This is a genomic window from Synechococcus sp. MU1625 (genome assembly GCF_020514205.1).
Lineage (GTDB): Bacteria > Cyanobacteriota > Cyanobacteriia > PCC-6307 > Cyanobiaceae > Parasynechococcus.
In genome coordinates this window covers 1-115,024 of sequence record NZ_VTLA01000003.1, presented here as the reverse complement: position 1 = coordinate 115,024, position 115,024 = coordinate 1, and the positions used below count along the sequence as shown (strand labels likewise).

Sequence of the window (115,024 nt, the reverse complement as noted above, 5' to 3'; positions counted from 1 at the left end):
AACAAGCGCCAGCTGGGCGGTTCCTTGGGGGCACCGCAGGCCGCCAGCAGTAAGGCAACTCCCCAAATCAGACGCAGGCGCGGCATCCATCACCACCGGAGGTGGCCATCCTGAAGCAGATTCGCCGCATCTGCCTGCGCGTCATGGCCCTGACACCATCCACGATGCTGGCGCTGAGCACGCCGCTGCCCGGTTTTGATCTGCCCCAGGTCACGGGCGGCCGGCTGAACAGCCAATCGCTGGACCATCGCCCCCTGCTGCTGATGGTGCTTTGTGCCCATTGCCCGTTTGTGAAACACGTGGAGCCAGAGCTCACCCGGCTGGAGCACGACTTTGGCGACCAGCTGCAACTGGTCGGCGTGAGCAGCAACAGCCTGATCACCCACCCCCAGGACGGGCCGGCACAACTGGCGGATCAAGCCCGGCGCCACGGCTGGAGCTTTCCATATCTGCTGGATGAGCAGCAGAACCTGGCCAAGGCGCTTCAGGCTGCATGCACGCCGGAGTTCTACCTGTTTGCACCCGAAAACAAAGGCCTACAGACCCTCCGTTATCGAGGCCAGTTGGACGGCAGCCGACCCGGTAATGATCAGCCCCTCGACGGCCGAGACCTGCGGGCCGCCCTCATTTCCGTGCTGACGGGAGCACCGGTGAACCCGGAGCAGACAGCCTCAGTGGGCTGCAATGTGAAGTGGAACCCCGGACACGAACCGGAGTGGTTCGGCGGAGCCACTTAAGCTTTCCTTCATGCAGGTACCTCCCTTCAGCCTCGGCCAGCAGATCAACGATCTGGGTGTGGACCTCGAAGAGGCGGTTCTTGCGGTGTTGCGCAGCGGTCAGTACATCGGCGGACCGCAGATCAAACAATTCGAGGAGGCCTTTGCCGTCAGCGTCGGCTGCGACCACACCGTGGGCTGCAACAGCGGCACCGATGCACTGATCCTGGCCTTGCGTGCCCTCGGCATTGGTGCAGGCGATGAGGTGATCACCTGCTCGTTCAGTTTTTTCGCCACCGCTGAAGCCATCAGCGCCGTCGGCGCCACACCGGTGTTCGTGGATGTCGACCCCAGCACCTACCTGATCGATTTCGACCAAATCGAAACCGCGATCACCCCGGCCACCAAGGCCCTGATGCCGGTGCATCTATTTGGCCGTGCGGTGGACATGAACCAGTTGATGGCGATTGCGGAGCGCCATCAACTGAAGGTGATCGAAGACTGCGCCCAGGCCACGGGAGCCCGCTGGAACGGCCAACCCGTAGGCAGCTTTGGTGATGCTGGCTGCTTCAGTTTTTTCCCCACCAAAAACCTCGGTGCGGCCGGTGACGCTGGTGCCGTCACCACCAGCGATGCCGATCTGGCCCAGGCCATGCGCGAGCTGGCCGTGCATGGCATGCCCGAGCGCTACCTGCACACGAGCCTTGGGTACAACAGCCGACTTGATGCCATTCAGGCAGCAGTGCTGAATGTGAAACTGCCGAAGCTGGAGAGCTGGATCAGCAACCGCACAGCCATTGCCTCCCGTTACCGAGATGCCCTCGGGGATCTCCAAGGACTCACCCTGCCGTCCTCCAACGAAGGCCACAGCTGGAACCAGTTCGTCGTGCGCATCGGCAGCTGCCCCACCGGCCAACCGCTCTGCAACGCCAGCTGTAATCCCTCCACCACCAGTGCACGCCACGGGATCCCGGAGAGCTGCTGCCGCGACTGGCTCAAACAGACCCTTCAGGAGCGCGGTGTGAGCACGATCATCTACTACCCGATTCCGATTCACCGGCAACCGGCCTACGCCCACCTCGGCTTGAAGCAGGGCTCCCTGCCGGTGACAGAACAACTCTGCAGCCAAGTTCTCAGCCTGCCGATCTTCCCTGAGTTAAAGGAAGACCAGCAACAAACGGTGATCGACACCCTGCGCCAACTGCTGGTGTCCAATGCTCCAGCCCAGTTCCGCCGCAGCGAAGGGCGCGATCAGGACCGGATGGTGGCGTAAAGCGCCTTGAACTTGGCCTGCTGCTTCTTGTGATCCACCAGGGGTTCGGGGTAATCCCTCCGCTCGAAAGCACCGATCTCTCCGCTGAGCAAATCTTTGGTGTTCACATGGCGCAGCTCCGGCACCCACTGGCGGATGTAATCACCGGCTGAATCGAACTTGGAGGCCTGAGTGGCAGGGTTGAAGATGCGCAGCGGCTTGGGATCCATGCCGCTGCTGGCACTCCATTGCCAACCACCGTTGTTGGCGGCCAAGTCGCCATCCACCTCCAGCTCCATAAAAGCGCGCTCGCCCCAACGCCAGTCGCAGATCAGATCTTTGACCAGATAAGAGGCCACGATCATGCGGCAGCGGTTGTGCATCCAGCCGGTCTGATTCAGCTGACGCATGGCGGCATCGATGATCGGCATGCCGGTCTGGCCCTCCTTCCAGAAGTCGAACCAGTCCTCGTTGTTCTCCCAAGGGAAACGGCGCCACTGCTCGCGGTAGGGGCCATCGGCCAGTTCGGGGAAATGGAACAGCGCCTGCTGGTAAAACTCGCGCCAGCACAACTCTTGCTCCCACACGGCAATGGCATGGAGCTGCTCCTCGGAGCGGGCCAGCGCGCGGGAGTCCTGGGCGGCACACCAAGCCTGCCGGGGGCTGAGGGTGCCCACACTGAGGGCAGCACTGAGGGTCGAGGTGCCGGCGGTACCGGGAAAATTGCGATCAGGCTCGTAGCCGAGCAGCGGTCCATCACAAAACCTCGTGAGTTGCTCCAAGGCCGCCGCCTCGCCGGGAAGGCAGGGGCAGATCTCGGTGCCCTTGAAACCATGGCTCTCCCGCAATGCCGCAAGGGAATCCCCCGCCGGCACGTGGACGGGATCCAGATCCACCAGCCCGGTGGGGGCGGCAACGGTGCTGGGCTGCTTGGCCAGCACTTGGCCGCGCCAGTTGCGCAGAAAGGGGCCGTAGACCCGGTAAGGATCACCACCACCGGTCTTGACCAGCTCAGGAGCGATCAGCAGCTGATCCCAGTCCACCACCACCTTCCGACCATCGGCCTGGAGCCGCCTCGCCACCTGGCGGTCCCGCTCACGGGCATAGGGCTCCACATCGCGGTTCCACACCACGGCCTCGGCGCCGATTTGCTCTGCCAGCTCTGGCAGCACGTCCGGAGGATCCCCCTCGAGAATGACCAGACGGCTACCGGCCTCCCGCCAGCGCTGCTGCAGTTCAACCAGGCTTTCAACCAAAAACCACAGCCGGGCCGGCGCCATCGCCGGCAGATGCTCCGGAGGATCGATGACCTTGGGGTCGAGCACATACACGCCGGTCAGCGCCGGGCTGATCTCAGCGGCAGCTGCCAGTCCCAGATTGTCCGCCAGGCGCAGATCGCGGCGGTGCCAGAACAAAACGCGAGACGTTGTCATCAGAAGCCGAGAACCTGCTTGGCGCGATACCAGGCGGTAACGCTCTTGCCATCGAGCCATTCATCGCCAGAGGCCAGGGCCGCATCCAGCGCAGCAGGTGTCATCAGCACCACCTCCAGATCTTCGTCCTCATCACCGGCCGGTGGGTTCTCCAGGAGGGTGAGATCCCGGGCCAGGAAGCAGTGGATCACCTCATCGGAATAGCCCGGGCAAGGGAGCATCGGCCCCAGGACATCCCAGCGTGCTGCGCTGTAGCCAGCTTCTTCGCCCAATTCCCGCTGCATCGATTCCAGAGGGTCTTCGCCCTCTTCCAGGGTGCCGGCAGGAAACTCGAGCAGCCTCGCCTGCACTGCAAAGCGGTACTGCCGCAGCAGCACCACCTGGCCGTCATCAGTAATCGGCACCGCCAGGGACGCACCGGGATGGCGAATCATTCCGAAGGTGGCCTCCACCCCCATCGGCAGCTTGATCCGGTTGCGCTCGAAACGGATCTTGCGGGCATCCACTGCTTCCACCGTTTCCAGCAGTTCAAAGGATTCCGGCGACGACAGGGGCGACATGGCTCACGGGCGTAGCTGGGGCCCAGCATGGCGGGTGAACCCAGCCCCCCGTGTCATCTGCTTTGAAGGCCACCAGCCCACAACCACAACCCCTGCCGCGACGGGGCCAGGTCCAGCTGCTAAAAGCCCTTGCCATGGAAGCGGGGTGGCGTCATCTGGCCCTGCTGAGCGGGTTGAGCACCCTCAACAGCCTGCTCGACATCGCCGGGCTGGGCTTGGCGGTCACGCTGCTGCTGGGGTCAGGCTCCGCCTCGAGCGCAGGCCCTTTGATCGGCGGCCTGCCCATCGCCGCCAGCCTCGGGCTGCTGGTGGGTCTGATCTTGCTGCGGGGTCTGATTCAGGCCCAGGTCGACATCCACCGCGAGCGGCTGCGCTCTGGCTTCACCGATCGGCTGCGACATCAGCTGCTGCACCGTGTGTTCGAAGCCTCATCAGCCCAGCTGAATCGACTAGGGCGCGGCGAGCTGCTCGCCCTGTTGATGGCCGACATCAACCGCAGCGCCCTCAGCCTGGACCAGGCGGTGCGGATGGGGCAGGCGGTGCTCGCCATGGGGATCTACCTAGCCAGCGTGGTGCTGGTCGGCAAAGCCACGGCATGGCCGCTGTTGCTCGCGCTGCTGGCCACAACGGCAGCGGCCCTGCTGCAGCGCTCCGGCAGCTGGGGCCTGGGCCGAATCCAGAGCCGTCTGAATGCAGCCCTGCAGAGAACGGTTGGAGACGGTCTGCATGGCCTCAAGGCCCTGCGCGCCGCAGCGGCTGAAAGCTGGCTGCTGCAGCGGTTTGCCCAGGAAACCGCGGAAGGTCGCTGGCTGCTGCGGGAAAGGGTGCGCCGCCGGGCCAGCTTCAACGCCTGGCGCGACACCTTGGTGGTGGCCGTCGCCGGCCTCTGGATGCTGCTGCAGGGCGAAGCCCTTACCTCTGAGGTGCTCACCACCACGCTGGTGCTGGCCTATCGCGCCAGCGCCTCCTTGAGCACGGTGGTGCAAGCCCGCCGCCTCTGCCTGGGAAACCTGCCGGGCTACGAGGCCCTGCGCCAACGGCGCGGTCAATTGATTCCCCGCCGAAGTGAAGCCAGCGATCTCTCCATCGCGGAAGACACCCTGGCGATGCTTTCAGCGGCGCAATGGAGCCAGTTGCGCTGGCACGCATCAACGGATGAAAACGCACTGCACTTGAACGCCAACGGCCTGGTCACCATCACCGGGCCGTCTGGCAGCGGCAAGACAACACTGCTCGACCGCATCTGTGGATTGCTGAATGAAGAAGACAGCCACTGGGACGTGAATTGCAATGCAGAGGCATGGAGGCTGAGCGGGCTGGCCGGAGCCCAGCAGATTCACGAGTTGATTGCCTACGCCCCCCAGAACGCGGTGCTGTTCGAAGCGAGCCTGCGCGACAACCTGCTGCTGGGGGCCGCCTGCCCCCAGGACGCCATCGAAACCTGGCTGCAGCGGCTGGGGCTCGCCCACCTGCTCCAACGTCCCGGAGGATTGGATGCACCGCTGGCTCTGGCGCAGGATTCATTCTCAGGAGGGGAAATTCACCGGCTCGGGCTGATGCGCGCCTGGCTGCGCAACAAACCCGTGGAAGTGCTGGATGAGCCCACAGCCTTCCTGGACGCAAGGGCAGCTGAACAGGTTCGTAGCGTGATTCGCGAACGGGCTCTACAGCGTCTAACGCTGATCAGCAGCCACGACCCTGAGCTGCTGGATCAGGCCGATCGGGTGATTGTGATGAAGGCGACCCATGCATCGCCTCCAGTAGCGGCGCCAGCACAAAGTCTCTGAGGTGCAGGCGAGGGTGCGGCAACACCAGTCGGGGGTGCTCCAGCCTCAGCTCACCCCAGAACAGCAGATCCAGATCAAGGCTTCGCGGCCCCCAGCGCTGCTCTCGAGAGCGATCCCGACCGAAGCGATGCTCCAACCCCTGGAGTGCATCCAGCAGATCCAACGCAGCGGTCGCCATCGGCTGGGCCTTCACCCCCTCCACCAACACAACGGCATTGCAGTAGTGGGGCTGGCCCGCAGGGCCGCCCACGGGCGCCGTGTCATGCAGTGTCGACCAGTGAAATCGAAGATCCTGAGCGGCCCAGTCCAGCAGCAAACCCTCCAGCAGAGGCTGAACCACCAACAGCGTGTCGCGGGGCAATCCGACCGCACTGGGTTGGTTAGCCCCCAGCGCCACTGCAACAGAGGCGTCAACGATGAAGGGCATCAGCGAGACTGGCGCGCACGAACGGGCTGAACGCGTCCATGGTGGCAACCGGTGTAGCGGTGAAGGACGACCAGGCCACCCGTGCCTTTCCGATGGCGGCGATTACCGGCCACGGCACGTTGAAACTGGCTCTGCTGCTGGCGGCAGTGGATCCTGGCCTGGGTGGGGTGGTGATCGCCGGTGGACGCGGCACCGGCAAATCTGTCTTGGCGCGCGGCCTGCACGCCCTGCTGCCGCCGATCGACATTCTGGAAACAGAAGGCGGCGTGGGCCGCAACCTTGACCCGCAGAACTCTGAGGAATGGGACGACGCCACCCGGGAACGGATCAGCGGCGATGCGCCCTCGAAGGTGATCCCTGCCCCCTTCGTCCAGATCCCGCTCGGCATCACCGAAGACCGTCTAGTGGGTGCCGTGGATGTGGCCGCCTCGCTCTCCAGTGGCAGTGCCGTTTTCCAGCCGGGCCTGCTGGCGGATGCCCATCGCGGCGTGCTCTACGTCGATGAACTCAACCTGCTGGACGACGGCATCGTCAACCTGATGCTGGCGGCCGTGGGCAGCGGCGAGAACCGTGTTGAGCGTGAAGGTCTCAGCCTCAGCCACCCCTGCCGCCCCCTGCTGATCGCCACCTACAACCCAGAGGAAGGCAACATTCGCGATCACCTGCTGGATCGCTTTGCCATTGTGCTGTCGGCCAACCAGTTGGTGAGCACCGAGCAGCGGGTGGAAATCACCAATTCGGTCATCAGTCATGGCCAATGCAGCCGCAGCTTTGCCAAAAAGTGGGGGGAAGAAACGGATGCTCTGGCCACCCAGCTGCTACTGGCACGCCAGTGGCTGCCGGATGTGCAGATCAGCCGCGAACAAATCGAATATCTGGTGACTGAAGCCATCCGCGGCGACGTGGAAGGCCACCGCTCCGAGCTCTACGCAGTACGGGTGGCCCGGGCCCATGCGGCCCTCAGCGGCCGGGATCGGGTTGAAGCCGAAGACCTCCAGGTGGCCGTCGCCCTTGTGATCGCACCACGGGCCTCCCAGATGCCGCCACCAGACCAGCAGATGGAACCGCCGCCGCCGCAAGACCAGGAGCCACCGCCACCGCCGCAGGACCAGGGGGATCAGCAACAGGACAACCCACCACCACCGGAGGGATCGGACGACGAGGAGGCCGACCCACCGGAGGACAACAGCGAGGACGACAGCAGCGACGACGACGAGGGTGACGGCGAGGAGGATCAGGCTCCACCGGCGGTTCCCGAAGAGTTCATGCTCGATCCGGAAGCGATTGAGGTCGACCCCGACCTGCTGCTGTTCAACGCCGCCAAAGCCAAAAGCGGCAACAGCGGAAGCCGTTCGGTGGTGCTCAGCGACAGTCGTGGTCGCTATGTGAAACCAATGCTGCCGCGCGGTCCGGTCCGCCGGATCGCCGTGGACGCCACCCTGCGGGCCGCCGCGCCCTACCAGAAGATCCGGCGGGAACGGGAACCCGGTCGCACCGTGATCGTGGAAGAGGGCGACCTCCGGGCAAAGCTTCTGCAGCGCAAAGCCGGTGCCCTAGTGGTGTTCCTGGTCGATGCCAGCGGTTCGATGGCCCTGAACCGGATGCAGAGCGCCAAGGGCGCCGTGATCCGACTGCTCACCGAGGCCTACGAAAACCGCGATGAAGTGGCCCTGATCCCCTTCCGAGGCGATCAGGCCGAAGTGCTTCTGCCCCCCACCCGCTCAATCACGGCAGCCCGCCGCCGGCTGGAATCGATGCCCTGCGGCGGCGGTTCACCACTAGCCCATGGCCTCACCCAGGCCGCCCGTGTCGGTGCGAACGCACTGGCCACTGGCGATCTCGGCCAGGTGGTGGTGGTGGCGATCACCGACGGACGCGGGAACGTGCCACTCAGCACCTCTCTGGGCCAACCCGAGCTGGAGGGCGAGGAGAAACCCGACCTAAAGCAGGAGGTGCTGGATGTAGCAGCCCGTTACCGGATGCTCGGGATCAAGCTGCTGGTGATCGACACCGAGCGCAAGTTCATCGGCAGCGGCATGGGGAAAGATCTCGCCGAAGCCGCCGGAGGCAAATACGTGCAGCTGCCCAAGGCAAGCGATCAGGCGATCGCAGCTGTGGCGATGGATGCGATCACAAACATCTAAACGGAACGATATCGTGAATAATTCGTGAAATCACAGGCACAAGATCGTGCCTATTGAGCGGTCTGGGCCGGGTAAATCTCACCAAACAACTCACCCAAGCCAATGGTGAGATTGCGCACGCCCTGCATGAACTCAGGATCCCCTGTGAGTTGAGCCACATCGCCGCCGACCGCATCGATCTTGGCGGTGAGCTGTGCGGCATTGGCGGCCGTCTGCTTGAGCTCACTCAACGTCTGGGGATTATCGAGAGAGGACGCAATGTTGTTCACATGCGCCGTCGCCGCCTCCAGATTGCGAATCACCGGAACAGCCTGGGCCAGCTCCTCCTGGAACTGCACGGTCAACAGCCTAAATTCCTTTGTGGTGGCCTCAATCTGCTCAAGTGATGCAGCCACATTTGGGATGACCCGTTCCTGCTGAGCCTGGGCCAGCAGCTCTTGCAGGGTTTCCGTCACTGTCGAAAGGCTGGCCGCCTCACTCCCTTCCACAGTGCTGCCATCACAGAGTTGCTGTTCAGCCCGGCAGTCAGCAGCACGCGGGAGAGGGGCACCTTTGGGCAACGGTGTGCCGCGACTGACAAGTGAGACCTGCGCATCTCCCCCCAGCAGGGAACCGGAGGCCACCGTGGCCGTGACGGGCAGCGACAGGAGCAGATCACCTTTGTCGATTTCGAGCTCAGCCACCACAGCTTCGGGCGTCACCGCAATCGAGCGCACCGAACCCACCAGGATCCCCCGATAGGTCACAGGGGAGCGCTCCGCCAGCCCAGCCGCATCGTTGAAACGTGCGGTCAGGGTCCAGTGGCTGGAGCCCAAACGAACACCTCGCAACCACAAGGCCGTGGAAGCAAAGCCGATGATGCCGCCGATCACAGTGAATCCGACGATGGCATCACGAACGCTGCGTCGCATGGTGATCAGTGCTCCGCCGGTTGCATCGGTCCGCGCAGGCTACCCGTCCTGAACTGCACGACATAGGGGTTGTCTGTGGTGCGGAACGCATCCACTGAGCCTTCCCACTGAAACTGGCCGTCGTAAAGCATCACCACCCGTTCCGCAGACCGTTCGATCGTGCTGCGTACATGACTCACCACCACCGAACACCCCTGCGCCACGGTGGTGGTTTTCACAATCAAATCCTCAATCCGCGTGCAGGCCACAGGATCGAGGCCTGCCGTGGGCTCGTCGTACAGCAGCAAGGGCATCGACTGATCCCCCCTCTGGGGATCATCAATCAGCGCACGGGCGAAGCTCACCCGCTTCTGCATACCACCACTCAATTCCCCGGCGTAGAGGTGGGCCACGTCATAGAGCCCAACAGCTTCGAGGCAGGCATTCACACGATCACGAATCTCCTTCTGCGACAGCTGCGCCCTTTCGCGCAGCAGGAAACCAACGTTCTCCTCCACCGTGAGGGAGGCCAACAAGGCGGGGTTTTGGAACACCAGCCGAACGTCGGGCGGATCGGTCTGATCCAGCCGTAGATACGTCTGTGGTTGGTCGAACACGCGCAGTTCACCGGTGGTGGGCAACTGCAGACCAGCCAGCAGGCGCAGCACCGTTGACTTTCCCGCACCCGATGGGCCCACCACGGCCAACCGCTCCCCCGGGCGCAGGGTCAGATTGACCCGATTCAGCACAGGCTTAGGTCCCCACTGCATCGTGAGGTCCCGCATCTCCACGACGGGTACAGACTGCGGCACGATCTGGGCCGAAAAACACAGACATCCTGCCGCCTTTCGACAAGCTCCGTACAGTTTGGTGAACTAGCGGACCAAGTCTTTCCTTGGCGCCAAAGACCCCGAAAAGTAGACGCCAGGCCCGGATGATGCGCGACATGCGGCGTCGGGATCTGATGACCCGATCCCAAAGGGCAGTGCGCTGGCTGCAACCCGGCCTGGTGGTCAAGCGCTGGCTGCTCACATCCGGGTTGGGGCTGTTGATGGCTCTGCTGGGTGCCGCCATCTGGGCCGATCTGAAGCCGATTTACTGGATTTTGGAAACCCTCAGCTGGCTGCTGGGCACCCTCACCACCGTGTTGCCCCGTGAATTTACGGGGCCACTGGTGGTCTTGATCGGCAGTGGCCTGCTCCTCTGGGGTCAAAGCCGCAGCTTCGGCTCGATTCAACAGGCTCTCGCCCCCGACAAAGACACCGTGCTGGTGGATGCCCTGCGGGCCAAGAGCCGCTTGAACCGGGGCCCCAACATCGTGGCCATCGGCGGCGGCACCGGCTTATCGACCCTGCTGAGTGGTTTGAAGCGCTACAGCAGTCACATCACCGCCATCGTCACCGTCGCGGATGACGGCGGCAGCAGCGGTGTGCTCCGGCGGGAATTGGGGGTGCTGCCCCCAGGTGACATCCGCAACTGCCTGGCAGCACTCTCGACAGAAGAGCCTCTGCTCACCCGCCTTTTCCAGTACCGCTTCTCGGCCGGTAGCGGCCTGGAAGGTCACAGCTTCGGCAATCTTTTTCTTTCAGCCCTTACGGCCATCACGGGCAATCTGGAAACAGCCATCACCGCCTCCAGTCGTGTTCTGGCAGTTCAAGGACAAGTGGTTCCTGCCACCAATGTGGATGTGCGGCTCTGGGCAGAGCTCGAAAACGGTCAACGGATCGAAGGAGAGAGCAACATCGGAAACGCCCCCAGCCCCATCGTTCGTCTGGGCTGCATTCCAGAACGCCCTCCTGCCCTACCCAGAGCGCTCGAAGCGATCGCCAACGCCGACCTGATCGTGCTCGGGCCGGGCAGCCTTTACACGTCTCTGCTCCCAAATTTGCTGGTGCCGGAGCTGGTGAGTGCCATCAAACGCAGCCGAGCACCACGGCTCTACATCTGCAACCTGATGACACAGCCCGGCGAGACCGACGGCCTTGATGTGCGCGGTCACATCCGGGCGATCGAAGCCCAGCTGGCCAGCCTCGGCATTGAACCCAAGCTGTTCAATGCCGTTCTTGCCCAAGACGACCTGCCACCTTCAGACCTGGTGCGCCACTACCAAAGCCGGGGTGCGGATCCGGTGCGCTGTGATGCCGAAGGGCTTCGATCGGATGGGTATGACGTCACCCAAGCACCTCTGCAGGGAGTCCGACCTACAGCGACCTTGCGTCACGATTCCCGCAGCCTGGCTCTAGCAGTCATCAGGTTTTACCGCAGCCACCGCTCCCAACACGCATCCTGAGACGCGATCAATAAGCGTCCTGCATTTCGTAGAAATCTGGCTGGACGTAGTCCTTGCGCAACGGCCAACCTTTCCAGTCCTCCGGCATCAAAAGACGCTTGGGATGGGGATGGCCCTCGAATTGAATGCCGTACATATCGAACGTTTCACGCTCCTGCCAATCAGCTCCACGAAATAGGCCGTAGATCGACGGAAGTGACGGGGTGCCCTCACGGCTAAGGAACACTTTGATCCGCACTTCCCTCAGCTTTGCGGAGGGATCGGCCGCCATGGCCTCCACCTGTTCAGCCATCGCCAACAGGTGATAAAAACAAACCAGCTGCTCACCAGGGCCTTCGTCATAACCGCCCTGGCACTGCAGATAGTCGAAACCGTTGCTCTTGAGCGCCGCAGCAATCATAGGGAGAACGGGAGCTTCCACACCGATCTGCTCGACGCCAAGATGATCGGGCTCAAGGCTGTTGTGATCAAAGCCTTGCTTGTTCAGCCACTGGCTCACCGGACCAGGCTCGGGCGCAACGACAGCACCAGCTTCATCGGAAGCGGCAGGTTTTTGGGAGGGGGTTTCGCTCATGACTCGACGGGTTCAGCAGCAGGGGTGAGCACGGCGGCATCTGTGGCCAAGGTCTGACCGGCTGGAGCAGCAGCAAGGGCAGCTTTTTGGGATTCGGCACGCAGATATGAGCCAGTGACCACAGGTTCAACTCGCTTCATCTGGTGGGACACCGTCATGTAGCGATGGGTCTGTTGATGCTTGCGACGCTCAGCCAGGGACTCATCACCAACTTTCTTGCGCAGCTTGATGACCGCGTCAAAAATCGCTTCAGGCCGGGGAGGGCAACCCGGCAGGTAAAGATCAACAGGAATCAGTTTGTCAACTCCGCGCACGGCGGTTGTGGAATCAGCGCTGAACATGCCACCTGTGATGGTGCATGCGCCCATGGCAATCACATACTTCGGCTCTGGCATCTGCTCGTAGAGCCGCACCAACGCCGGAGCCATCTTCATGGTGACCGTGCCGGCCACAATCAGAAGGTCTGCTTGACGCGGTGAGCTTCGGGGCACCAGACCGAACCGATCAAAGTCGAAGCGGGAACCAAGCAGCGCTGCAAATTCAATGAAGCAGCAAGCAGTTCCATACAAAAGGGGCCACAAGCTGCTCAGACGTGCCCAGTTATGCAGGTCATCCAGGCTGGTGAGGATGACGTTCTCGCTGAGGTCATTGGTCACGGTCGGAGCACCGATCGGACCACAGCTCGCTTCCCGCAGGTCGCGAACCGCCGCAATGGAGGGGGAGGTGTTCTCAGACATGGCTAGCTCCACTCAAGGGCGCCTTTACGCCAGGCATAGGCCAAGGCGACCAAAAGGATGGCGATAAAGATCAGGGCTTCGATGAAGGCCAACAAGCCGAGGCGGTTGAAAGCCACGGCCCAGGGGTAAAGAAACACGGTCTCGACGTCAAAGATGACAAAGACCAGCGCGAACATGTAATAGCGGATATTGAACTGAATCCAGGCCCCACCAATCGGCTCCATACCGGATTCGTAGGTGAGCTGACGCTCACCAGCGCGGCTCTTGGGTGCCACCAATTTGTTGGTCACGAGAGCCAACACAGGCACTGCTGCAGCGATCAGCAGAAACCCCAGGAAAGCGTCGTAGCCGGGCAGGGCAAACATGGAGGTCCCCGTAGTCCGATGCAGTCTGGCATTCACTGTCGGGAGTTGTCGTCGATAGAGTCATTCCGCCAAGCAAGACAGCGGTGAGCGACGAACAACAGTCCGTCCAGCCGGTCGAAACCACCGAAGCGGTGGGAACCCCGGTTGAAACCGCTCCAAAGAGCGACCCACGCACCCACCGTTTCGAATGTCGCAGCTGCGGCTACGTCTATGACCCGGATGAAGGGGTCAAAAAGATCGGAATTGAATCAGGCACGGCCTTCGTTGATCTCGACCCGATGTCGTTTCGTTGTCCGGTATGCCGCAGCAGGGTTGCCGCCTTCCGCGATATTGGCCCCCGCAGCAAAGCCAGTGGTTTCGACGAAAATCTCGACTTCGGTCTTGGCGTCAACCGTCTGACCCCGGGCCAGAAAAATGTTCTGATCTTCGGCAGCCTCGCCCTCGGCGTCGCCTTCTTCCTATCCCTCTATTCCCTGCGCTGAGGCCCCGTCATGAAACGTCTACTCAACTCCGTAACCCACTTGCTCTTGACGCTGGTGCTCGGCATCAGCCTCAGTGGGTGCGTCACCACTCATGTTCCGATGGCGACATCGAGTCCATGGCAAGCCTTGGACCTCGACACCCAAGCGAATCCATTAGATGTGGCCTTCACCGACAGCAGCCACGGCTATCTGGTGGGCAGCAATCGCATGATCCGAGAAACCAACGACGGCGGAGCTCACTGGAACGAACGCAGCCTTGATCTTCCCGACGAAGAGAACTTTCGTCTGATCAGTATCGATTTCAATGGTGATGAAGGCTGGATTGCTGGACAACCAGGATTGCTGATGCACAGCGAGGACGGCGGCCAGAACTGGACACGACTTTTCCTCGACACCAAATTGCCCGGTGAGCCCTACCTAATCACTGCCCTGGGCAGCCATTCGGCAGAACTTGCCACAAACGTGGGGGCGGTCTACGAAACCCACAACGATGGGTCGAGCTGGGAAGCGAAGGTGACCGATGCAGCGGGCGCCGTGCGAGATCTGCGACGCAGCAATGACGGAAGCTATGTGAGTGTGAGTGGTCTGGGCAACTTCTATGCCACGTGGCAACCGGGCGATTCTGTCTGGCAAGTCCACCAGCGCGTGAGCAGTCAGCGGCTGCAGAGCATCGGCTTCCAGCCCGATGGCAATCTCTGGATGGTGGCTCGCGGCGCGCAGATCCGCCTCAACGATGAGCCCGGGGATTTCGACAGCTGGAGCAAAGCCATCATTCCCATCACCAACGGCTACGGGTACATGGATCTGGCCTGGGATGACGACGGCGCCATCTGGGCCGGTGGTGGTAACGGCACTCTTCTCGTAAGCCAAGACGGCGGCGACAGCTGGGAAAACGACCCTGTCGGGGACCGTCAACCCAGCAACTTCACCCGCATGGTTTTCGACGGAGAGCATGCCTTTGTGCTGGGTGAGCGGGGCAACCTGCTCCGTTGGGTCGGCAACGCTGTGTAACTGAGGCACCCCCTCAGCCTCGGCTCACCAGACCCACCTCCTAAGATCATCGCTCTGACACGCCCAACGCCATGGCCGCCGGCTCAACAGGAGAACGCCCGTTCTTCGAAATCATCACGAGCATCCGTTACTGGGTGATTCACGCCGTGACACTTCCTTCCATCTTTTTGGCAGGCTTCCTGTTCGTGTCCACCGGCCTCGCCTACGACGCTTTCGGCACCCCTCGCCCCGACGCCTACTTCCAGGCATCCGAAAGCAAGGCTCCCGTGGTGAGCCAGCGCTATGAGGGCAAGTCTGATCTCGACATCCGCCTGAAATAAGTCATGACACAAGCACCCCCCGTTGCCACAACGCCACGCAACTATCCGATCTTCACGGTTCGCTGGCTGGCTTTGCACACCCTCGGCATCCCGACAGTGTTCTTTCTTGGCGCCCTCGGCGCGATGCAGTTCATTCGCCGCTGATCTGACCTATGGAACGCAATCCAAATCCCAACAACCTTCCGGTTGAGCTCAACCGCACCAGTCTCTACTTGGGTCTGCTGTTTGTCTTCGTGACCGGCGTGCTCATGTCCAGCTACTTCTTCAACTGAGGTTCATTCCATGAGCGGAAAAAAATCCCAATATCCCGACGGTCGAATTCCCGATCGCAATCCTGATGGCACACCCGCAGTGCCCTGGAGAAGTCGCTGGACCGAAGGCGTTCTCCCTCTCTGGCTGGTTGCCACTGCAGGTGGAATGGCTGTTCTTTTTGTTGTGGGACTATTTTTCTACGGCTCATATACCGGAGTCGGTTCTGCTTGATAAAAACAAGAAACAAGCTAACCGGCTCAAGAGCCGGTTTTTTTTTGGACCAAGATCAGTATCGACCTGAATTCTACTAATCAATGAATACATTCACCAAAAAAGCAGTTATCTTCTCTTGCAACCGCCCACTACTTTAACTATTTCAGATTGCATTCGAATAGCCATCAGTGACTAATCAAATTTAGCTTTTAACTGATGCAACTGAAGAAGAGTCAATTAAACCTCCGTGCGGGCGTCATATATATTTTTATCTCTCTGCTCTCTAAGCGAATCAAGCTCTAGTAAAAGATTTTTACACGGTTGGATGCCTTATGCCTAGTACGTTGCTCGAGCGCAAGCTCAGTGGCCTGGACAGAAAGATGCTTCGTCAAGTGTTTAACCAGCATCTCCGCATCGATCCTTTCCTCAGCCAAAACCTACTGACTTAACAAGCCTTTTCCTAGAATCAAGTCGTTCCCAGATTTTTTAGTTAATATCTTTTTTGAAGAAGCAATTATTTGTCAAAGATTCAGATTATTGCAAATTCTAATTTGAACGAAACAAAAGCCTCAATGGCGCTATTCCTAAAAAATAAATTTATTATTCATTAGCCCCATCATGCAAAGCTGGCGCAAACAACAAGAGCGCATCACGGTGATTACTTATAAAAGTCTACAAACCACTCGGCAAACTTTGCTATACCAAAATCGATAGACGTTGAAGGCTTGAAACCAATCCACATCTTCAAGGCAGATGTGTCAGCGGCAGTGGCTACAACATCTCCTGGCTGCATAGGCAGAAAATCCTTGATCGCCTCGCGACCGAGTGCACGCTCCATTAACTCGATGAAACGCAAGAGTTCTGTAGGTCGGCTATTGCCAATATTGAAAACCCGATGCGGTGCTGCTGCAGTAGCCGGGTCCGGTTGAAGCGGATCAAACTCAGGATTCGCTGTCGCTGGTTTGTCACAGCAGCGCATTACCCCTTCAACAATATCGTCGATGTAAGTGAAATCTCGCTGCATCTTGCCGTGATTGAACACTTTGATTGGCTCACCGGCCAAGATCGCCCGAGCAAACAACATCGGGGCCATATCGGGGCGTCCCCACGGACCATAGACAGTGAAAAAACGAAGGCCCGTAGCAGGCAAGCCATAGAGATGGCTGTAGGTGTGCGCCATCAACTCATTGGCCTTCTTGCTAGCGGCGTAGAGACTCACCGGATGGTTGACCGGGTGACGTTCGTGGAACGGCAGATTGCGGTTACCGCCGTAAACCGAACTGCTCGAGGCATACACCAAATTCTCGGCACCGTAGTGGCGGCACCCTTCCAGCAAATTGCCGAAACCCACCAGATTGCTCTGGATGTAAGCCGCTGGGTTCTCCAGTGAGTAACGGACACCGGCCTGCGCTGCCAGATTCACCACCACCTGGGGACGTTCTTCGGCAAACAGCGCCATCAAGGCCTGTGCATCTTCCAAACCCATACGTACAAAACGCCAAGCTCCTGGCGGAGCCACTGCTTCGATCTGACGCAGCCTTGCTTGCTTGAGGCTGGGGTCGTAATAGTTGTTCAGATTGTCGAGACCGACAACACGGTCACCACGCTGCAGAAGTCGTCTCGAGAGGGCTGCGCCGATAAAGCCTGCAGCGCCAGTGACCAGAACTGTTCGCGCCATTAACCCTCACCGTCCCCCACTCGCCAAAGGCTTAGGCCCGCAGCTCTCACCTGTTCGGGGTCGGCAACCGCCCTCGCGTCAAAGACCCATGCCGGCTTGCGCATCCGAGCAGCGAGACAGATCCAGTTCAGATTGCGGTAGGCCTGCCATTCGGTGAGCACCAGCACGGCATCGGCCCCCATCACGGCGTCCTCAACACTGGCTGCCTGCGCCCAACTCCCGGTTGCACTGAGGGCATCCGCCTGGGGGGCTGCCTCCTGTTGCAGATCCCGGGCCATCTGATCAGCAGCCACCTTGGGATCGTGAATGGCCAACTGAGCGCCCTCCTCGAGAAGGTCCAGGCAGATCCGGATCGCCGGGGCTTCGCGGGTGTCGTTGGTGTCGGCCTTGAAGGCAAAGCCAAGAATCGCCAGCCGCTTGCCGGTCACCGTGCCGAACAACTTCTCCACCACCAATCTGGCAATGCGGTGCTGTTGCCAGGTGTTGAGTGCAACAACACTCTCCCAGTACTCCGCCACCTCCGGCAGTCCGAAATGCCGGCAGAGATACACCAGATTGAGGATGTCCTTCTGGAAACAGCTTCCTCCGAAGCCCGGTCCGGCATTGAGGAACTTCGGACCGATCCGACTGTCGGTGCCAATCGCCCGGGCCACCTCGCGCACGTCCGCACCGCTGGCCTCACAGAACGCCGCAATCGAGTTGATCGAGCTGATCCGCTGCGCAAGAAAGGCATTGGCGGTGAGCTTGGACAGCTCGCTGCTCCAGAGGTTGGTGCGCAGAATCTGCTGCTGCGGAACCCAGTGGGCGTAGATCGCCGCGAGGGCATCAATCGATGCCGGATCATCGCCACCGATCAACACCCGGTCCGGAGCCTCCAGATCACGAATGGCCGTTCCTTCCGCCAGAAATTCAGGGTTGGAGAGCACCGAAAAGGTGCGCTCGTCGTCTCCATCGCTGGCCGCTTCCAGGATGGTTTTGATCGCGGCAGCCGTGCGCACCGGCAGGGTGCTCTTCTCCACAACAATGGTGTGGCCGGTGGCCGCCAGAGCCACCTCTCGAGCACAGGCTTCAACCCAGCGGAGATCACTGGCCTGTCCAGCGCCGAGCCCCTTCGTCTTGGTGGGAGTGTTCACTGAAATGAACACCATGTCTGCCGCGGCGATCGAGGCCGCCACATCGGTTGAGAACGAAAGGTTGCGCCCCCGCGCCCGCCCTACAACAGCATCCAGGCCGGGTTCGTAGACCGGCAACTTGCTGAGGTCGGCATCATTCCAAGCGTCGATCCGCGCCTGGTTAATGTCCACGACCTGCACATCCACCTCAGGGCAGCGATCAGCAATCACCGCCATGGTCGGGCCGCCCACATATCCCGCACCGATGCAGCAGATCCGTTGAATGGTCACGTTCCGCAGCTCTGGGCCAGTCCGAGGAGACTACGGAAAGAGTCGATGGTGGGAGCCAGACCCTGCTCCAGTGCCACAGTCGGCTGCCAGTTCAGCTGCTGACGGGCAAGCTCAATCGCCGGCTGCCGCTGTTGCGGGTCATCCTGCGGCAAGGGTTGTTCCACCAAGCCCAGGTCCGGATTGATCTGCCCCCGCACCCGCTCCGCCAGCTCGCGGATCGTGAATTCATCGGGATTGCCCAGGTTGATCGGGCCGCTGTGCTCTCCGTGCATCAAGCGGATCAACCCCTCGATCAGATCACTCACGTAACAGAACGAACGGGTCTGGCGACCATCGCCGTAGAGCGTCAGCGGTTCGCCCCGCAGCGCCTGCACGATGAAGTTGCTCACCACCCGGCCGTCATCGGGGAGCATGCGCGGGCCATAGGTGTTGAAGATGCGCGCCACCCGCACCTCCACACCATTCATGCGCTGGTAGTCAAAACAGAGGGTTTCAGCGATGCGCTTGCCTTCGTCATAGCAGCTGCGCACACCGATCGGATTCACAGAACCCCAGTAACCCTCAGGCTGGGGGTGCACCTCAGGATCGCCGTACACCTCGCTGGTGCTGGCGAGCAGCAAGCGCGCCCCCACACGACGGGCCAGCCCCAGCATGTTGTATGTGCCAAGAAAACTGGTTTTGGCCGTCTTGACCGGATTGAACTGGTAGTGGATCGGCGAGGCCGGACAAGCCAGATGCCAGATCCGATCCACCTCCAGCTTGATCGGTTCGGTGACGTCGTGACGGATCAGTTCGAAACGGGGATGGCCAATCCAGCGCGCGATATTGGCCTTGCAGCCGGTGAAGTAGTTGTCCAGACAGATCACCTCGTCGCCGGCCTCCATCAGCCGGTCGACCAGGTGCGAGCCAAGAAATCCGGCACCGCCTGTGACGAGGTGAATCTGCATCCTCAGGGGTTGAGCAGTCTCTCCACGATCGCGGCCACAGGCGCAAGCGCAACGGTTGATTCCTCCGACTGCTGCTGTAACGGCTTCAGGCGCACCTCTCCTCGCTCAGCCTCCTCGTCTCCGAGCACCATGGCCCAGCGCGCACCACTCCGATCCGCCCGTTTGAACTGCTTGCCAAAGGCCGAGCCCGAAGCATCCAGCTCCACCCAAAGCCCAGCGGCCCGCAGGTCCCGTGCCAGAGACAGCGCGACGCGCTCGGCGTCGCCGCCACGGTTCACCACATACACATCGGGAGCTGGCGCTGCAGTCAACCGGGCGGCGAAACCTTGAGGATCCGCCTGGGCGGCAGCCTCCAGCACCAGCAACAACCGTTCCATGCCAAGAGCCCAGCCGATGGCGGGGGTCTGGGGGCCTCCCAACTGGTCGATCAAACCGTCGTAACGCCCACCACCACAGACGGTGGCCTGGGCACCCAGCTGGTCGCTGGTGATCTCGAAGGCCGTGTGGCTGTAGTAATCCAAGCCACGCACCAACCTTGGATTGAGCCGAAAGGGAATCCCCAAGGCGGTAAGCCCACGGTGCACCTCCTCGAAACGCTCACGGCTGGCATCACAGAGGGCATCCGCCAAGGTGGGCGCCTCCTCCAGCAACGCCTGGGTGTCCTTGTTTTTGGAATCCAGGATCCTTAGCGGGTTAGTGCTCAGCCGCGCCTGGGAATCGGGATCAAGGGCCTCTGAACGCTGCTCAAGCCAGGCCACCAGGGCATCGCGATAGGCCTGGCGGTCTTCAGCGGTGCCAAGGCTGTTGAGTTCCAATTGCAAGCCACCCACGCCGAGTCTGGCCAGCAGATCCCAGGCCAGGGCAATCACCTCAACATCGCTGCGGGCCCGCTCCGCTCCAAGCCACTCCACGCCGATCTGGTGGAACTGACGCTGACGGCCGGCCTGGGGGCGCTCGTAGCGAAACATCGGCCCCGCATACCAGAGCTTCTGTGCACCCTGACTGAGCAAACCGTGCTGAAGGGCCGCACGCACCACGGAGGCCGTGCCTTCCGGCCGCAGGGTGCAGGATCGATCACCCCGGTCCTGAAAGCTGTACATCTCCTTGCCCACCACATCCGTGCCTTCACCGATGCCACGGCAGAACAGATCCGTCGTCTCCAGAAGCGGCGTGCGGATCTCACCAAACCCTGAGCGCTGGAAGTGTTCCCGCGCCATGGTCTCAATCGCCTGCCAGCGCTGAAGCGCCTCCGGCAGCAGATCCACCATGCCCCTGAGGCTTTGGAGCTGACTCACGTGCGGGATGCAGGTACAGCGGCACAGTCTGCCGGGTGGCGCGATATCAGATCAGAGGCGTTGCAATGACTCCGCTTTATTTTGAAACTCACCCAGCAAAAGCTGAAGATAGGAGACCTTGCGCAGCTTGATGTTCGCCGTCAAGCTCATGCCCACCTGCAAGGGCAGGGAGGATCCACTCTTGAGCTTCAGCTGTTGATCGTCTAGCTCAATCGTGACGGGGAAACTCAGTTCCTGCCGCTGCTCCTGCGGGTTGGGCTCCAGGGCATCCGAACCAATGCGAGTCACTTTCCCCTTCAGCACTCCGAAATCGGTAGACGGGAAGGAATCAATGCTGATGTCTGCATCCATGCAAACCTCGCGTTGATCAGGGCAGCCGGGTGGAACCCGAACAAAACCGATCTTGTTGCTCGGCACCTCCACTTTCGCTTCAAGCGAACCAATCGGCACAACCTTCATCACCGTCTGGGTGGATTGAGCTGTGAAGCCACGGGATGTGGGCTTGAGATCAAAAATCACACCATCCACAGGCGACCTCAGCTGCTGGTAGCGAAGAGTGACCTTGCTCTCAACCAAGCGGCCATTGAGATCCGCAAGCTCCGACTTCAACTGGGCCGTCTGTTGATCCAGCAAGGCGATCTGACGCAGCCGATCAGCCTTGGTCTGCATCAGTTTTCCACGCGTTTCAGCAACGATGTTTTTCTGATTGAGGTACTGCACTTCCGAAAAAGCACCAGCGGCCTGCAACTGCTCATAGCGCTCCAGAATTTCTGTCTGCAGCTGGAGATTGCTCTCCAGCATCAGAACCTCTTCCTGGTTGACCTGCATGGTGTTGCGTTTTTCCTCCTCCTTCAGTGTCAACTGTTCCTGCTTCAACTTGATCGTCTTTTCCAGGCTGATGCGGTTTTCCTCGCTGGCTTCGGTGTCGAGCTTCATCAGCACCTGGCCAGCCTTCACCCGATCACCTTCCTTGACGAGGATCTGATCGGCCACACCCCCAACAGGCATCTGAATGTCCTGCACGGAGCCGATCGGCTCCAGCTGTCCGGGAGCAACCACAATTTCTTCAGTACGTGCGAGAGCCAGCCAGCCCACCCCGAACACAGTGCTGCCGATCAGGGACCAGGTGACGGTGCGCATCCAGAAACGACCCTGTTGAAGGATCGACTCGTCGTAGGTCGTGAAATCAGTTGCGTCGTGCTTGACCCCAGGATCGAAACGGCGCAGAAAATCGCGTGACGTCGCAACAAGATTGCTGGAGCTCCGCTTGACCAAAGTCGTCAAGTTTTGCGGCTTGATCTTCATGATCAGGTGCTCTCCTGCTGGCGGTAAAGGGCGTAGTAGCGACCGCGATGCGTCATCAATTCATCGTGTGTGCCGACTTCAACTACGGCTCCCTGATGCAGCATCACGATCATGTCGGCCTGACGGATGGTCGACAGACGATGGGTAATGAAGAAGACGGTTTGATCATCAAGATTGTCCAGAAGGTTGTCGCAGACCTTCCGTTCAGTTTCGTAATCGAGGGCGCTGGTGGCCTCATCCATCACCAGCAGCTTGGGGTTGCTGAGGAGAGTGCGGGCGATCGCAACCCGCTGTCGCTGTCCCCCACTGAGGGCAGCACCCCGTTCACCCACAGGGGTGCTGTAGCCACTGGGAAGATCCATGATGAAGTCATGGGCATTAGCAAGACGTGCAGCCCGCACGATCTCCTCGCTGGAAGCTTCCGGGTTGGTGAGGGCAATGTTGTCGCTCACGGTTCCGCTGAACAACAGCGGGTCCTGAGGAACGATGCCGATCTGTCGGCGCAGGGAATAGAGCTCAACCTTTCCGATGTCGTAGCCATCGATCAGGATCCGACCTTCCTCGGGGTCATAGAGCCGGGGCAGCAGCTTCATCAGGGTGCTCTTGCCACTGCCGCTCTGACCGACGATGCCCACAAAGGTTCCTGAGGGAATCTCGAGATTCACGTCTTTGAGCACCTGAGGCTGACCGGGGCGGAAGCGGAACGACAGATTCTCAAACCGCACCTCTCCTTGCAGCGGAGGAAGCATCACCTTGGACTTGTCGACCTCATCGGATTCCTCAGGTGTATCGATCACATCCGCAAGCCGTTCAAAGCTGACGCGCAATTGCTGAATGTTTTGCCAGATCGTCGATAAACGCAGAAGAGGCTGCGTGACGTAGCCCGAAATAATTCGGAAAGCAATCAACTGGCCAAGGGTCAGCTCCCCCTTCAAAACCATGGAGGCACCGATCCAAAGCACCATCAGCTGAGAAATCTTCTGCAGCACCTGGCTGGTCTGATTCAGGGCCGTGCCGGTGATTGTTTTCTCAAAAGTACGGGCGATGTACTGGGAATAGAACTCCTGCCAGCGCCAGCGGCTGACCATCTCCACGTTCTGGGCCTTCACCGTCTGGATGCCGGTGAGCACCTCAACCAAATGGCTCTGGGTCTTGGCATTTTCCTCAGCAGCAGCACGGAACTGACGGCGGAACAGGGGTGCCCCAAGAATCGTCAACCCGATCTGGATGGGCAGAACAGAGAGGGCGATCAAGGTGAGCAGCCCGCTATAGATCACCATCACCACGATGTAAATCACCGAAAAAGCGGCATCCAGAACGGTGGTGAGCGCCTGGCCGGTGAGGAACTCGCGAATCTTTTCCAGTTCGGCCACCCGAGTTCCCAGTTCTCCCACCGGGCGCCGGTCGAAATAATCAAGGGGAAGACGCAGCAGATGGTCGATCACCTCAGCTCCGAGGCGCTGATCAATCCGGTTGGTGGTTTCCGCAAACAAGAATGTCTTGAGGCTGCCGAGCACCCCCTCCAGGATGGTGACCACCACGAGGGCAATTCCCAACACCTGAAGGGTGTCGAGGCTGCGCTGGCTGATCACCTTGTCGATGATCACTTGGATCAACAAGGGGTTGGCCAAGGTGAACAGCTGCACCACAAAACTGGCGGCCAGCACCTGAATGAGTACACCGCGGTAGCGCTTCAACGCGGGCCAAAACCAGCCGGGCCCGAATTTCTGATCGGGGGTGGCGTTGGAGCGTTCCATCAAGAGCAGTTCAATCCCCTCAGGGAAATGCTCCGCCAGATCGTCCGGCTCCAGGGTCACCATGCCCTGCTTGGGCGAAGCCAGCTTTAGGCCCTGCTCATTGCTGGCGATCACCAGAGCGAATCCCCCCTGCCAGGGCAGCATTGAAGGCACCTGAAGGCGGGTGCCCGCTCCCGGCGGAACCCGCGACGCCATGACGTGAAGTCCAAGGCTGGCCGCCAACTGCCCGCAAAGCTGGAGATTGGGGGTGAGACCGCGGCGGAGATTGTCCTGCAGGACCTTCTCGATCGAATCCCGGCGGAACGGCAACTTCATCAGCTGCGCCAACATCTGGAAACAGGCCAGGGTTTCCATAAGCGGCCCATCAGCCCGGATCAGTCGCAGGCTGTCGACAACATTTCGCTCAGGACTGAAGCTGCTCACGGGCGGCAAGACTTCCGCGTCCTGAATGGATGCATCGGTGACGATCGAGCCAGTGCTTTCGTCCTGCCTCTCGCCAGGTTTGGCGGACCCACTAGGGGCTGGCAGAGCCACCAACCGCAGCGCAAACGGTTCGCAGGGAGGCAGATCCGCAGAGGATCGGACCGGCTGACCGACGGTCAGGTCGCTCCACGCACTGATGACATAAAGCTGCTTTCCGGCGGTCAGGGCAGCATCCACCGCCGTTGAATCCGAGGAACAACGCTCGGCGGATTGCAGAGCGGCCTCAAGCTTTTCAAGGGCAGAACTATCGGTTTCCGGATTGTTCTGCTCAAGAGCTTCCAACAACTTGAGCAGCTCCTGGGGCCAGAGCTGCGCGTCACACCACTGACGAAAAGATGCCTCGCAGAGATAAAGCTCCCGCCATAGTTTGTCGGAGATTGCGCAGGCAATCACCTCCTCAGCGGCGATCACGTTTTCGCAGGGGACACCGCACAGCAAGCTGGCAGCTCCGATCACACTGCCGGGGCCAAACTTGCCCACGGTGGTGAGCCGTCCGTTGTGACGGCCGACAAGCCTGGCCTGGCCTCTGAGGATGACCAAAATTCGGGCGGAGATTTCATTGGCTTCACACAGCTGACCGCCGAGCTCAAAACGGAGCACCTTGCAACCGCGCTCCAACGCGGACGCCGAGGCATCGGACAATCCGCGAAACGCAGGATGCTCCAGTAAGGGGAAAGACGGTGTCTGAGTCATCGGGAGATGCTGAAGTCGCTGGTGGGTGACGTACCTGTTGTCTCAGACGCCAGCTGGCTCAAGATCATGGAGGTTTCCTGCTCGAGCCAGGCATCGAACATTTCCTGGCACATCTGATCGGACACCTCATCGGTGAACGTGGCCGGCGAGTAACTCTCCAGGCGAACGACCAGCCACCAGTCCGAGATGCGAAAGGGTTCCAGCAACACGCCAGGCTGAGCGACTCGTAATTTCTCTACCAAGCTCGGATGCGCCTGGGTCAGGGGGACAGGGCCAACGATTCCGTTCGTATTGCGTTCCGGTCCCTCGGCATAACGCTTGGCCAGATCGGCGAAGTTGGATTCACCGGATTCGATCTGCAGGTAGAGCTCTCGCGCCAGGAAGCTGTTCTCCAACCGCAGCAAGCTGTACACCACCTGATCCAGCTCGTTCTTGCGTTCCAGGAAACGCGCTTCGGCCTTGGGCGCGAAACGCTCTCGCATGAAGCTGCGGCGCCGGATCCCGTAGCGAAGTCGGTCGAGCACCTCATCCTCGCTTCGGCCCAACTCATCCAGCAGCTCCCCCCACTGCTCCATGCCGTCGTGACCACGCTGCTGAAGCAAGCCAAGCCGTGCTTCCTCGAGCTGTTCATCAGAAACCGCGACAGCCGCGATCGCCTCACCGGTCACCATCTGCTGAACCAAGGGAGCGAGCAGATTGAAGCGTTTGAGCAGATCACGACCCTCCGCACCGATCGCGCGTCGCAACGCAGGAACCACCGTTCCCCTCCCCACAAGCCCAACGCAACAGTCGAACCCTAAGTTCAATCGCTTGAGACGTCCGGCTTATGCAATCAAGCTGATTCAGAATCAGGGAAAACGGATTGGTAGAAGACATGAGCCGGCGCGTCCTCATCACCGGCGGAGCCGGCTTCATCGGGAGTCACACCTGTCTTGTGCTGCTGGAGCAGGGCCACGAGCTTGTGGTGCTGGACAACTTCGACAACAGCAGTCCTGAGGCTTTGCGACGGGTGCAGGAGCTGGCGGGTTCAACCCAACTGACCCTGGTGGAGGGGGACGTGCGCGACGCCAGCGCTGTGGATAAGGCCTTCGGCTCCGGGGGAGCCGTGGATGGGGTGATTCATTTCGCCGGGCTGAAAGCCGTAGGGGAATCGGTCGGCAACCCACTCCTCTACTGGGATGTGAATGTGAATGGCAGCCGCGTTCTGGCGGCGGCCATGGAGCGCCATGGTTGCCGCACCCTGGTATTCAGCAGCACCTCCACCGCCTACGGAGAGCCCGAAACGTTCCCGCTGAGGGAAGACATGCCAACGGCACCGGTGCACCCCTACGCCCAGACCAAGGTGGCGGTTGAACAGATGCTGGCGGCCCTCTGCCGGTCTGGGCCATGGCGGGTGGCTTCCTTGCGCTACTTCAATCCTGTAGGAGCTCATCCGAGCGGCCAGATCGGGGAGGACCCCATGGGCATTCCCAACAACCTGTTTCCCTTCATCACCCAGGTGGCCGCCGGCCGCCGTGAACAGTTGCGCATCTTTGGCCAGGACTACCCAACACCCGACGGGACGGGGATCCGCGACTATCTGCACGTGATGGACTTGGCCGAGGCCCATGGAAAGGCACTCGAGCACCTGCTTCAGCAGCCAACGCCTTACTCCCTCACCCTCAACATCGGCACGGGCCGTGGCCTCAGCGTTTTGGAGGTGGTGCAAGGGTTTGAGGCCGCCACTGGACTCACCATTCCCTATGAGGTTGTGGAGCGTCGCCCCGGCGATGTGCCCCGTCTGGAAGCCTGCCCCCAGACCGCACAGATAGTGCTCGGCTGGAGTGCCCGACGAACACTGGAGGAGATGTGCCGCGATGGCTGGGCCTGGCAACAGGCCAATCCATCCGGATACCGAGGACCCACATGAGCACAGGCGGCCTGCTGGTCTTGGCCGGCGGAGGGCACAGCCATGCCCTTGTGCTGAAACGCTGGGCCATGAAGCCGGAACAGCGGCCAAAGCAAAGCATCGTGCTGGTGAACCGCACCAGCACAGCGCTGTACTCGGGGATGGTGCCGGGCCTGATTGCTGGGATCTACAGCCCCGACGAACTCGCTATTGACCTGCGCCAGCTCTGCGACCGGGCCGGAGTGGCTTTCTTAGAAGCGGAAATCACCGGACTAACGCCTCAACAGAACTGCCTGAGGCTTCGTGACCGGCCCGAACTCCACTTCGCTTGGCTCAGCCTGGATGTGGGCGCCGTGAGCCGACCGAGCGCCACAGGGATTCCGATCAAGCCGTTGGAAGCCTCACTCGCCTTTCTGAAGAGCGAAGAGGCGAGCGACCCTCGGCCCCTGCGGGTGATTGGGGCGGGAGCCGCGGGCCTGGAAGTCGTTCTGGCGCTGCGACGCCGCTGGCCGCAGAGGGCACTTCAGCTGCAACAGCGCAGCGGACAACTGGATCCAGCCCTCCAACAGGTGCTGCAACGGGCACGCATCGCCGTGGTCAACGACGACAGCCACCACAGCGGACCCAGCCTGCTCTGCACTGGAAGTCAGGGACCTGCCTGGCTGGCGACGGCCGGTCTGCCCTTGGATCCCGATAGCCGTATCCGCACCGATCGCTGCCTGAGGGTGGAAGGACATCCATCCCTGTTCGCCAGCGGGGACTGTGCCGTCATCAGCGCAGCGCCCCGCCCGGCATCGGGGGTGTGGGCAGTGCGAGCAGGGCGCCCCTTGGCCACCAATCTGGAAGCAGCTTGTCAGGGCCAACCACTTCGTCCCTGGCAGCCACAACGTCAGGCGCTGCAGCTGATCGGCAGCCATGAGGATGCCGCTTGGGCGCGATGGGGGAGCTGGCGGCTGGGGCCATCCCCGCTGATTTGGCGCCTGAAGCAACGCATCGACCGCGCCTTCATGGCCGGCTTTCAGCGACCGACAACGATGCCCGATGCGGCTCCGATGGCCTGCCGGGGTTGCGCAGCCAAGTTGCCCGCCCAACCCCTGGGCGCAGCCCTGGAACGGGTAGGGGTGGGGGGGCAGCCGGAAGACGCCGCTCGTCTCCCTGGCAATCAAGAGCTGCTGCAAAGCATGGATGGCTTTCCGGCCCTTGTGAGTGACCCCTGGCTGAACGGCCGTCTGACGGCCCTGCATGCCTGCTCTGATCTGTGGGCCTGCGGTGCTGAGGTCTCCAGCGCTATGGCAACGATCACGCTGCCGATGATCCCGGCCAACGATCAGCAGGAGCTGCTGGTGCAGACCCTCGCCGGCCTCCGCTCGGTTCTGAATGAACAGGGTGCCGAGCTGATCGGTGGACATACGATGGAGTCGCGCAGCGCCGCACCCGTGCCGGCAAGCCTCGGGGTGCAGGTCACCCTCACGGTGAACGGCAGCAGCAGCAAACCGCCCTGGCTGAAATCAGGCCTGCGGCCCGGTGATGCCCTGCTGATCAGTCGCCCACTTGGCACCGGGGTGCTGTTTGCAGGGGCCATGAGCGGCGCCACGAAAGCTCCTGATCTGGATGCTGCGCTGCGGGGCATGGAGTGCAGCCAGCACACGCTGCTTCAGCAGGTGGAGCCGGTCCGGAAGGACATTCACGCCTGCACCGACATCACCGGTTTCGGCCTGCTCGGGCATCTGGGCGAGATGCTCCAGAACAAACCAGGACTCACGATCCATCTGGATGGCCTTGCAATACCTGCCTACGCCGGAGCCCTGGAGCTGTTCGAACGCGGCGTTTCCAGCACACTGGCTCCTTCCAACCGGACCGCCTGGCGCTGGCTGGCTGGGCCGGTTCAGCTGGAGCAGCACCCTTCAGCGGCCCTGCTGGAGCTGCTGGTGGACCCCCAAACCTGTGGCCCCCTGCTGCTGGCCTGCAGCAGCGAAGCCGCAGCACAGCTCACTCAGAACGGCCCATGGCTTCAGATCGGCAGCGCAGCAGCCGCGCATGGGTGAGGTCAATGGCTTGCGGTTCACAGTGAAACCCCGCCTGCTCAAGCTGCGACAGCAGTGGTTTGAGCTTGCGCGCCATGGCCGGTGGCGGCCCGCTGCTAGCCAACCAGAGCTGCTGCGGCTGATCCTGCTCCTGCAGCCGTTGCTTGAGATCCGCCTTTCCCCCCCATGGCACTGAAGGCGAAGGGATCCGACCCATCGCCGCCTCCATCCGATCGCTGAGGTTGAACAGACGCTCACGGGGGCTGTAGCGATCAGCCAGCCCACTCGTGCGCTGGCTGATCAGACGGAACTGGTCCTGTTCCCGCACACCGCCGACGCCGGCATCGAGCTCGCTGAACCCCGGCCCCCACCAGCTGGCCAACATCAGCGCCAGCACAACAAGACCACAGCCACGGCCAAAGCGATTGAGCTCCAAACCACCGATCTGCACCGCCAGGACGGGCACCACAGCCGGCAGCAGCACGACGAAGTAGCGGCTGAAGGCCATCGGTTTCACAAACGACACAGCAACAACTCCGAGCACCATCAGCAATGACGGCATCAGACCGCTTTGATCGAGCAGGGCCGACTCTGGCCACGGCACACGGCGCAGCCCTCCCCAGCTCCGCAGAGCAACCAACAACAGCAGAATCAAGGCCAACTTGGGCAGCGGCCAGTGGCCGAGGCCGCGAGCCAAGGTCTCTTCAAGCAACGCGTAATCCGGTGCACCGATCCAGCTGCCGGCCCGGGAGCTGAACAGATAGTCCGCGGCGTAGGCCATCCAAGCCAAGCCTGGGAGGGCGCCAATCAAGGCGGCAGCGGCAACGGTCCAGCGACGCTGCCAGCCATCCCAAGCCGCGGCCGCCAGCACCAGAAACAACCCATAAAAATGGGTCAGTCCGGCCAGCCCAGCTACAGCGCCGTAGGCAAACGGCCGAGCCGAACGGCGCCACCACCAGGCAAGCGCCACCAGAAGCACCAACACGGCATAACTCTTGCCCTCGATCGCGAACCGGATCGGATAGGGGCTGCAGAAGACCAGCAGCGCTGCCACCGCCGCCACCCTGGACCTGATGTCCTCCTGGCCAAGGGCCATCGCCTGACGGACCATGACCAGGCCACCCGCCAGATAAGCCAACCAGGACAGCAGGCGAAGGCTGACCGGGCTCTGACCAACCAGATGCCCCCACAGCCAAAGCAGGCCGTAGTAGGCCGGGGGATGGGTGTCCTCCCGCAGCATCGCCAGCAGGCTGCTGAAGCTGGGCTGAAAGCTCTTGCCAACGCTGTAGAGCTCATCGCTCCAGAGCGCCGTGGCATCGATCAACAACAAGGCCCGCAGGCCAAAGGCCAGGCAAACAGCCAACACCAGCAGAAGCCAGCTGCGTTTCATCGGCTGCTGTCCTGGGCTGCGCTGCGCTGCCGACGCAACTCTGCACCGATCGCCGGGCCCGGCTGCCAGCCAGCGGCGATCAGGTCGCGCGCCGTCTGCGGCGCCTGAATCCTGCGCCAGCGGCCCCACCAGCGCAGCAGCGGTTTCCATTGCCTTGGCCGGAGGGTCACAGCCAGCGCCACCGCCTCCGGCTGCCAACCCTGATCTTCAAGGGCCGTCGACCAGATCGACGGGCTGGCCTGCAAAGCCGGGGGGGTGTCGGCCAGCCAGTCGCCAATTGCCCCACACTGCTGCAGCCATTGCTGTTGCTTGCCAGGAATTTGCAGCCTTTGCGCCACCGCGACTGGGTCCGCTGCTCCCAAGAGCAACGCCGGCATCAAGGGGAGGCCCAGACGTCGAGCCCAGCGCAGCCGCTCGATGCGGTGTGGATCCTGCTGAAGTTGCGGATCCAACAGCGGCAGTGCCTGCCACTCCGCCAGCAGATCAAGAGCAGCCACCCAGGGTTCCCGCTCCAGCAGCCGCTCCAGCTCCATCCGCAGTCGACTGGCCAAGGCAGGCGGTGCCGACAACACCGCATCGCCCGAAGCCCAGGGCCAGGGCCACTGCGCAACGGTGCTGCGGATCTGCGCACGGCTCTCCTCAGCAAGCTGGAAACCCAGCCGCGCTGCATAGCGGGCGGCGCGGATCACTCGGGTGGGATCGTCGTGCACGCTGCTCCCATGCAGGAAACGCAGCTGACCTGAGGCCAGATCCTCCTGGCCATGGTGAAGATCGATCAGCTCACCGGCCACCAGATCGCGGGCCATCGCATTGATCGTGAAATCCCGACGCGCGAGGTCAGCTTGCAGGGTGCCTGCTCGCACCACGGGATTCTCCGCGGGGCCGGGGTAATGCTCTTGTCGCGCCATGGCCAGATCCAGCGGGATCCCATCCAGCTGAAACGCCACCGTGCCGAAAGCCCCATGCTCTTGAACATCGGTGATGCGACGAGGACCGCACTGGCGGACCAGTTCCTCCACGAGCGCAGCGGCATCTCCCTCCACCACCCAGTCCAGATCAGGAACACCTGACCAGGCGCGACCGCAGCGCTGATGCAGCAACTGATCCCGCACGACCCCACCAACCAGTGCCAGACGCCGAATGCCGAGGGATCGCGCAGCGCCCTGCAATGCCTCCAGAACCGAAGACGGCACACCTGGAAGATCCATTGCGTGGCGTGCAGGAGAATGGGTTGATCATCACGGATTACGTCCTTGTCCGCTCTCACCCGCTGCCTGCAGGAGGAAGCCTCAGCGATCGCCACCGCTGCCGAACGGTTGAGCAGCGACCAAGTGGAAGCGGCCCTCGCCCTGCTGGAGCGCTGTGCAGATCGCAAGGCCAAGCTGGTCATCACCGGTGTAGGCAAAAGCGGCATCGTGGCCCGCAAAATCGCGGCCACGTTCTCTTCAATTGGGCTCATGGCCCTGTTCCTCAATCCCACAGACGCGCTCCACGGCGATCTGGGCGTAGTGGCAGCCGAGGACGTCTGCCTGCTTCTCTCCAACAGCGGTGAAACCACTGAGTTATTGGAGGTGCTGCCGCACCTGACCCGACGAGGGACGGGACGGATCGCCATCGTCGGGCGAGCTGACTCATCCTTGGCCCGCGGCAGTGACGTGGTGCTGGAAGCCGGCGTGGACCGTGAGGTGTGCCCCCTGAATCTGGCCCCCACCGCCAGCACAGCCGTGGCCATGGCCATCGGCGATGCCCTGGCGGCGGTCTGGATGGAGCGGCGCGGCATTTCACCGGCAGATTTCGCCCTCAATCACCCCGCCGGATCCCTGGGCAAGCAGCTGACCCTCACGGCAGCCGACCTGATGGTGCCCGCCAATCAACTGCACCCCCTCCAGCCCCAGACCCCCTTGCCCGATGTGATCGGCGGCCTGACGCGCGATGGCATCGGCAGTGGTTGGGTCGAAAATCCCGACAGCCCCGGAGGCCTGCTCGGCATCCTCACGGATGGCGATCTGCGTCGTGCCCTGCAGGATCACAGCCCTGAAACCTGGACCCATCTGAGAGCCAAGGATCTGATGACCGCCGATCCGATCACGGTCAAGGCGGATGTGTTGGTGGTGAAAGCCTTAGAGCAAATGGAGCGCAACCGACGCAAACCCATCTCTGTGCTGCCGGTCGTCAATCAAGAGAAACAACTGATAGGCCTGCTGCGCCTGCATGATCTGGTGCAGGCCGGTCTCGCATGAACGGGCTGCGGTGGTGGTTGCTGCGGCGCCGCTTGAAAACAATTCAGCTGCTCGTGCTGGATGTGGATGGTGTACTCACCGATGGGGGCCTTTGGTTCGACGCCGCGGGGCAGCTGAGCAAACGCTTTGATGTGCGCGATGGCCTGGGAATCCGGCTGCTGCAACAGGCGGGGCTGCACATCGCCTTTCTCAGTGGTGGCCAGGGAGGAGCGACGGAGGTACGGGCCCGGCAGCTGGGCATCAGCCATTGCCTTGTCGGCATCAAGGACAAGCCTGCGGCCCTCACCGCCCTACAGAACCAACTGGGGGTGAGGGCCGAGCAAACGGCTTTCGTGGGAGATGACCTCAACGATCTGGCCGTTCGGCCGGTGGTGGGTCTGTTGTTCGCCCCTGCCGACGCCTGTCGGCCCGTCCGCCAGGGTGCCGATGCGGTGCTTGATCGCCGGGGCGGCCATGGGGCCGTGCGGGAGCTGGCGGAACGCATCCTTCAGGGGCGTGGCCGCTGGGGACGCCTGCGCCGCGACGGCTGGAAAGACCGCAACGATTGAGGAGCGCAATGACTCAGAGCAAATCGAAGCGATCGAGGTTCATCACCTTCACCCAGGCCTGAACGAAATCTGCAACAAAACGGCTGGCGCCATCGTCCTGGGCGTACACCTCCACGATGGCTCGCAGCTGACTGTTGGAGCCAAACACCAGATCGGCACGGCTGGCGGTCCAGCGCTCGGAGCCTTGGGCATCGCGACCGAGGTAAGCCTCCTTCGCCTCACTGGTGGGAGTCCAACGGATCGACATATCGAGCAGATTCACGCAGAAATCGTTGCTCAACACGCCGACGCGATCGGTCAAGACCCCCTGGCTGTTGCCGCCGCTGTTGGCTCCCAGAACCCGCAAGCCGGCCAGCAGCACTGTCATCTCCGGTGCACTCAGGCCGAGCTGTTGGGCATGGTCCACCAGGCACTCTTCCGCACGAAGCGGCAGACCACTGCGCTGCCAATTCCGGAAACCATCGGCGATTGGCTTGAGCAAGTTGAACGATGCGGTGTCGGTCTGATCCGAGGATGCATCCGTCCGGCCGGGCATAAACGGCACCGTCAACTGGTGACCACCGGCAGCGGCCGCCTGCTCCACAGCAGCAGATCCGGCCAACACGATCAGATCGGCCATGGACACCCGTTGACCACCGGTGGCCTCAGCATTGAACTGCCGCTGCACCGTCTTCAGCGCCTCAAGCACACTGCGCAACTGATCGGGATCATTCACCTCCCAGGTGTTTTGAGGTTGCAAGCGGATCCGGCCACCATTGGCACCACCGCGACGATCAGATCCACGGAACGTTGAGGCAGACCCCCATGCGGTGGCCACCAGTCCGCCGACACTGCAACCCGTGGCCAGAACCTGCTGCTTCAAGGCATGGATCTCGGCCTCACCGATCAAGGGATGATCCAAGCTTGGAACTGGGTCCTGCCAGATCTGAACCTCCTCGGGCACATCGGCACCCAGGTAGAGAGCCCGGGGCCCCAGATCCCGATGGGTGAGCTTGAACCAGGCCCGGGCAAACGCATCAGCGAAGGCGTCCTGATCTTGATGGAAACGACGGGCCACCGGCTCCATCACCGGGTCATGACGCAGTGACAGATCGGCTGTGGTCATGATCGGCGCCGACACGCGACCGGGGACATGGGCATCCGGGACCATGTGCTCCGGCTTCACATCTTTGGCCACCCACTGCCAGGCTCCCGCCGGGCTCTTGGTCAAGTCCCACTCGTAGGAGAACATCATCTCGAAGTAGCCCTGATCCCACTGGGTGGGATGGGGTTTCCAGGCCCCTTCAATGCCACTGGTGATGGTGTGTTCACCCTTGCCGCTCTCGAAGCGGTTGTGCCAGCCCAGGCCCTGCCGATGCAGTGCAGCCCCCTCCGGTTCCGCCTCCAGGTGGGATGCCGGAGCCGCACCGTGGCATTTGCCGAAGGTGTGGCCACCAGCGACAAGGGCAACGGTCTCCTCCACCGTCATCCCCATTCGCGCAAAGGTATCCCTCACTTCTGGACCGGAGGCCACAGGATCCGGGTGGCCGTGAGGGCCCTCGGGGTTGACATAGATCAGCCCCATCTCAACAGCGGCCAGTGGCTGATCCAGCCCCCCCTCACTGGTATGGCGCTGATCGGCGAGCCACTCGGTTTCCTTACCCCAGAACACATCCTCTTCGGGCTGCCAGATATCGGTGCGGCCGCCGGCGAAACCGAAGGTGCGGAACCCCATCGATTCCAAGGCCACATTGCCGCTGAGGATGATCAGATCCGCCCAGGAAATGGCATTGCCGTACTTGCGTTTCAACGGCCAGAGCAGCCGCCTGGCCTTGTCGAGATTGGTGTTGTCCGGCCAACTGTTGAGAGGGGCAAAACGCTGATTGCCATGACCAGCACCACCACGACCGTCGGCGCTGCGGTAGGTGCCAGCGCTGTGCCAGGCCAGACGAATGAACAGACCGCCGTAATGTCCCCAGTCCGCTGGCCACCAGTCCTGGGAGTCGGTCATCAGCACCACCAGATCCGCCTTCAAAGCCTCCAGGTCCAAGCCAGCAAAGGCTGCGGGGTAATCGAAGGCGTCCCCTAGGGGATTGGAGGCCGGATGGTGCTGGTGCAGGAGACCAAGGTCAATCTGATTGGGCCACCACTGCTGGTTTCCCGTATGGGCCGATGGGGTGACGGCTCCGGTATGACCACTGAAAGGGCATTTCAGATCAGACACAAGACTTCGACCCCACTGGAGGGGATGTGAGCAGAAGCCTCAAGGTATTGATGTTTTGCGGTTTCGACCGCCAGTCAGACCATGGCCCGAGCCTGTTCCAACTGCTCAGCGGTGTCCACCGAAAGCGATGTGCCCTCGACCGGGAAGGTGGCAATCGTGAGGCCGGCCTCGATCAGCCGCAGCTGCTCAAGCCGTTCCAGATCCTCCAACGGAGAGGCAGGCAACTGATCCCAGGCGGCGAGCACGTCTCCCCGGAAGCCATACATCCCTACATGCCCCCAGTAGGTGGTGTGCTGATGCCAATCCGCCTCGGCCACATCACGCACATGCGGGATGGCAGACCGAGAGAAATACAGGGCGCGGCCGTCGTGGGCCAGCAGGGTCTTCACGACATTGGGGTTGTGAACCGATTCAGGCTTCAGGCCGTAAACGGGGGTCACCACCGCGGGCACCGGATCCTGACGCCGAAATTCCTCGACCATCGCGTCGATCACGGCGGGATCAATAAATGGTTGATCGCCCTGAACGTTGATCACGGCCGTCTCTGCTGCAACGGGATCCGCATCCCCCCAGGCCAGGGCCATGAGGGGATGGGCCACCGATGCGATGCGCTCGCTGCCGGAACTACAGGATTCCGAAGTCATCAGCACCGGAAACCCCCACGCCTCAGCGCGGGCCTGCAACTCGGCGCTATCAGTGCACAGCACCACTGCCTCAACGCTGCGGGCCTGACGGCAGCGTTCCAAAACCCTCTGGATCATCGGTTGGCCGCCGATATCAGCCAACACCTTGTTGGGCAGTCGCGACGACTGAAGCCGTGCCGGAACGGCCACCACACACTTACGAATCGCCATCAATCCCAGAGTTTCATTGCATCGTCGCGGGCACTGAACCATTCAGCGGCCAGTGGCCCACCCATGGTGCGCTGTTCGCGAAACCAGGGACCGCCCAAGGTCCAGTGCAGCATCGGGGAGACCTGCTCGGACTCCGGCGGAGCCTGCACATCCACCAAATGATTCCAACCGCCTTGGATGGCACCGATCTCGTGGTCACCTTCCAGCCAGTGGAAGCGGTGCAACTCAAGCCCTGTAGCCGTGTTCACGTAGTCGGGCGTGAGTTTGGTGCAGCGACTGCAGTTGAGCAGCATCAGGGAACTCCAGTTCTTCTTCGGGTAGGCGCTCTGCACCTCACCGAGAAATTTCACGGTCTCCCCTGGCACATGCTCGTGCTGAACACACATGGCGCCGTAAGCATCATCGCGCTGATCCCAGAGCGCCTTGATATCAGCCCGGCAAAGCATGTCGCAATCCATAAAGAGAGCCCAGCCCTGATAGCCCATCAGATGGGGTACAAGAAATCGGGTGAAGGAAAACGCCGTGCTCTGCTTGGGATCCCGTTCGCGCCGGAACAACCCCTGAGCCTCCAGCTGTGGTGTCACCAGCGGGGTGATGGCAAGAGGGAGGCTGCTGTTCTGGTAAAGGCTATCGATCAGAACATTGGTCGCCGCCCGCTCTCTTGGGTCGTAGCCGATAAAAATAGGAATCGGCTGGCTGGAGGTCGACACAGTCCGTTGATGGCTGGGGAGGAGGTTAAGCGGTGGTCACGGGTTCAATCGGCGCTAGGCGCGGATCCAGGATCTTGGGGCCCATCCCCGCAAACTTGACCGCGATCGACACCTTCTCACCGCTGCCGAAGGTATGGGTGATTTCACCAACCCCGAAGCTGGCGTGGATGACCTGATCGCCGATCTGCCAACTACGGCCGGGGGCAGGCCCGGCCTGACGGCGACGCACGGCATTGGCGGGGGCCGATGAGGGCTTGTCACGGTCGACGCGGGTGAGCCGGTCGAGACGACGTTCACGCCGGAGCGCCGCACCACCGGTCTGCGGAAGGTCTCCCTGAATCAAAGCCTCCGGGAGCTCAGAGAGGAACACCGAGGGCACGGCCGCTTCCCGCATGCCACCCCAGAGACGTCGCTCACTCGCATGGGAGAGGAACAGGCGTTCCTTGGCGCGGGTGATGCCGACATAACAAAGCCGGCGCTCCTCCTCCAGCGAAGCCGGGTCATCCAGAGAGCGATAACTGGGGAACAGACCCTGTTCAAGACCCACCAGACACACCACAGGGAACTCGAGCCCTTTGCTGCTGTGCAGCGTCATCAAGGTGACGCGATCGGCAGCGGTGTCTTTGCTATCGGCATCACTGGACAAGGCCGCCGTGGCCAGGAATCCCTCCAGGTCGCCCTCATCGTTTTCCTCCTGGTATTGCAGAGCGGCATTCACGAGTTCCTGAAGATTGCGGCGACGCTCATCAGCCTCATCGGTGCCATCGGCAATCAACTCGCTGACGTAGCCGCTCTTCTCCATCACCTGCTGAATCAGTTCTGACGGCGCCACATCACGGCTGCGACCCTTCAGATCATTGACCAGATCACAGAACTGCAGAAGCCCCTTGGACGAACGGCCGCCAAGGGAGCGCACCGCTTCGGGATCACTCACCACATCCCAGAGCGGGATCCCCAGTTGATTGGCAGCATCGGTGAGGCGCTGAATCGTGGTCTTGCCGATGCCCCGTTTTGGCACATTGATCACCCGCAGCAGGCTGACGGTGTCGGCCGGATTCACCAGCAGCCGCAGATAGGCCAGTAGATCCTTGATTTCGCGCCGGTCGTAGAAGCGCAGTCCTCCCACCACGATGTAGGGAATGCCCCAACGCACCAGCGATTCCTCGATTGAACGGGACTGCGCATTGGTGCGGTACAGCACCGCCATGTCGCCCCAACTCAGCTCTGGGTTGGCGGCTTCCATGGTGCGCAGGCGATGCACCACGGCTTCCGCCTCAGCAATCTCATCGTCACACCGAGTCAGCGTGATCAGCTCACCTTCCCCACGGGTGGGACGAAGCACCTTGTCGATCCGTTCGCTGTTGTTGGCAATCAGGGCATTCGCTGCCTCGAGGATCGTGGCGGTGGAGCGATAGTTCTCCTCCAGCTTCACCATCGTTTGGGTGCTGTCATCCGGCGCCTGATCACCGAAATCGTCCTGAAACCCCATCAGGATCGTGAAGTCAGCCGCACGGAAGCTGTAAATGCTCTGGTCGGCGTCACCGACCACGAAGACAGAACGACCTGACCAGTCCTCAACATCCTGAGGCTCCTTGCCATCGGTGACCAAAAGCTTGATCAGGTCGTACTGGGTGCGGTTGGTGTCCTGGTATTCATCCACGAGCACGTGGCAAAAGCGACGATGCCAGTAACTGCGCACCTGCTCGTTCTGCTGGAGCAACTGAACCGGCAGCAACAACAGATCGTCGAAATCAAGAGCGTTGTTAGCCGCCAAGGCTTTGCGATAACGCCGATAAACATCGGCCGTGAGCTTGCCCCGCTGGCCTTCGGCATTCTCCTCGAGCTGGTCCGGCAGCCAACCCTGGTTCTTGGCATTGCTGATGGCCCAGCGGGTCTTTTTCGGCTCGAACCGCTTGGGATCCAACTGCAGTTCCTGGGTGACGATCTCCTTGACCAGGCTCTGGGCATCAGCTTCGTCGTAGATCGAAAACTGCTTGGTCCAGGTCAGTCCCTCCGCATCCTTGAACTTGTCGATGTCGTAGCGGAGCATCCGCGCAAACAGGGCATGAAAGGTGCCAATCCACAACTCCTTGGTCACCTCCCTGTAGATGCGTGAACGCAACTGGCGCTGCTCCACAGGTGGCAGGGTGCTCCAGGGCTGGCCGTACTGGGTCTGGGCCAGACGCTGCGCCAGGAGCAGCTCAAGCCGCTCCTTCATCTCGCGGGCGGCTTTGTTGGTAAAAGTCACCGCCAGGATTTGAGCTGGATCGGCACCGTGCTCACCGATCAAGTGAGCGATCCGATGGGTGAGGGCGCGCGTCTTGCCACTGCCAGCGCCTGCCACCACAAGCAGGGGCCCCTCGTGATGGTCCACCGCCCGTCGTTGGGCGTCGTTGAGGCCGGCCAAAAAGCTCATGGGTGGAGATTAGTGGTGCTTAGATGCCTCCAACGCAGCTGCGATGGCCTTCCCCTGATCTTCGACTTGCCCCAGGCTCTGCAGTTCAGAGATCCCGGCGGAGCCACTTCAGGCGGACGCCACAGCAAGGTCGTCGAGCTGGTCAAGGCCATACCCAACAAAGACATTCGCTAGGCAATGCGAAAGACGACAACTGTCTTTGAACAACGCTGGAGCTTCTGGCTGTCAACGCTGTCTGGCACGGCATTGATCGTCAGCGCAGTCCTGGCGCTCTGGCTTCAGTACGGCGCAAACGGATTCAGCACTCTTCCAGAAACGACAAAGGAGTCTCTGCTGAGCCAATACAACGCCATTGCCCATGGTGGATTTGTCGCTGTTTTGGCTGTTCTCGCTGGACTACTGATTCGTTCAATTGTCAACGCAAGCGCACAGGAAACGAAACCAAGACCACACAAATCCTGGCCATTAGCAGTCACAGATTTCGTCAAACAACATCCAGTCGTCACGATCGTTCTCTCGATCTATGTGGTGCTGATGGTGCAGGAAAGCAGCTGGTTCTACAAGGAGATTCTCACCTGGTACGACGACATCTTCAGCGATCAGCTTCTGAACAATTTCAGCCTCAGAGAAAAGTTGATCAATGAAACGATGGGGAGAAACGATTTTCGCTTCTATCCACTCTCCCATCAAGATCTTCATGCGCTCAGCTGGGTGACGCCCTACATCAAGATCTGGTCACTGGTGAGCGCTCTTGAACTCATCGCCACCATCATCCTTGGCTGCAAGCTGATTGAACGGGTCAACAAAAACCGAACCAGCACTTCACTCATCCTGATGGGAACATTGCTGTTCCTCTTCACCAGCGCATCCGCCTACAACTATTTTCAATTCATTTACAGCGAAAGATTTCTCACATTTTTACTCGCGCTATACGCCTATCACTACAGCGTTTACCTGAGCGCAGGCCGGCTGACCAACGGCCGACTCGCATTGCTGTTCGCACTGTTCATTCCTTTCTTCAAAGACACCGCAGTGCTGCTGGCCGTGATACCTGCAGCCACCACGATCGCTGCGGGCAGCCTTGGAGCCATGCCGAGCCGGCCGACATGGGAATCGACCAAACCCTCCCAATGGATAAAGGCTTATGCCCTGGAAATCGCAATTGTCAGCCTGGCGCTCTTCTTTCTGGCTTCGTTTGCGATTCTCAGTGCGCTTCCCAGCCTTGCCGCTGATGTGCCGCGCTACGACGCACATCTGGGCTTTTCAGTGCTGGCACTCGACATTCGCCTGATCGTCTTCCTGGGCTTCATCGCATCACGCCTGTGGCTGATCGGCCGCAAACAAACAAACGTCACCGCACTCGACGGACTCAACTTTGCGGCGCTGGCCTATGGATTTGCCTTGTACGCCTTGGTAGGCCTGGAAGGCAGCAACTACATGAGCCTGCCCATTCAGTTTGTCGCCGTTCTCGACATCTTGATGATCTGGGAAAGCTGTGTGGCACCGAAACTGAAACAGCGCATGAGCAGCCGCCAGGCTCAGGCCGTGGCCCTCGGCACCACGTTATTACTATTAAACATTGAAGATCGACAAGCAGCCACATTTCGACAACGCGCACAACTGATCAGCTGGAAACAACGTTCATGGCGTACAACCTTGAACGAAGCCAGAGCCATCACAAAACGCGCCAAAGAGAATGGAGAAACAGTCAACCTCATCTACTCAAAAGGATGGTTCAAACATTCCGACCAGATGAGAGCCCTCACCTACGACCGTCTTGTGTATTACGACATCGACACCAGGCGCTACATCATCAAAGCCGGAATCGGAAAAGGGGAGTTTTATACACCTCAGCCCGGAGATTATTTAGTCGACATCGACACGGGCAAGAAACTAACCAAATACGGCATTGATCTCTCCAACTACGACGTGCTGTATCAAGAGGATCCAAACCGTCAGTACGCACGGATCTTTCGCCATCGTTGATCAACGGAGAGCAGATTCAGAGCGAGTAAGCCAGCCCAGCTGGCTTGCGACCAGGAGCCCTGAAGCGAATTGATTGAAGGCGGGTAGGCTCCCCGATCAAAGGACGTGCTTGAAACTGTGGCGCATCAGATCAAGTTGGGCGACATCACGTTCGGGAACGATCGCCCCTTCGCCCTGCTGGGTGGTGTGAACGTTCTCGAGGATCTCGACTTTGCCCTGCGTTGCGCCGGCCACTACAAAGACGTCTGCGGGAGGCTGAACATTCCGCTGGTGTTCAAGGCCTCTTACGACAAAGCCAACCGCTCTTCCATTCATTCCTTCCGCGGCCCCGGCCTCGAGGAAGGGCTGCAAATCCTGCAGGCGGTGAAGGACACCCATGGCATTCCGGTGATCACCGATGTGCACAGTCCGGAGGAAGCCGTAGCCGCCGCCAAGGTCGCGGACATCATCCAGCTTCCGGCCTTCCTGGCCAGGCAGACCGATCTGGTCCGCGCCATGGCGGAAACCGGTGCGGTGATCAACATCAAGAAGCCACAGTTCCTCAGCCCAGAACAGATGCGCAACATCGTGGACAAATTCCACGAATGCGGGAACGAGAAGCTGCTGCTGTGCGAGCGAGGAAGCAACTTCGGTTACGACAACCTCGTGGTGGACATGCTGGGGTTCGGCGTGATGAAGCGAACCTGCGATGACCTGCCGCTGATCTTTGATGTCACCCATGCATTGCAGTGCAGGGATCCAGGTGGTGCTGCCTCAGGAGGACGCCGCACCCAGGTGGTGGACCTGGCCCGTTCAGGCATGGCGGTTGGTCTGGCTGGCTTGTTCCTGGAAGCTCACCCAGACCCGGCGCAGGCCCGTTGCGATGGTCCCAGCGCCTTACCTCTCGATCAGCTGGAACCGTTTCTCTCTCAGGTCAAAGCCATCGACGATCTGGTGAAGGGCATGCCAACCCTGAACATCAACTGATGCACGTTGTATCGGCAGAACGTCTTGGCCTCTGACGCAACCTTCTTGCTCGGCGTTGGTGCCCAGAAAGCAGGAACCTCCTGGCTGCACGATCAACTGCAACGTCGAGGCGACGCCGATTTCGGCTTTCTTAAGGAGTACCACGTTTTCGATGCTCTCGAGCTGGAACGCTTTGCCTGCTTCCGGCCCAAGCACCCCACACCGCTGAAGTGGCGCACCTGGCGTCGGGCACGGTTCATCGAACGTCCCGAGCGCTACTTCGACTACTTCGCATCACTGCTCAAGCCACCCCAGATCCGCCTGACAGGAGACATCACCCCCTCCTATGCCGGGTTGAAAGCGGAGAGCTATCAGCGCATCCAGCAGGCCTTCGCGCAACGCGGCGTGCAAATGCGGGCGGTGTTCATCATGCGCGACCCAGTGGAACGGTTTTTGTCGCAGCAACGCATGCAACTGCGCAAGCGTGGCTTGCTCACACCCGCGCATGAAATCGAGCACCTGGATAAGGCCAGCATCAAGCTGCTCAAGCGTGAATCTCCTCGGAACGATTACCCCGCCACCCTCGATGCACTGCGGGGCGGACTCGCTGAATCGGAGGTCTTCATCGGCTTGTACGAAACCCTGTTCACGCCAGCAGCACATCAGGATTTATGCCGGTATCTCGGCATCCCAGAGCAGATCCCCGATTTGAGCCAACGGGTGAACGCCAGCCAAGCCACCACCTCGGTTCCGCCGGAGCTATTGCAGCGCCTGGGCCAGCACTTCGCCCCTTTGGTGACGGCTGTGCAGGAACGCTGTCCGGATTTAGCAGTTGAGCAGCACTGGGCCACCGCCATGACCTGGCGGGGGGGCTGAGACCATCAGCGGCAAAGCAAATTGTTGGAATAGACCAGGCGGCGGTTCATCCGGGCAACGCCAGGCAGGAGCAAGCCGAGATGCGCAGCCGTTGGTTCTTGCGCCCCCAACCAGACACCGTCGTAAGCAATCGTTCGGCTGCGATCCGCGTCGAAACGCACCCGGTTCCCCGCGAGGATGTGGCTGCTGCTGTTGAGACCAGGAGCCAGCATCGTCTCCTGGAAATCGATCGACAACCAGGCGCAGAGCAACTGCAAACTGCGCTGGGGCTGAAGCGCAAATTCCTCATAACCCAGACGAAAAACCGGGTATGGAGACTGGCGAAAAGCCCTTTCAAACTTGGCATTGACACGCCACCAGCGCGCCAGCTGACGCGCTGCCGGCAAGCGTTGGCCTGCCTTACGACCGGCCTGGGCCCGGGAATGAACCCAGGAGCGCACATCACGCACGAGATGAATGATCCGGATGTCAAACATCGCCTCGGGCAGCCGCGTCATCTCCAGATCGTCCTGATACGAGTCCACATGCCACACCGCCTCACCGGCGTGGGGTGAACCCGTCAGCAGCCGCTGCACTTTCTCCTGCATCGACGTTTGGTCATGCAGGCGCAGCCACTCGAGCTGAGGTCCCCAGAGTGGGCACTCCGCCGCAATGGCACCACAGGTGCAACGCCGCTCAAACCGATGGGCACCGCGTAGTTGACTGGGCCCGCGATGTTCGTCACCAGGCTGTGGCGTCGCCAGAATTCGCGCCGCCTCACCCAGGCCAATGATCTGCGGATGCGCCCCCAGGGCCAAATCCAGCATCGTCGTGCCGCTGTGGCCGAGGCCACGGATCAGCAGCAACTTCAATCGCTTGCTGCTCATCGGCTGTGGCCCATCAAATCGTTGAGGAGCATTGTGATCTGATCCACGTGATGCGCCACGGTGAATTGAGCCTGAGCCCGACGGTGCCCCGCAGCACCCCAAGCAGCCGCGAGATCCGGGCGATCCACCAGCAAGGCCATGGCCTCCGCCATGGCCAGGCGATCGCCTTCCTCCACCAGCCGACCGGTCTGCTGATCCACAACCACGTCAGGAATCCCACCATGGCGGGTTGCCACAACGGGCAGGCCACAAAGTTGAGCTTCCATCACGGAGACCGGGCATCCCTCCTCATCACCATCCTCAGCTGTGCGGGAATGCTGCACAAACGCCCGCGCGCGCCGCATCTCCTCCACCACCGCATCGGGTGGAAGCACGCCAGGGAACTGAACCAGCTGCTCAAGGCCGAGCTGGCGCACCCGTTCCTGCACGACAGGAAGCAACGGTCCATCACCCACCATCACCAGGCGGCACGAATCGGCCTGGTCAGTCAGGCCGCGCAAGAGGGCAAAGGCTTCCAGGGTGTCCATCGGACCTTTTTTGGATACAAAGCGGCCGACCGCCAGAAACCGCGGTGGCATGGAGGCAGGAGTGGCCCCCTGAAACCGCTGCTCATCGGCACCGGATGGACTGATCACGAGCTGTGCCGGCTGAGCGCCAAGGGCGATCAAACGGCTCCTCATGATTTGGTTCTTGACGATCACAGCAGAGGTGAGCTGAAACAAACGGCGATAGCGCTTCTCGAGACGCTTCAGATAGCGCTCAGCTGAGGCATCGGCACCGCGGAAGTGAACCGCCAGGGGGACTCCCGTGCGAGCCAGCTCCATCACCCGTACGGCATGAAAGCCGAACTCCACCATCACCACATCCGGCCGGTGGCGTCGCACCAAAAGCACAGCCACGATGGAAGTGGGCAGCGTGGCCAGTCGCAGCCAGCCCAACCGGGTGCAGACCTTGCTGATCAGTACCGCCAGCCCATAGAGCGCTTTAAGGGGCTCGCGGCAAGGAATCTCATCCCCGAAACAAGCCTCCACTGCAAACGGCAAGCGGGCCAGATTCGCGCGCACGAAGGTTTCCGTCCTCGCGCGCCGAGTCGGCGCCAACACCAGAACACGAGCGGTCATGACAACGCCAGGATCGACCGCCAAAGCGGTTCCAACTGGGGCCAATCCAACGAAGCGATGCGTTCCCTGGCCGCCGCACCCATCCGCCGACAGCGCACTGGATCCGAGGCCAGCTTCACCATCGCGGCGGCGAGAGCAATCGGATCATCACTTGGCACGACCAAACCGCTCACACCCGGCTCAACCACCTCCAAGGGGCCAGGGGAAGCATCCGTCACGATCACCGCCAGACCGGCAGCCATAGCCTCCAGGAGTGCATTGGGCATGCCTTCAAAACGGGAGGGCAACACGAACACGGCAGCCTCCGCCAGGAACCGCTCCGGATCGGGGCGGAACCCCATGCATCGCAACCGACCCGAGACCCCGAGATCCTGCGCCTGCTGCTGCAACATCTCGCGCTCCGGCCCATCACCCACCAAGGTGACGGGCCATTCCGTTGCGGCTCCGCTCAGCCTTGGCAAGGCATTGATCAACACGTCCAGTCCCTTCTGCGGCACCAACCTGGCAACACTGATAAAGCCAACGGCGCTCGCCTGATCTCCACGTGCCCCAACCCTGGGGGCACCCGGCAAAGGATTGGGCAGCAGGGCCAGCCGCTCCCAGGGCCCCATGGATTCCAGAGCCGAAAGAACACCGGCTGTGTTGGCTGTCACCACATCGGCGCGGCGATAGGCAAAGGGGCGCAAGCGCTGCCACACCTCCGGGAGCAGCTGAAGCGAGGGATCGTTGCGCTCTGACACCACGAGGTGGATCGGAAGGTCCCAGGCAGCACAACAGCACGTGATGTTGGTGCGGGTGAGCAGGGCCAGGACCCGATGGGGCAGCTGACTGCGGAACTGCCGGCGCAGCTGCCGGAGACGAAAACCAGCCGTCGCCTCTGATCCCACACGAAAAAGCTGCATGGCAAGGCCCCGACCCCCTGGACAGACACGGGCTTGGAACCAGCGTTCGAACCAGCGCAGCTGCAGTTGAAACAACCAGCGGATCAGCTTGTCGAGCTGCGCCAGGGTGAAACGACCAGCGCGAGCCCACCAGGAACGATGGGTCGGTGCCCCCAGTTCAAGCAGAGGAATGCCGTCAGGAAGGGCATGGGCCACAGGATGCCCTGGGATGAGCGTGACCAGCTTCACCTTCAAACCCTGAGCAGCGAAATGGCGGGCGGCTATCAAGGCAACTTTTTGAGCGCCCCCCGCTCCGAGATGCGGCAGCACCAGCCACAGATCATCACGACCTGAATTCGCCAGCAGAGGCTGTTGCATCAAAGAGACCCCATCAAATCGAGAAACACAGGTCGCAAGCTCTCAGGTGCATTGCGCTGGCGGACCGCTTGAGCCTTGGACGCAAAGGCCACGCGCGCAGCTGTGTCCTCCAAGGCCTGGCGCAAGGGTTGTTCCATGTCGGTTGAGGCGACTTGCTCGGACACAAGCCAACCGTTCAATCCTGGATCAATCAGGTCCGAAGGGCCGGTGGGACAGTCCACCGCCAGACAAGGAAGACCGGAGGCCATCGCCTCGAGCAAGACATTGGGATACCCCTCAAAACGAGATGAGAGAACAAACAAGGCACTGGCCTTGTACCAATCCCCAACATTGCCGACGTTCCCCGGAAGGATCAAACGTGAGGACTCAGTGCCCATGAGCTGGCGCAACCGGGCCGCCTGATTGACGCCGCGATATGGAGCGTCGTCGATGCCAAGAATCACCAGCGACCAATCGGGGAAGTCAGCCTGCAAGCGAGCGAACGCGGCCACCAAGCGATCAAAGCCTTTCTGATGGAGCTTGGTTCCAACCGCCAGGATCACCTTCTGGCCCGGCGGAACGGAACGCTCCGGATTCAGCCAGGGAGCCAGACGCGGTATCGGCCAAACAATCGCGTTGGCCAAAACCGCTGTGCGGCGGGCCAAGCCGCGTTGATGGAGCCACTGAGCAATGCCCTGCGTTTGCACCAAATGCAAATGAGCTCTGGGATAGGCCAAACGACGCAACAGGCGCCAACGCCAAGCCAGCGGCCGAGCCGGAGGGTAATTGCGCTCTGAAAGCACCAGACGCGACGACAGACCGATCGATGCCAGCGCCAACTTGATCGATGGCAGCGTCGTCATCCCGATCAAAAGAGCTGGCTGTTCTCGCTGAAGCAACTTGCGCAAGCGCAAGAGCTTCAACGGCCAAAACAAGGCACGATTCATCAAACCTGGCAGGGCAGGCTCCTGCACGCGGCGAAGACCAGCGGGGACGGGATAGAAGTCGTGGCTGGCGGACTTTGAGGTCAACAACGTGACGCTCCAACCTCCCTTCGACAGCCATTCGGCCCATTGAAGGGTGACGCGCTCTGCACCACCGATTTTGAGCGAATCAATGAAAAGAAGTGCCGACCTGCGCGGATGTGCTGCAGCCGTCATGGCTCGGGCTCGGTGAGTTGCCTCTGCACCAGCGCCGCGATCGTGTCGTTCAGACTTCCTTCAGAGGAGTGATTCAGCAGACGCGCCCACTGACGGCACGCCTGCGGGGTAACGGAACCACCCGCCCGGTGAAGCTCCACACAACTCTGCTGCAAAGCCTCAAGGAACAGGAGATGGTTTTCCTGAGGCGTCCTTCCCCTGACCCGTCGCCTCGGGGCGAGCCCTGCAGCGTTGGCGGTCGTCCAAGCGTTCAACAAGGTCAACGCATCACTGCGTACCTTTCCGTATTCACGCGGGTCGAGCAGAAAGCCAAGGGCAAGACCGCGCCCGAGGTTGCTGGACATGCGGAACAACGCATCAGCATTCATCTGATCCCTGTCGATCGCACGACTGAATTCAGCCAAGCGTTGCCAACACCGCGCCAGCAAAGGCATGTCCCCCTGAAGAAGAGCGAGGTGATAGAGAGCACTGCTGATCGACACATACAGCTTCCCAAGATTCTGCCGATTGGACTGCGGACAACAGGTCGTTGCATCGTCGCTGCGCAGCTTCTCTGCCATGCCCTCCAAAGCGGCTACCAACTCCTGAGCGCGCGCCGAATTCTCTAGGCGAAGAATCAGATAAGCCTCAGCGACGAGCGCATAGGAGCGCCGGGTGAGGTCAAGGTCGGCACGATGCGAAAGCCAACGAAAAACCTCATCGCTTTGGTGGAGATCACGGGGGCGAGATCCGGTGCGAAAAAGAACCCGATCCACAGCTCGATAGTCCGACGCAATCAGGGATCGCTCCATCAGAGCAAAGGCCTCAGGCAATGCACCAGCCCTTAACGCCAGGGTGCACTGCATCGAGACAACATCAATCGCATTCGGCCACCGGCGCCACGCCGCATCAGCAATCCAAGAAGCCTGTTGATACTGATGAAGGCGAAGGCTGCCATCGAACATGAGATAGCTCGTTGAAGCTGACGTCAGCCTCCCTTGCGTGAGCCGAAACACAGCAACGCCTAACGCGTGACCCAGGCGGCTGTTTCGACAGACATACGCCAACGGACTGGTCCAAAGCTGTTCACGCCGCTGGTTGAAAGATTTCAGCAACGCAAAAATCGGCGGAGCAACGCGTTTAAGCCATCTCTTGACAGCAACCAGCTGGAGCGAGAGCTGCTCCTTCATCCAACGCATTCCCCTTGAGAACGCAGCAGCTTCAGCATGCGACGGGTTCGACTTTGATAGGTGTAACCCTCAATTCCGCTCAATCGCTCATCGAGACGTGGACCCTCTCCTGCCAAAACACGTTGGAGCTGCTCGCTGAACTCCAACGGATCCGGTGGGCAGAGGCAACAAATGGCCTCAAAGGCATGAAGGGCATGAATCCGCGTGGAGACCACAGGCAACCCAGCGAAGAGATACTCAAAAAATTTCATCGGAAACATCGCGCGGGTGTAGGGATTGCACTGCAATGGCAACCAGGCGCACTGAAAGGCAGCCAAAAACTGTGGGAGTTGGCTGTAGGGCTTCGGGCCAAGCCAATGCACATTGCTGAGACCACACAACTGCGAGAGATCCGTGCTGGGCTCACCCTCTGACCGTGGCCCGATGAAAACGAATTGCCACTCAGGGCGACGAAGGGCGACTGCACGAATCAGCGCAAAATCAAGTTTGTAGCTGCTGATCGCACCAACGAAACCAATTTTGGGCTCTGGAATTCCTACCAACTCGGGCGGAAAGACGAACGTGGGGTCATCACGAAGTTCAAGTGAGGCGGAAAAATGATCCCGGTCAGCAACATTGGGCTCGTAACAGATTCGTTCTGTATAGGTTGTCAGCCGTTCAGCGAGATACGGCGACGTTGTGAACACCTGGTCGACGGAGCGACATAAGCGGGCTTCTTCAGATTCAATCAAACTCTTGGGCATACAGGGCTGCTCCTGAACCGCATCAACCGCGTGATAGATCGACAGTTCGAACCCTTTCAACGGCAAATAGAGCAACGTCAGCGGGTTGTAGGTCCAAAGCCAAGGGGAACGGAAGCGCAACAACCAACAAGCCAGTGACACGCTGAAACGAACCATCAAGCGGTTGAGGCGTAGCGCAATCCCACGGGATCCACCGGGCACAACCAAGGGAGACAACACCCAGATCCCCGGTCGCACCGCCCGCAGGAAACGCAGCCCAAGAAACAGCCTCCGTAGGATCCTTCTGAAATCCTGGGTTTTGGTTTGAACCGAGCGAAGACCAAGTGATTCAACGTACAAAACTCGCTCACCTTCAGCGGCGAGTGCACAAGCAACGTGCTGCTTGTTCGTCCACAGGGGATGATCCCAGTCAGCGGTGGATAGCAGAACGATATCTGCCATCAAGTGTTTTCAATGCGATACATATCCCTGAACGTTTCCGAATTCTCGCAGAGAGAGACAAAATCGCCCTGAGCGTGGATCTTGCCATTTTCAATCTCGACAATTCGGTCGCACTTTTTGACTGTTGACAGCCGATGGGCGATCACGATGGTTGTGCAGCGACGCCCCACCAGATCCAAGGCCTGAAGAAGATCATGCTCTGTTCTGTTGTCAAGAGCACTTGTCGCTTCATCCAAGACAAGAACCTTGGCACCACGATAAAAGGCTCGTGCCAGCGCGAGACGCTGACGTTGCCCCCCAGACAACTTGACGCCATTTTCTCCAATCATGGTGTAAAGGCCATAGGGCATTTGAGCCACAACATCATCAAACTGAGCCGTCTTCAACGCAGCCCAAATATCCTCATCGTCGATCGAATCATTGTCCAATCCAAACGCCACGTTGTCGCGAATACTTCCATCAAAAAGACGAATATCTTGAGGCACCAAGGCGCAATTGGCCTGCCAAGCAGGCAAGTCTTGCGCACTCACAGGAATGCCGTCCAACATGAGCTGACCCGATGATGGCTGGAGCAAACCCAGCAACAGATGGGCAATTGTGGTTTTTCCGCTTCCCGTGCGCCCAACCAAGGCAAAACGGGAGCCAATCGGAATCGAGAGATTGACTGCATCAACAATTAATTTTTCGCTGCGCCGATACAAAAAACTGACATCCTTCAACTGAATCAGCCGGCGGGGCATTAACCCTTCTGGGGTTGGCACACCAGGAGAAGACAAAAGAAGTCTCTCAGGCTTCAGATCCAACAAGTCCAGCGCATCTTTTATTTCAGGGAGGCCACCACGCAAACGATTAAGACTACGGAATGTGTTCTGCAGTGGCCCAGAAATCTTCAACAACGTGAACATGATTGCGAACAAATCGGGAATCGCATTACGCACATCACTGGAATCCCCATTCAAAACAGCTGGGGCCAAACCGACCAAGAAAAGAATCGAAACACCAGCAGGCTCGATCAAAAAGCGCGGAACATCAGGCAGTAAGCGCGTCAGTCGGTCGTACCTTTTTGCAATGACTCCATCCGAAGAAAAGCGAGTCACAAAATATTTATCAGCCGAATACAGATGAACATCACGTATGGATCGCAACGACTCCATCAGCAAAAGATTGATACGTCTGCCGTAACGAACACGCTGCTTGGTCGCCAACCTTAAATAAGGAGTAATAAGCACCGAAGCCACTGCGTAGGCAATCAACATCAGCAAGAAGATGGCCAAGGCCTGATAGCCAAGGACAAAAACAACACCAACCAATAGAGACGTGACCGACAAAGCATTGCCGGCAATCGCAATCAAAGGAATCACAACCTTGGTTGAAACACTATTGAGAATTCGATTGAATTTTTCGGAGAGATTGGCCGTACGGTTTTCAATAAAAAATTCATATTGCTGCTGAAGAACATTTTGGTACACCTGATTGACGAGGTCATTCCATATCTCCGCACTCAGGAGACTTTGCATCAAAGACACAAGAAAACGCACGAAAGATGTAAGCCAGAATGAAGCAATCAATAAGGCCAAAAGCCAGCCAGTTTGATCTAAAATTCCGCCACCAAAAACCCAAATTCCTGGCAAGCGATCTGCAAGCTTTGCACCTGAGAACAGGCCAACAAATCGGGCCAAAAATGCAATCAGAAGAAGATCAAGGATGCCCTGAAAAAACGACGCAAGAAGGACAAAACCGACCAACCGTTTCCGCCTTGCCGGCAACTTGCCCAGCAACGCCGAAATATCTTTCCAAGTCTGACTCTGCAGGGAAAATCTTGGAAACTGACGGCTCATCTTTCCCAAGCCAGAACCGACGCATCAACCTCTTCAGTGACCGTACGCGCCAAGGATCATGCTGCCCTAACGGGAAGGCCAGACGGGCAACCGATTGACCACTCGCTGAAGCCGTGAGAGCAGCTGCTGCAGCTGCAACCGCCACGTGGGGGCACTACTCAGATCTGGCCCGGATGCAGCTTCCAGGGCATCCAGGAGAGTGAAGGCGTCTCGCCAGCGCTTCAGCAGCTCAGCTTCTGAACATTCCTGCAGCAAAGCCTCCAAACGGTCGACTGAAGGGCGCCAGCTCTGGGGAGCAGCAACAGCGCCCTTGATCCGCTCGAGATCGAAACTCAGACGTCCACAACCAACCTGATGCAGGGTGTGACTGGGATCGCCGTAGTCGGCCAGGGCATGATTCAGGCTGCTGAACACAACGCAGCCGCAAGCCAGCGCTTCCAGCGGCGGCAACCCGAAACCCTCGGTCACGCCGCGGCCGCGCCAGTACTCCGCTGAGTCGTAGAGGTACACCGTGGAGCTATTGAACAGTTCGACCAAGTCATCCACCCAGCCGGCCTGCACCTCCACCACAAGACCGGCCTGCCGCAACGCCGGCACCAACTGGTTCAGTACATAGGGGCTGCTCTTGCGGGCTTGCACCAGCACATCGATGGATCGACTTTGGCGTGCCGAACGGTCGCCACGGTCAAGCCAAGCCTGGTCCAGGGCATTCGGAACCAAGAACAAGGGATTGCGGGGAGCCTTGTCACCCCAATAGCCCAGGGTGTTGCGGCTGACGGCCAATACCGGGACTCCAGGCGGCAACCCAAAGCCGTATTGGCTGCTGTGGGCGTGATAAACAACCCGGCGGCCGTTCAACCGACGGATCAAACCAGGAACGTCAAAGCCCCAACTGACCACCCAGACAACTTGAGCATCAGGGGGCTCATGACGAAGACAATCATCCAGGTACGGATGATCGGGTGAACGCTCGCGGTAAGTGACCAATTCGGTCGGGCACAGATTCTCTACCAGTCGGGCGGTCTGCTGTTCGACGCTGAGCCCACCACAACGAAAGCGGCGACCGGTCCCGGGGACCAGAAAACGAATCAGTTCGGTGGGCACCAGCGAAAACTCAAGCGGCGGCGGCCTCGGTGCTGCCAGCCCGCTGACGTCGAGTCAGGAAACCGAACAGAACCTTGCCAATGGCGGCAACGAGATTGCCCTCAAGCTCCTTGAACATGTTCATGTTCAGGTGGAAGGCATGGTTGGCTTCCTCAACAATGCGATCAGCCGTGGCCTGATCGATCGGGAGACTATCCATGGCAGACCGGTACTGGGTCTTGAACGCCTTCTCGTCGGCAATGTCATCAAAGACATAGAAACGAAGACCATCGTCTCCATCCATATTCATTGCCTTCTGAGCGATGTTCTTGAGGATCTGACCACCGGAGAGATCACCGAGGTAACGGGTGTAGTGGTGACCCACCAAGAGCTCAGGGGACTCCTTCGCAACAGCATGAATCCGTTCGACATAAGCCACTGCCGACGGAGACGGCTGAATCTGCTCTTTCCAACCCTCACCGAAGTAGTAGGTGAGGTCTTGCTCGAGAGATTCACGACGATTGAGCTCTTTCTTGCCAATCGGTCCAACAACAGGATGATCACCCAGCTTGTCGATCTCCTCTTCCATCGCCTCATAGACGAAGTAGAGGTCTGCAACAAGCTTGCGATAGCTTGATTTGTCGACGACGCCTTTTAAGAAGCAACTCACAAAGCCGGTGTTTTCGGCCATGGTGTGAGACTTTTTCGTGCCTTCACGGATCTGGGCAGCCAGTGCAACGGACATGAATGCTTGTGATTGGACCGATAGAAGGACCCTATAAGCAGTCCACGTAAGGGTGGCCTTGAGCGTTGCGAAGGGTTACGCCGCTGTATCAGATACAGCATGTCCGTCGAACAGTTCAAACAACTGGCGACAGATCTGCTGAAGCTGCTTCACCTGCTGCTGCTGGGGCAAATGGCGGCCTTCCGGCAGCCACTCACCGACCGTGGCCAGGCGCCAGCGTTCGCCGTCGTAGGTCATGCCCCGCATCAACACCCCCAGCAGACGCAGCTGTTCATCACCTCTCTCTTCGCTGATGCGCAATTGCATCAGCAAACTGCGGCATTCCAGCCGTGGACTCCAACCAGGAAAGTGGAATGAAAGATCCAACGATTCCTCCTCACTCCACTGCCGGGTCTGCGGGTCATCCCGCCAGGGGCTGAGGTTGGCCTGTGCAGCAGGAAACTGTTGACGCACCAGCGTGATCGTGGAGGCCAGTGCTCGCATCCGGGCCACGCTGTGTACCGACTCACCCGCGTTCACTGGACCCTCCGACTTCCGCACAGTGTGCAGGGAGATGCAAGAGGTCGCCGTTACGGTTGCCCGAGGTTTAAGAAACCATGACGCAACCGCTGCACATTGCCCTGCTTGGCGCGATGCCGGAGGAGATCGGCTCCGATCTCAGCCACCTCAAGGACCTGAGCTGCAGCGAACACGGAGATCTCAAAATCCATCGGGGATCCTGGGGTGACAACGTGCGCCTCAGCCTGGCCTGGAGCGGCTGGGGCAAGGTAAGCGCTGCGCGAGCCGCCACACGTCTGCTCGCCAGCGATCCCAGCATCGATCTGCTGTTGTTCACCGGTGTCGCCGGCGCTGCGGATCCAGCCCTGCGTCAATGGGATGTGGTGTTGGCCGATGCCGTGGTGCAGCACGACATGGATGCCCGACCCCTGTTCCCACGGTTCACGCTGCCAGCGCTCAATCAGGACCAGCTCCGACCACAGCCGACCTGGTTTCACTGGGCCAAGACCGCTCTTCAGGAGGCTCACGGCGCCAGCGAACTGGACGGATTCGCACGTCCACGCAGCGGTCTGATCGCCACTGGGGATCGCTTCATCGGCGATCCCGTGGTGCTGCAAACACTGCGGGACGCCCTTCCCAATCTGCTGGCCGTTGAGATGGAAGGCGCCGCCGTCGCGCAGGTGGCCGAACAGGAGGGCGTCCCCTGGCTTGTGCTTCGGGTGATTTCCGATGGTGCCGATGAGGCGGCAGCCCAGAGCTTCGAAGACTTCGTCAAACGCTACGAGGAGAAGGCATGGCGGCTGATTGAGGCCCTGCTGCAACGCTGCAACGACACGCCCAAACGATGCGAATGATGCCTCTGCTGAACCGCTTGCTGCGGTACGGCGTCGTAGGGGGCACGGCCGCCGCGGTTCACATTGGCGTGCTTCTGCTGCTGGGCCAGTGGATGACCCTGAGCCTGGCCAACCCCATCGCCTTCCTGGCCGCCTCAGTAGCGGGGTATCTCGGCCACGCCTTACTGACCTTCCGGGAAGAGACTGGTGGTCGCCAGTTCGCCCGTCGCTGGCTGCTGCTGCAGTACGTCGTCAACATCAGCGTCTGCGCTCTGCTGCCGCTGCTCAAAGCCCCGATCTTGGTGCTGGTGTTCACACCCACGGTGCTGAATGCACTGATCTGGAGTCGAGCGGCCCGCTTCAGTGCCAAGTCCCGCCACCAACAAAACGGCCAACCACCCCTGCTCCATGCCGACGACCTCGGGTTGGCTGAGGGGGTTGATGCGGCGATCATCGATCTCGCCCGAAGGGGACAGATCCAGGGAGCCAGTCTTCTGGTGAATGGTCCAAGTGCAGCTGCCGCTGTCGAAGCCTGGCGCGACCTTGCTGATCCATCACCACTCACGCTTCACCTCTGCCTGACCGAAGGGCATCGCCTCCCCAACGCTCCGGATCTGCCAACCGGATTCGGCACCTTGCTGCTGGCCTCGATCCTGCCGTGGCAACGCCAACGCATCTCACCCCAGCTGCGCACGGTTCTGCTGCAGCAGATCAGCCGCTACCGCCAACTCACCGGGCTGCAGCGGATCCGACTCGATGGCCACCAGCACATCCATCTCGTGCCCCTGGTGCTGGATGCCGTGCTGGATCTGGCCCGTTCCGAATCGATCACCTGGGTGCGCACGACGCGGGAACCCCTGCCGGAAGGCTTGTCCCTGAAACTTTGGTGGCGCAGCCTGCAAACAGGAGGGCTGATCAAGTGGCTGATCCTGCAGCTGCTGAGCGGGCTGGCCATCCCCCGGCTACGCCGGGCCGGGATTCCAACCAACCAGCGCTTCGCCGGTGTGTTGTTCAGTGGATCGATGTTCGGCAATGCGTTGCGTCGCAGCTGGATCACGGCCCACAGCCCCAGCACGATCCCTCGCGAATCAAGGCCCGTTGTGCTCATCCACCCGGCCCGCAGCCATGCCGCATCGGGCATGGATCAGGAGACCTTTCAGCAGTCCGTGGCCTTTTTCAACTCCTCCCACCGCCAAAAAGAGTGGACTTCAGCGCAACAGCTCTGAACCCTGATGCACGGCTCTGACGAAATAATGCGGCCGCCGTTTGACATCGATGTAGATCCGGCCGATGTATTCGCCCAGCACACCGATGCCAATCAACTGAATCCCCCCGAGGAACAGAACAGCCACGATCAGTGAGGCATAGCCCGGCAGATCCACACCAAAGACCAGGGTGCGCAGAACGATCAGTGCGGCATAGATGAAGCTCAGGAACGAAATCAGAACACCGATCACGCCCCAAACCTTCAACGGCTTCACCGTGAACGAAAAGATGCCGTCCAGGGCATAGCGCCAGAGCTTGAGAGAGCTCCAGGATGTGGCACCAGCGACGCGAGCCACACGGCTGTAGGCGATCTCCTCGCTGCGATAACCGGTCCAGGGCATTAACCCCTTGGAAAAACGCGTGGCCTCACGCAACTGGGTCACCGCCTCAACCACGGGTGCACTCAGCAGACGGAAATCACCGGCCCCCTCCTGAAGCTGGATCGAATCCACCAGGCGGTTGAACACCCGGTAGAACCAGGATGCTGTGGCGACCTTCACCAGCCCTTCGGCATCGCGGTCATCCCGCACGGCGGTGACCACCTCGGCGCCATTGCGCCAGGCCTCCACCATCGCCGGAATCCGTTCGGGAGGGTGCTGAAGATCGGAATCGATCAACACCGCCGCGGCACAGCGTCCGTTGGCGTAGTCCAGCCCCGCCAGCATCGCCGCCTCCTTGCCGAAGTTACGGGTGAGCTCCAGCAGCGTGACGCCCTGGTCGGCATGGCTCTGCTGCCAGGCTTGGATCACCGCCACCGTGGCATCGGAGGATCCGTCGTCAATGAGCAGAAGACGGTCAACATCCGGCAAGGCCATAACCCTCTCGATAAAGGCGCTGATCACCTCGGCTTCGTTGAAGCAGGCCGCCACCACCCACACCTGCTCACTGGCCATGAATGCGCGGTTTGCACTATCAGGAACCGTAGGGCTACCGGCTCAGTCATAGGCTCGGCCTGCTGACGCCCGACCAACCGCCATGGCCCAGTTCGAGAAGCTCACCGCCCCCAGCCAGGGCACACCGATCCGCTTCAAGAACGGTCAACCCGTGGTGGCCAACAACCCGATCATCCCCTTCATCCGGGGCGATGGCACCGGCGTTGACATCTGGCCCGCCACGCAAAAGGTTTTGGATGCGGCCGTGGCCAAGGCCTACAGCGGCAGCAAGAGCATTGAGTGGTTCAAGGTGTATGCCGGCGATGAAGCCTGCGACCTCTACGGCACCTACCAGTACCTGCCCGAGGACACCCTCGAAGCGATCCGCAGCTACGGCGTGGCCATCAAAGGCCCCCTCACCACACCAGTGGGCGGCGGCATCCGTTCGCTGAATGTGGCCCTGCGCCAGATCTTTGATCTGTATTCCTGCGTGCGCCCGTGCCGCTATTACGAAGGCACCCCAAGCCCCCACAAGCGTCCCCAGGATCTGGACGTGATCGTCTACCGGGAGAACACCGAAGACATCTACATGGGGGTGGAGTGGGAAGCCGATGACGCCGTCGGCCAAGAGCTGCGCAAGCACCTCAACGAAGTGGTGATCCCCGCCAACGGCAAGCTCGGAAAGCGCCAAATCCCCGAGGGATCAGGCATCGGCATCAAGCCGGTGAGCAAAAACGGCAGCCAACGCCACATCCGCAAGGCGATTCAGCACGCCCTTCGCCTTGAGGGCAACAAGCGCCACGTGACCCTGGTGCACAAGGGCAACATCATGAAATTCACGGAAGGGGCCTTCCGCGACTGGGGCTATGAACTGGCCACCACCGAATTCCGCGATGTGTGCATCACCGAGCGGGAGAGCTGGATCCTCGGCAACCTCGAGAAGGACCCCAACCTGAGCGTGCAGGCCAACGCACGGATGATCGAACCGGGCTACGACAGCCTCACACCAGAGAAGAAAGCCGACATCGATGCGGAAGTGCAGGCGGTGATCGACGCCATCGGCAGCAGCCACGGTGACGGCAAATGGAAAGAAATGGTGCTGGTGGATGACCGCATCGCCGACAGCATCTTCCAGCAGATCCAGACCCGCCCCCAGGAGTATTCGATCCTCGCCACGCTCAATCTCAACGGCGACTACATCTCCGATGCCGCGGCCGCGATGGTGGGAGGCCTGGGCATGGCCCCTGGCGCCAACATCGGCGAGAACGCTGCCATCTTCGAAGCGACCCACGGCACCGCCCCGAAACACGCCGGCCTCGACCGGATCAACCCCGGTTCGGTGATCCTCAGCGGCGTGATGATGCTGGAGTTCCTCGGCTGGCAGGAGGCTGCTGATCTGGTGACCAAAGGCCTCAGTGCCGCCATCGCCGACAAGCAGGTCACCTACGACCTGGCCCGACTGATGGAACCCCAAGTGGACCCCGTGAGCTGCAGCGGCTTTGCCGAGGCGATCATTGAACGCTTCTGAACAATCAACTGCTAGAAATTCGTGATTATTAATCACTCAAATAAATTCATATTTTTTGCCAACCGGAAGACAGCATCGACATCAACAGCGATTGCACTGTCCAGCAGCTGCAATTGCAAAGACGTCATTACGCCATTAGGTCGAGACGAAAAGATTCGCCGGGAGCTTGGCTACCAGGGACCCACAAATTATATTCCCTGGTGGAACAAAATTAACTACTTTGCAATTAGAGCAAAATGCAAATTACAGAAAAAAGGCGTCAGCCGATATCTCAAATCAATTGGGTTGCACACACACATTGAGGCGACAACTGCCCTTAGCAAAAATTACATCAGTGCATCGACATTTGAGAGCTATTACAGCTTCTGCTTCATTCGAAACCCATGGGACCATGCTCTTTCCCAGTTTTTTGAACTCAAAAAAGACCAGAAAAGCCACAAAGACCTCGATCTAGACACTTTTATCAACGGCGGTCTTCTAGAAAATTTCGCAACTTCTTGCCGATCAATTTATAGCCACAAAGGAACAATCCTCGTAAACCACTTATATCACTATGAACAACTTCAGGAAGCCATTGAAAATCTATTTAATGATCTCAATCTAACCGGAAATCCACAACTTCCCAAAGCCAAATCCACCTTACGCACCGACAAAAGGCCCTACAAAGAAATACTCAACTCAAATCAAAAAGACGCAATTGAGCGCATCTTTTACCAAGAAGTGGAATGGGGAAAATATCAGTTTTAAAGCCTTCCAGGCAATGAAATCGTCAAGCAGTCAGACTTGACTGATGGGACTCGAATCCGGCTCTTCATCTCGCACCCAACTCCCCGGCCTTCCCGCCGGTGCCGCTGACCCCTGCGTGCACTGCGGCTTCTGCTTGCCCACCTGTGCCAGCTATCGGGTGCTGGCCAGTGAGATGGATTCCCCCCGCGGCCGCATCCATGCACTGCGGGCAATAGAAGCCGGCGAGCTGGAACTGGATGCCACGGTCGCCAGCCATTTCGACACCTGCCTTGGCTGCTATGCCTGCGTCAGCGCCTGTCCTTCAGGGGTGCGCTACGACCAGCTGATCGAAGCCACCCGGCCAAAGCTGATCGATGCGAGCCAGCGAAGCCCATGGCAGGTGGCCTTCCGCCAGCTGCTGCTGCAGGTGCTGCCCTACCCCAAGCGCCTGCGGGCCCTGCTGCAACCGCTGCGGGCCTATGCCGGCACACCACTGCAACGCCTGGCCCGCCGCTCCGGGCTCACCCGTCTGTTTGGGCCGGAGATCGAAGCGATGGAGCAACTACTGCCCCCCCTGGTGCCGGAAAGCTTCAGCGACCAACTGCTTCAGATCAATCCCGCCACCGGCGAACGCCGCGGCCGCGTGGCGCTGTTGCTGGGGTGCGTTCAGCGCTGCTTCGATCCCAGCGTCAGCACCGCAACGGTGAAGGTGCTGCAGGCCAACGGTTTTGAGGTGGTGATTCCACCTGAGCAAGGCTGCTGCGGTGCCGTGAGTCATCACCAGGGTGAGCTGAAGCTCACCCGCCAACTCGCGAGGGATCTCGTCCGCAGCATGAACGCCGTGCCCGGTGAGCTGGATGCGGTGATCGTGGCCGCCTCCGGCTGCGGCCACACGATGAAGGCCTACGGCGAGCTGCTGAACGGCGACATCCAATTCCGTGCTCCGGTACTGGATGTGCTGGAGTTCCTGGCGGATCGCGGCCTCCTGGAGACGTTCCGCACGCAACTGCAACCTCTTCCCGCGGTTGTGGCCATGCATGACGCCTGCCACATGATTCACGGCCAGGGCATCCAGGCCCAACCTCGCCAACTCTTGCGAGCCATCCCCGGCATTCAGCTGAAGGAAGCGACCGAAGCGGGGGTGTGCTGCGGCAGTGCAGGCATCTACAACCTTGTGCAACCGGAGGAGGCCGCTGAACTGGGGCGGATCAAGGCCGATGACCTCAGCGGCACCGGAGCTGAACTGGTGGCCAGCGCCAACATCGGTTGCACCCTGCAGTTGCGGCGGCACCTAGGCGATCGGGCTCAGGTACTGCACCCGATGGAACTGCTGGCCGCTTCAGCCGGCCTCCATGCGCTGCCAGGCGTCCCGCAGGGTGTCGGCACCACCAAGATTGCCGGGGAAGGTGAGAATCGGCAGACCGCTACAGAGTTCCCCTGACGGGCGCACGAGCGATAGTCCCGGCAACAGCTGCCCTTCCAGCTGCACCGACTCAAGTGACAAACCACCGGCCAGCAGCGTCTGGGTGGTGATGCCCCCTTTGCTGATCAGATAGCCCAAATCAGGGGCGAAGGCGGCCGCCAATCGAGCCATCAACTCGGCTAAAGCGCAGGACAAGCGCCGGCCCTCGTGCTCTGAAGCACAACGCAGCTCACCGCGGCTGGTGAACAGCACCGGTGTGGCGCCAGCGTCGAACAGCGCTCGCAACTGCTGCAACCAGACCCGCTCCAGGTCTGCCAACAACAGATCGGGTGTTGGTCCCTCCAGCACCCTGGCGATGCGATGCACCGGCAGCTCCAGGCCAGCACAACCGTGGGCAGCCAAAAGCCGGTCGAGTTGCTGATCCGCCAAGGGCACGTGCGAGCCCACCATCACCAATCCCGGCAGAGCCGTTCCGTCGGCAGCTCGTCGCCGCAGCCCCACAAGGCCTTTTGCATCCAACGGCGGTGGGCCGGGATCCGCCAGGGCCTTCACCATGCTGGCGGCAGAGCGGAACAGAAAACGTTTCTCTCCCTGAAGGGCACGCACCGCTGCGGCTAAAGCAGTGAGCTGCTCCTGACGCTCGGCATCCACCACCACCGACACATTGGCCTGGAAACAGCGGAGGCGATCAATCAACTGCGGCATGCCAGCACCACAGGCAGCATCGAGCTCACGGCCAGACATCCTCAGCACCGAAGCCGCGACAATGGTTCCATCGCTTTTCTCCTCCAGCCAGCAGGCCAGATCACTACTGCTGAAACCAAACAGCCGGTCTTGGGCAAACGGCGTTGTGTGCACCGGTTCGCCGTGGAGGAGATGTACCCCGTTCACGGTGGTACGGCCTCCTTCCAGAAAAGCCGGCACATGCAAGGTGGCATCAAAAGGGCCGAAGGACGCCTGCAAAACCTCAGGCTCCAGAACCCCATGGCCGCGCAGAGTCGAATCCCCGCGACTCACCAACAGCACCTGATCACGCGCCAAACCCTCCCGCTGCAACGCCTGATCCAGCGCAGCGGCAATGCTGCGGTTGCGTTCAGCCGCATCCGTTGGCGTAAGCGCCCGGGTGTCCGCCAGCAAAAACAACAACGACGAGGGCTGGCACAACCCCCGGCGCAGGGTTTCGACATCCCAGCGCAACAGCAGAGGACAGCTGTGCACCGTCTGCGAGCCGGTGGGATCGTCGTCAATGACCACAACCTTCATGGCACCATCGTGCCGTGAGCCATTCCCCCGCTACCCTCAGTGATCTGATCGACCTGGTTCGCCAGTGGCATCAGAGCGCCACACCCTGGACGCCCAGTGGCCTGGAAACACGCCTGGACTGGGGCCCGCCGCTCAATCCCAGCCACGAGGTGCTCTCGTGTCGTCAGCTCAATCGGGTGATCGACCATGCGGTGGACGATCTAACCATCACGGTGGAAGCCGGCCTGCCACTGCAAGACCTGCAGGATTTACTGGCGGAACAGGGGCAATGGCTACCGATTGACTGGCCCCGGGCCGGCGCACCCGGAACCATTGGCGGACTGGTGGCCCGGGGGCTGGCGGGGGGACTGCGTCAACGCCATCTGGGGGTGCGCGATCAGATCATCGGGATCGGCCTGTTGCGGGCTGATGGCGTCGAAGCCCGGGCCGGTGGACGGGTGGTGAAGAACGTGGCGGGCTACGACCTGATGCGTCTGCTCTGCGGCAGCTGGGGCAGCCTGGCGCTGATCACGGAACTCACCCTGCGGCTCCAACCGCAGCGCCCCGCCCGCAGCAGCCTGCTCGTGGATGGCGACCTTGCAGCCCAAGACAACTTCCGGACTGAACTTCTGCGCTCCAGCCTGACGCCAGAACGCTGTGACTGGATCAACAGCGGCGATGGCTCCTGGCAGCTCCGGCTGGTGGTGAGCAGCGTGTCGAACCAAGCGGTGGAGGACCAGCTGAACCGGCTGGAAAGCTTGGCGCTGCAACAACAGCTCAGTGCAGAACGCCAGCCTTGCACCGATCCGCTGACCACACCCCTCGATGCCAGCCAATCAGCCCAGCTGGTGCGGCTGGTGCTGCCGCCAGCCCAGTTGCAGTTGTTGCTGCGGGATGACGCCATGACAACCCTCAAGCCATGGTGCTGGGAACTGGCCGCCGGAGCCGGCTGTGGTGATGGCTGGTGCGACATCGCCACACCGGATCACCAGCTGGAGGCGCTGCGCCGCAGCGTGAGCCGCCTCGGCGGCGAAATGACGCTGTTGAAACGCACCGCCGGATCAACCCTGCCAGCGTGGGTTGATCGTCCCTCCCGACCACTGATCGAAGCGGTGAAACGCCAATTCGATCCCAAGCTGCAACTCAGCCGCGGCCGTCTGCCCGGGGTGCATCAGGAGACGCTGTAGCGACAGGCGAGGGTCTGCTCAGCACCGGGCTCCAGCACCAGTTTTCGATCACCGCTGATCAGGGATTGGCGCGGCCCCGTCCAGGGTTCCAAGCAAACCATCGGGCGCGGCGGCTCGGTCCAGACCACGGTGAGATCCATCGGATCCTGGTGCTGGAGCTGCAGCTGGGCGCCGTTGGTGTCATCGATCAGCGTGACTGAACCGGCTGGGCGGCAGAGAAAATCCACTCCTTCCGGCAGACGGGTGAGCTGATCAGCCGTGGCGGCATCAGCCATCTCCAGATGATTGAGGCAGCGCTCCGCCAAACCGGTGAGCCGGGTCTGAGCCAGGTCACTCACGTTGAAATAGGGATGCAGCCCGAAGCTGAAGGGCATCGCCGCAGAGCTGCGGTTGTGGATGGTGGTGCTGATCTCCAGAGCACTGTCAATTGGCCGCACGTCCATCTCCACCAGAAAGGCGAAGGGATAAGCCTTGAGGGTTTCATCGGTGCTGGAGAGGCTGAGGCGCACGCCGCTCTGATCCTCCAGCAACTGAAGCTGCCAGGGCAGATCCCGCGCGAAGCCGTGCTGCTTGAGGGGGTAATCAACCCCATCCACGGGGAGCACGTCGCCGGGGAGATTGCCGCAGATTGGAAACAACACCGGGATGCCGCCGCGAATGCTTTTGCTGGGATCGGCGTAACGGTCCTGATCGAAATAGAGGATCTCCCGTCCTCCGCAAACCCAGCCGCTCACCAAACCACCCCGCTCGGGGATGATCCGCAACCGATCACCGCTACTGGGATGCAGGAAGTCCCAGTGGGCGTAGGGGGCCGACTGCTGGGTGAGGGTAATGAGCATATGTTGGCTGACATTTAGGTCTTCTACTGCATAGCAGTACTTGAGAGCATGTAAAATTATTCCTAACAGCATAAATCAATACCAATGCCTACAAGCGCTATCCTAAAACTTTCAAAAGATCTTTTTGCCGGGATATATTTTCACGGAAAGGATGACAACAAACTGGTCATAAGCGTCAATAAATTAGCCGATAGCATTAGCATAGAAACACACGCTGAAGACAATAACTTGCTTGAACTTCAGGATATTTCACTCACAGGACTAGGAGAAGTCGACATCGAAAGATCCGCCTACCATCTTGAGCTAGGGCTCGAAAACATTAAATTCAAAACCGAAAAAAGAAGACGAAAATATATTGACAGACTCATCAAAAAAGTGACCAATGAGAATAAGATTTGTAGACTCAAGTCATCCAAAAAACCAGGCATTAATATTGTTCTTAACGAACCAACTTTTATCACAAAAATAAATTTAGGAGCCAAGCAATTGCATAGACTCATGAGCACTCATGAAAACCTTGTGGTTAAAACGAGCCACAAAGGCAATGTATCAATTGTGTACTCACCCGCGAGCGATGACAACTACTTGAAAACCTTAAACCACGCAATACAGATATTCAATATTGATGCCAAAGCATTAGAGCATTCGGGTTCAATTTTTAACACCTTTGAGCAAGCCTTGATGGAAAAAATAATTGCGAGAGATATCGAATCGATTGACGATCTCTTTTTGCACCAGTGCCTGCCTCTACTCGAGAGCAGGCCCAATTTAAATAGTTATCAAATTCTTGCTTTGGCAACTATTTTATTCAAAATAAATCTTTCAAGTCGCTTCTACGGCACAAGGAAATATCTATCTTATAAAAAAATTCTTTGGCACGATAATGTAATACAAAGAGTCATGGCAAAATACAATCAAATCCACGAAGTTATCTACCAAAAACAAGAAAACTTTGTGCTTTCGAAGCACTCAATGCAGCCAAGCAGATTGCTCACGAAAAAAGACCATTATCTCGCAGCGATGCAACGCATAGTTGAGATGGGCCAAAACGCAGGCGTTGAGATCGTTGTTTGCTATGGGACACTTTTAGGAGCCATACGAAACCAATCTTTCCTCCCCCACGACGACGACGTTGACATGCTTGTCATGTACAAAAATGTTAAATCCCGCGAAGAAGCCGTCGAGCAAGAAGACTTACTTTGCAGCACCCTTATAAGTCAAGGCATATCAATCAAAAGAAAAGGCAGAGGCATTGGCTTCAAAGTAAGCGATCCCGTAAATCAAGCAACACTCGATATGTTTGCCTGCTGGGAACCCGAAGAAGGCCAAACAATGCTGATGATGGAACATTTACGCTACAGAACAGTTCCAACAAATATTTTAAGACCTCCCAGCCAAGCTCATCTTCACGGAAAGGATTTTCCAGCCCCTTCAAATCCAAAAGCTTTTCTAAAAGAGAGATATGGAATCACCTGGAAAAAGCCTGACCCTTACCACGAATTCCCATGGCCTGTAGAGATGGATTAAGTCCTAACGAGCCCCAGTCAAACAACAATTGTTCTGGCCTAAGAGCTCTATAAAAAGTGCTTTATTGATCGTCCCAAAGACAGCTCAGCAAAGACCACTGAGCCACTGGAGCAAAGCTTGATTCACCTGCTCAGGCACCTCATCGTGGGGGCAATGACCCGCCTCCAACACCACCTCAGTGGTGGCAGCCGGCGCATGGCGCTGGAAGGTGGAACGCCGCCCGGGCGCATTGATCCAGGGATCACGAATCCCCCACAACAGCAGCAATGGCGCCGTGAGTTCAGCGAACAACTCATCGAGGGGCTGGCCGCGGGGAATGTCGAACACCGTGCGGAACACACCAAATGCACCGGGATCCAGTGACGGGCGGCGGATCGACTCCACCAGCCAGTCATCGACGTTGGTCTTGTCCACATACACCTGGTTCAGCGTGCGGCGGATCGTGGCCGGACGGCGAAGGTTCTCGAACATCAGCCGCTGTAGCACCGGGCTCTTCAGCAGCGCCGTGCCGATGCTCTGACGGGCGATCGCCCCCCAACCTTGCGGAGGTTTCTGCTCATCACTGAACGGACCGGCGGCATTGAGCAGGACGACCCCCGCACAATCCGATCCCAATGCGGCCCCAGCGGCGAGAGCGGCGAATCCCCCCAAGGAATTACCGACAATCACGGTCGGCCTACCAATCCGCTCACGCACGTAGGCCACCAGCTGATCGCGCCACAGGGCGCCGCCATAGTTCAGCTCCGCCGGCTTGGCACTCCTGCCGAAGCCCAGCAAATCGATGGCGTGCACGGCATGGGTCCGAGCCAACACGGGAATGTTGTGCCGCCAGTGATCTGTGGAGGCCCCGAACCCATGCACCAACAGAAGAGCCGGGCGATCTCCAGAGGCGTCAGCCTGTTGCTGCACCGCATGAACGGTGTGGCCGAGATGGTTCCAGGGCGTGGACTCCACAACGTCGCGCAAGAGCCGCGATGCTAGGCAGCAGTTTCGGGGAACTGGATGCAGGAGACCGGTGTATTCATCAGCCCGCTCGCCGATGGGGGGGTCTGGCGGGGTGCCCTGCTCTGGGCCATTGCCCTTTACATCCCCTTGAGTGCACCTCTGGCAGCGTTCGAAACCAGCCTGGCGGATAGCCCCCTGCCGCAGCTGTGGCGCCAGATTGTGCTGGTGACCAGCAGTCTCCTGCTGGCGCTGGTGGTGGGATTGATCACCCAACTGGTTGCCAGCTGGGCTCTCGGCCCAGGCTGGGCCTCCAGCCTGGCGGCCATCGCCATTGGCTGGAGCCTGCTGTTGGTTGCCGTCAATCGCGAGGATTAACGCTTAGTTGCCTGCCAGGGGATCAGCCGCAAATTCTTCAGGCACCTGATTGCCATCCTCGGGGGGCTTGCCTTTGAGAACGATGCGCAGCAGCACCGGCGCCAGGAAGGTGGTGCCGATCACCATTAAAAGAATCGCCGCTTCAAGGCTGGGGCTGAGCAGACCGGAGGCGGTTCCCAAGCCCAAGAAAATCAAGCCGACTTCGCCTCGGGGCATCATTCCCAGACCCACCACCAATTTATTGGTCTTTTCCTTGCCAAAGATGGCCCAGCCGGCGGCCACCTTGCCGATGATCGCCACCACAAACAGGAAGGCCGCCACCACCAGGGCGGAACGGGCACCTGGTTCAGAGGGATTGATGACTGACAGATCCATGCCGGCACCCACCAGCACAAAGAAAACGGTGGCGAACAGGCCAACGATGGGGGTGACCGCCGCCTGAATCTCGTGGCGGTGCTTGGAGGTGCTTGCGATCAAACCAGCAGCAAAGGCCCCAAGGGCAGCCTCCAGACCAATCGCTGAAGCAACAAAACAACTGACGGCCAAAAGCAGGTAGGAACCAATCAACTTGGCGCCCGGGGCCTTGAGTTGATCAATCATCCAATCAAAAGCTGGTGCGGCCTTCTGGCTCAACAACAGAGCAACCACCACGAACAGCACCGCCGCCACCACCAACTGGACGATGGGGCCAATCTCCAGACTTCCGCCGGCTCCCAAGGACACCACGATGGCCAAAATGACAATGCCCAAAATGTCGTCGAGCACGGCGGCGCCGATCACGATCTGGCCCTCCCGGGTGCGCAGATAACCGAGTTCACCGAAAACACTGGCGGTGATGCCGATGCTGGTGGCCGTCATCGAGGCACCCGCAAAGATCGCTGGGATTGCATCAACGTGGAAAATTGCCATCAGGCCAAGGGTGCCGAGGGCAAAGGGCAGCACCACACCCACCACGGCGACGCTGAAGGCCTGGGCCCCCACCGCCATCAATTCTTCCAGCTCGCTCTCGAGACCTGTAAGGAAAAGCAGGGAGTAGAGCCCCAACGTGGCCACCGCCTGCAAAGCTCCGAAGCTCTCGTTGTACAGAAGCGGAATCTCGTCCACCGGCACATGGGACAGGCCGGAGACCACCTCGGAAAAAGCGCCAGAGAGCTGCACCTGAGTCTCCGGCGGCACCAGGAGATGCAAACCCGAGGCACCGATCAGCACGCCAGCCAGAAGCTCCCCAAGGATGGTGGGCAGCTCGAAACGCACCAGCACCTCGGCGAGGGTGCGGGCCGCCACGAAGATGAGCATGAAGCGAAGGACGCCGATCAGCGTTTCCGCCAATTCGAGGTCATGACTGCTGATTTCGCTCAGCAGGGTGGGCAGCAGCATCACGCCGGGCATGTCTCACGCCGAACCTTAATGGTGATTCCGCCGCTGAACTGTTCGCTGGACGATCCCAATTGACCGGGAATGCTGTAGAAGCACGCTTTTTTGCAGGCAGCCCCAGTTGTGATCGCTACGGTCCGAGTAATTCATTGAGTTGGGCTCCGAGCACCCCTGGCCTGACGGTGATTCCACGCTCCTTGGCTCGCTGACCCCCCATGACCACGTCCCAACCGTTCGATCTGCGTCTGCCGACCCCCGGCTGTCACAACGACCCCGAACGCGCCGGCCTCGATGCCAAGAGCGTGTTCGACGGCATGACGGAGCACCTGTTCTTCACCCTCGGCAAACTCGCTCCCACCGCCAGCCGCCATGACCTCTACATGGCCCTGAGTTACGCGGTGCGCGACCGCTTGATGATGCGATATCTGGCCACCACCGAAGCGATGCGGGCCCGCCCGCAGAAATCGGTGGCCTACCTGTCGGCGGAATTCCTGATCGGCCCGCAGCTCCACAGCAACCTGCTGAACCTGGGGATCCAAAAGGAGGCCGAAGAGGCACTAAAGAATTTCGGCATCGAGTCGTTGCAGCAAATCCTTGATGTGGAAGAGGAACCAGGTCTGGGCAACGGCGGTCTCGGTCGCCTGGCGGCTTGCTACATGGAGTCGCTGGCGAGCCTGAAGATCCCGGCCACCGGTTACGGCATCCGCTACGAATTCGGCATCTTCGACCAGCTGATCCGCGATGGCTGGCAGGTGGAGATCACCGACAAATGGCTCAAGGGTGGCTGGCCCTGGGAACTGCCGCAGCCGGATGAGGCCTGCTTCGTCGGCTTCGGTGGCCGCACCGAGAGCTACATCGATGACAAGGGCAACTACCGCTCGCGCTGGATCCCAGCGGAGCACGCGATTGGCATCCCCCATGACGTGCCGGTGCTTGGCTACCGGGTCAACATCTGCGATCGGCTGCGACTCTGGCGTGCCGATGCCACCGAAAGCTTCGACTTCTATGCCTTCAACATCGGCGACTACTACGGCGCCGTTGAGGAAAAGGTGGGCAGCGAGACGCTCTCCAAGGTTCTGTATCCCAACGACGGCACCGACGAAGGTCGGCGGCTGCGCCTGAAGCAGCAGCACTTCTTCGTCAGCTGCTCACTGCAGGACATGCTGCGCAGCCTCGATAACCGAGGATTGGCAGTCGAAGACTTCGCCAAATACTGGACGGTTCAGCTCAATGACACCCATCCAGCCATCGCCGTGGCAGAGCTCATGCGCCTGCTGATCGATGACCGGCATCTGGAGTGGGACAAAGCCTGGGATATCACCTCACGCTCCGTGGCCTACACCAACCACACCCTGCTGCCAGAAGCTCTGGAGAAGTGGGATCTCAACCTGTTCAGCAGCCTGCTGCCCCGCCATCTCGAGCTGATCTACGAGATCAACAGGCGCTTCCTCCAGCAGGTGCGACTGCGCTATCCCGGCAACGACGCGATCCAGCGCAAGCTCTCGATCATTGATGAAGAGGGCAGTAAAGCGGTACGCATGGCTCACCTGGCCACAATCGGCGCACACCACGTCAACGGTGTAGCAGCTCTCCACTCCGATCTGGTGAAAACCGACCTGCTGCCCGAGTTCGCAGCGCTATGGCCGGAGAAGTTCACCAACGTCACCAATGGCGTCACCCCGCGGCGCTGGGTCGCCTTGGCCAACCCCGAGATGTCTGCCCTGCTGGATGAGCACGTGGGACCAGACTGGGTCTCCAACATGGAGAACCTGCGCAAGCTGGAGGAGCGGCAGAACGACAACGGCTTCCTCGAGCTCTGGGGCAACACCAAGCTGTCGGTGAAGCGCAAGCTGGCCACCTACATCCACCGAAATACAGGTGTGCTCGTGGATCCCGCCAGCCTGTTCGACGTGCAGGTGAAGCGCATCCACGAATACAAGCGCCAGCACCTCAATGCCCTGCAGGTAATTACCCAGTACCTGCGGATCAAGAACGGCCAGACCGATGGCATGGCACCTCGCACTGTGATCTTCGGCGGCAAAGCTGCTCCCGGTTACTACATGGCGAAGCTGATCATCCGCTTCATCAACGGCATTGCCGACACCATCAACGCCGACCCCGACATGGATGGCCTGCTGCGGGTGGTGTTCCTGCCGGACTACAACGTGAAGCTGGGCGAGCAGGTCTACCCCGCCTCCGACCTATCTGAACAGATTTCCACTGCCGGCAAGGAAGCCTCCGGCACCGGCAACATGAAGTTCGCCATGAATGGTGCCCTCACCATTGGCACCCTCGATGGCGCCAATGTGGAAATCCGAGACCTCGTCGGTGCCGAGAACTTCTTCCTGTTCGGCAAGACCGTGGAGGAGATCACAGCTTTGAAACAGAGCGGCTACCGCCCAAGCGACGTGATCGCCGCGCTGCCTGAACTGCAAGAGGCCCTGCGGCTGATCGAGATGGGTCACTTCAGCAACGGCGACGGCGAGCTATTCCGCCCTCTGCTCGACAACCTCACCGGCAACGACCCCTTCTACGTGATGGCCGACTACGCCGACTACCTCCGGGCCCAGGAGGCAGTCAGCCATGCCTGGAGCGACCGGATGCATTGGAATCGAATGTCGCTGCTGAACACCGCTCGCACAGGGTTCTTCTCCTCCGACCGATCCATCAGTGAGTACTGCAACAACATCTGGGCCGTGGATCCACTCAACGTGGAGATCACCTGCGACGTGCGCTGATGGGCGACCTCTGCCTAGTAATCAATCTGGGCAGTTCAAGCCTCAAGGCGGCCCTGGTGGACTCCACCGGGGCTTTCGTCTGCAATAAGGGACAGGATCAGAGCACATGACCTGCAGCTTCAAGAGGAACTGCGACAGGCCTCGAGCTGGTGGGGAGACTTTGACGTGATTGTGGTTCCCGCCGATGAAGCAGGAATGATTGCTCGTTTATGCCAGCGCCATAGCACCCCTAACAACTCCTCTAAATGCACAGCTGGATCAGCTGCGATCGGGTAAGTCGGGCGTCTGATGCAACAGACGGTTGAGCCGAAGACGATCCACATTCAACGGGTCAGGAGCCAACTCACCGGCAAGTTCGCGGAACTTCTGTTCGATCTCCTCAGGGACGCGAACATCAAACACGCGTTCCATCAAGGCCTCGATCGAGAAAAGATGGGCGTTGATGTTCTCCAGATCAGCAATGGCCTGCTGAAGTGAATCTCCCGATTCCTCTGGCAGTGGGGAAATCGGTGCTGCAGGCTTGGCAGCTGCATCAGCGGCCTGGCGGGAGCTGTGCTGTCTCTGGAGATCTTCCAGAACACGACCAGAAAGGGTGCGAAACGATTGAAGGGCTGCCCAGTTGAGCTCCTGCTGCTGACGAAGCGTGGGCGATTCCCGGATCAGCCGGTCATGCTCTCGATAAAACCGTTGGCAATCTGGGCACTGGCAGGGCTCTTCCGGCAATGCAGTCCCTCGCGGTCATCTACCACTATGCCACCGATCAAGCTGCCTGCTGACCCAGATCCTCTTCAGACTGAGGGCCATCCTCTCCAGCCGTGTCGGGCAGCGGGATCTCAATGGAGGAGACCACACCGATCACATCCCGCAGCCGCATCGAATCGGCAAACCACCCCATGGCCTGTTCAGTGTCACCCCGACGTTCGGCATCACTGGCTTGATCTTCATGGGCTTCCGCCAACAGAGCCAGCCAGCAGAGGCAACGGGCCTGAACCACCGATAGATCTAGATCCGTGGGCTGGGACTCCGCAATCCGCTCGCTTTCCTGCTGCACCAACAGCCGCAGACGTAGATCGTGAAGCTGGGTCATGTCACCCACACGGTTGAAGCAACCCTAGCGGTGGTGAGCGATCTGCCCACCCCACCAGATGTAGCGTTAACTACTTCTTCAGCGATTTTCACGGGGCTGGCGGGACTCGAACCCACGACCTACGGTTTAGGAAACCGTCGCTCTATCCAGCTGAGCTACAGCCCCAGACTTCTGAATTATGCCCACGAGGCATGATGAGATCTGAAAGCAGGCGAGGTGGTTGCGGCCGATCTCTTTGAGTGTCGGCTGAGGAAAGTCCGGGCTCCCTGATGGCCAGGCTTGCTGGGTAACGCCCAGTGCGGGTGACCGTGAGGAGAGTGCCACAGAAACACACCGCCGATGGCCGGTTCGCCGGCACAGGCAAGGGTGCAAAGGTGCGGTAAGAGCGCACCAGCAGCATCGAGAGGTGCTGGCTCGGTAAACCCCGGCTGGGAGCAAGGCCAAGGAACGAGGGCTGGCCATTGGCCCCGTTCCGCTTGAACGCGCCGCTTGAGGCCGTCGGCAACGGCGGTCCCAGATAGATAGCCACCCACCCTCTTCAGACCAACCTCTGTGAGGCGTGAACAGAACCCGGCTTATGTCCTGCTTTCACCTTATTGATTCAATCTTGCTGCCGTCACGCAGTGCCCTTGACCCTCTACGCACTCAAGATCTGAACCTGCGAGGAATCGAAAACGAGTGAAACAGCAGCCAGTTGCCCACAAACTGAGCAATCATCGTTCAGTTTTAACACCGTGACATCAAAAAGAATTTGATCACGCCCTCTCTATCCCAGCCAATATCAAACAGACGCCGCCAAACCATCAACACACAAATACGTTAATCCTGAACGGACAACAAGACAAACTTGCCTAGATCTTGCGCAACACATATTAAACCGAAAGACCAGGACAATCCCAGACAAACAGACCTAATATTTCGGCTAATTCTTCAACATCACGAATGAATAACGAACATTTGCGTTGACTTTTTAACAGACACGGCAATAGAAGCACTACCACTGGTCAAGAAATCGGGAACTTAATGGAAGCGAACTTCACGCCCAGGCCAATTACCTTGGAATCTGTACTTGGCTTCACATGTGAACGACCAAAGCACTCCAAGCGATGATGGACTTCAGCGATACACCCAGTTACGGGCATTTTGCGTAAGAATCGGCCTCGATCCCACCAACAGCCCAAATGAACAGCGCACGTTAAACCTCATCGATGAAGCCTTGACTCACACGTCAACAGGCCTCAGCAAACACCATGAACGCCTTGAATTTCTTGGAGATGCGGTCTTACGGCTAGCAGCAAGCGAATACATCGAAAAAAAACATCAACAACTATCCGTTGGCGACCGCTCTGCTCTTCGATCGCAATTGGTCAGTGATCGGTGGCTAGCCACAGTTGGGCAAATCGACGCCATTGACTCTGTCCAACGCATTGGAGAGAAGGCAAAAGGTGACACATCAGCTCGCGCCACATTGCTCGCTGAGGGAACTGAGGCACTAATCGGTGCCATCTATCAAGGTTGGAATTCACTAAAGCCAGTTCATCAGTGGCTTGGCCCTCACTGGGAAAAAACCGCTAGCGCAGTGCTTGCCGACCCTCACCGCGGCAACAGCAAATCGGCGTTACAAGAGTGGAGCCAAGGGCAGGGACAAGGACTTCCCAGCTACAACAGCTCAGAAATCAGCAAACGGCATGGCGACCCGCGCCGCTTTCGATGCACAGTGACCTTGCCGCCAACTATCAACGCCGAAGGCTGGGGTAGATCAAGGCGAGAAGCAGAGCAGCAGGCGGCACGCAACGCACTGAATGAGCTGACTGGGAGCTAAAAGCAGCGAACAAATTCCCCGGCCGAAGCTGCTCACTAAGTCGACAGTCACGATGGCAATGGGATGGGAAACAAGCTCGAGACATCGACCGGTGAGCACGTGCATGAGTGGTTGTTCAGCTCAAAGCGGATACCTATTTCAGCAAGAAGAGGGCCTGGACCAACCAAAGCCAGGCTGGCGTATCGACAAACACACACTGACGCATCGATAAACACAACTTCAAAAGGCTTAGGAATCCGCAAACCAAAGATCAACAATCGCCTCAACGCACACCACAGCGAAACACCGCTTATTTGCCAAAAACCCTGGAAAAACGTGTCTCAAACTGGGTTGGCACCACAGCCAGCCTTCAGAAGGCGTTGAAATTTATGCAAAAAAAAATTCAAAAGAAACCAAAATGGCCTCCAACTAATGATATGATGGAAAAACCATAGAAATACTTATGGACGCCCCTCCCGCAGTTGAATCTCGCTCTGAGAACAGAAGACAGACTTTCATCGTCGTCGTCAAAGACTGCGAGCCGGGTAGCGACAAAAAAGCCTATGAAGCAACGGTACTAGAGCTCCTAAGGGCTAATGGAATCCATGAGCAACCGAAAGCCATCAGCAACCTCTCATGTTCCTTCACCATCAGTTTACTCAAAGAAGAAAGCATTCAACTATCTAACTCGTCGCAAATAAACAGTATTGATCCTGATCAAAGTTTGACTATCTGGTAAATCAAAACCCATAAACAGCAAATCCTTCTTGATTTTCCCCTCATGGCCAACGCAACTTCCATCAAAGAAATCATTGCCAACCTGTCCGAAGAGGAGCTCAATACAGAGCTTAAATTAGCCACATATTTTACAGGGAGTGCAGAGCTAAGTAGTACAGGAACGTCTTACGTCGATGAAAACCTTGATAGTGGTGAAATTCTACCTTGGGGTGTAAAGGCAGTTTGGGATGGAGAAGATTTAAGTCTAGACGAGGATGGCAATGAAAACAATTTCGGTGGTGGATATAACGAGGATGGTGAGTTTGAAGGTTCATATGCTTTCGTCATTGATTCAGGGGTTCAAGAACTTGATGATCTCAATATAGAAGACAATGGGTGGTCTAAAAGTTGGGTTAACGGTGAAGATGCTTTTGAAGATGGCGACGGGCACGGAACCCACGTTGCAGGCACAATCGCAGCCAAAGTAGACGGCAAAGGAGTTATTGGTGTTGCTCCGGGCGCGTTAATTACGTCACTGAAAGTCTTTAACAGTTCAGGTGGAGGCGCAAGCTATTCAACAGTTTTGGCGGCCATTGAGTATGCAGCAGAAATTATCAATGAGAACAATCTTCCGAAAGACAAATGTGTAATTAACTTAAGCCTTGGCGGGGGATCCAGTCCCTCGATCGATCAAGCCGTAAAAAATATTGCATCAACCGGAATTCAGTTCGCAATTGCAGCTGGCAATGAAGCTCAAGATGCGGATAATGTTTCACCAGCTGGTGCTGGTGACGCGGAAAATGTCTACACCGTCTCGGCGGTAGACAATAAAATGAAGATGGCTTGGTTCTCCAACTGGGATGACCCGAGCGGTACAGACGGTACAGATGACGTTGATGTTGCCGCTCCTGGCGTCAATGTCTTGTCCTACTACAAAAATGGCCAACTTCAATATTTGAACGGAACTTCAATGGCTGCCCCTGGCGTGGCAGGCCTTTTGATCACAGGCGGAGTAGAGGAAGGTGAAATGGTGACCCCCAATAGTGCTGGCTATGCAGACCCGTTCGCACTCACAGTAATGGAAGGCAGTAGTGACGATGAGGACAATGACGATGACAACCAAGACAATCCTGATGATGGAAATGGTGATGAGGACAATGACGATGACAACCAAGACAATCCTGATGATGGAAATGGTGATGAGGACAATGGCAACGACAATGAAGACACTCCTGATGATGAAATTGAAGAAGGAGTTGAATTAGTTGGTAATGCGACTGGCGATTATGGCGACTTTTTCCTAAGCAGTGGCAGTGGTTCAGTTTCTCAAGCAATCATTGAAAACAGCATCGGCATTTCCTCTGGAACACTAGATGGAAACTTAAACAACACAAAAACATCTTCTAATGCTACTGAAGGTTCCGCTGTAGTAATTACAGAAACTGCAGATGTTGGCGACACTCTTAGCTTCAATTTTGCATTTGCAACTAACGATTATGTTCCGTACGCAGACTACAGTTTTTATACGATAAATGGTGAAACCTATTCACTTGCCTCAATTGGCGATAATGTTGAAGACTATGGAAAACTTGAAGGCTCGAAAACATACACCTTCACGAAAGACGATTTTGACGGCGAAGACAGTGGTTTATACACAATTAGCTTCGGCGTTGTTGATTCAGTAGATACGTGGGTTGACTCCTACCTCCAAATCTCAGAGTTCTTCGTTGATGACGGTAGTGGCAACGATGAAGATGAAGGCGATGATGGCGTTGGAGAACCAGACTATACCTTCGAATATTCAACATATGGCAATGCAGAGGGTTCAGATGGTTCGTTTGACTTAAGCACAGGAAGCGATTCAATTAGTCAGATTTTTATTGAGAAGTCGCTTTCACTCGATCTAGGCACACTCGATGGATCTCTTGGAAGCACGAAAGGAGCCCTCAATGCAACTGAAGGTTCAGCAATCAAAGCTGTCACCTATGCCAATGTTGGTGACGTTATAACTTTCGATTATTCGTTCTCAACAAACGACTATCAACCATTCAAGGATTTTAGCTTCTTCTCCGTCAACGGAAATGCAAAGAAAATTGCAGCCGTAGGTGAAGACACGCCTGATTTTGGCAACAAAATTGGTGAGATTTCATACACATTAATAGATAGCGATTTTGAAGATATTGAATCTTCAAATAAGGTCATCCTCGGCATTGGTGTCATGGATGCTTTAGATACCGCTGTGGACTCTGAATTGTCTGTCAATAATATAGAAATCAGTGCTGCAGAAGAAGAGGAAGCAGATGAAGGAGAAGTTGTCGAGGAGGCTCCAGATGATTATTATTTAAAAGAAGGTAGCTTGGGTGGTAGTACAACTGGAGATGCTGCTGGTACCTTCACACTAAGCACAGCTGATGGCTCGGTGAGTCAGCTCTATGTCGAAAGCAATCTTGGATTAATCTCCAACACACTTGATAGCAATTTAAACGGAACAAAAAGTTCTGTTAATGCTACAGAAGGCTCGTATTACGTATCAACTGGGGTCGCAAAAGTCGGTGACACGATCACATTCGATTATTCATTTGATACAAACGATTACTCGCCTTTCAAAGACTTTAGTTTCTATTCAGTCAACAACAAAGCATACAATGTCGCTGCCATTGGCGAAGGTGGTGTTGGTGATAAAGCAAAAAATGTAGATAGCAGTATCACGTACACCTTTACAGAATCAGACTTTAGTAACAGTTCCTTTGGTAATTATACATTTGGCATTGGCGTCATGGACGCATTGGATAAAGGTGTTAATACTCAAATTGAAATCAGCAACCTTGCTTACAACGTAACGGTTGACGGCGTGGAAGAAGAAGAAGGAGAAGGAGAAGATTTAGACATTGCTTTGACTATTGAATCTTACGGTAGCAGTTATAAATCAGGCGACAAATGGAAAATGAGCTCAGGTAGCGGTTCAATCAGCCAATCCGTACTCGAAAGTAATCTTCAACTTGAAAGCGGTGTCTTAGATACAACATTAGAATGCATTAGTTCCGATGATACAAAATCGGCAAGTAATGCTACTTATGGCTCCGGAATTTTGGCTTATGCAGACGCTGAAGCCGGGGATACACTTTCATTCAGCTACACATTTTCCACAAATGACTACAGCCCATACAATGATTTCTCTTTCTTGGGAATCAATGGAGCAACAAAAAATGTTGCTGCCGTTGGTCAAGAAGTTAATAGCTATGGAAGCATCACTTCGACTTATGAATACACTCTGACAGATGAAGACATTGTAAACGGTCAAGAAACCGCAATTAGCTTGGGTGTTGTGGACGCAAAAGATACCGCCGTCGATTCTTTCTTCTCTGTTTGGAATCTCGCAATGACCGGCGATGGAGGGATAGTTGAAGAAGAGGAATCAGAGCCTGATGATGAATCAACAACTGATGTAATTACAATCCAAGAATTTGGTAATGCATTTGAATCCTCAACTGGCTTGATTTCAATGTCAACTGGTTATGGTGCAATAAGCCAAATGGAAGTAGAGCTCAAAACAGGGCTATCAATTGGTGAGCTTGATGGTGATTTAAATGAAAGTAAGGATGCACTCAACGCAACTGAAGGATCTGCAATGGTTGCTTCTTTTGCAGCCAGCGCTGGAGATGTTGTTAGCTTCAACTATGAATTTGGTACAGAAGATTACATCCCTTACCAAGATTTTTCTTACTACTCTGTAAATGGTGAAACATATTCACTTGCAGTTGTTGGTGTAGATACTCCTAATTACGGATCATCAACAGGAGTAGTTAATTACACGATCACTGATGCAGATATAACCAATGCTGCAGGCAGCAATATTCAATTCTCCGTTGGTATCATGGACGCCCTTGATACCTGTGTTGAAAGTTATATCAAGCTGACAAATTTCGATGTAAATACTTCGGGATCTGCTCCTACGGATATCAACAGTAACGGCCTTCTTGATGGCCTAGATACTTACATGGTCTCATCAGATCTAGAAAATGTTTCCGAAAGTGTAAAACTCACAGACTCAGGTGAATCTTCTATAAGCGAGACTACGAGTGACAATTGGAATATAGATGGAATGGTTGCCAATAGTGACGGTAATTCGTTGAGTGGTTTTGATGTTCTTGCTATAGGAACTGGAAGCAATATTGGAAAAGTTGCTGTCTGGTCTGCAGACGAAGACGGCGTATTGACTGAAAGTATTGATGGAATGGATAGCTCAGATCAATGGGTGACCATTGAAGAGGCTGTTGATAGTGGTTATGAAGAAAAGTTTGAAAAAGACTTTAACAATGATGGGCTAATCTCTTCAGCAACCAATAATGCTGGCATTTCTCTGAAAAATGGTTCTTCAACCAGCGAGAACGTCGAACTAGTAAACAATAAAGGAAAAGCAATCAAACAGTCGGGAACAAAAAACTTCAAAGTTCAAAAATCACTCGCGTCCTCAGGATTTTCCCTTTTCAATACAGAAACGACTGACTATCAAGTGCTTGTTGAAGGTAAGGGGAAAAAGGCCAATAAGTATGGAATAGCTGAAGTGGATCAAACAGGAGTGATGGGTAAGATCAGTTGGACATCTAAGAATTTTGATACCCTCGAAAATAAGTACAACGAAGACATTGATGGAAATAATCTAATTAACGCATCTGCTGCCTACAAAGTCACAGCCACTGGTTCGAACTTAGTGATTAAAAATAAAAAAGGAGTCGCAATCAACTCTAACACTAGCAATCAATGGGATGCTACCGCTGCCTACAAATCAAATAACAATAACTTAAACATTTTGCTAACAGGCGATAACAAGAAAGATGGTAAAGTTTCCGCGTGGACAACAGATAAGTATGGAATTTTCAAGAAAAAATCAGGCTGGAAAACCATTTCTTCTGCTGTCAAATCTAATTGGGAATCAAAATATCTCACCGATATAGATAATAATGGTCTGATTACTGGTGGTAAATCCTTCAGCTACAAGATTGCTTCATCTGTAGGTGCCATTGAATTGAAAAATAAATCCGGCAATTCCTACAGTTTTAACTCATCTAAAAAATGGGAAGCTACTGCTGCAATTGAAACAAATAATGGCTTCAAAGTTTTGCTAGAAGGCGCCAAAAAGAAAGATGGCAAAGTTTTCGCATGGACAACAAATAAGAATGGAACTATCAAGAAAGGATCAGGCTGGAAAAATATCTCTTCTGCTGTCAAATCTGATTGGGAAAACATTTTTTCAACAGATATAAACAATGATGGCTTGATTTCTGGTGGATCTTCCTACAAACTTGCTTCATCTGCGGGTGCTATCACATTTAAAGATAAGAATGGTAAGAATTTAAATAAAAAATTATCTGCACAATGGGATGCACTTGCTGCTGTTGAAACCGAATCTGGTTTCCAAGTTTTAGTTGATGGGAAAGGTTCCAAGAATGGCAACGTCTCTGTATTTACAACGAATCTAGATGGTGTTTTAAACCAATCTTCGAGCTGGCAAAATGAAGACAAATTCTTTAATACAACCAATATTTTCGACTTTATTACTCCAGAAATTTAAGACTGCTTAGGTGGCAGCACACGTCATTACTCTTTGCTGCTCTTACAAAAAAGGTTTTGTCATTTACCTGACCAAACCTTTTGAGCACATTAAGCAGAACATTCATTGAAGCTACTAATTAATTCGAAATTGCAACCTTATCTGGAGCTAATTTCCTGGGACGCAAAAACTTATAAATTTATTAGACATTGCATCGTGAGTCTGTAAACTCAGTATTTTCATAAACCCGCTGCACAATTCAAAAAACACTCCATTGCTGCACTGCAATCCTACTAAAAAGTAAGCTGGATATTTTTTTAACCGCATCTTCTATCCAACTAAGTGGATCTGATAGCTACTTATAGTACGGGCTGCACAACTGCACGCCCTGCCCTCAGTCAGTCAAGGTCGACTAAGGCAATAATGTGCCGCATTGATCGCAGTGCAAAGCCACGCGCCGGTGATCCTGATGGCCGCACTGGCTGCAGATACGCAATTGATCCTGACGGGCTTGCTGGATCGATTCGACGGTCACGATACCGGTGGGGATAGCGATGATTCCGAAACCCAGCAGCATCACCAACGCCGCCAGTAACTGCCCCTGCACCGTCTGGGGCACAAAGTCGCCGTAACCAACCGTGGTCATCGTGACGATCGCCCAGTACACGCCCTGCCCCACGGTCTGAAACTGGGTATTGGGGTGACCGCTCTCAAAGACCACCATCAGATAACCGAGAACCACCTGGGCCATCACCACGAAGAGCAGAAACACACCGATGCGGCGGGCGCTGGCCCGCAAAGCACGGCCAAGCATCTGCGCTTCATCCATGAAACGCAGCAACTTGAACACACGCAGAACCCGTCCGAACTTGAAAATCCAGAGGATCAGGGCGCTGTTGATCTGCGGCACAAAGAAGAAGAGCACCGCCGAGAGGTCAATCAAGCCAAAGAAGCTGCGCGCATAAACAAGAGGCCTGGGTGAGACCCAAAGATGCATTAAGTAGTCGGCCATGAACACCAGCAGGCAGCCCCGCTCTAGCTCTCCCAGCCAAGCGGGAATCTCCCCGGCCGCTGCCACCCGCATCGGATGCGGTTGCAGCAGCAAGCCTGCGACGCTCAGCAGAATCGTCCCGAAAATGATCAGGTTGTATATCCGTCCGGCATGAGTGCCGGACTCCAGCACGACGCGCCGGAACTGCAGGCGCAGGGATTCAGCCATGGGCCTCAGTCAGCGCTGAGATCGCGCAAGCGCAGTGTCACAAGCTTGTCCCAGTTACCACCTTCAAACAACACAGCAGCTCGGTCGTCGCTAATGCGCTGCACGAAGCCTGTATAGCCGTTGTAGATGGAACAAGGATCCACAACCTTCACCGTGGAGCCAGGCAGGATTGGAGCGGCGAAAGCCATGACGAGGAGAAAGTTAGTAGCTCAGTATCGCGCGGAAGGATGATGACGTGTTGTCAGCTCGTGCAGCCATGACCAACGCCGGAGCCCCTTCCTCTCCCTCATCTGACGATGAATGGCTGCCAGTGGGCAAGGTGGTGGCAGTCCAAGGGCTCAAAGGCGAACTGCGTATCAATCCCGCCAGTGAGTTTCCGGAGCGCTTCACCGAGCCAGGCACCCGATGGCTCAAAGCAAGGGGAGATTCACCCAGAGAAATCAAGCTAAAAAGCGGCCGTCAGCTGCCGGGCAAAAGCGTCTTTGTGGTGCGCTTTGAAGGAATTGAAAGCAGAGAGGCTGCAAAAGCGTTGATCGGCCAAACCCTAATGGTGCCGGCGGACGATCGTCCCGGCCTGGAGGAGGGTGAATTCCACTTACTGGATCTAGTGGGCTTAGAAGCGCGCCTCAGCGCTGACGGCGAGACGATCGGCACCGTGAGCGACCTGATCAGCGGTGGCAACGAGCTGCTGGAGATCAAAACGCCCGATGGGCGCACCCTGATGGTGCCTTTCGTGGAAGCGATCGTGCCGGAAGTGCACATCAAGGAGGGCTGGCTGCTGCTGACACCACCGCCGGGTTTACTGAACCTCTGACGAACAACCATCACCCCAGGGCATCGACAGAAGCCCATAAGACAAGCGAACCTGGGTCACAGCCTTCAGGACGAGATGGCCGCCACACCGCTGATTCCTGTGATCCTCTGCGGAGGAACCGGCACGCGCCTGTGGCCGCTGTCGCGGGCGAGTTATCCCAAGCAGTACTGGCCGCTCAGTGGTGACGGCGAAGCGACGCTGCTGCAACAGACCCAACAACGCCTCAATGGTCTGGAGGCCCTGGCGGCTCCGCTGTTGCTCTGCAACGAAGATCACCGCTTCATCGTGGCCGAACAGATGCGGCAGATCGGGGTTGAGCCGAACGCGATCCTTCTGGAGCCGATGGGCCGCAACACCGCCCCCGCCGTGACGGTTGCTGCACTGGAGGCCACGGCCAACGGCAACGACCCCCTGCTGCTGGTGCTGGCGGCAGATCATCTGATCCGCGATGCCGCCCAATTCCGCCGGGCCATCGACACAGGACGCAAACCGGCCGAGGAGGGGCGGCTTGTGACCTTCGGCATCGTGCCGACAGCACCAGAAACCGGCTATGGCTACATCGAGGCCAGCGAACCTTTCTCCCTCGGAGGACCAGCGCATGTGCCGATCAAGCGGTTTGTGGAGAAGCCCGACCAAGCCACAGCGGAGCAATTCCTGGCCACAGGCCGCTTCACCTGGAACAGCGGCATGTTCCTGTTCCGGGCCAGCGCCATGCTGGCGGAACTGGAGCGGCTAGCCCCGGAGGTGGTGAGCTGCTGCCGGGCGGCTCTTGAGCAGGACACCGCCGACCTGGAATTCCATCGGCTGGAACGGGAGGCCTTTGCCAAATGCCCCAACGTGGCCATTGATGTGGCGGTGATGGAGAAAACGGAACTGGGCAGTGTGCTGCCGCTGGATGCGGGCTGGAGCGATGTCGGCAGCTGGAGTGCCCTTTGGGAAACCTCAGAACAACGTGATTCCCAAGGAAATGTGCTGCAGGGCCACGTGATCTCCGAAGGCAGCCGGAACTGTTACTTGCGCAGCGAACACCGTCTAGTGGTGGGGCTAGGGATCGAGAACCTGGTGGTGGTGGAAACCGACGACGCCGTTTTGATTGCTGATCGTTCCAAGGCCCAAGAGATCAAGACCGTGGTGAAGCAGCTGGAGGCCGAGGGCAGCCCGGAGGGCAAGGCCCACCGCAAGATCTATCGCCCCTGGGGCCACTACACGGGCGTCACCGAAGGGACCCGTTGGCAGGTGAAAAGGATCTCAGTGAAACCCGGCGCCAGCCTCTCGCTGCAGATGCACCACCACCGTGCCGAGCACTGGGTTGTGGTCAAAGGCACGGCCCTGGTGGAGCGCGACGGCACCGAACAGCTGGTGGGAGAAAACCAGAGCACCTACATCCCCATGGGCTGCAAACACCGCCTGTCCAACCCCGGTCGGATCCCGGTGGAGCTGATTGAGGTGCAAAGCGGGGAGTATCTCGGTGAAGACGACATCGTGCGCTTCCAGGACCGCTACGGCCGCAGCGACCTCAGCCTCACTACGAGCTGAGGCTTATTCCACCGTGACGCTCTTGGCCAAATTGCGGGGTTGATCCACATCCAGGCCGCGATGGGCGGCTATGTGATAACTCAGCAACTGCATCGGCACCACCGTGAGCAAAGGGCTGAGCCACTCGCTTACCAAAGGCACCGGCAGCAGTTCATCAAACAAATCGGTATCGGGCCCTTGGGGCGCCACACCGATCAGCTGTGCATCGCGGGCCTTGGCTTCCTGAGCGTTGCTGAGGACCTTGTCGAACACCACACCGGGCACGGCGATCGACACCACCGGAACCCGGGAATCCAAAAGGGCGATCGGCCCATGCTTCATCTCACCCGCCGGGTAACCCTCGGCATGGATGTAGCTGATTTCCTTGAGTTTCAACGCTCCTTCCAGAGCAATCGGGTAGTTGATGCCCCGGCCCAGGAAAATCACATCCTGAGTGTCGGCAAAGCGGTGGGCCAGGGCCTCCGAGCGCTGATCATGAAGATCCACCAACTGACGCAGCTGCTGAGGCAAGGTCCGCAATTCATCCGCCAGGGCTTTGATCTCAGACGCGGAGCGTGCGCCACGACGGGCAGCAAACGCCATGGCCAAGCCATAGAAAGCCAAGAGCTGGCCGAGGAAGGTCTTGGTGGCGGCCACGCCGACCTCGATACCGGCCCCGATATCGAGAATGTGCGGCACCTGACGCGACAGGGAGCTTTCCGGACGGTTGGTCACCCCCAGTTGGCGGGGGGCAAAGGCCGGATCCCCATGGGCGCGCCGTCGATCCGCCTCCATGGCCAGAGCGGCGAGGGTGTCTGCCGTTTCACCGGACTGGGTGACGCCAATGGTGAGGGTATGGGGAGCCAGCGGCGGTGGGGCGTAACGGAATTCACTGGCGTAATACACCGATGTGGGTATTCCTGCGAACTGCTCCAGCAGGTAGGCGCCCACCATCGCGGCGTGGCGACTAGTGCCGCAGGCCAGGATCTGAATCCGCTCGATCCCTGCGTAGAAGGCATCGTCCATCGGCAGTGCCACCGGCTGCTCAGTCGCCAGCCCCTGGGGCAGATGGCGGGCCACCCACAGCTCCGCGGTTTCCGGTTGCTCATGGATTTCCTTGAGCATGAAGTGGCGGAACTCGCGTTTGTCCGCCACATGATCCACGCCGCTGAGCTGGGTGGGCATGCGTTGCTGGCGCACCCCTGCCGCGTCGTAAAGCTCAACGCCAAGGGGTGAGAGCAAGGCCACCTCGCCGTCTTCCATCGGCAAGATCGTGCGGGTGAAACCTGCTAAGGCCGGCGTATCGCTAGCACAGAGGAATTCCCCTTCACCCAACCCGATCAAGAGGGGTGCCGCCTTACGGGCCACCACAAGTGCACCCGGCGCCTGATTCCAGATCACCGCCAGGGCATAGGCCCCTTGCAACTTGGGCAGCACCCGTTGCAAAGCCTCCAGCAAAAGACCACCGCCTGGGGTTCCGCCCCCTGCTTGCAGCTGCTGAAGCTCCACGGCAAGAAGATGAGGAATCACCTCGGTGTCCGTCTCCGACTGAAACACCACCCCTGAAGCCTGCAGCTGCTCCCGCAGGGAACGGTGATTCTCAATGATTCCGTTCTGCACCACGGCCACAGCCCCATCACTGCTGCGGTGCGGATGAGCATTGCGCTCCTCCGGTTTGCCGTGGGTGGCCCAGCGGGTATGGCCGATGCCGCATTGCCCGGGAGCCCCTTGAGCCTCCACAAAGGCGGTGAGATTGCGCAGCTTGCCCTTGGCCCGCAGACAGGTCAGCACCCCTGAAGCGTCAACCGTCGCAATCCCGGCGGAGTCGTAACCGCGGTACTCCAGCTGACGAAGTCCCTCCAGAAGCTGGGGTGCCGCTTCTCGGGAGCCCACCAGGGCAACGATTCCGCACATACAAAAAAAGCCCGGCTGAAGCCGGGCAGAGCTTATGAGGTGAAACGGTTCAAATCAGTAAGCCAGGCCCATGGAGCGGGTCGTCTCATCTCCGAGATAGACGCGGATGCTCAGGAAGTCGGTAGGGCAGGCGGTTTCGCAGCGCTTGCAACCCACACAGTCTTCGGTGCGCGGCGATGACGCGATCTGGCCGGCCTTACAGCCGTCCCAGGGCACCATCTCAAGAACGTCGAGAGGGCAGGCACGCACGCACTGGGTGCAACCGATGCAGGTGTCGTAGATCTTGACGGCGTGGGACATGTGCCCGATTCATACGAAGGCTTGAAGCAAACGTACCCCTCCCTGAGAAGTCCTTGGCCAGGCCGTCACCGTTGTTAACGGCGGAGGCACTTCGCGAGGTGATCCCTAAGGGCGTGCCCGTAGGATGCAGCGTCCCGTTGCCACGGCTATGTCCCAGGAAGCGATCCTCGAGAAGGTCCGTTCGATCGTTGCGGAGCAACTGAGTGTTGACTCAGGCGAAGTGAAGCCGGAATCCAACTTCCAGAACGATCTGGGTGCTGATTCTCTGGACACCGTGGAACTCGTGATGGCCCTGGAAGAGGCCTTCGACATCGAGATTCCCGACGAAGCTGCTGAAGGCATCACCACTGTTGGCGACGCCGTCAAATACATCGAAGACAAGCAAGCCTGAACAACGCAATGGTGGATGGTCTCCATCGCGTCGTCATTACCGGCCTCGGCGCGGTCACACCGATCGGCAACACGGTTCAGGATTACTGGAACGGCCTCACCTCCGGCAGCAACGGAGTAGAGGCCATCACCCTGTTCGATGCATCTGAGCACGCCTGTCGCTTTGCGGCAGAGGTGAAGGATTTCGATCCGACAGGTTTCATCGAACCGAAGGAAGCCAAGCGCTGGGATCGGTTCTGCAAGTTCGGCGTGGTGGCAGCCAAGCAGGCTGTGGCCCATGCCGGCCTTGACATCAACGACGCGAATGCGGATCGAATCGGCACGATCATCGGCTCCGGCGTCGGCGGACTGCTGACGATGGAAACCCAAGCCCACGTGCTCGAGGGCCGCGGTCCGGGACGGGTGAGCCCGTTCACGGTGCCGATGATGATCCCCAATATGGCCACAGGTTTAGCGGCGATTGCCCTGGGCACCAAAGGCCCCAGCTCTGCCGTGGCCACAGCCTGCGCCGCCGGCTCCAATGCTGTTGGTGATGCCTTCCGGTTGCTGCAGCTGGGCAAGGCGGACGCGATGGTTTGCGGTGGCGCCGAATCGGCGATCACTCCCCTAGGGGTTGCCGGCTTCGCCAGCGCCAAGGCCTTGTCGTTCCGCAATGACGATCCGGCCACGGCTAGTCGTCCGTTCGACAAGGAACGGGACGGCTTTGTGATCGGTGAAGGTGCTGGCGTGCTGGTGCTCGAAACGCTCGAGCATGCCCAAGCCCGTGGCGCCACGATCCTCGGCGAAGTGGTGGGCTACGGCATGACCTGCGATGCCCACCACATCACCTCACCCACGCCCGGCGGCGTCGGGGGAGCTGAAGCGATGCGCCTGGCCCTGGCCGATGGCGGGATCGATGCTTCGGAAATCGACTATGTCAACGCCCACGGCACCAGCACCCCGGCGAACGACAAGAACGAGACCTCGGCGATCAAGAGCGCACTGGGCGACCGTGCGCTGCAGATTCCCGTGAGCTCCACCAAATCGATGACCGGTCACCTGCTGGGTGGCTCCGGCGGCATCGAAGCCGTGGCCTGCGTGCTGGCGCTGCAACACGGCGTCGTGCCCCCCACGATCAACCACACCACCCCGGATCCCGACTGTGATCTGGATGTCGTGCCGAATACGGCGCGAGATCAGACACTGGGAACCGTCTTGTCCAACTCCTTCGGCTTCGGCGGCCACAACGTCTGCCTGGCTTTCAAAAGCGCCAGCTGAGCCTTACCGCTCACGCCGTGCGTCAAAATCGCTCCAACTCTTCCTACTAACACCATGGTCGCTGCGCCCGCGTCACTCGACACGCTCTGCATCAACAGCATTCGGATGCTGGCTGTCGACGCCATCAACAAGTCCAACAGCGGCCACCCCGGTCTGCCGATGGGCTGCGCACCCATGGGTTATGCCCTCTGGGACAAGTTCCTCAAGCACAACCCCAAGAATCCCAAGTGGTTCAACCGCGACCGCTTCGTGCTGTCTGCTGGCCACGGCTGCATGCTGCTTTACGCCCTGCTGCACCTCACCGGCTACGACTCGGTGACCATCGACGACATCAAGGAGTTCCGTCAGTGGGGCTCCAAAACCCCGGGTCACCCCGAAACCTTTGAAACCCCCGGCGTTGAAGTGACCACCGGCCCTCTGGGCGCCGGCATCTCCAACGCAGTGGGTCTGGCCATCGCTGAATCCCACCTGGCAGCCAAGTTCAACAAGGCTGACGCCACCGTGGTTGATCACTACACCTATGTGGTGATGGGTGACGGCTGTAACCAAGAAGGTGTCTCTTCCGAAGCTGCCTCCCTGGCTGGTCACCTCAAGCTGGGCAAGCTGATCGCCCTCTACGACGACAACAGCATCACCATCGACGGCCGCACCGATGTGTCCTTCACCGAGGACGTGCTGAAGCGCTATGAGGCCTACGGCTGGCACGTGCAGCACGTTGCCGAGGGCAACACCGATGTGGATGCCATTGCCAAGGCGATCGAAGCCGCCAAGGCAGTGACCGACAAGCCGTCGATCATCAAGGTGACAACCACCATCGGCTATGGCTCCCCGAACAAGGCCGACACCGCCGGTGTTCACGGTGCTGCTCTGGGTGAAGAGGAAGCAGCCCTGACCCGACAGCAGCTGGGTTGGGACTACGCCCCCTTCGAAATTCCCCAGGACGCCTACGACCAGTTCCGCCAAGCCATTGACCGTGGCGCAAGCCTCGAGGCCGAGTGGAACCAGACCCTGGCCACTTACCGCACCAAGTACCCCACGGAAGCCGCCGAGTTCGAGCGGATGCTGCGCGGTGAGCTACCCGAGGGTTGGGACAAGGACCTGCCCACCTACACCCCCGAAGATGGTGGATTGGCCACCCGGAAGCACTCCCAAATCTGCCTGGGTGCCCTGGGTCCCAACCTGCCCGAGCTCATTGGCGGCTCCGCTGACCTCACCCACTCCAATTACACAGACATCAAGGGTGAAACCGGCTCCTACCAGGCCAGCAGCCCTGAGAAGCGCTACCTGCACTTCGGTGTGCGCGAGCACGCCATGGCCGCCATCCTCAACGGCATCGCTTATCACAACAGTGGTCTGATCCCCTACGGCGGCACCTTCCTGGTATTCGCCGACTACATGCGGGGCTCCATGCGTCTGTCTGCCCTGAGCATGCTGGGTGTGATCTACGTGCTCACCCACGACTCCATCGGCGTCGGCGAAGACGGCCCCACCCACCAGCCGATCGAAACCATCCCATCGCTCCGCGCAATGCCAGGGATGTTGGTGTTCCGCCCTGGCGACGGCAACGAAACCAGTGGTGCCTACAAGGTGGCGATCCAAAACCGCAATCGCCCCAGCTCCCTCTGCCTCAGCCGTCAGGGCATGGCCAACCAGGCCAATTCCTCCATCGACAAGGTGGCACTTGGTGGCTACGTGCTCGAAGACTGCGCGGGCACTCCCGATCTGATTTTGATCGGTACCGGCACCGAGCTCGACCTCTGCGTTCAGGCAGCCAAGCAACTCACCGCTGAAGGCAAGAAGGTGCGCGTGGTGTCCATGCCCTGCGTCGAACTGTTCGACGAGCAGACCGATGCCTACAAGGAAGAGGTACTCCCCAACGTCGTGCGCAAGCGCATCGTGGTTGAGGCCGCTGAATCCTTTGGCTGGCACCGTTTCATCGGCCTGGATGGCGACAGCGTGACCATGAACCGTTTCGGTGCTTCCGCCCCCGGCGGCACCTGCCTCAAGGAATTCGGTTTCACCGTGGAGAACGTGGTCGCCAAGGCCAAAGCTCTGCTCGGCTGATCCCCACAGACCCCATCAATACGAAGCCCCCCTGCCGAGACAGGGGGGCTTTTTAGTGGCTTCTACAAAAAAGCCCGACGTCCGAAAGGACGCCGGGCAAATGAGTGGATACAACCGACGTGATCAATCAGCTTTGTCGAGCTTGACCGGAGTGAGCTCTGCAGCGCCTGCTTTGGTTTCGAGCACCTTTTGCAGACCTTCAAGGTCCTCATCGGTGATCTTGGTCTGCATCGGGCAGTGCTTCGGTCCACACATGGAGCAGAACTCAGCCTGCTTGTAGATATCAGCCGGCAGGGTCTCATCGTGATACTCCTTGGCACGCTCAGGATCAAGCGATAGCTCGAACTGCTTGTTCCAATCGAAGGCGTAACGGGCCCGGCTCAGCTCATCATCACGATCCCGAGCGCCCGGGCGGTGACGGGCGATGTCTGCCGCATGGGCAGCGATCTTGTAGGCAATCAAGCCTTCCCGTACATCCTCAGCATTGGGGAGACCGAGGTGTTCCTTCGGAGTTACATAACAGAGCATCGCTGTGCCATGCCAACCGGCCATGGCCGCACCGATTGCCGAGGTGATGTGGTCATAACCAGGAGCGATGTCGGTCACCAGGGGGCCGAGCACATAGAAGGGAGCTTCGCTGCACTCCTCCATCTGCTTTTTCACGTTGAACTCGATCTGGTCGAGGGGCACGTGACCAGGACCTTCCACCATCACCTGGACGTCGTGCTTCCAAGCCCGACGGGTCAGTTCGCCCAAGGTGTGCAGTTCGGCCAGTTGAGCGGCGTCTGAGGCATCGTGTTGGCAACCAGGGCGCAGAGAATCACCCAGCGAGAATGTGCAGTCGTAGCGCTTGAAAATCTCGCAGATGTCGTCGAACCGTGTGTAGAGAGGGTTCTGGCGATGGTGATAGAGCATCCATTGGGCCAGGATGCCGCCACCACGGCTGACGATGCCGGTAATGCGTCCCTTCACCTTAGGCAGGTGCTCGATCAACAGACCGGCGTGGATGGTCTGGTAATCAACTCCCTGCTGGCAGTGCTTCTCAATGATGTGGAGGAAGTCATCCTCATCGAGCTTCTCGATTGAGCCATGCACGCTTTCCAGAGCCTGATACACCGGCACCGTGCCGATGGGCACCGGAGACGCATTGATGATCGCGGTGCGCACCTCATCAAGATTCACTCCGCCAGTGGAGAGATCCATCACCGTGTCGGCGCCGTACTTCACCGCCAACTTGAGCTTGTTCACCTCCTCGGCAGCGTCGGACGCATTGGGTGAAGCGCCGATATTGGCGTTCACCTTGCACTTGCTGGCGATGCCGATAGCCATCGGCTCCAGGTTGGCGTGATTGACGTTGGCCGGGATGATCATTCGCCCCCGAGCCACTTCCTCCATCACCAGCGACTCGGGCAGGTTCTCCCGTTTGGCCACATGGGCCATTTCTTCAGTCACTAGCCCCTGACGGGCGTAGTGCATCTGAGAGACGTTGGCCTGGCCCTTGCGGGACTCAACCCAGGAAGCGCGCATGATCTGAGGTGCGACGGATTGCCCAGGGGTCGACTTTTTGGCCGTAGATCACGCTCAAACACTTCCCTGCGCCGGCATAACCCGGGATCAGGTTCGGAGGGTGTGATCTCAGTCTGAGCGCGTTTTGAACTCAGACACCCCTAGTGATGTCTAAAAGCTAGCAAGCGTTCCTGAAAGCAAGCTTCAGCTTGATTGCAGGCCGTTTAGAACTGCCGCCACGACACGGTGATCACCGTCCTGCTGCAGAGATTGCAACAAGCTTCTGGCCTGCAGGGCAATGGGATCGTTGCCACCTTCCCGGACGATCCGACTCAGGATTTCAGCTCCACTGACCCGCACAATGCCATCGGCATCGACAACGGCGAGCGTCGCCAATTCAAGCAACCAACCCAGATCAATGCCGGGCTGCTCCGCCAAGGCGGACAAAATGCTGCAGCGCACCAACCAGGCGTTGTCCGCCTCGAAAGCCGAGAGCAGCAGAGGCCAGGCCCGCTCAACCCCATAACTGGCCAGGGAGTTCGCTGCTTCGGCCCGGACGTTGGGGTCCTCATCCGCAGTGATCAACTCACTCAGCACGGCCCAGCCCTGCTCAGTGCGCTTGTAGCCCAGGCCGCTGCAACTCAACGAGCGCACCAAAAAGGGTTTTTGCTCTGTGCCCAGCACCAGCAACGGCACCGCCTCCGCATCCGAGCAATGGCGAAGCTGGGTAATCGCTGGCATCGCCTTCACAGGGTCTCCGCTAGCGATGGCCAGGCGCACAGTATCGAGATCAGGCTTCTGGGGGTCGGTCTCACTCATGGGTTGCTGCCGGGGGTGCGCGCCCGCTGAAGATCGGCCAACAGCCTGGCGCGGCGACGCTGCCGACCGAGAGCACTGCTGATCATCAGGCCCGAACCAACCAGCACCGCGGGAAGCACCTGCACTTGATCTTTCCCCTGACGCTGCTGTGAGGCCAGCAGGGCCAGCAGGATCAACAGTGGTGCCCCAAGGGAAACCCAAATCACAGCGCGGCGTTGGTTCATGACGAAGCGTTCTCCGCGATCCAAGCCAGCAAGGTGGCAGTGAGCACGGCAATACCAACACCGAGGGCATCCTCCTCCAGGGCGAAGGCCCCGTTATGCAACGGGGCACACCCTTCAGGCCCAGCAACCCCCAGCCGCACCATCATTCCCGGCACATCCCGAAGCAACTCAGCAAAGTCTTCCGCCCCCAAGGAGGGTTGCTCCACCGGCAGCACCTTGTCGCGGCCCAAACAATCCACCGCACAGCGCTCGAGGAGATCCGTGAGCTGCGGATTGTTTTGCACCGGCGGCGCAATGCAGCGGTAGTTCACCACAGCCATGCCGCCTCCGCTAGCGCAAATCCCCTGCACCGTCTCTTCGATCCAAGCCGGCAACTGGGCGTGCTGCTGCAGATCCAGGCAGCGCACCGTGCCCAGCAAGCGCACTTGATCGGCAATCACGTTGAAGGCGCGACCGCCGTCCACCTTGCCGAAACTGATGACCACCGGCTGCAGAGCATCCAAGCGGCGAGCGATCGTCTGCTGCAACTCCGTGATGACGCGGGCGGCAAGCCAAACAGCATCCACCGACTGATGGGGGCGGGCACCATGCCCCCCTTCCCCCTGCACCACGACCTCCAGCTCGCCGGCCGCCGCGGTGAGACAGCCCCGTCTGATCCCGACCGTGCCCACCGGCAGATTCGGCACCACATGGAGCCCATACAAGGCAGCAAGGCCATCTACAGCCCCCGCATCCCGCATCCACACCGCCCCCTGGGCCAACTCTTCAGCGGGTTGAAACAGCAGCCGCACCCGACCGCCCAACTTCGGCTCCTGGGCCAACAACCGCGCCACCCCCAGGCCTGTGCAGGTGTGCAGGTCGTGGCCACAGGCATGCATCAGCCCCTGGCGGGTGGAGGCATAGGGCAGACCGGTGCGTTCCTCCACCGGAAGTGCATCCATATCGACTCGCAGCCCCACCATGGGGCCTTGCTCCGGCCCCAGTTCGGCCACCACCCCCGTGCGACCGACCCCCTCGCGAACGCGCCAGCCCAACTGGCGCAACTCCCCCGCCACCAGGGCAGCCGTCTGGTGTTCCTCACCGCTGAGTTCAGGGTGAGCATGCAGATGCCGGCGCAGCTCCAGCAACTCAGGCAGCTCTCGGCTGAGTCGATCGGAAAGAGCTGACGCCTCAATTATTTCAGGCTGGCTCATCTCAGGCTGGCTCATCTCAGGCTGGCTCATCTCAGGAGGCCTCCAAGGCCAGGAATGCCATCAGATCCGCCGTCGGTTGAGGTGGCCAACGCCGTACCTGCTGTAGCCAGTCGGCCTGGCGGTAGCGCTGGTCCAAACCCGCTGCCGCGGCCCAGTTGCTTTCGGCTTCACCGCTTGATCCCTCACGCCAGAGCAGGCCGCTGAGGGCTGCCCTGGCATCAGCAAACAAGGGATAGCGACGGATCAGTTTGCGCAATTCCGCCTCCGCCCAATCGAGATCTCCCGACTGCCAAGCCGCCAGGGCCTCGCTGGAACGGGCCATCGCAAAACCAGGACGGGCAAGGGCAGCCTGGCCGTAGAGCGAACGGGCCTGAGGCCAATCCCCCTGCGAGCCGCGCACATTGGCCAGGTTGTAAAGGGCTGAGGCATCGTCTGGATACCGCTCCAGGATCCAGAGATAGTCGTCTGCCGCTGCGGACCACTCCTGAAGCGCCTCCTCCGCCGTGCCCCTGTTGAGGCGTGGGTCGCTTTCCTCCGGCGCCAAAACGATCGAGGCGCTCTGGTCTTCGATGGCCCCTGAAGCATCCCCAAGGGCAAGACGAACATTGCCGCGGTTGCTCAGTGCGGCTGCATCCTCTGGGGCCTGCTCCAGGAAGCGGTCCCAGAGGGGCAACGCCTCAGCAAAATCCCCCTGACGGCTCGCCGTCAGCGCCTGCTCATAAAGCCCCTGAAGATCCAGGGCCTGCACCGGCAGCGCCAGCACCAGGCTCAGCAACAGCACCAGAAGCCGGTTCATGCCGCCTCCGCCAGATGGCTGCGGGCCGCATCCGTGACCATCCGGCCGCGGGGGGTGCGCATCAACAGCCCCTGCTGCAACAAAAACGGTTCCACCACGGTCTCCAAGGTGACGGGGTCATCTCCTAGGGCCGCCGCCAGGGTCTCCAGGCCCACCGGGCCACCTCCATGGTGGTCGATCAGAAGCTGCAGCAAACGCCGATCACTGGCATCAAGGCCGCGATGGTCGACCCGGTGGAGGCTGAGGGCCTCTCCCACCAGGGCCTGATCTATGGCGCCATCGCTACCGCTCATGCCACCACCGCGGACGCTGGCCACATCCCGCACCCGGCGCAGCAAACGATTAGCGATCCGCGGAGTGCCGCGACAAGAGGCCGCAATGCTGCTGCAAGCCTCAGGCGTCAGGGTCACCCCAATCAGCCCGGCGGTGCGGGACACAATCGCCTCCAAATCCGACTGGCCGTAGAACTCCAACCGCTGAATCAGGCCGAAGCGGTCCCGCAGCGGCGAGCTCAGCGATCCGGCGCGGGTGGTGGCCCCCACCAGGGTGAACGGCGGCAGGTCAAGGGAGCGGGTGCGCGCCGTGCTGCCCTTGCCCACGGTGAGATCCAAGCGACGGTCTTCCATCGCCGGATACAGCAACTCCTCCGCCACCCGGCTGAGGCGGTGAATCTCGTCAATAAACAGCAGATCGCGGGGCTGCAAGTTGACCAACAGGCCAACGATGTCGCGCGGGCGTTCCAGGGCCGGCGCACTGGTGACCTTGCACTGCACCCCCATCTCCTCGGCCAACACCATGGCCATGGTGGTTTTGCCCAAACCCGGCGGGCCGTAGAGCAGCACATGGTCGAGGGCATCGCCGCGGCCGAGTGCCGCTTGCACCGCAATGCCCAGCACCTGCTTCAGCTCGCTCTGACCGATGTAATCGGCCAAGCGCTGGGGCCGAAGCTTGTCTTCCGGCCGACTCACCGCCTCTTCAGGGGCCGGCTGGGGGTCCACCAGCGCTTCGGGACGGCGTGCTGGCTTGCGACCGGAACTGGAGGAGACAATCGCCATGCGGGCAGGGTACCCAGACCTGGATAGGGTCGGAAGACGCAGCCAGAGCCATGGCCAAGGGAGGAGCGAAAAAAGCAGCCGCAGCAGCAGCACGGGCCGCTGCCAATCGGATGCTGGCCGACAACCGTCAGGCCCGACATCAATACGAGATCCTCGAGACCCTGGAAACCGGCATCGAGCTCGTGGGCACCGAAGTGAAGTCAATCCGGAACGGCAAGGCCAACCTGCGCGATGGCTTCTGCCTGATCCGCAGTGGGGAACTGCAATTGCACAACGTGCACATCTCACCCCACACCCATGCCAGCAACTACTTCAACCACGACCCGCTGCGCACCCGCAAACTGCTGGCCCATCGCCGCGAGATCGACAAGCTGCGCGGTTTGGTGGATCAGAAAGGTCTCACGCTGATTCCCCTCAACCTTCACCTCAAGGGATCCTGGATCAAGCTCACCATCGGGCTGGTCAAAGGTCGCAAGTTGCACGACAAGCGGGCCGCCGAAAAGGAGAAGCAATCCAAGAAAGAGGTGAAGGCGGCGATAGCTCGCTACTGATCGTTCGAATCCAGCCCCAGTGGCCTCACCAATTCCCCCGTGGCCGAGTCGGGCAGCGGATCCAGGTCCACTGCCGGCAGGGGAGGACGAGGACGGTCTGCTCTACAGGACAAGGTGAACAGACCGGAGGAGACCCCCTCGTTGGTGATCAGCACCTGCAGGGGTGAACCCGCCTCAGCGGCAATCCTGGCCACCCGCAGCGGGCCGCGCTCCTCCACCACCTGCCCATTCGCACCGAACACCACCATCTGCATCAGCGGAGTGCCGTTGATGCCAAGGGCCAGGGCATCACCGTCCGGAACCTGCACCAGCACGAGGCGAGCGCCGCCGGCAGGAATGCGCAAAGACGTGTTGGTGGGTTCCAGGCGACGCGCCTTAAGTCGCACGATTTCGACGTCATCAAGACTCTCCATCGCCGCTGCAATCCAAAGCTGACGGAAGGGTTCCGCTGGTTTGCGGCCCTGCATCGTCCCCGGCAGCAGATCCTGAGCCGCGGCACTCACCAGATGCTCCACCACCCTTGGGTGAACACCCTGTTGCTGCAGCGCCAGACGCGGCTGCTCCCAGTCCGCATCCCGCAGACGCCCCAACCGGGCCCGGATCGCCGGCGGCAGCTGCTCGATCCGGGCCAACCATCCCTCCGCCAGCTCGGTCCAGACCTGTCGCAGCGGCGCATCGTCTAGCGATTCCGAACGGAGGCGGCCGCCGCGCTCAGGGAAACGGCTGGTCAGGCTTGCATCCACCAGCTTGAGGAACCAATCGCGATCCACCTGAAGGGCCCGCAACCGGCTGAACAGCTGCTGGCGCTGATCCAGCTCCGCCGGCGGCAGGCTGAGAGCAGGCTGCTGAATCGCCCGATCTCGGCCTGTGCGGGGGCCCTTTTCTATCGGAGAAGTGCGTGGGAGCAGCAACCAGCCGATAGCGGAACCCACCAGCGCCGACAGGGCCAGAGCAAGAACCACGGGCCAGAGCCGACCCTCCGCTCCCTGCTCGCGGGCCATGGCCCGGCTGGTTCGCGGCGACACGGTGGGCTCCGGGAGGCTGGGATCAGTCACTGATGCGGGCAACACAACCGAATCCAAAGCCTTGAGGACATCGGATGCTTCGCTGAAACGGCGCTCCGGTGCTTCAGAGAGAAGGCGCTCCAACACCTGGCGAAATCCCGGCTCAAGCGAAAGACCCTCCGGCCAGGACCCGTCCTCGCCATTGGTGGCCATCAGGGCTGATGACTCCTTGCCGCTGAGCAACTCGAGAGCGGTGACCCCCAGGTCATGCAGATCCCTACAGGCAGCCTCCTTCGAGGTGGCGTCCTGCCGCTGCATCCGACCACCATCCAGGAGTACAGGCAGGCCATCACTGCCGCGACGCAACAGATGGCGGGGATTCACATCACCGTGAACAAGCCCGCAGCCATGGAACATCTCCAGCAAAGGCAGGATCTGGCGCAGCAGCAACAGCACATCGCCGGCACCGAAGCGCGTTTGCCGTCGCAGCACGTCGTAAGCGACGCCGTCCTGCCAGTCGCGCACGAGCCAAATCGCCTCATCCAACGCGAACAGCTCGCCGCAGCGGGGCAACTGGGGATGCGTTAGCGACTGCAACTGGGGCCAGATTCCCTGCAGTCGCTGCTGGGCTGCCGTGGTCTCCAGTTGGCGGATAGCCACTGGCACATCACCAGCCATCACATCCACCGCACGCCAAAGGGATCCCTGCACCGGATCAGGCCCGCTCAGCCGCTCCTCCAGGCGGTAACGCTCCACCAGCACAGTGCCGGAACCGCTCAAGTAAATCAGCCAAATCAATGGGCTGATGGTACCGATGGTCTGCAGCAGCCCCTAGGGTCCGCAGAAGATTGGCCGGACCCGTGCTGCTGGACACTCTGCTGGCGGTGCGGCGCCGCAGCGAAGCACTGATCGCACCCCTGGAACCGGAAGACCTGATGATCCAAGGGATGGCGGATGCCAGCCCACCCAAATGGCATCTGGGCCACACCACCTGGTTCTTCGACACCTTTGTGCTTCAGCCCCACGCACCTGGGCACAAGGCCTGCGACGCGCTCTGGAGCTATCAATTCAACTCCTATTACGAGGCCGTTGGAGACCGCCATCCCCGACCACAACGAGGCTTGCTCAGCCGCCCGGCCATCGGCGCGGTGCTGGCCTGGCGCCAACGGGTGGATGCCGGGCTGGAAGAGCTGCTGCAGAAGCCACCCGAAGACTTAATAGCCCTGGTGGAGCTTGGGCTGCACCACGAACAACAGCACCAGGAACTGCTGCTGATGGACCTATTGGATGGCTTCCACCGCCAGCCTCTGGAACCCACCTACAACCCAGACGCCGAGCTGACCCTGCAGATGGAGCCAGACCAATGGCTCCCCTGTCCTGGCGGCCTGGTGGAGATCGGCCACCAGGGCTACGGCTTTCACTTCGACAACGAGACACCGCGGCACCGGGTGTGGCTGGAGCCGTTTGAGCTGAGCAGCACCCTGGTGAGCAACGGCGCTTACGCCGCCTTCATCGCTGACGGGGGCTATCAGCGCGCCGAACTGTGGATGAGTGAAGGATGGGCCTTGATCCAACAGCACCAGTGGCAGGCTCCGCGCTACTGGGGCGGAGACAACGACGAGTTCACCCTGGCGGGCCGCCGCCGCCGTGAACCCCAGGCACCCGTGCGGCATCTGAGCTGGTTCGAAGCGGATGCCTATGCCCGCTGGAGCGGTACTCGTCTCCCCACAGAAGCGGAATGGGAGCACGCTTATGGCGTACACGGCAGCGCCATGGAGCAGGCCCACCGGGTGCTGTGGCAGTGGACCTCCAGTGCCTACAGCCCATATCCCGGCTTCCTCCCGGTAGAGGGGGCCATCGGCGAATACAACGGCAAATTCATGAGTTCACAAATGGTGTTGCGGGGCAGCAGCTGGCTCACCCCTCCAGGCCACGAGCGCGACACTTACCGCAATTTCTTCCAGCCGGCGAGCCGCTGGATGGCCGCGGGCATCCGTTTAGCCCGATGAACATCACCCTGCTCAACCTTCACCCACCCCCGGCGGATCTGGCGCGCCTGGTCGACGAGGGTCTGCGGCGCAGCCCCCGCCAGTTACCAGCCTGGATGCTCTACGACGCCGAGGGATCACGGCTGTTCGCCGAGATCTGCCGGCAGCCGGAATACACCCTCACCCAACGGGAAATCACCCTGTTGGAGGACCATGCACCCGCTATCGCCGCCGCAACGGGACCCGGGCTGGTGGTGGAGTTCGGCATCGGCAACGCTCGCAAAGTGGATCCGCTGCTCACGGCCCTCGGCAGCAGCGTCTTCGCCGCCTTGGACATCAGCCTCAGCGCCCTGGAGGAGGCCCTTTCCGGTCTCGCCGCCCGGCACCCGAAGACCGCCATGGTGGGCATCTGCTGTGATCACACCCGCCTTCAACAGCTGCCGCCGCACCCCGCCCTAGAGAAACAACGGCGCATCGGCTTCTTCCCTGGCAGCTCCCTAGGCAACTTCACCCCGGAGGACGCCGTGCACTTCCTCCGCAATGCCCGGCAGCTGCTGGCTGGAGGCCCGCTGCTGCTGGGGTTGGATCAACCGCGAGAGCCAGCACTGATGGAAGCGGCCTACGACGATGCAGCCGGCGTGTCCGCCAGCTTCGCCCGCAATCTGCTGCAGCGACTCAATCGCGACCTCCAGGGCGATGCCGATCCCGCGCAGTTCCGCTACCAGGCCAGCTGGCAACCGCAGCAGCAGCGGATCGAAATGGCCCTGATCAGTAGGCGGGATCAGACCGTGCACCTGGCCGGCAACGCCTGGTTCTTCCGCAACGGCGAGGCCTGGATCACAGAACACAGCGTCAAGTATTCGCCGATGGCCGCAGCAGCCCTTGTGGCACGAGCTGGCTGGCGGATTGAGCGCCGCTGGGAGGATCTACACCAGCAGATCGCTCTGCATCTGCTTTTGCCGGCAGACTGAGCTCAAGAGCTCACGGCGGCATGAAAACAGACGAACGGCGTCAGGCGATCAAGCAGCAGCGCGAGCGGCTGATCAAGGAGCTGGAGGCGGTGTACTTGGCGGCCTTTGATCGCCTGGGGGAAATGGAAGGTGAAGTCGGCGAGGTCAAAGCGGCTCAACTCACCATGATGATTCTCAACTCCAAAACAGCCGCAATCGAGCCCCTGGAAAAAGAGATCGAAAAACCGGTGATCACCACCCCCGGCGAAGCATGAACAGCTGGCTGGAGCAGTTGGAGCGGGAGCTGGACGCAAGACTCTCCGCTTTTCTTCGCAACAACCCCGTCCAAGACAACCTGTTCAGCGAACAGCATCTGAGGGATCGAGCCGGAGCCCTGCAACGGCAACGTCAGCAACTGCAAAGCGAAGCGAAGCAGCAACGCCAGCAGCTGCTCCGGCTTGCCGACGACGTGCGGGGTTGGCGCAGCCGGGTTGACCGCGCCAAGGCAGCTGGAGCAGACGATCTAGCCAAGCGGGCCGAACAGCACCTCAGCAGCCTGATGAACCAGGGACGAGCCCTCTGGGCCGACCTGGAAGACCTGGGACGCCGCTTCAATGAGGTTGAACGGCAGCTGGATGAGCTTGTCCAGCAACGGCAAACGCCCAGCCCCTCAAGATTGGAGAAGGACTGGGCGTTGTTTGAAGCGGAGCAGGAGTTGGAACAGCTGCGCCGCGACGCTGGACTGACTTAACTCAGGCCTTGGGGGCGGGAGGCTCAAGGCTGACACCCTCGGGCGGAGGTGTGGGGTCGGGATCGGCGATCAACATGTGCTGAAGCACGATCTCCGGGCGTTCACTGTCGCGCCAGCGGATGCGATAGGCGGGCATCTTGGTGCCGCGGCTGGTGGTCTGCTCGACCGGCTCCATCACCCATCCCCTGCGGGAACGGCCCTGGGGATTCCGCTTGACCACTGCATCAGCGTGCTTGAAGCGAAACCCGACGCGTTCTCCACTCATGAGGATTGGACTATGCCACTCCCTTCATTATTCCACTGAGGGTGTGTCCTGCTTGCGAACCTCCGGTTTCAAAAGTGGGAACGCGATCACATCGCGGATCGATGGACTGTCTGTAAGGAGCATCACCAGTCGGTCAATACCGATGCCCAAACCTCCCGTGGGGGGCATGCCCACCTCCAGGGCCGTAACGAAATCCTCGTCCAGGCCCTGGGCTTCAAGGTCGCCAGCCGCCTTGCGCTCCTGCTGGGCCTCCAGTCGCTGACGTTGATCCACAGGATCCGTGAGTTCACTAAAGGCATTGGCGTGCTCGCGCCCGACGATGAACAACTCGAAGCGTTCCACCAGTCCGGGCTTGCTGCGATGGGGCCGGGCCAGGGGCGAAATCTCCACTGGGTAATCGGTCACGAAGGTCGGCTGAATCAGGGTCGTCTCCACCGCTTGCTCGAAGGCCTCGTTGAGCAGACGGCCCACCGAATCGGCCAGTTCAGGCGCATGCAAGCCCTGAGCAGTCATCGCCGCGGCCGCAGCCTCCCGACTTCTGAAACTCGTGAAATCAAGCCCCGTCGCCTCCTGCACGAGGTCGTGCATCGTGGCTCTGCGCCACGGAGGCGCGAGATCGATCTCGGTGCCCTGATACGTGATGGTGGTTGTCCCGCAGACCTCCTGACACACCGCGCTGACCATCTGCTCGGTGAGCTCCATCATCCCGATGTAATCGCTGTAGGCCTGATAGACCTCCACCGAGGTGAACTCGGGGTTGTGGCGGGTGCTGACCCCCTCATTGCGGAAGATCCGACCCAGCTCGTACACCCGCTCAAAGCCGCCCACCACCAAGCGCTTCAGGTGCAACTCCGTCGCAATCCTCAGGGTGAGGGGGAGGTCGAGGGCGTTGTGATGGGTCTCGAACGGCCGTGCGTCGGCACCACCGGGCTCGCTCTGCAAGACGGGGGTCTCGATCTCAAGAAAATCCCGCTGATCGAGCCAACGACGGATGCCACTCACCAGACGGGCCCTGCGCCGGAAGGTCTCACGGCTGTCAGGGGAGACGACCAGGTCGAGGTAGCGCTGGCGGTAGCGCTTCTCCACATCGGCCAGACCATGCCACTTATCCGGCAGCGGTTGCAGCGCCTTCGTGAGCATGCTCCAGTCGCTCACTTTCACCGACAGTTCTCCGCGGTCGGTCCGACGGAGGGTGCCAGTCACCCCCAGCCAGTCACCACTGTCCACCAGAGAGGTGATTTGTTTGAACCAACCCTCCTGCTGTGCCTCAAGACCCGCCTTCTCCAAAAACAACTGGATGGATCCCGTCTCATCGGCAAGGGTGAAAAAGGCCAGTTTTCCCATCACCCGGCGCGTCAGCACCCGTCCTGCCACGGAAACACTGACGTCCCGTTCTTCGCCCTTAGGCAGATCGGCATGGGTCTCCTGCAGCTCAGCCATGCGGTGGCTGGGGTTGAAGGTCAGGGCATAGGGCCCTTGCCCCAGCTCCTTTAATGCCCTCGCCTTTTCCAGACGGGTATCGCGCAGCTCAGACACAGCAGCAGATCAGTCGGGCGCCATCCTGCCCGGCCGCGGGTTGGTCAAACCGCTGCGGAGGCCTCGCCCATCCGCTGGGAGGCGTAACCGATGCCACGGACCGTGAGAATTAGCTCCGGATTACGGGGGTCAGGCTCCAGTTTTCCTCGCAGGCGAGCGACGTAAACATCAACCACCCGAAGGTCAGCAGCGCGACGTGGGGGATAGCCCCAAAGTTGTTCGAGGATCTCCGCCCGAGGAACCACATGGCCTGGATCACGGAACAACAACTCAAGCAGGCTGAACTCTGTGTATGTGAGGTTGATGCGCTCCGAACCACGGGTGACTTGACGTCGATTGGTGTCGACGACCAGATCGCCGAGACGAAGTACACCTTGCCCTGTGGGTAATTCGCGGCTTTCAACGACAGCGTTGCCCCGGCCCACACGGCGCAAAATTGTAGAAATACGCGCTTCTAATTCCTTAGGACTGAAGGGTTTGGGCAAATAATCATCGGCGCCTAAATCAAGACCAGCGACCCTCTCTGAGATCGCCTCAACAGCCGAAAGGAAGATGATCGGCACGCACGATTCAGCCCGAAGGCGACGACACACTGCAAAGCCATCCAGCTTGGGCAGCATCACATCGAGCACCACCAAGTCAGGAGACTCGTTGTGGAACATTTCCAGAGCCTGCTCACCGTCCTCGGCGCAGATGACGCGGTACCCAGACAACTGAAGGCGCATGACCAAAACGCGCCGAACAGCTGCCTCGTCATCGACGACGAGAATGGTCGCTTTCGGTTGTGAGGGCAGGTTGCCCGTCATCCGAATCAAACCCTTAACGAGCCGCAACCATACCTGTCAGGAGATGGAGATCGACGCAAACGCCCTGTCGCACAGGTGGTTTACTGATTCTCTTAAGAATTGGGGCCAGCCTCTGGCCAGCGTGAACGGGCGTAACTGTTCCATTCCGACGCGGCATCTGTTAGCGCCTGATCAGGGCTGACCTGGGCCAACATCGCCCGCTGCATCTGGGTGTAGATGATCTTCTGCAGGCGCTTGATGCCCGGCAACGCCGGCACTAACACACGGGCTCGATCCAGGGTGCTTGCAGATAACAGTCGGGCCTGTCGAATCTGACGTTCCAAAGCTGAAGCCGGCACCTCCTGCTCCAACTCCGCACGCACCAGGGCCAAAGCATCAAGCGACGACGGCAACACCCGGGCCTCGGCCGCAAAGCGCGCCTGTTGATCTGCATTGGTCAGAAACAACGCCAAGTCCACGGCGTCCTGAGCACGCTGGCTCTGACGCGGGACAGCCAACGTCATCAAGGCCACATTGGCGGTGCCATCAACACCGGTCACCGGGGGATGGGGTTCCGTCACCGCCGCCACCCGTGGGGCGTTGGTCTGGATGCTGCGCAAAAACTCCGCCCCCGTGGCCGCAAGCGCCAGATCGCCGCTCTGGAACAACTCGATCGCCCGACGCTGGCCTTGACTCACCACCTCCCGCGGCAACAGCCCCTCCTTATAAAGATCACTCCAGAAGCGGAAGGCCCGGCGACCCGCTGGGCTGTCAAAGGCGGCCCGGCGTTTGGAATCGAGCAGAGTCACCCCCATCTGCACAAGGGTTTCCAGGAGCTCCGCCGAGTCATCCGGAACGGTGGTGAGGAACAGGCCGTAACGGCCCGTGCGCTGCCGGATGCGACGCGCAAAAGCCGGCACCTGATCCCAGCGGGTCGGCGGTGCAGCGATCCCGGCTTGATCCAACAACGCACGGTTCACCAGACTCAACCGAACGGTCAGGTACCAAGGCACCGCGATCTGCCCGGCATCGGGATCGCTGCAGGCCTCCCATACCGCCGGCAGATAACGGCCAGCAGCGTCAGCCGGCAGAAGGGGGGTCAAGTCCGCCAGCCCCCCCTTGCTGGCCAGATTGGCCGCGAACGGCGGATTGAGGTTCACCACATCCGGGGCCGTTCGTGCAAACACCGCCGCCAGCAACTTGCGTTCCACCGACCCCCACGGCAGATCGGTCCAACGCACAGGAGCGTCGGGATGAAGACGGGTCCATGCCCCGAGAACATCCGCAAAGTAGGGATTGAACTTCGGTGCCAACTGCAGGGTCCACAACTCCAAGTCCCTTGCCTGCGGCTTGCGTCGCCCACAGGCCGAGAGCCCTAGGGCCGCCGCCCCCAGCAGTAAATCCCGACGCGTCAGCCTCATGAGGGAACCCTCCTGCGCCAGAGCAGCAACTGCAACGACACCAACACTGGCGCCAGTAAACCCGTTACCAAGGCCTGACACCACAAGGTCTGCAAACCCCAGCTCTGGGTGAGGGGATCCAAGACTCCGCCCTGACGCAGCCAGAGCTGCAGGATCAACGACAGACCGAGACCCACCGAACCGAGCCAGGCCAACAACCCCAGATTCAGGCTGCGTTGAATCGGTGCCGCACGCCGCCCCAGACGTCCCCACCACCAGCCCAACAGCAGCAGAGCCGGCACCTGACTCAAACCGCCGAGGTTGAGACCATCCAGCACCAGCCCCAGAGCCACACCAGCCAACGCCCCCGATACAGGACCGTCCACGAGAGCCCAAGGCAACAGCCAAAGCACAGCCCAGGCGGGACCAACACCATCGATGGCCAACCAGGCCGGCGATGCCAAGGCCAGCAACGGCACCAGCAGAGCCGAAGCCACACAGATCGGTTGGCGGTGCAGACGACTCATCTCAACAGCTCATCTCAACGGGTCTGCACCTGCACCCAGTCGATCGCCTCCGGTGCTGCGATCAACTGAACAACCGCTGTGGGTGCGGGAACAGCCTGCTCATCCACCGACTGAATCACCCCCACAGGCACATTGGGGGGCAACAGGGTGCTGGCTGGCGAGGTAGCCACCAGATCCCCAGGCCGCACATCCGGGTCCTTGTCGATGAAGCGCAGCGACAGGCGGCTGCTGCCGCGACCCACCAGCAGCCCATGGCGACGGCTGCGGGGCAGCCAGACACCGATCTCGTGGCCTGGCGCGGTGAGCAACTTCACCCGCGCCGTAGCGGGGGTGACGCTGGCGATGCGTCCCACCAAGCCGCCAGGCCCCAGAACAGCGTCGCCCTGGCCCAGGCCCTGGAGCGAACCTTTGCCCAGCTCCAGTTGCTGCCACCATCCCCGCGGCGAACGGGAGATGACGGCGGCAGGCACCTCTCCCTCTGCCGCTCCCTGTTGCTGAAGCTCCAGCAGACCCCGCAAGCGACGGTTGTCGTCTTCTAAAAGCTGCAGGCGGGAGCGGTCCTCCAGATCCACAGCAGCCGTGACCCATTCCCGCTGGGCAGACCCAGGCCAAAAGGGACGGCTAACCAAGGCATAGGCGTCGCTGAAACCAGCGCCCTTGCTCAGACGCACCAGCAACAAGGCCACCACCAGGAGAAACCAGGGGGTGAGTTGCCCCAATCCACGCCAGCGGCTCTTGCCGGGACGGAGCGTTGGGGCCATAGCTTCAGGCGCCTGCGGCGGAGCGGACGAATTCCGGGGTATCGACCACCCGCTGAAGGCGCTTCCAGTCCTCCAGCACCTGGCCGCAACCGTTCACCACACAGAGCAGCGGGTCTTCGGCGATGTGGACAAAGATGCCGGTCTCGTGGCTGATCAGATCGCTGATGCCCCGCACTAACGCGCCGCCTCCGGCAAGCATGATGCCGCGGTCCACGATGTCGGCCGCGAGCTCGGGAGGGGTGCGCTCCAGCGTGCGCTTCACCGCTTCAACGATCACGTTGAGAGGTTCTGCAATCGCTTCACGCAGATCACCAGCCTTGAGGTTGATCGTGCGGGGAAGCCCAGAGAGCAAGTGCAGGCCCCTCACATCCATGGACTGCTGATCGAATTCATCGTCGGGGAAAGCAGAGCCGATGCGGATCTTGATGTCCTCGGCCGTGCGTTCACCCACCACCATGTTGTGCACCTTTTTCAGATAGACGCCGATCGCGTCGCTGATCTCGTCGCCCGCGACGCGCACAGATTCACTCAACACTGTTCCGCCAAGGCTCAACACCGCCACCTCGGTGGTGCCGCCCCCGATGTCGACGATCATCGTGCCGACAGGCTCGGTGACCGGAAGGCCCGCGCCAATCGCCGCCGCCACTGGCTCGTCAATCAAGTGCACCTCGCGGGCACCAGCCATCCCGGCTTCCCGCACGGCACGACGCTCAACGCCTGTCACTCCACTGGGAATGCCCACCACCAGACGGGGGGCCAAGATGCCGCGCCCCTCGTTGCCTTTGGTGATGAAGGTTTTGAGCATCTGCTCAGCGGCATCGAAATCCGCAATCACCCCGTCGCGCAGCGGACGGACTGCCCGGATGTTTCCGGGGGTACGCCCAAGCATCAATTTGGCTTCATCGCCCACCGCCAGGGTGGCGCCACGCTCCAGGTCTAGAGCCACCACGGAAGGCTCCTGCAGCACAATGCCGCGACCAGAGACATAGATAAGAGTGTTGGCCGTGCCGAGGTCGATGCCGATGTCACGCGACAGCTGGAAACGACGAAAGAACACAGACACCGCAGTCAAGACCGCCGGATCATAGGGGCGTTCTTCACAGTTGCCTGTTACACCCGGCGGCCTTGGTGGAACTCCTTAAAAGCAGTCACCCAACCGGTGCCGCATCATGAATCCAAATTCAGGAGATTATTTGTCTATGGGCGTCAATTCCGTCACTCTCGTCGGCCGTGCCGGCCGCGATCCCGAAGTGCGCTACTTCGAATCCGGAAGCATGGTGGCCAACCTCACCATGGCGGTGAACCGTCGCAGCCGCGACGACGAACCCGACTGGTTCAACCTTGAGATCTGGGGCAAGCAGGCCCAGGTCGCCGCGGATTACGTGAAGAAGGGATCCCTACTCGGCATCATCGGCAGCTTCAAGCTGGATCGCTGGACCGACCGTGCCAGCGGGGAAGAGCGCAGCAAGCCGGTGGTTCGCGTGGATCGGCTGGAACTGCTGGGCTCCAAACGCGACAACCAGGAAGCAAGCGGCAGCTTTGCTGGCCAGGCCTCCGATGAGGACATTCCCTTCTGAGCCTTCTGAGGAAGGGCCCAGCGCCGGTGCTCAGTCAGGCGACTGACGCCGGCGCCAGATGCGCAGTCCCAACCAGATCGAGCCCGCCAAAACAGCCACCACCAGCAGCACCTTCACCGCCTTGGACACCGGGTCAATCCACAGCTCGACGTTGCTGTAGCCCTCTCCCAACACAATCCCGGCCACGGTGAGCAGGGCCGTCCAGATCAAACTGCCGGCCGTGGTCCAGAGCAGGAACGGCGCCATCGGCATCATTTCAATTCCCGCTGGCACCGAGATCAGTGTGCGAATCCCCGGCACAAGACGTCCCCAGAACACCAGGGCTGTGCCGTAACGGCTGAACCAGCGGCGGCTGCGGGCGAGCTCATCAGCGCTAATACCAATCCAGCGTCCGTGGCGCTGCAACCAGGCTTCGATGCGTTCCTCGTTGATCAAGCGTCCGATCCCATACCAGGGCAGGGCACCGAGAACCGTGCCCAACAAACCGGCCAGCACCACCGGCACCAGATCCAGCTGACCCTGCTGCACATAAAAGCCCCCGAGGGGCATGATCAGTTCGGACGGAATCGGCGGGAACAGATTCTCGAGAAACATCGCCGCGAAAATCGCGATGTAACCCAGCCACTGATTCGCCTCCACCGCCTGGCCGATCAACTCCGGCAGTTGTGTAATCAAATCAGAAAGCCCCATGAATACTGCGCTTGATGGCATAAGTCTTCCATGAAGCATGCACAAATTGTTCAACCGAGCTATATCGCTTGGACTAGCGACCCACATCAAGCATACAAAAACTTGACAATTCAGAGCCGTGCAAGCTATGAGATAGACTTTATAAATTTTAAACAGGAACAGCTGTGAAATATATTTTTTTGATAAGCCCGAACAATTCTGGAACGACAATAGCGAGCCAATTCATAACTTCAAAATTAGAAAAATGCTATCTACCACCAAAAGGCAATCATGAAGGATTGAAATTTAAAAAGATCTGGAGAACAGTCAACAAAGCAAAAAAATGGAATCCAGATGTGCCCATCAACTATGAACTCGCAAAAGAGATTTGGGAGAAACGTGCATTGAAAAGCCAATGCACCAGCTTTTTTGAGGCGAGTCCACCAAATCTATGCCATTTAGAGCAAATTATAAGGGAATTCAATAATTGCACAATTATTTTCTGGATATCCAATCCATACTTATATATAGGCTCATGCGTGAATCGATATGGCAAAAAAGAATTTCATAATGCAGTAAGCAATGCAACCAATAGGTGGATCAAAAGAGCAACAATTCAAAGGCAAAATCATTTCATTTTACCAAAAGCCTCCCAACTCAATTACGAAGATTTCTGCAAAGAACCAGATGAATATCTGAAAAAGAAGATAGGAAGCATATTAGAACTGCAAGAACGTCCTGGCCGCATAACAGGCAAAAAGACAACCAAAATACCCACCGTCATGAATATGACACCAAAATCTTTAGCTTTTCTAGGCAAATCCGGGCTATCCATTATCAATCAAAAACTCCAGGAAAATGAAGAAATCATCGATTATTTCAATTACCAAATAGTTAGCTCAAGCGAAGCCAACTCAATTCTTGAATCCAATCGATATCAAGCAGAAGCAGGAGCCCAAGACAGATTAGAATATGAAGAAAATGCTATGAAAAGGAATGCAAAAAATCTAATAAATTCAGTTCATTAGATACTTAAATCATCAAACATCTTGAACTCAACTCTCTCGAATTGGGGGACTATACTGTCCACAAACACCTATAAAAAGGCTGAACAGTAGTAAATTATCCAACATACTGATAAAAAGAAAATACAATTAGCCACACATCAAACAGTACCCGATCAATGAAACCATTTGCAAAAGCAGGCTAATACCAGCCCAGCCTGCTTTTTACTTAAACAAGAAAATCAATAGCGGTAGTGGTCGGGCTTGTAAGGGCCTTCCACAGGCACATTGATGTAATCAGCCTGATCCTTGCTGAGCTCGGTGAGCTTGGCGCCGATGCGGCCGAGGTGAAGACGGGCCACCATCTCATCGAGGTGCTTGGGCAGCACATACACCTCTTTGCCGTACTCGTTGCCCTTGGTGAACAGTTCGATCTGAGCCAGCACCTGGTTGGTGAACGAGTTGCTCATCACGAAGCTGGGGTGACCAGTGGCGCAACCCAGGTTCACCAAGCGGCCTTCAGCCAAGAGAATGATCTTGTTACCACTGGGCAAGGTGATGTGGTCGACCTGCGGCTTGATGTTCTCCCACTCGTACGCCTTGAGGGAAGCGACATCGATCTCATTGTCGAAGTGACCGATGTTGCAGACGATGGCCTCGTCCTTCATCTTCACCAGGTGCTCGTTGCGGATCACCTGGTAGTTGCCGGTGGCGGTGACGAAGATATCCATCTCATCGACAACGTCTTCCAGACGGACAACGCGGTAGCCCTCCATAGCGGCCTGCAGGGCGCAGATCGGATCCACTTCCGCAATGCAGACGGTGGCACCAAGGCCACGCAGGGACTGGGCCGAACCCTTGCCCACATCTCCGTAGCCAACCACCAGGGCCTGCTTGCCCGCCACCATCACGTCGGTGGCACGCTTGATGCTGTCCACCAGCGACTCGCGGCAGCCGTAGAGGTTGTCGAACTTGCTCTTGGTGACCGAGTCGTTGACGTTGATGGCGGGGAAAGGAAGTTCACCGCTTTTCTGCATCTTGTAAAGACGCGCCACACCCGTGGTGGTCTCCTCGGTCACACCCTGGATTTGGGCCTTGGTGCGGGAATAGAAGCTGGAATCCTGCGCCAGCTTCTTTTTGATGGAAGCGAACAGGAAGGTCTCCTCTTCGTTGCCGGGATTGTCCAGAACAGTGATGTCCTGCTCTGCCTTGCTGCCCAACATCACCAGACCGGTGGCATCGCCGCCGTCGTCCAAGATCATGTTGGGAGAACGGCCGTCACCCCAATCGAGGATGCGGTGGGTGTAGTCCCAGTACTCCTCAAGGGTCTCGCCTTTAACGGCGAAGACAGGAATTCCGCTAGCAGCGATGGCCGCAGCAGCGTGATCCTGCGTGGAGAAAATGTTGCAGGAGGCCCAGCGCACCTCAGCCCCGAGCTCCACCAGGGTTTCGATCAGAACGGCGGTCTGAATCGTCATGTGCAGGGAGCCGGCGATGCGGGCACCCTTGAGAGGCTTCTCGCTGCCGTACTTCTGCCGCAACGCCATCAGACCAGGCATCTCGGTCTCGGCGATGTCGAGTTCCTTGCGGCCAAAATCGGCTTGATTGATGTCGGCGATGACGCAATCAACGCCGAGCTTCAGCTCAGCCGGGGACGTGGGCGCTGCCACCATGGTTCTAATGCTCCCTAAAGCAAACGTGGAGTTGAATCTCTGCAGAGACGCCGAGGCTTCGGGCTCGCTTGAATCGGACTCTACAGGGCATGTCTGGGTCCTTGAGACCCTTGAGACGACCCGGGCCCTGGGCCGAACCCTTGCTCGCGAGCTTCCAAGCGGCGCGATCCTGCTGCTGAGCGGCCCTCTGGGGGCGGGCAAAACATCACTCGTGCAGGGTCTGGCCGAGGGCCTGGCGATCACCGAACCGATTACCAGCCCCACCTTTGCCTTGGCGCAGCATTACCCCCAGGGAACCCCGCAACTGGTGCACCTCGATCTCTATCGCCTGGAGCACCCGGCCTCCGCCGATGAACTGTTTCTGCAAGAGGAAGAGGAAGCCCGCGCGGCCGGAGCGCTGATGGCGGTGGAATGGCCGGAACGGCTGGGGCTCGACCTCCCAGAAGCCTGGTGCTTGGAGCTCAGCCATCGGGAGGATGGGCGACTGGCTCAGCTCACCCTCCCCAGAAAAACCTCCACCTGAGCTTGCGTGGGCTGCGGATCAATACCTCCAGCACCACCACAAACCAACGCGCCACAGGCGGCTGCAAAGCGAATGCGCTCATGGGGCGGAGCAGCCCAGCGGTGCAACAGTCCGGCTGTGAAGGCATCGCCGGCACCAGTGGTATCCACGACGGTGGGGGGCTTGAAGGCTTCCTGCTCACCGGTCTGCGCCGAAAGGCACCAACGCACGGGTGCCGCTCCATCGGTGACCACCACATCCGGCCGCTGGGGCAAGGCCTGCCGGATCGCACCGGGATCGGCGCTGTTGAACAACCAGAGCGCTTCCTCCCGCGCCAACTTGATCAGAGCCGCCTGGTCCAGCAGGGGTTGCATCGTCGCCTGTGCCGCTGCAGACGGTCCGGCCGCAGGATCAGAGGTGGCATCCCAAAACGTGGGGCGCCAATTCACATCGAGGGCAATCGCCGTTCCTTGCCTACGAGCCTGGCGCACGGCTGACAACAAAGCCGAAGCCGACGTTGGTGCTGCCAATGGAAGGGAGCCAATCAGCAACCATCGGGCTGGGGGCAGCGACAACGGCTCCAGAGCCTGATCGGCGAAACCAGCGCCGTCGTCACCTGCAAAGCCCTGAAACTGCCGTTCACCATCCGAGGAACGGCGGACCAGCACGATGCGGCTGGGACGCTCCGCATCCCGCTGCAGCAGCGTGGTCTCCACACCACGCTCGGCAAACAAGCTGACAAACGCCTCACCAATGGCGTCCTGCCCCAATCGACCGGCAAAGGCCACTGGTGTGCCCAAGCGGGCCAAGCCACAGGCCACGTTCGCTGGCGCACCGCCCAGACGATCGTCCACCGGCAAGTCCACCGCCGGATTACCGCCGGGCGGACCGAGCCGATCGATCAGAGCCTCACCAAGACAGACGACAACGGGATCAAGCGCCATCCGACCGGATAAGGACCTTCCCTAAGAATGTGCAGAACTGCCCAACCTGCCAAGCAGCGCCTCAATAATCCGGGCATTGGCGGCCGGAAAGGCGTAACTGCCGAGGTCATTTGGCCGCACCCAACGCACCTGTTGGCTAGCCAGGGGCTGAGGCTCCCCCGTCTGCCAATCGCAGAGATGCACCACGAAGCGCAGCTTCTTATGGCTGTAGGCGTGATCCACCGTGATCAACTCCTCGCCGACCGTCACCGCAATGCCGAGTTCCTCCTTCAGCTCGCGGGCGATGCAGGTTTCAATCGTTTCCCCCACCTCTTGTTTGCCGCCGGGGAACTCCCACATCCCCCCCAGCAGGCCTTCCTCCAACCGCTGGTCGATCAACACCTCTCCTGCCGCGTTGAGCACAACCCCCACACCGATCACCTGAAAGGGAAGAGGCTTGGGGGCGTCGGTCACGGGCCAGCGGCAGGGATCGCCGGAAGCGTAGGCAGCACAGTGCGGTTGCCAGGGACAAGCCCCACAGGACGGCGTCCGCGGCGTGCAGACCGTGGCACCCAGATCCATCAACGCCTGATTGACATCCCGGGGGCGCAACGGATCAAGCAGGGCCTCGCTCCAGCTCCAGAACAGGGCCTGATCCCGGGCGGGCGGCCGCAGATGGGCCGTCAACCGGCCCAGCACCCGTTTGACGTTGCCATCCAGGATCGGCAGCGAGGCATTGAAAGCACTCGAAAGAATGCTGCCGGCGGTGGTGCGACCGACCCCCGGCAACGCCATCCAGCCCTCCAACGTGCGGGGCCAAGGCCGATCCACCAACATTTGGGCCGCCTCATGCAATCGGCGGGCCCGCGAGTAGTACCCAAGCCCCTGCCACTGCAACCGCACATGTTCCAGAGACGCCGTGGCAAGGGCTTCAACCGTGGGAAACGCCAGCATCCAACGCTCCCAATAGGGGAGCGCCACGGCCAACTGGGTCTGCTGCAGCATCACCTCGGCGATCCAGATGCCGTAGGGGTCGAGGTCCTGCTCTGGAGCAGGTCGGCCACCACCTGGCAACAGCTTCCATGGGATACCGTCGCGGCCATGACGGTCCCACCAAGTCAGCAAGGCTGTCGACAGGTCCGCAGCATCGGCCTCAATCAGCGCGCCCATGAGTTCGCGATTCGCGTCAAAACGCCGACATCCATCGCCGACATTCCTACGTTCAGCAGATCCCAGCTGTCCACTGCCCACCATGGCCATGCGATCAGCCACGAAAGCAGCGCTGCTCGTCGTCAGCGGTGTGGTGCTGGGCCTCAGCGGATGCGGGACAAAGCCAACCAAGCAGTTTCTCTCGATCCAGACCAGCCGGATCGAGAACGCGACGTTCTTCCCCGCGATCGAAGCGATCAGCCCGCTGGAATCCACGAGCAATGTGGCGGTCAAGCCTCAAATTGATGGCACCGTGGTGCAGATCCTCGCCACCGCTGGCCAACCCGTCAAAGCGGGCCAGGTGATCCTGGTGCTCGACAACGTTCAACAGAGTGCCGCTCTGGATGCGGCCCGCAGCGAAGCCCGCAAGGACATCCTCAATGCTGAACGCTACGAGTATCTCTACAAGCAAGGTGCCGTCTCAGCGAAGGAGCGGGATCGCTATGCCAACGAAGCGGTGAAGGCTGAGGACGAAGCCCGCTCGGATGCTGCGGAACTGGGCTACAAGTTCGTCCGCGCGCCAATCGACGGTGTGATCGGCGATCTGGATTCGGTGAAGCTCGGCGATTACGTCAAAACCGGGGACACGATCACCGGCATCGTCGACAACTCCACCCTGTGGACGCTGATGGAAATTCCCGCCTCCGAGGCTTCAGCAGTGAAGGTGGGCCAAACGGTGAAGCTGGTCTCCCAGACCACACCAGCGGTGAGTGGTGAAGGCAAGGTCACCTTCGTATCGCCTTACTACGGCATCAGCGGCAGCAACAACGCCCCGAACACCCTGATGGTGAAAGCGGAGTTCCCCAACCTCACCGGACAGCTCAAAACCGGCCAGTTCGTGGCCTCCGAAATCATCACTGGAAACCAATCCAGCCTGGCGGTGCCGGTGCAGGCCGTGATGATGCAGGCCCAGCAACCCTTCGTCTACAAGGTTGTTCCCCTGAACAAGGCACTGCCCAAGATCAAAGCCTCAGCCAATGCCTCGGAGCAAGTGGTGAAAAAGCTGGAACGGCTGCCGGCCGACACTCCGATCGTGGTGCAGACCAAGGTGCAGCTCGGCGATTTGCAGGACAACGCCTACCCCGTGAAGGCCGGCCTGAACGCTGGTGATCAGGTAGCCATCAGCAACACCAGCCGCCTGCGCAGTGGCATGCCGGTGCAGGTGAAGAGCGGAGCCAACTGAAGCGATGTCTTTCTCCGACAACTTCATCAAGAAGCCTGTTCTCACCACGGTCTGCAGCATCCTGATCGTGCTGGTGGGGCTGATTGCGATCCCCACGCTGCCGATCGCCAACCTGCCCAACATCGCCGATCCGCTGATCCAGGTGAGCGCGACATATGCCGGTGCCAACGCCGAGGTCACCGAGCAAGCGGTGACCAACCCGATCGAGCAACAGATCAATGGGGTGCCCGGGGTGGCTTACATCGCCTCCACCAGCGACATGACGGGCTCCAGCTCGATCAACGTCTACTTCGATCAGACGACCGATATCGATATCGACCAGGTGAACGTGCAGAACCGGGTCTCCCTGGCGTCGCCGCAACTGCCGGAGCAGGTCTCGGCCACCGGGGTCTCGGTGAAGCAGAGCAACCCCTCGATTCTGCTGGCCTACGAGATCAGTTCATCGGAGGGCCAGTACGACGCGGCCTACCTCAATGGCCTGGTCTACGAACAGCTCTATTACCCCCTCTCGCGCGTTGAAGGCGTGGCCACGGTGAGCGTGATTGGTGGAGCCAACCCCGCCTTCTGGCTGTTCGTCGATCCCGACAAACTCGCCGCCAACCAGCTCACCGCAGAGGAGGTTCTCAATGCTGTGGGGTCCCAGAACAGCTTGGCGGTGGGGGGGCTGGTGGGA

General features: G+C 59.4%; 106 protein-coding genes, 1 tRNA gene, 1 other RNA gene and 1 riboswitch (1 of these 109 cut by a window edge). Of the genes, 46 read left to right on the top strand and 62 right to left on the bottom strand.

The genetic code is table 11. From position 1 onward, the window contains the following. A protein-coding gene (locus FZX13_RS07705) for a hypothetical protein (protein ID WP_226409007.1) crosses the window boundary here: on the bottom strand, positions 1-86 show its start. 433 nt of this gene lie to the left of the window's left edge; the window shows 86 of its 519 coding nt (coding positions 1-86); the start codon lies at positions 84-86; its stop codon lies off the left edge, out of view. A gap of 57 nt (positions 87-143) precedes the next feature. Between FZX13_RS07705 and FZX13_RS07700 the strand changes: the two genes are divergently transcribed. Both FZX13_RS07700 and FZX13_RS07695 read left to right on the top strand, forming a co-directional pair. After that, a complete protein-coding gene (locus FZX13_RS07700) occupies positions 144-737 on the top strand; it encodes a thioredoxin family protein (RefSeq protein ID WP_226409005.1) in 594 nt (197 codons plus the stop codon). Positions 738-747: 10 nt separating this feature from the next. Continuing rightward, positions 748-1,989, top strand: a complete 1,242-nt coding sequence (locus tag FZX13_RS07695) for a DegT/DnrJ/EryC1/StrS aminotransferase family protein (protein WP_226409003.1) — start codon at positions 748-750, stop codon at positions 1,987-1,989. Here FZX13_RS07695 and FZX13_RS07690 read toward each other — a convergent pair. Then, positions 1,968-3,401, bottom strand: coding sequence for an FAD-binding domain-containing protein (locus FZX13_RS07690; protein ID WP_226409001.1), 1,434 nt, complete (start codon positions 3,399-3,401; stop codon positions 1,968-1,970). The two genes, FZX13_RS07695 and FZX13_RS07690, sit on opposite strands and share 22 nt — an antisense overlap. Further along, the gene (locus FZX13_RS07685) at positions 3,401-3,961 is read right to left on the bottom strand and encodes an NUDIX hydrolase (RefSeq protein ID WP_226408999.1); all 561 of its coding nucleotides are present in this window, start codon (positions 3,959-3,961) and stop codon (positions 3,401-3,403) included. The genes FZX13_RS07690 and FZX13_RS07685 overlap by 1 nt, the downstream gene beginning before the upstream one ends. A gap of 50 nt (positions 3,962-4,011) precedes the next feature. On the opposite strand from FZX13_RS07685, the gene FZX13_RS07680 reads away from it, so the two are divergent. After that, positions 4,012-5,748, top strand: a complete 1,737-nt coding sequence (locus FZX13_RS07680; RefSeq protein ID WP_226408997.1) for an ATP-binding cassette domain-containing protein — start codon at positions 4,012-4,014, stop codon at positions 5,746-5,748. Here FZX13_RS07680 and folK read toward each other — a convergent pair. Next, on the bottom strand, positions 5,645-6,175 hold the full coding sequence (folK, locus tag FZX13_RS07675) for a 2-amino-4-hydroxy-6-hydroxymethyldihydropteridine diphosphokinase (protein ID WP_226408995.1): 531 nt from the start codon (positions 6,173-6,175) through the stop codon (positions 5,645-5,647). The two genes, FZX13_RS07680 and folK, sit on opposite strands and share 104 nt — an antisense overlap. 38 nt (positions 6,176-6,213) lie before the next feature. Between folK and bchD the strand changes: the two genes are divergently transcribed. Further along, the gene (gene bchD / locus FZX13_RS07670) at positions 6,214-8,319 is read left to right on the top strand and encodes a magnesium chelatase ATPase subunit D (protein WP_226408993.1); all 2,106 of its coding nucleotides are present in this window, start codon (positions 6,214-6,216) and stop codon (positions 8,317-8,319) included. Between the two features lie 50 nt (positions 8,320-8,369). Here bchD and FZX13_RS07665 read toward each other — a convergent pair whose 3' ends face one another. Both FZX13_RS07665 and FZX13_RS07660 read right to left on the bottom strand, forming a co-directional pair. Then, the gene (locus tag FZX13_RS07665; RefSeq protein WP_226408991.1) at positions 8,370-9,230 is read right to left on the bottom strand and encodes an MlaD family protein; all 861 of its coding nucleotides are present in this window, start codon (positions 9,228-9,230) and stop codon (positions 8,370-8,372) included. Positions 9,231-9,235: 5 nt separating this feature from the next. Next, the gene (locus FZX13_RS07660; protein ID WP_226409125.1) at positions 9,236-9,994 is read right to left on the bottom strand and encodes an ABC transporter ATP-binding protein; all 759 of its coding nucleotides are present in this window, start codon (positions 9,992-9,994) and stop codon (positions 9,236-9,238) included. 149 nt (positions 9,995-10,143) lie between these two features. Between FZX13_RS07660 and yvcK the strand changes: the two genes are divergently transcribed. Further along, a complete protein-coding gene (yvcK, locus tag FZX13_RS07655) occupies positions 10,144-11,499 on the top strand; it encodes a gluconeogenesis factor YvcK family protein (RefSeq protein WP_226409123.1) in 1,356 nt (451 codons plus the stop codon). Between the two features lie 7 nt (positions 11,500-11,506). Here yvcK and FZX13_RS07650 read toward each other — a convergent pair whose 3' ends face one another. The 3 genes from FZX13_RS07650 to FZX13_RS07640 are packed head-to-tail and all read right to left on the bottom strand — an operon-like array spanning position 11,507 to position 13,175. Further along, positions 11,507-12,073, bottom strand: a complete 567-nt coding sequence (locus FZX13_RS07650; RefSeq protein WP_226408989.1) for an NAD(P)H-quinone oxidoreductase subunit J — start codon at positions 12,071-12,073, stop codon at positions 11,507-11,509. Continuing rightward, the gene (locus FZX13_RS07645) at positions 12,070-12,810 is read right to left on the bottom strand and encodes an NADH dehydrogenase subunit K (protein WP_115131570.1); all 741 of its coding nucleotides are present in this window, start codon (positions 12,808-12,810) and stop codon (positions 12,070-12,072) included. The genes FZX13_RS07650 and FZX13_RS07645 overlap by 4 nt, the downstream gene beginning before the upstream one ends. Before the next feature lie 2 nt (positions 12,811-12,812). Then, a complete protein-coding gene (locus tag FZX13_RS07640; RefSeq protein WP_011363234.1) occupies positions 12,813-13,175 on the bottom strand; it encodes an NAD(P)H-quinone oxidoreductase subunit 3 in 363 nt (120 codons plus the stop codon). 83 nt (positions 13,176-13,258) lie between these two features. On the opposite strand from FZX13_RS07640, the gene FZX13_RS07635 reads away from it, so the two are divergent. From FZX13_RS07635 to FZX13_RS07610, 6 genes are all read left to right on the top strand, one after another. After that, positions 13,259-13,657, top strand: coding sequence for a rubredoxin (locus FZX13_RS07635; RefSeq protein WP_370630801.1), 399 nt, complete (start codon positions 13,259-13,261; stop codon positions 13,655-13,657). A gap of 9 nt (positions 13,658-13,666) precedes the next feature. Then, positions 13,667-14,668, top strand: coding sequence for a photosynthesis system II assembly factor Ycf48 (locus tag FZX13_RS07630; protein ID WP_226408988.1), 1,002 nt, complete (start codon positions 13,667-13,669; stop codon positions 14,666-14,668). 71 nt (positions 14,669-14,739) lie between these two features. Continuing rightward, positions 14,740-14,988 carry a cytochrome b559 subunit alpha gene (psbE, locus tag FZX13_RS07625; RefSeq protein ID WP_166015668.1) on the top strand — a complete coding sequence of 83 codons (249 nt, stop codon included), beginning with the start codon at positions 14,740-14,742 and terminating at the stop codon, positions 14,986-14,988. A 3-nt stretch (positions 14,989-14,991) separates the two neighbouring features. After that, the gene (gene psbF, locus FZX13_RS07620; protein WP_166015669.1) at positions 14,992-15,132 is read left to right on the top strand and encodes a cytochrome b559 subunit beta; all 141 of its coding nucleotides are present in this window, start codon (positions 14,992-14,994) and stop codon (positions 15,130-15,132) included. An 8-nt stretch (positions 15,133-15,140) separates the two neighbouring features. Continuing rightward, complete coding sequence (locus FZX13_RS07615) at positions 15,141-15,260, top strand: photosystem II reaction center protein L (RefSeq protein ID WP_006852026.1); 120 nt, start codon at positions 15,141-15,143, stop codon at positions 15,258-15,260. Between the two features lie 10 nt (positions 15,261-15,270). Beyond that, positions 15,271-15,471 carry a photosystem II reaction center protein J gene (locus FZX13_RS07610; RefSeq protein ID WP_226408986.1) on the top strand — a complete coding sequence of 67 codons (201 nt, stop codon included), beginning with the start codon at positions 15,271-15,273 and terminating at the stop codon, positions 15,469-15,471. Between the two features lie 640 nt (positions 15,472-16,111). Here FZX13_RS07610 and FZX13_RS07605 read toward each other — a convergent pair. From FZX13_RS07605 to FZX13_RS07575, 7 genes are read right to left on the bottom strand one after another with little or no spacing between them, the layout of a single operon-like run. Then, positions 16,112-17,131 (bottom strand): NAD-dependent epimerase, encoded by a 1,020-nt coding sequence (locus FZX13_RS07605; protein ID WP_226408984.1) that lies wholly within the window; start codon positions 17,129-17,131, stop codon positions 16,112-16,114. After that, positions 17,131-18,534, bottom strand: coding sequence for a nucleotide sugar dehydrogenase (locus FZX13_RS07600; RefSeq protein WP_226408982.1), 1,404 nt, complete (start codon positions 18,532-18,534; stop codon positions 17,131-17,133). The genes FZX13_RS07605 and FZX13_RS07600 overlap by 1 nt, the downstream gene beginning before the upstream one ends. Beyond that, complete coding sequence (locus tag FZX13_RS07595) at positions 18,531-19,481, bottom strand: UDP-glucuronic acid decarboxylase family protein (protein ID WP_226408981.1); 951 nt, start codon at positions 19,479-19,481, stop codon at positions 18,531-18,533. The genes FZX13_RS07600 and FZX13_RS07595 overlap by 4 nt, the downstream gene beginning before the upstream one ends. Positions 19,482-19,483: 2 nt before the next feature. Next, a complete protein-coding gene (gene hisS, locus FZX13_RS07590) occupies positions 19,484-20,776 on the bottom strand; it encodes a histidine--tRNA ligase (protein WP_226408979.1) in 1,293 nt (430 codons plus the stop codon). Between the two features lie 51 nt (positions 20,777-20,827). After that, a complete protein-coding gene (locus FZX13_RS07585; protein WP_226408977.1) occupies positions 20,828-22,081 on the bottom strand; it encodes an HlyD family secretion protein in 1,254 nt (417 codons plus the stop codon). A 2-nt stretch (positions 22,082-22,083) separates the two neighbouring features. After that, positions 22,084-25,014: a type I secretion system permease/ATPase gene (locus tag FZX13_RS07580; protein WP_226408975.1), complete on the bottom strand. Its 2,931-nt coding sequence runs from the start codon at positions 25,012-25,014 to the stop codon at positions 22,084-22,086. Beyond that, positions 25,011-25,772: a peptidylprolyl isomerase gene (locus FZX13_RS07575; RefSeq protein ID WP_226408973.1), complete on the bottom strand. Its 762-nt coding sequence runs from the start codon at positions 25,770-25,772 to the stop codon at positions 25,011-25,013. Before FZX13_RS07575 ends, FZX13_RS07580 begins: the two co-directional genes overlap by 4 nt. Before the next feature lie 116 nt (positions 25,773-25,888). On the opposite strand from FZX13_RS07575, the gene galE reads away from it, so the two are divergent. After that, positions 25,889-26,923, top strand: a complete 1,035-nt coding sequence (gene galE, locus FZX13_RS07570) for a UDP-glucose 4-epimerase GalE (RefSeq protein ID WP_226408971.1) — start codon at positions 25,889-25,891, stop codon at positions 26,921-26,923. Continuing rightward, complete coding sequence (gene selD, locus FZX13_RS07565; RefSeq protein WP_226408970.1) at positions 26,920-28,947, top strand: selenide, water dikinase SelD; 2,028 nt, start codon at positions 26,920-26,922, stop codon at positions 28,945-28,947. Before galE ends, selD begins: the two co-directional genes overlap by 4 nt. On the opposite strand, the gene FZX13_RS07560 is transcribed toward selD, so the two are convergent. Then, a complete protein-coding gene (locus FZX13_RS07560) occupies positions 28,892-30,316 on the bottom strand; it encodes a hypothetical protein (protein WP_226408968.1) in 1,425 nt (474 codons plus the stop codon). The two genes, selD and FZX13_RS07560, sit on opposite strands and share 56 nt — an antisense overlap. Next, entirely contained in the window at positions 30,313-31,524 is a 1,212-nt protein-coding gene (locus tag FZX13_RS07555) for a CCA tRNA nucleotidyltransferase (RefSeq protein WP_226408966.1), read from the bottom strand. Before FZX13_RS07555 ends, FZX13_RS07560 begins: the two co-directional genes overlap by 4 nt. A 45-nt stretch (positions 31,525-31,569) precedes the next feature. Between FZX13_RS07555 and FZX13_RS07550 the strand changes: the two genes are divergently transcribed. Both FZX13_RS07550 and FZX13_RS07545 read left to right on the top strand, forming a co-directional pair. After that, on the top strand, positions 31,570-32,556 hold the full coding sequence (locus FZX13_RS07550) for an SIS domain-containing protein (RefSeq protein ID WP_115094467.1): 987 nt from the start codon (positions 31,570-31,572) through the stop codon (positions 32,554-32,556). Then, positions 32,553-33,104 (top strand): HAD family hydrolase, encoded by a 552-nt coding sequence (locus FZX13_RS07545; RefSeq protein WP_226408964.1) that lies wholly within the window; start codon positions 32,553-32,555, stop codon positions 33,102-33,104. The genes FZX13_RS07550 and FZX13_RS07545 overlap by 4 nt, the downstream gene beginning before the upstream one ends. Before the next feature lie 13 nt (positions 33,105-33,117). Here FZX13_RS07545 and katG read toward each other — a convergent pair whose 3' ends face one another. The 4 genes from katG to FZX13_RS07525 all read right to left on the bottom strand — a co-directional run bounded on the left by katG (position 33,118) and on the right by FZX13_RS07525 (position 39,287). Further along, positions 33,118-35,307, bottom strand: a complete 2,190-nt coding sequence (katG, locus tag FZX13_RS07540) for a catalase/peroxidase HPI (RefSeq protein WP_226408962.1) — start codon at positions 35,305-35,307, stop codon at positions 33,118-33,120. Between the two features lie 74 nt (positions 35,308-35,381). After that, positions 35,382-36,161, bottom strand: a complete 780-nt coding sequence (gene kdsB / locus FZX13_RS07535; protein WP_226408960.1) for a 3-deoxy-manno-octulosonate cytidylyltransferase — start codon at positions 36,159-36,161, stop codon at positions 35,382-35,384. Next, positions 36,161-36,871: a hypothetical protein gene (locus tag FZX13_RS07530; protein WP_226408958.1), complete on the bottom strand. Its 711-nt coding sequence runs from the start codon at positions 36,869-36,871 to the stop codon at positions 36,161-36,163. Before FZX13_RS07530 ends, kdsB begins: the two co-directional genes overlap by 1 nt. A gap of 25 nt (positions 36,872-36,896) precedes the next feature. Next, entirely contained in the window at positions 36,897-39,287 is a 2,391-nt protein-coding gene (locus FZX13_RS07525) for a UvrD-helicase domain-containing protein (protein WP_226408956.1), read from the bottom strand. 15 nt (positions 39,288-39,302) lie between these two features. Here FZX13_RS07525 and FZX13_RS07520 point away from each other — a divergent pair, with 15 nt between their 5' ends. The 4 genes from FZX13_RS07520 (at position 39,303) to FZX13_RS07505 (ending at position 43,094) form a co-directional block, all read left to right on the top strand. Next, positions 39,303-39,461: a hypothetical protein gene (locus FZX13_RS07520; protein ID WP_226408954.1), complete on the top strand. Its 159-nt coding sequence runs from the start codon at positions 39,303-39,305 to the stop codon at positions 39,459-39,461. 204 nt (positions 39,462-39,665) lie between these two features. Further along, complete coding sequence (locus FZX13_RS07515; RefSeq protein ID WP_226408952.1) at positions 39,666-41,273, top strand: hypothetical protein; 1,608 nt, start codon at positions 39,666-39,668, stop codon at positions 41,271-41,273. 117 nt (positions 41,274-41,390) lie between these two features. Beyond that, positions 41,391-42,239 (top strand): 3-deoxy-8-phosphooctulonate synthase, encoded by an 849-nt coding sequence (gene kdsA, locus FZX13_RS07510; RefSeq protein WP_226408950.1) that lies wholly within the window; start codon positions 41,391-41,393, stop codon positions 42,237-42,239. A gap of 24 nt (positions 42,240-42,263) precedes the next feature. Beyond that, positions 42,264-43,094 carry a sulfotransferase family protein gene (locus tag FZX13_RS07505; protein ID WP_226408948.1) on the top strand — a complete coding sequence of 277 codons (831 nt, stop codon included), beginning with the start codon at positions 42,264-42,266 and terminating at the stop codon, positions 43,092-43,094. A 5-nt stretch (positions 43,095-43,099) separates the two neighbouring features. Here the strand turns inward: FZX13_RS07505 and FZX13_RS07500 are convergent, their stop codons facing one another. The 10 genes from FZX13_RS07500 to FZX13_RS07455 form a co-directional block, all read right to left on the bottom strand. Then, the gene (locus tag FZX13_RS07500; protein WP_226408946.1) at positions 43,100-43,960 is read right to left on the bottom strand and encodes a sulfotransferase; all 861 of its coding nucleotides are present in this window, start codon (positions 43,958-43,960) and stop codon (positions 43,100-43,102) included. Further along, positions 43,957-45,081, bottom strand: coding sequence for a glycosyltransferase (locus FZX13_RS07495; RefSeq protein ID WP_226408944.1), 1,125 nt, complete (start codon positions 45,079-45,081; stop codon positions 43,957-43,959). Before FZX13_RS07495 ends, FZX13_RS07500 begins: the two co-directional genes overlap by 4 nt. Beyond that, positions 45,078-46,340 (bottom strand): glycosyltransferase, encoded by a 1,263-nt coding sequence (locus FZX13_RS07490; RefSeq protein WP_226408942.1) that lies wholly within the window; start codon positions 46,338-46,340, stop codon positions 45,078-45,080. Before FZX13_RS07490 ends, FZX13_RS07495 begins: the two co-directional genes overlap by 4 nt. Next, the gene (locus FZX13_RS07485) at positions 46,340-47,479 is read right to left on the bottom strand and encodes a glycosyltransferase (protein WP_226408940.1); all 1,140 of its coding nucleotides are present in this window, start codon (positions 47,477-47,479) and stop codon (positions 46,340-46,342) included. Before FZX13_RS07485 ends, FZX13_RS07490 begins: the two co-directional genes overlap by 1 nt. Then, positions 47,476-48,423, bottom strand: a complete 948-nt coding sequence (locus tag FZX13_RS07480; RefSeq protein WP_226408938.1) for a hypothetical protein — start codon at positions 48,421-48,423, stop codon at positions 47,476-47,478. Before FZX13_RS07480 ends, FZX13_RS07485 begins: the two co-directional genes overlap by 4 nt. Before the next feature lie 221 nt (positions 48,424-48,644). Then, positions 48,645-49,832 (bottom strand): glycosyltransferase, encoded by a 1,188-nt coding sequence (locus FZX13_RS07475; protein WP_226408936.1) that lies wholly within the window; start codon positions 49,830-49,832, stop codon positions 48,645-48,647. Further along, the gene (locus FZX13_RS07470; protein ID WP_226408934.1) at positions 49,832-51,670 is read right to left on the bottom strand and encodes an ABC transporter ATP-binding protein; all 1,839 of its coding nucleotides are present in this window, start codon (positions 51,668-51,670) and stop codon (positions 49,832-49,834) included. The genes FZX13_RS07475 and FZX13_RS07470 overlap by 1 nt, the downstream gene beginning before the upstream one ends. Positions 51,671-51,736: 66 nt before the next feature. Next, positions 51,737-52,774, bottom strand: coding sequence for a glycosyltransferase (locus FZX13_RS07465; RefSeq protein ID WP_226408932.1), 1,038 nt, complete (start codon positions 52,772-52,774; stop codon positions 51,737-51,739). Positions 52,775-52,784: 10 nt separating this feature from the next. Further along, positions 52,785-53,498, bottom strand: a complete 714-nt coding sequence (locus tag FZX13_RS07460) for a heme oxygenase (biliverdin-producing) (RefSeq protein WP_226408930.1) — start codon at positions 53,496-53,498, stop codon at positions 52,785-52,787. A gap of 75 nt (positions 53,499-53,573) precedes the next feature. Further along, positions 53,574-54,017 carry a hypothetical protein gene (locus tag FZX13_RS07455; RefSeq protein ID WP_226408928.1) on the bottom strand — a complete coding sequence of 148 codons (444 nt, stop codon included), beginning with the start codon at positions 54,015-54,017 and terminating at the stop codon, positions 53,574-53,576. Between the two features lie 77 nt (positions 54,018-54,094). Between FZX13_RS07455 and FZX13_RS07450 the strand changes: the two genes are divergently transcribed. Beyond that, positions 54,095-54,850, top strand: a complete 756-nt coding sequence (locus FZX13_RS07450) for a 5'-methylthioadenosine/adenosylhomocysteine nucleosidase (protein ID WP_226408927.1) — start codon at positions 54,095-54,097, stop codon at positions 54,848-54,850. Next, positions 54,847-56,055, top strand: a complete 1,209-nt coding sequence (locus FZX13_RS07445) for a ChbG/HpnK family deacetylase (protein ID WP_370630800.1) — start codon at positions 54,847-54,849, stop codon at positions 56,053-56,055. The genes FZX13_RS07450 and FZX13_RS07445 overlap by 4 nt, the downstream gene beginning before the upstream one ends. Here the strand turns inward: FZX13_RS07445 and FZX13_RS07440 are convergent. After that, positions 56,038-56,988 carry a glycosyltransferase family 2 protein gene (locus FZX13_RS07440; RefSeq protein ID WP_226408923.1) on the bottom strand — a complete coding sequence of 317 codons (951 nt, stop codon included), beginning with the start codon at positions 56,986-56,988 and terminating at the stop codon, positions 56,038-56,040. The genes FZX13_RS07445 and FZX13_RS07440 overlap by 18 nt on opposite strands. Positions 56,989-57,070: 82 nt before the next feature. Between FZX13_RS07440 and FZX13_RS07435 the strand changes: the two genes are divergently transcribed. From FZX13_RS07435 to FZX13_RS07425, 3 genes are read left to right on the top strand one after another with little or no spacing between them, the layout of a single operon-like run. Continuing rightward, the gene (locus FZX13_RS07435; RefSeq protein WP_226408921.1) at positions 57,071-58,495 is read left to right on the top strand and encodes an NADP-dependent isocitrate dehydrogenase; all 1,425 of its coding nucleotides are present in this window, start codon (positions 57,071-57,073) and stop codon (positions 58,493-58,495) included. Positions 58,496-58,516: 21 nt separating this feature from the next. Beyond that, positions 58,517-59,242, top strand: coding sequence for a sulfotransferase family 2 domain-containing protein (locus FZX13_RS07430; RefSeq protein WP_226408919.1), 726 nt, complete (start codon positions 58,517-58,519; stop codon positions 59,240-59,242). Positions 59,243-59,285: 43 nt separating this feature from the next. Then, positions 59,286-60,662 (top strand): (Fe-S)-binding protein, encoded by a 1,377-nt coding sequence (locus tag FZX13_RS07425; protein ID WP_226408917.1) that lies wholly within the window; start codon positions 59,286-59,288, stop codon positions 60,660-60,662. Here FZX13_RS07425 and FZX13_RS07420 read toward each other — a convergent pair. Then, positions 60,561-61,907 (bottom strand): four-carbon acid sugar kinase family protein, encoded by a 1,347-nt coding sequence (locus FZX13_RS07420; protein WP_226408915.1) that lies wholly within the window; start codon positions 61,905-61,907, stop codon positions 60,561-60,563. The genes FZX13_RS07425 and FZX13_RS07420 overlap by 102 nt on opposite strands. Before the next feature lie 14 nt (positions 61,908-61,921). On the opposite strand from FZX13_RS07420, the gene FZX13_RS07415 reads away from it, so the two are divergent. Continuing rightward, positions 61,922-63,073: an FAD-binding oxidoreductase gene (locus FZX13_RS07415; protein WP_226408913.1), complete on the top strand. Its 1,152-nt coding sequence runs from the start codon at positions 61,922-61,924 to the stop codon at positions 63,071-63,073. Here FZX13_RS07415 and FZX13_RS07410 read toward each other — a convergent pair. Then, positions 63,058-63,912, bottom strand: coding sequence for a galactose mutarotase (locus FZX13_RS07410; protein ID WP_226408911.1), 855 nt, complete (start codon positions 63,910-63,912; stop codon positions 63,058-63,060). The genes FZX13_RS07415 and FZX13_RS07410 overlap by 16 nt on opposite strands. Before the next feature lie 84 nt (positions 63,913-63,996). Between FZX13_RS07410 and FZX13_RS07405 the strand changes: the two genes are divergently transcribed. After that, positions 63,997-65,439, top strand: a complete 1,443-nt coding sequence (locus tag FZX13_RS07405) for a LicD family protein (RefSeq protein WP_226408909.1) — start codon at positions 63,997-63,999, stop codon at positions 65,437-65,439. A gap of 84 nt (positions 65,440-65,523) precedes the next feature. On the opposite strand, the gene FZX13_RS07400 is transcribed toward FZX13_RS07405, so the two are convergent. Beyond that, positions 65,524-66,405 carry an alpha/beta fold hydrolase gene (locus FZX13_RS07400; RefSeq protein ID WP_255618074.1) on the bottom strand — a complete coding sequence of 294 codons (882 nt, stop codon included), beginning with the start codon at positions 66,403-66,405 and terminating at the stop codon, positions 65,524-65,526. A 36-nt stretch (positions 66,406-66,441) separates the two neighbouring features. Here FZX13_RS07400 and FZX13_RS07395 point away from each other — a divergent pair, with 36 nt between their 5' ends. Beyond that, positions 66,442-66,759 (top strand): hypothetical protein, encoded by a 318-nt coding sequence (locus FZX13_RS07395; RefSeq protein WP_226408907.1) that lies wholly within the window; start codon positions 66,442-66,444, stop codon positions 66,757-66,759. 3 nt (positions 66,760-66,762) lie between these two features. Here FZX13_RS07395 and FZX13_RS07390 read toward each other — a convergent pair whose 3' ends face one another. Then, the gene (locus FZX13_RS07390; RefSeq protein ID WP_226408905.1) at positions 66,763-68,136 is read right to left on the bottom strand and encodes a cation:proton antiporter; all 1,374 of its coding nucleotides are present in this window, start codon (positions 68,134-68,136) and stop codon (positions 66,763-66,765) included. A gap of 212 nt (positions 68,137-68,348) precedes the next feature. Between FZX13_RS07390 and FZX13_RS07385 the strand changes: the two genes are divergently transcribed. Then, on the top strand, positions 68,349-70,871 hold the full coding sequence (locus FZX13_RS07385; protein WP_226408903.1) for a glycogen/starch/alpha-glucan phosphorylase: 2,523 nt from the start codon (positions 68,349-68,351) through the stop codon (positions 70,869-70,871). Positions 70,872-71,129: 258 nt separating this feature from the next. Here the strand turns inward: FZX13_RS07385 and FZX13_RS07380 are convergent, their stop codons facing one another. From FZX13_RS07380 to FZX13_RS07370, 3 genes are all read right to left on the bottom strand, one after another. Continuing rightward, the gene (locus FZX13_RS07380) at positions 71,130-71,594 is read right to left on the bottom strand and encodes a hypothetical protein (RefSeq protein ID WP_226408901.1); all 465 of its coding nucleotides are present in this window, start codon (positions 71,592-71,594) and stop codon (positions 71,130-71,132) included. Positions 71,595-71,631: 37 nt separating this feature from the next. After that, positions 71,632-71,958 (bottom strand): hypothetical protein, encoded by a 327-nt coding sequence (locus FZX13_RS07375; protein WP_115024821.1) that lies wholly within the window; start codon positions 71,956-71,958, stop codon positions 71,632-71,634. A 91-nt stretch (positions 71,959-72,049) separates the two neighbouring features. Next, positions 72,050-72,123: transfer RNA gene (locus tag FZX13_RS07370), tRNA-Arg, on the bottom strand. 38 nt (positions 72,124-72,161) lie between these two features. Between FZX13_RS07370 and rnpB the strand changes: the two genes are divergently transcribed. The 3 genes from rnpB to FZX13_RS07355 all read left to right on the top strand — a co-directional run bounded on the left by rnpB (position 72,162) and on the right by FZX13_RS07355 (position 80,048). Continuing rightward, an RNA gene (gene rnpB / locus FZX13_RS07365) (RNase P RNA component class A) lies at positions 72,162-72,552 on the top strand. A 487-nt stretch (positions 72,553-73,039) separates the two neighbouring features. Continuing rightward, positions 73,040-73,780, top strand: a complete 741-nt coding sequence (gene rnc, locus FZX13_RS07360; RefSeq protein WP_226408899.1) for a ribonuclease III — start codon at positions 73,040-73,042, stop codon at positions 73,778-73,780. Between the two features lie 760 nt (positions 73,781-74,540). Next, the gene (locus tag FZX13_RS07355) at positions 74,541-80,048 is read left to right on the top strand and encodes a S8 family serine peptidase (protein WP_226408897.1); all 5,508 of its coding nucleotides are present in this window, start codon (positions 74,541-74,543) and stop codon (positions 80,046-80,048) included. A gap of 391 nt (positions 80,049-80,439) precedes the next feature. Here the strand turns inward: FZX13_RS07355 and FZX13_RS07350 are convergent, their stop codons facing one another. Continuing rightward, a complete protein-coding gene (locus FZX13_RS07350; RefSeq protein WP_226408895.1) occupies positions 80,440-81,246 on the bottom strand; it encodes an ion transporter in 807 nt (268 codons plus the stop codon). A gap of 5 nt (positions 81,247-81,251) precedes the next feature. Further along, positions 81,252-81,434, bottom strand: coding sequence for an NAD(P)H dehydrogenase subunit NdhS (locus FZX13_RS07345; RefSeq protein WP_226408893.1), 183 nt, complete (start codon positions 81,432-81,434; stop codon positions 81,252-81,254). A gap of 68 nt (positions 81,435-81,502) precedes the next feature. Here FZX13_RS07345 and rimM point away from each other — a divergent pair, with 68 nt between their 5' ends. Both rimM and FZX13_RS07335 read left to right on the top strand, forming a co-directional pair. Then, positions 81,503-82,060, top strand: coding sequence for a ribosome maturation factor RimM (gene rimM, locus FZX13_RS07340; RefSeq protein WP_226408891.1), 558 nt, complete (start codon positions 81,503-81,505; stop codon positions 82,058-82,060). Between the two features lie 75 nt (positions 82,061-82,135). Then, a complete protein-coding gene (locus FZX13_RS07335; protein ID WP_226408889.1) occupies positions 82,136-83,596 on the top strand; it encodes a mannose-1-phosphate guanylyltransferase/mannose-6-phosphate isomerase in 1,461 nt (486 codons plus the stop codon). Positions 83,597-83,599: 3 nt separating this feature from the next. Here the strand turns inward: FZX13_RS07335 and glmS are convergent, their stop codons facing one another. Then, positions 83,600-85,489: a glutamine--fructose-6-phosphate transaminase (isomerizing) gene (gene glmS, locus FZX13_RS07330; protein WP_226408887.1), complete on the bottom strand. Its 1,890-nt coding sequence runs from the start codon at positions 85,487-85,489 to the stop codon at positions 83,600-83,602. 54 nt (positions 85,490-85,543) lie between these two features. After that, a complete protein-coding gene (gene psaC, locus FZX13_RS07325) occupies positions 85,544-85,789 on the bottom strand; it encodes a photosystem I iron-sulfur center protein PsaC (RefSeq protein ID WP_006850103.1) in 246 nt (81 codons plus the stop codon). A 148-nt stretch (positions 85,790-85,937) separates the two neighbouring features. Between psaC and acpP the strand changes: the two genes are divergently transcribed. Genes acpP through tkt form a run of 3 tightly spaced genes read left to right on the top strand, consistent with a single transcriptional unit; the run spans position 85,938 to position 89,500 of the window. Next, the gene (gene acpP, locus FZX13_RS07320) at positions 85,938-86,180 is read left to right on the top strand and encodes an acyl carrier protein (RefSeq protein ID WP_011363161.1); all 243 of its coding nucleotides are present in this window, start codon (positions 85,938-85,940) and stop codon (positions 86,178-86,180) included. A gap of 8 nt (positions 86,181-86,188) precedes the next feature. Continuing rightward, entirely contained in the window at positions 86,189-87,436 is a 1,248-nt protein-coding gene (gene fabF, locus FZX13_RS07315; RefSeq protein WP_226408885.1) for a beta-ketoacyl-ACP synthase II, read from the top strand. A 54-nt stretch (positions 87,437-87,490) separates the two neighbouring features. Continuing rightward, positions 87,491-89,500 (top strand): transketolase, encoded by a 2,010-nt coding sequence (gene tkt / locus FZX13_RS07310; RefSeq protein ID WP_226408883.1) that lies wholly within the window; start codon positions 87,491-87,493, stop codon positions 89,498-89,500. A gap of 123 nt (positions 89,501-89,623) precedes the next feature. On the opposite strand, the gene thiC is transcribed toward tkt, so the two are convergent. From thiC to ruvB, 6 genes are all read right to left on the bottom strand, one after another. Continuing rightward, positions 89,624-91,027, bottom strand: a complete 1,404-nt coding sequence (gene thiC, locus FZX13_RS07305) for a phosphomethylpyrimidine synthase ThiC (RefSeq protein WP_115094536.1) — start codon at positions 91,025-91,027, stop codon at positions 89,624-89,626. A 46-nt stretch (positions 91,028-91,073) separates the two neighbouring features. Continuing rightward, a riboswitch (TPP riboswitch) is annotated at positions 91,074-91,179 on the bottom strand. Between the two features lie 31 nt (positions 91,180-91,210). Beyond that, the gene (locus FZX13_RS07300; RefSeq protein WP_226408881.1) at positions 91,211-91,825 is read right to left on the bottom strand and encodes a HEAT repeat domain-containing protein; all 615 of its coding nucleotides are present in this window, start codon (positions 91,823-91,825) and stop codon (positions 91,211-91,213) included. Continuing rightward, positions 91,822-92,049, bottom strand: a complete 228-nt coding sequence (locus tag FZX13_RS07295; protein WP_115094540.1) for a DUF3188 domain-containing protein — start codon at positions 92,047-92,049, stop codon at positions 91,822-91,824. Before FZX13_RS07295 ends, FZX13_RS07300 begins: the two co-directional genes overlap by 4 nt. Next, complete coding sequence (locus FZX13_RS07290; protein WP_370630799.1) at positions 92,046-93,257, bottom strand: amidohydrolase; 1,212 nt, start codon at positions 93,255-93,257, stop codon at positions 92,046-92,048. The genes FZX13_RS07295 and FZX13_RS07290 overlap by 4 nt, the downstream gene beginning before the upstream one ends. Positions 93,258-93,273: 16 nt before the next feature. Beyond that, positions 93,274-94,038, bottom strand: coding sequence for a tetratricopeptide repeat protein (locus FZX13_RS07285; protein ID WP_226408879.1), 765 nt, complete (start codon positions 94,036-94,038; stop codon positions 93,274-93,276). After that, positions 94,035-95,093, bottom strand: coding sequence for a Holliday junction branch migration DNA helicase RuvB (ruvB, locus tag FZX13_RS07280; protein WP_226408878.1), 1,059 nt, complete (start codon positions 95,091-95,093; stop codon positions 94,035-94,037). Before ruvB ends, FZX13_RS07285 begins: the two co-directional genes overlap by 4 nt. A gap of 50 nt (positions 95,094-95,143) precedes the next feature. On the opposite strand from ruvB, the gene smpB reads away from it, so the two are divergent. Continuing rightward, positions 95,144-95,644 (top strand): SsrA-binding protein SmpB, encoded by a 501-nt coding sequence (gene smpB, locus FZX13_RS07275; RefSeq protein WP_115024835.1) that lies wholly within the window; start codon positions 95,144-95,146, stop codon positions 95,642-95,644. Here smpB and FZX13_RS07270 read toward each other — a convergent pair. After that, the gene (locus FZX13_RS07270; protein WP_226408876.1) at positions 95,638-97,428 is read right to left on the bottom strand and encodes a serine/threonine protein kinase; all 1,791 of its coding nucleotides are present in this window, start codon (positions 97,426-97,428) and stop codon (positions 95,638-95,640) included. The two genes, smpB and FZX13_RS07270, sit on opposite strands and share 7 nt — an antisense overlap. An 80-nt stretch (positions 97,429-97,508) precedes the next feature. On the opposite strand from FZX13_RS07270, the gene egtB reads away from it, so the two are divergent. The 4 genes from egtB to FZX13_RS07250 are packed head-to-tail and all read left to right on the top strand — an operon-like array spanning position 97,509 to position 100,337. Next, positions 97,509-98,657, top strand: coding sequence for an ergothioneine biosynthesis protein EgtB (gene egtB, locus FZX13_RS07265; RefSeq protein ID WP_226408874.1), 1,149 nt, complete (start codon positions 97,509-97,511; stop codon positions 98,655-98,657). After that, on the top strand, positions 98,654-99,607 hold the full coding sequence (egtD, locus tag FZX13_RS07260; RefSeq protein ID WP_226408872.1) for an L-histidine N(alpha)-methyltransferase: 954 nt from the start codon (positions 98,654-98,656) through the stop codon (positions 99,605-99,607). Before egtB ends, egtD begins: the two co-directional genes overlap by 4 nt. A 20-nt stretch (positions 99,608-99,627) precedes the next feature. Continuing rightward, positions 99,628-99,861, top strand: a complete 234-nt coding sequence (locus FZX13_RS07255) for a hercynine metabolism small protein (RefSeq protein WP_226408870.1) — start codon at positions 99,628-99,630, stop codon at positions 99,859-99,861. Continuing rightward, positions 99,858-100,337 (top strand): hercynine metabolism protein, encoded by a 480-nt coding sequence (locus tag FZX13_RS07250; RefSeq protein ID WP_226408868.1) that lies wholly within the window; start codon positions 99,858-99,860, stop codon positions 100,335-100,337. The genes FZX13_RS07255 and FZX13_RS07250 overlap by 4 nt, the downstream gene beginning before the upstream one ends. Position 100,338: 1 nt before the next feature. Here FZX13_RS07250 and FZX13_RS07245 read toward each other — a convergent pair whose 3' ends face one another. The 7 genes from FZX13_RS07245 to FZX13_RS07215 form a co-directional block, all read right to left on the bottom strand. Then, entirely contained in the window at positions 100,339-100,602 is a 264-nt protein-coding gene (locus FZX13_RS07245; RefSeq protein ID WP_006851112.1) for a hypothetical protein, read from the bottom strand. A gap of 27 nt (positions 100,603-100,629) precedes the next feature. Continuing rightward, positions 100,630-102,138 (bottom strand): lysine--tRNA ligase, encoded by a 1,509-nt coding sequence (gene lysS, locus FZX13_RS07240; RefSeq protein WP_226408866.1) that lies wholly within the window; start codon positions 102,136-102,138, stop codon positions 100,630-100,632. 44 nt (positions 102,139-102,182) lie between these two features. Next, entirely contained in the window at positions 102,183-102,944 is a 762-nt protein-coding gene (rpaB, locus tag FZX13_RS07235; protein WP_166015797.1) for a response regulator transcription factor RpaB, read from the bottom strand. A 92-nt stretch (positions 102,945-103,036) separates the two neighbouring features. Then, a complete protein-coding gene (locus FZX13_RS07230) occupies positions 103,037-104,344 on the bottom strand; it encodes a sugar ABC transporter substrate-binding protein (RefSeq protein ID WP_226408864.1) in 1,308 nt (435 codons plus the stop codon). Beyond that, a complete protein-coding gene (locus tag FZX13_RS07225) occupies positions 104,341-104,850 on the bottom strand; it encodes a rod shape-determining protein MreD (RefSeq protein WP_115024842.1) in 510 nt (169 codons plus the stop codon). The genes FZX13_RS07230 and FZX13_RS07225 overlap by 4 nt, the downstream gene beginning before the upstream one ends. Before the next feature lie 14 nt (positions 104,851-104,864). Continuing rightward, positions 104,865-105,611: a rod shape-determining protein MreC gene (gene mreC / locus FZX13_RS07220; RefSeq protein WP_226408862.1), complete on the bottom strand. Its 747-nt coding sequence runs from the start codon at positions 105,609-105,611 to the stop codon at positions 104,865-104,867. A 4-nt stretch (positions 105,612-105,615) separates the two neighbouring features. Next, entirely contained in the window at positions 105,616-106,668 is a 1,053-nt protein-coding gene (locus FZX13_RS07215) for a rod shape-determining protein (protein ID WP_115024844.1), read from the bottom strand. 142 nt (positions 106,669-106,810) lie between these two features. Between FZX13_RS07215 and FZX13_RS07210 the strand changes: the two genes are divergently transcribed. After that, positions 106,811-107,188, top strand: a complete 378-nt coding sequence (locus FZX13_RS07210) for a single-stranded DNA-binding protein (protein WP_115024845.1) — start codon at positions 106,811-106,813, stop codon at positions 107,186-107,188. A gap of 30 nt (positions 107,189-107,218) precedes the next feature. On the opposite strand, the gene FZX13_RS07205 is transcribed toward FZX13_RS07210, so the two are convergent. Continuing rightward, the gene (locus tag FZX13_RS07205) at positions 107,219-107,878 is read right to left on the bottom strand and encodes a DedA family protein (RefSeq protein WP_226408860.1); all 660 of its coding nucleotides are present in this window, start codon (positions 107,876-107,878) and stop codon (positions 107,219-107,221) included. A gap of 164 nt (positions 107,879-108,042) precedes the next feature. Between FZX13_RS07205 and FZX13_RS07200 the strand changes: the two genes are divergently transcribed. Next, positions 108,043-108,885: a hypothetical protein gene (locus FZX13_RS07200; protein ID WP_226408858.1), complete on the top strand. Its 843-nt coding sequence runs from the start codon at positions 108,043-108,045 to the stop codon at positions 108,883-108,885. A gap of 218 nt (positions 108,886-109,103) precedes the next feature. On the opposite strand, the gene ahcY is transcribed toward FZX13_RS07200, so the two are convergent. Next, on the bottom strand, positions 109,104-110,534 hold the full coding sequence (gene ahcY / locus FZX13_RS07195) for an adenosylhomocysteinase (RefSeq protein WP_226408856.1): 1,431 nt from the start codon (positions 110,532-110,534) through the stop codon (positions 109,104-109,106). 7 nt (positions 110,535-110,541) lie between these two features. On the opposite strand from ahcY, the gene tsaE reads away from it, so the two are divergent. Next, positions 110,542-111,057, top strand: coding sequence for a tRNA (adenosine(37)-N6)-threonylcarbamoyltransferase complex ATPase subunit type 1 TsaE (gene tsaE / locus FZX13_RS07190; protein ID WP_226409116.1), 516 nt, complete (start codon positions 110,542-110,544; stop codon positions 111,055-111,057). Here the strand turns inward: tsaE and FZX13_RS07185 are convergent. Both FZX13_RS07185 and mutT read right to left on the bottom strand, forming a co-directional pair. Further along, a complete protein-coding gene (locus tag FZX13_RS07185; RefSeq protein ID WP_226408854.1) occupies positions 111,024-111,980 on the bottom strand; it encodes a carbohydrate kinase in 957 nt (318 codons plus the stop codon). The two genes, tsaE and FZX13_RS07185, sit on opposite strands and share 34 nt — an antisense overlap. A 21-nt stretch (positions 111,981-112,001) precedes the next feature. Further along, positions 112,002-113,129: an 8-oxo-dGTP diphosphatase MutT gene (mutT, locus tag FZX13_RS07180; RefSeq protein ID WP_226409115.1), complete on the bottom strand. Its 1,128-nt coding sequence runs from the start codon at positions 113,127-113,129 to the stop codon at positions 112,002-112,004. 82 nt (positions 113,130-113,211) lie between these two features. Between mutT and FZX13_RS07175 the strand changes: the two genes are divergently transcribed. Then, complete coding sequence (locus tag FZX13_RS07175; RefSeq protein ID WP_226408852.1) at positions 113,212-114,351, top strand: efflux RND transporter periplasmic adaptor subunit; 1,140 nt, start codon at positions 113,212-113,214, stop codon at positions 114,349-114,351. Positions 114,352-114,355: 4 nt separating this feature from the next. After that, positions 114,356-115,024: efflux RND transporter permease subunit (locus tag FZX13_RS07170; protein ID WP_226408850.1), on the top strand; the 669-nt coding region annotated here is incomplete at its 3' end.

What these genes read in the sequence shown, in the direction of transcription:
- FZX13_RS07700 (WP_226409005.1), top strand. Translation starts at nt 144, where the DNA reads ATGGCCCTGACACCATCCACGATGCTGGCGCTGAGCACGCCGCTGCCC.
- FZX13_RS07695 (WP_226409003.1), top strand. Translation starts at nt 748, where the DNA reads ATGCAGGTACCTCCCTTCAGCCTCGGCCAGCAGATCAACGATCTGGGT.
- FZX13_RS07690 (WP_226409001.1), bottom strand. Translation starts at nt 3,401, where the DNA reads ATGACAACGTCTCGCGTTTTGTTCTGGCACCGCCGCGATCTGCGCCTG.
- FZX13_RS07685 (WP_226408999.1), bottom strand. Translation starts at nt 3,961, where the DNA reads ATGTCGCCCCTGTCGTCGCCGGAATCCTTTGAACTGCTGGAAACGGTG.
- folK (WP_226408995.1), bottom strand. Translation starts at nt 6,175, where the DNA reads ATGCCCTTCATCGTTGACGCCTCTGTTGCAGTGGCGCTGGGGGCTAAC.
- bchD (WP_226408993.1), top strand. Translation starts at nt 6,214, where the DNA reads ATGGTGGCAACCGGTGTAGCGGTGAAGGACGACCAGGCCACCCGTGCC.
- FZX13_RS07665 (WP_226408991.1), bottom strand. Translation starts at nt 9,230, where the DNA reads ATGCGACGCAGCGTTCGTGATGCCATCGTCGGATTCACTGTGATCGGC.
- FZX13_RS07660 (WP_226409125.1), bottom strand. Translation starts at nt 9,994, where the DNA reads ATGCGGGACCTCACGATGCAGTGGGGACCTAAGCCTGTGCTGAATCGG.
- yvcK (WP_226409123.1), top strand. Translation starts at nt 10,144, where the DNA reads ATGATGCGCGACATGCGGCGTCGGGATCTGATGACCCGATCCCAAAGG.
- FZX13_RS07650 (WP_226408989.1), bottom strand. Translation starts at nt 12,073, where the DNA reads ATGAGCGAAACCCCCTCCCAAAAACCTGCCGCTTCCGATGAAGCTGGT.
- FZX13_RS07645 (WP_115131570.1), bottom strand. Translation starts at nt 12,810, where the DNA reads ATGTCTGAGAACACCTCCCCCTCCATTGCGGCGGTTCGCGACCTGCGG.
- FZX13_RS07640 (WP_011363234.1), bottom strand. Translation starts at nt 13,175, where the DNA reads ATGTTTGCCCTGCCCGGCTACGACGCTTTCCTGGGGTTTCTGCTGATC.
- FZX13_RS07630 (WP_226408988.1), top strand. Translation starts at nt 13,667, where the DNA reads ATGAAACGTCTACTCAACTCCGTAACCCACTTGCTCTTGACGCTGGTG.
- psbE (WP_166015668.1), top strand. Translation starts at nt 14,740, where the DNA reads ATGGCCGCCGGCTCAACAGGAGAACGCCCGTTCTTCGAAATCATCACG.
- psbF (WP_166015669.1), top strand. Translation starts at nt 14,992, where the DNA reads ATGACACAAGCACCCCCCGTTGCCACAACGCCACGCAACTATCCGATC.
- FZX13_RS07615 (WP_006852026.1), top strand. Translation starts at nt 15,141, where the DNA reads ATGGAACGCAATCCAAATCCCAACAACCTTCCGGTTGAGCTCAACCGC.
- FZX13_RS07610 (WP_226408986.1), top strand. Translation starts at nt 15,271, where the DNA reads ATGAGCGGAAAAAAATCCCAATATCCCGACGGTCGAATTCCCGATCGC.
- FZX13_RS07605 (WP_226408984.1), bottom strand. Translation starts at nt 17,131, where the DNA reads ATGGCGCGAACAGTTCTGGTCACTGGCGCTGCAGGCTTTATCGGCGCA.
- FZX13_RS07595 (WP_226408981.1), bottom strand. Translation starts at nt 19,481, where the DNA reads ATGCAGATTCACCTCGTCACAGGCGGTGCCGGATTTCTTGGCTCGCAC.
- FZX13_RS07585 (WP_226408977.1), bottom strand. Translation starts at nt 22,081, where the DNA reads ATGAAGATCAAGCCGCAAAACTTGACGACTTTGGTCAAGCGGAGCTCC.
- FZX13_RS07580 (WP_226408975.1), bottom strand. Translation starts at nt 25,014, where the DNA reads ATGACTCAGACACCGTCTTTCCCCTTACTGGAGCATCCTGCGTTTCGC.
- galE (WP_226408971.1), top strand. Translation starts at nt 25,889, where the DNA reads ATGAGCCGGCGCGTCCTCATCACCGGCGGAGCCGGCTTCATCGGGAGT.
- selD (WP_226408970.1), top strand. Translation starts at nt 26,920, where the DNA reads ATGAGCACAGGCGGCCTGCTGGTCTTGGCCGGCGGAGGGCACAGCCAT.
- FZX13_RS07560 (WP_226408968.1), bottom strand. Translation starts at nt 30,316, where the DNA reads ATGAAACGCAGCTGGCTTCTGCTGGTGTTGGCTGTTTGCCTGGCCTTT.
- FZX13_RS07555 (WP_226408966.1), bottom strand. Translation starts at nt 31,524, where the DNA reads ATGGATCTTCCAGGTGTGCCGTCTTCGGTTCTGGAGGCATTGCAGGGC.
- FZX13_RS07545 (WP_226408964.1), top strand. Translation starts at nt 32,553, where the DNA reads ATGAACGGGCTGCGGTGGTGGTTGCTGCGGCGCCGCTTGAAAACAATT.
- kdsB (WP_226408960.1), bottom strand. Translation starts at nt 36,161, where the DNA reads ATGGCGATTCGTAAGTGTGTGGTGGCCGTTCCGGCACGGCTTCAGTCG.
- FZX13_RS07525 (WP_226408956.1), bottom strand. Translation starts at nt 39,287, where the DNA reads ATGAGCTTTTTGGCCGGCCTCAACGACGCCCAACGACGGGCGGTGGAC.
- FZX13_RS07500 (WP_226408946.1), bottom strand. Translation starts at nt 43,960, where the DNA reads ATGAGCAGCAAGCGATTGAAGTTGCTGCTGATCCGTGGCCTCGGCCAC.
- FZX13_RS07495 (WP_226408944.1), bottom strand. Translation starts at nt 45,081, where the DNA reads ATGACCGCTCGTGTTCTGGTGTTGGCGCCGACTCGGCGCGCGAGGACG.
- FZX13_RS07490 (WP_226408942.1), bottom strand. Translation starts at nt 46,340, where the DNA reads ATGCAACAGCCTCTGCTGGCGAATTCAGGTCGTGATGATCTGTGGCTG.
- FZX13_RS07485 (WP_226408940.1), bottom strand. Translation starts at nt 47,479, where the DNA reads ATGACGGCTGCAGCACATCCGCGCAGGTCGGCACTTCTTTTCATTGAT.
- FZX13_RS07480 (WP_226408938.1), bottom strand. Translation starts at nt 48,423, where the DNA reads ATGTTCGATGGCAGCCTTCGCCTTCATCAGTATCAACAGGCTTCTTGG.
- FZX13_RS07475 (WP_226408936.1), bottom strand. Translation starts at nt 49,832, where the DNA reads ATGGCAGATATCGTTCTGCTATCCACCGCTGACTGGGATCATCCCCTG.
- FZX13_RS07470 (WP_226408934.1), bottom strand. Translation starts at nt 51,670, where the DNA reads ATGAGCCGTCAGTTTCCAAGATTTTCCCTGCAGAGTCAGACTTGGAAA.
- FZX13_RS07460 (WP_226408930.1), bottom strand. Translation starts at nt 53,498, where the DNA reads ATGTCCGTTGCACTGGCTGCCCAGATCCGTGAAGGCACGAAAAAGTCT.
- FZX13_RS07450 (WP_226408927.1), top strand. Translation starts at nt 54,095, where the DNA reads ATGACGCAACCGCTGCACATTGCCCTGCTTGGCGCGATGCCGGAGGAG.
- FZX13_RS07445 (WP_370630800.1), top strand. Translation starts at nt 54,847, where the DNA reads ATGATGCCTCTGCTGAACCGCTTGCTGCGGTACGGCGTCGTAGGGGGC.
- FZX13_RS07440 (WP_226408923.1), bottom strand. Translation starts at nt 56,988, where the DNA reads ATGGCCAGTGAGCAGGTGTGGGTGGTGGCGGCCTGCTTCAACGAAGCC.
- FZX13_RS07435 (WP_226408921.1), top strand. Translation starts at nt 57,071, where the DNA reads ATGGCCCAGTTCGAGAAGCTCACCGCCCCCAGCCAGGGCACACCGATC.
- FZX13_RS07425 (WP_226408917.1), top strand. Translation starts at nt 59,286, where the DNA reads ATGGGACTCGAATCCGGCTCTTCATCTCGCACCCAACTCCCCGGCCTT.
- FZX13_RS07420 (WP_226408915.1), bottom strand. Translation starts at nt 61,907, where the DNA reads ATGAAGGTTGTGGTCATTGACGACGATCCCACCGGCTCGCAGACGGTG.
- FZX13_RS07410 (WP_226408911.1), bottom strand. Translation starts at nt 63,912, where the DNA reads ATGCTCATTACCCTCACCCAGCAGTCGGCCCCCTACGCCCACTGGGAC.
- FZX13_RS07405 (WP_226408909.1), top strand. Translation starts at nt 63,997, where the DNA reads ATGCCTACAAGCGCTATCCTAAAACTTTCAAAAGATCTTTTTGCCGGG.
- FZX13_RS07395 (WP_226408907.1), top strand. Translation starts at nt 66,442, where the DNA reads ATGCAGGAGACCGGTGTATTCATCAGCCCGCTCGCCGATGGGGGGGTC.
- FZX13_RS07390 (WP_226408905.1), bottom strand. Translation starts at nt 68,136, where the DNA reads ATGCTGCTGCCCACCCTGCTGAGCGAAATCAGCAGTCATGACCTCGAA.
- FZX13_RS07385 (WP_226408903.1), top strand. Translation starts at nt 68,349, where the DNA reads ATGACCACGTCCCAACCGTTCGATCTGCGTCTGCCGACCCCCGGCTGT.
- FZX13_RS07375 (WP_115024821.1), bottom strand. Translation starts at nt 71,958, where the DNA reads ATGACCCAGCTTCACGATCTACGTCTGCGGCTGTTGGTGCAGCAGGAA.
- FZX13_RS07355 (WP_226408897.1), top strand. Translation starts at nt 74,541, where the DNA reads ATGGCCAACGCAACTTCCATCAAAGAAATCATTGCCAACCTGTCCGAA.
- FZX13_RS07350 (WP_226408895.1), bottom strand. Translation starts at nt 81,246, where the DNA reads ATGGCTGAATCCCTGCGCCTGCAGTTCCGGCGCGTCGTGCTGGAGTCC.
- FZX13_RS07345 (WP_226408893.1), bottom strand. Translation starts at nt 81,434, where the DNA reads ATGGCTTTCGCCGCTCCAATCCTGCCTGGCTCCACGGTGAAGGTTGTG.
- rimM (WP_226408891.1), top strand. Translation starts at nt 81,503, where the DNA reads ATGACCAACGCCGGAGCCCCTTCCTCTCCCTCATCTGACGATGAATGG.
- FZX13_RS07335 (WP_226408889.1), top strand. Translation starts at nt 82,136, where the DNA reads ATGGCCGCCACACCGCTGATTCCTGTGATCCTCTGCGGAGGAACCGGC.
- glmS (WP_226408887.1), bottom strand. Translation starts at nt 85,489, where the DNA reads ATGTGCGGAATCGTTGCCCTGGTGGGCTCCCGAGAAGCGGCACCCCAG.
- psaC (WP_006850103.1), bottom strand. Translation starts at nt 85,789, where the DNA reads ATGTCCCACGCCGTCAAGATCTACGACACCTGCATCGGTTGCACCCAG.
- acpP (WP_011363161.1), top strand. Translation starts at nt 85,938, where the DNA reads ATGTCCCAGGAAGCGATCCTCGAGAAGGTCCGTTCGATCGTTGCGGAG.
- fabF (WP_226408885.1), top strand. Translation starts at nt 86,189, where the DNA reads ATGGTGGATGGTCTCCATCGCGTCGTCATTACCGGCCTCGGCGCGGTC.
- tkt (WP_226408883.1), top strand. Translation starts at nt 87,491, where the DNA reads ATGGTCGCTGCGCCCGCGTCACTCGACACGCTCTGCATCAACAGCATT.
- thiC (WP_115094536.1), bottom strand. Translation starts at nt 91,027, where the DNA reads ATGCGCGCTTCCTGGGTTGAGTCCCGCAAGGGCCAGGCCAACGTCTCT.
- FZX13_RS07300 (WP_226408881.1), bottom strand. Translation starts at nt 91,825, where the DNA reads ATGAGTGAGACCGACCCCCAGAAGCCTGATCTCGATACTGTGCGCCTG.
- FZX13_RS07295 (WP_115094540.1), bottom strand. Translation starts at nt 92,049, where the DNA reads ATGAACCAACGCCGCGCTGTGATTTGGGTTTCCCTTGGGGCACCACTG.
- FZX13_RS07290 (WP_370630799.1), bottom strand. Translation starts at nt 93,257, where the DNA reads ATGAGCCAGCCTGAGATGAGCCAGCCTGAAATAATTGAGGCGTCAGCT.
- FZX13_RS07285 (WP_226408879.1), bottom strand. Translation starts at nt 94,038, where the DNA reads ATGAACCGGCTTCTGGTGCTGTTGCTGAGCCTGGTGCTGGCGCTGCCG.
- ruvB (WP_226408878.1), bottom strand. Translation starts at nt 95,093, where the DNA reads ATGGCGATTGTCTCCTCCAGTTCCGGTCGCAAGCCAGCACGCCGTCCC.
- smpB (WP_115024835.1), top strand. Translation starts at nt 95,144, where the DNA reads ATGGCCAAGGGAGGAGCGAAAAAAGCAGCCGCAGCAGCAGCACGGGCC.
- egtD (WP_226408872.1), top strand. Translation starts at nt 98,654, where the DNA reads ATGAACATCACCCTGCTCAACCTTCACCCACCCCCGGCGGATCTGGCG.
- FZX13_RS07255 (WP_226408870.1), top strand. Translation starts at nt 99,628, where the DNA reads ATGAAAACAGACGAACGGCGTCAGGCGATCAAGCAGCAGCGCGAGCGG.
- FZX13_RS07250 (WP_226408868.1), top strand. Translation starts at nt 99,858, where the DNA reads ATGAACAGCTGGCTGGAGCAGTTGGAGCGGGAGCTGGACGCAAGACTC.
- FZX13_RS07245 (WP_006851112.1), bottom strand. Translation starts at nt 100,602, where the DNA reads ATGAGTGGAGAACGCGTCGGGTTTCGCTTCAAGCACGCTGATGCAGTG.
- rpaB (WP_166015797.1), bottom strand. Translation starts at nt 102,944, where the DNA reads ATGACGGGCAACCTGCCCTCACAACCGAAAGCGACCATTCTCGTCGTC.
- FZX13_RS07230 (WP_226408864.1), bottom strand. Translation starts at nt 104,344, where the DNA reads ATGAGGCTGACGCGTCGGGATTTACTGCTGGGGGCGGCGGCCCTAGGG.
- FZX13_RS07225 (WP_115024842.1), bottom strand. Translation starts at nt 104,850, where the DNA reads ATGAGTCGTCTGCACCGCCAACCGATCTGTGTGGCTTCGGCTCTGCTG.
- mreC (WP_226408862.1), bottom strand. Translation starts at nt 105,611, where the DNA reads ATGGCCCCAACGCTCCGTCCCGGCAAGAGCCGCTGGCGTGGATTGGGG.
- FZX13_RS07210 (WP_115024845.1), top strand. Translation starts at nt 106,811, where the DNA reads ATGGGCGTCAATTCCGTCACTCTCGTCGGCCGTGCCGGCCGCGATCCC.
- FZX13_RS07205 (WP_226408860.1), bottom strand. Translation starts at nt 107,878, where the DNA reads ATGGGGCTTTCTGATTTGATTACACAACTGCCGGAGTTGATCGGCCAG.
- ahcY (WP_226408856.1), bottom strand. Translation starts at nt 110,534, where the DNA reads ATGGTGGCAGCGCCCACGTCCCCGGCTGAGCTGAAGCTCGGCGTTGAT.
- tsaE (WP_226409116.1), top strand. Translation starts at nt 110,542, where the DNA reads ATGCTCCCTAAAGCAAACGTGGAGTTGAATCTCTGCAGAGACGCCGAG.
- FZX13_RS07185 (WP_226408854.1), bottom strand. Translation starts at nt 111,980, where the DNA reads ATGGCGCTTGATCCCGTTGTCGTCTGTCTTGGTGAGGCTCTGATCGAT.
- mutT (WP_226409115.1), bottom strand. Translation starts at nt 113,129, where the DNA reads ATGGGCGCGCTGATTGAGGCCGATGCTGCGGACCTGTCGACAGCCTTG.
- FZX13_RS07175 (WP_226408852.1), top strand. Translation starts at nt 113,212, where the DNA reads ATGGCCATGCGATCAGCCACGAAAGCAGCGCTGCTCGTCGTCAGCGGT.